General features: G+C 56.2%; 93 protein-coding genes (2 of these 93 running past the window's edge). 53 read left to right on the top strand and 40 right to left on the bottom strand.

Translation table 11 applies throughout. The features are described from left to right. Nucleotides 1–71, top strand: the 3' end of a protein-coding gene (locus tag GXX95_02995) for a hypothetical protein (protein ID NLT37109.1). Its footprint begins 1654 nt before the window's first position; the window shows 71 of its 1725 coding nt (coding positions 1655–1725); its start codon lies off the left edge, out of view; the stop codon is at nt 69–71. 33 nt (nt 72–104) lie between these two features. Here GXX95_02995 and GXX95_03000 read toward each other — a convergent pair whose 3' ends face one another. After that, nucleotides 105–1517 (bottom strand): phenylacetate--CoA ligase family protein, encoded by a 1413-nt coding sequence (locus GXX95_03000; GenBank protein NLT37110.1) that lies wholly within the window; start codon nt 1515–1517, stop codon nt 105–107. Nucleotides 1518–1840: 323 nt separating this feature from the next. Here GXX95_03000 and GXX95_03005 point away from each other — a divergent pair, with 323 nt between their 5' ends. Further along, a complete protein-coding gene (locus GXX95_03005; protein ID NLT37111.1) occupies nt 1841–3424 on the top strand; it encodes a hypothetical protein in 1584 nt (527 codons plus the stop codon). A 12-nt stretch (nt 3425–3436) separates the two neighbouring features. On the opposite strand, the gene GXX95_03010 is transcribed toward GXX95_03005, so the two are convergent. Together GXX95_03010 and GXX95_03015 are read right to left on the bottom strand one after the other, a co-directional pair. Then, entirely contained in the window at nt 3437–4585 is a 1149-nt protein-coding gene (locus GXX95_03010) for a glycosyltransferase family 4 protein (GenBank protein NLT37112.1), read from the bottom strand. A gap of 104 nt (nt 4586–4689) precedes the next feature. Beyond that, complete coding sequence (locus tag GXX95_03015) at nt 4690–6417, bottom strand: hypothetical protein (GenBank protein ID NLT37113.1); 1728 nt, start codon at nt 6415–6417, stop codon at nt 4690–4692. Nucleotides 6418–6909: 492 nt separating this feature from the next. On the opposite strand from GXX95_03015, the gene wecB (GXX95_03020) reads away from it, so the two are divergent. Then, complete coding sequence (gene wecB, locus GXX95_03020) at nt 6910–8025, top strand: UDP-N-acetylglucosamine 2-epimerase (non-hydrolyzing) (protein NLT37114.1); 1116 nt, start codon at nt 6910–6912, stop codon at nt 8023–8025. Between the two features lie 121 nt (nt 8026–8146). Here wecB (GXX95_03020) and GXX95_03025 read toward each other — a convergent pair whose 3' ends face one another. Then, complete coding sequence (locus GXX95_03025; GenBank protein NLT37115.1) at nt 8147–9415, bottom strand: hypothetical protein; 1269 nt, start codon at nt 9413–9415, stop codon at nt 8147–8149. Nucleotides 9416–9668: 253 nt separating this feature from the next. On the opposite strand from GXX95_03025, the gene GXX95_03030 reads away from it, so the two are divergent. The 4 genes from GXX95_03030 (at nt 9669) to GXX95_03045 (ending at nt 14285) form a co-directional block, all read left to right on the top strand. Next, a complete protein-coding gene (locus tag GXX95_03030) occupies nt 9669–10841 on the top strand; it encodes a DUF354 domain-containing protein (protein ID NLT37116.1) in 1173 nt (390 codons plus the stop codon). A gap of 5 nt (nt 10842–10846) precedes the next feature. Beyond that, nucleotides 10847–12091 carry a hypothetical protein gene (locus GXX95_03035; GenBank protein ID NLT37117.1) on the top strand — a complete coding sequence of 415 codons (1245 nt, stop codon included), beginning with the start codon at nt 10847–10849 and terminating at the stop codon, nt 12089–12091. Nucleotides 12092–12423: 332 nt separating this feature from the next. Continuing rightward, the gene (locus tag GXX95_03040; protein ID NLT37118.1) at nt 12424–13428 is read left to right on the top strand and encodes a Gfo/Idh/MocA family oxidoreductase; all 1005 of its coding nucleotides are present in this window, start codon (nt 12424–12426) and stop codon (nt 13426–13428) included. A 5-nt stretch (nt 13429–13433) separates the two neighbouring features. Beyond that, the gene (locus GXX95_03045) at nt 13434–14285 is read left to right on the top strand and encodes a hypothetical protein (protein ID NLT37119.1); all 852 of its coding nucleotides are present in this window, start codon (nt 13434–13436) and stop codon (nt 14283–14285) included. 68 nt (nt 14286–14353) lie between these two features. On the opposite strand, the gene GXX95_03050 is transcribed toward GXX95_03045, so the two are convergent. Next, nucleotides 14354–15022 (bottom strand): GNAT family N-acetyltransferase, encoded by a 669-nt coding sequence (locus tag GXX95_03050; protein NLT37120.1) that lies wholly within the window; start codon nt 15020–15022, stop codon nt 14354–14356. Between the two features lie 646 nt (nt 15023–15668). On the opposite strand from GXX95_03050, the gene GXX95_03055 reads away from it, so the two are divergent. From GXX95_03055 to GXX95_03075, 5 genes are all read left to right on the top strand, one after another. Further along, nucleotides 15669–16751, top strand: a complete 1083-nt coding sequence (locus GXX95_03055; protein NLT37121.1) for a GNAT family N-acetyltransferase — start codon at nt 15669–15671, stop codon at nt 16749–16751. A 581-nt stretch (nt 16752–17332) separates the two neighbouring features. After that, a complete protein-coding gene (locus GXX95_03060; protein NLT37122.1) occupies nt 17333–19936 on the top strand; it encodes a hypothetical protein in 2604 nt (867 codons plus the stop codon). Nucleotides 19937–20238: 302 nt separating this feature from the next. After that, on the top strand, nt 20239–21762 hold the full coding sequence (locus GXX95_03065; GenBank protein ID NLT37123.1) for an oligosaccharide flippase family protein: 1524 nt from the start codon (nt 20239–20241) through the stop codon (nt 21760–21762). A 236-nt stretch (nt 21763–21998) separates the two neighbouring features. After that, nucleotides 21999–22178 (top strand): hypothetical protein, encoded by a 180-nt coding sequence (locus GXX95_03070; protein NLT37124.1) that lies wholly within the window; start codon nt 21999–22001, stop codon nt 22176–22178. A gap of 90 nt (nt 22179–22268) precedes the next feature. Continuing rightward, the gene (locus GXX95_03075; protein NLT37125.1) at nt 22269–23489 is read left to right on the top strand and encodes a glycosyltransferase family 4 protein; all 1221 of its coding nucleotides are present in this window, start codon (nt 22269–22271) and stop codon (nt 23487–23489) included. A gap of 24 nt (nt 23490–23513) precedes the next feature. Here the strand turns inward: GXX95_03075 and GXX95_03080 are convergent, their stop codons facing one another. The 3 genes from GXX95_03080 to GXX95_03090 form a co-directional block, all read right to left on the bottom strand. After that, entirely contained in the window at nt 23514–25250 is a 1737-nt protein-coding gene (locus tag GXX95_03080; GenBank protein NLT37126.1) for a hypothetical protein, read from the bottom strand. Then, a complete protein-coding gene (locus GXX95_03085; protein ID NLT37127.1) occupies nt 25240–26472 on the bottom strand; it encodes a glycosyltransferase in 1233 nt (410 codons plus the stop codon). The genes GXX95_03080 and GXX95_03085 overlap by 11 nt, the downstream gene beginning before the upstream one ends. A gap of 141 nt (nt 26473–26613) precedes the next feature. Next, complete coding sequence (locus GXX95_03090) at nt 26614–28029, bottom strand: phenylacetate--CoA ligase family protein (protein ID NLT37128.1); 1416 nt, start codon at nt 28027–28029, stop codon at nt 26614–26616. 297 nt (nt 28030–28326) lie between these two features. Between GXX95_03090 and GXX95_03095 the strand changes: the two genes are divergently transcribed. The 7 genes from GXX95_03095 (at nt 28327) to GXX95_03125 (ending at nt 37145) form a co-directional block, all read left to right on the top strand. Continuing rightward, nucleotides 28327–29958 (top strand): hypothetical protein, encoded by a 1632-nt coding sequence (locus GXX95_03095; protein ID NLT37129.1) that lies wholly within the window; start codon nt 28327–28329, stop codon nt 29956–29958. A gap of 375 nt (nt 29959–30333) precedes the next feature. Then, on the top strand, nt 30334–30618 hold the full coding sequence (locus GXX95_03100) for a hypothetical protein (protein ID NLT37130.1): 285 nt from the start codon (nt 30334–30336) through the stop codon (nt 30616–30618). A 37-nt stretch (nt 30619–30655) separates the two neighbouring features. Continuing rightward, entirely contained in the window at nt 30656–30904 is a 249-nt protein-coding gene (locus GXX95_03105) for a hypothetical protein (protein NLT37131.1), read from the top strand. A gap of 90 nt (nt 30905–30994) precedes the next feature. Then, the gene (locus tag GXX95_03110; protein ID NLT37132.1) at nt 30995–31918 is read left to right on the top strand and encodes a Zn-dependent exopeptidase M28; all 924 of its coding nucleotides are present in this window, start codon (nt 30995–30997) and stop codon (nt 31916–31918) included. A 154-nt stretch (nt 31919–32072) separates the two neighbouring features. Next, nucleotides 32073–33779, top strand: a complete 1707-nt coding sequence (locus tag GXX95_03115) for a carbamoyltransferase (protein ID NLT37133.1) — start codon at nt 32073–32075, stop codon at nt 33777–33779. A gap of 275 nt (nt 33780–34054) precedes the next feature. Beyond that, the gene (locus GXX95_03120; GenBank protein ID NLT37134.1) at nt 34055–35104 is read left to right on the top strand and encodes a radical SAM protein; all 1050 of its coding nucleotides are present in this window, start codon (nt 34055–34057) and stop codon (nt 35102–35104) included. A 310-nt stretch (nt 35105–35414) separates the two neighbouring features. Continuing rightward, the gene (locus GXX95_03125; protein ID NLT37135.1) at nt 35415–37145 is read left to right on the top strand and encodes a hypothetical protein; all 1731 of its coding nucleotides are present in this window, start codon (nt 35415–35417) and stop codon (nt 37143–37145) included. 10 nt (nt 37146–37155) lie between these two features. Here GXX95_03125 and GXX95_03130 read toward each other — a convergent pair whose 3' ends face one another. The 5 genes from GXX95_03130 to GXX95_03150 form a co-directional block, all read right to left on the bottom strand. Then, nucleotides 37156–37386 carry a hypothetical protein gene (locus tag GXX95_03130; protein NLT37136.1) on the bottom strand — a complete coding sequence of 77 codons (231 nt, stop codon included), beginning with the start codon at nt 37384–37386 and terminating at the stop codon, nt 37156–37158. Between the two features lie 156 nt (nt 37387–37542). Beyond that, entirely contained in the window at nt 37543–38454 is a 912-nt protein-coding gene (locus tag GXX95_03135) for a glycosyltransferase family 2 protein (GenBank protein NLT37137.1), read from the bottom strand. A 134-nt stretch (nt 38455–38588) separates the two neighbouring features. Further along, a complete protein-coding gene (locus GXX95_03140) occupies nt 38589–39566 on the bottom strand; it encodes a hypothetical protein (protein NLT37138.1) in 978 nt (325 codons plus the stop codon). A 95-nt stretch (nt 39567–39661) separates the two neighbouring features. Continuing rightward, complete coding sequence (locus GXX95_03145) at nt 39662–40027, bottom strand: hypothetical protein (protein ID NLT37139.1); 366 nt, start codon at nt 40025–40027, stop codon at nt 39662–39664. Nucleotides 40028–40321: 294 nt separating this feature from the next. After that, complete coding sequence (locus tag GXX95_03150) at nt 40322–41071, bottom strand: hypothetical protein (GenBank protein ID NLT37140.1); 750 nt, start codon at nt 41069–41071, stop codon at nt 40322–40324. Between the two features lie 509 nt (nt 41072–41580). Between GXX95_03150 and GXX95_03155 the strand changes: the two genes are divergently transcribed. Together GXX95_03155 and GXX95_03160 are read left to right on the top strand one after the other, a co-directional pair. Beyond that, nucleotides 41581–44964 carry a hypothetical protein gene (locus tag GXX95_03155; protein ID NLT37141.1) on the top strand — a complete coding sequence of 1128 codons (3384 nt, stop codon included), beginning with the start codon at nt 41581–41583 and terminating at the stop codon, nt 44962–44964. Nucleotides 44965–45149: 185 nt separating this feature from the next. Further along, nucleotides 45150–46331 (top strand): glycosyltransferase family 4 protein, encoded by a 1182-nt coding sequence (locus GXX95_03160; protein ID NLT37142.1) that lies wholly within the window; start codon nt 45150–45152, stop codon nt 46329–46331. A 5-nt stretch (nt 46332–46336) separates the two neighbouring features. On the opposite strand, the gene GXX95_03165 is transcribed toward GXX95_03160, so the two are convergent. Then, complete coding sequence (locus tag GXX95_03165) at nt 46337–47485, bottom strand: DUF354 domain-containing protein (GenBank protein ID NLT37143.1); 1149 nt, start codon at nt 47483–47485, stop codon at nt 46337–46339. A gap of 436 nt (nt 47486–47921) precedes the next feature. Between GXX95_03165 and GXX95_03170 the strand changes: the two genes are divergently transcribed. From GXX95_03170 to GXX95_03205, 8 genes are all read left to right on the top strand, one after another. After that, nucleotides 47922–48917, top strand: a complete 996-nt coding sequence (locus GXX95_03170; protein NLT37144.1) for a glycoside hydrolase family 32 protein — start codon at nt 47922–47924, stop codon at nt 48915–48917. Between the two features lie 244 nt (nt 48918–49161). After that, entirely contained in the window at nt 49162–49872 is a 711-nt protein-coding gene (locus GXX95_03175) for a polysaccharide pyruvyl transferase family protein (protein ID NLT37145.1), read from the top strand. Nucleotides 49873–49905: 33 nt separating this feature from the next. After that, nucleotides 49906–51147: a hypothetical protein gene (locus GXX95_03180; GenBank protein ID NLT37146.1), complete on the top strand. Its 1242-nt coding sequence runs from the start codon at nt 49906–49908 to the stop codon at nt 51145–51147. A 36-nt stretch (nt 51148–51183) separates the two neighbouring features. Beyond that, nucleotides 51184–52749, top strand: a complete 1566-nt coding sequence (locus tag GXX95_03185; protein ID NLT37147.1) for a polysaccharide biosynthesis protein — start codon at nt 51184–51186, stop codon at nt 52747–52749. 106 nt (nt 52750–52855) lie between these two features. Next, nucleotides 52856–53806, top strand: a complete 951-nt coding sequence (locus GXX95_03190; GenBank protein NLT37148.1) for a glycosyltransferase family 2 protein — start codon at nt 52856–52858, stop codon at nt 53804–53806. A gap of 784 nt (nt 53807–54590) precedes the next feature. After that, entirely contained in the window at nt 54591–54836 is a 246-nt protein-coding gene (locus GXX95_03195) for a hypothetical protein (GenBank protein NLT37149.1), read from the top strand. A gap of 45 nt (nt 54837–54881) precedes the next feature. Next, the gene (locus GXX95_03200; GenBank protein ID NLT37150.1) at nt 54882–56165 is read left to right on the top strand and encodes a zinc ribbon domain-containing protein; all 1284 of its coding nucleotides are present in this window, start codon (nt 54882–54884) and stop codon (nt 56163–56165) included. A gap of 195 nt (nt 56166–56360) precedes the next feature. Next, nucleotides 56361–56786 (top strand): VOC family protein, encoded by a 426-nt coding sequence (locus tag GXX95_03205; protein ID NLT37151.1) that lies wholly within the window; start codon nt 56361–56363, stop codon nt 56784–56786. Between the two features lie 70 nt (nt 56787–56856). Here GXX95_03205 and GXX95_03210 read toward each other — a convergent pair whose 3' ends face one another. Then, a complete protein-coding gene (locus GXX95_03210; protein ID NLT37152.1) occupies nt 56857–57186 on the bottom strand; it encodes a hypothetical protein in 330 nt (109 codons plus the stop codon). Nucleotides 57187–57519: 333 nt separating this feature from the next. On the opposite strand from GXX95_03210, the gene GXX95_03215 reads away from it, so the two are divergent. Continuing rightward, nucleotides 57520–58122 carry an ECF transporter S component gene (locus tag GXX95_03215; GenBank protein NLT37153.1) on the top strand — a complete coding sequence of 201 codons (603 nt, stop codon included), beginning with the start codon at nt 57520–57522 and terminating at the stop codon, nt 58120–58122. Here the strand turns inward: GXX95_03215 and GXX95_03220 are convergent. Next, nucleotides 58098–59417 carry an amino acid permease gene (locus GXX95_03220; GenBank protein NLT37154.1) on the bottom strand — a complete coding sequence of 440 codons (1320 nt, stop codon included), beginning with the start codon at nt 59415–59417 and terminating at the stop codon, nt 58098–58100. The two genes, GXX95_03215 and GXX95_03220, sit on opposite strands and share 25 nt — an antisense overlap. A gap of 405 nt (nt 59418–59822) precedes the next feature. On the opposite strand from GXX95_03220, the gene GXX95_03225 reads away from it, so the two are divergent. Beyond that, nucleotides 59823–61067, top strand: coding sequence for a flippase (locus GXX95_03225; GenBank protein ID NLT37155.1), 1245 nt, complete (start codon nt 59823–59825; stop codon nt 61065–61067). A 91-nt stretch (nt 61068–61158) separates the two neighbouring features. On the opposite strand, the gene GXX95_03230 is transcribed toward GXX95_03225, so the two are convergent. From GXX95_03230 to GXX95_03255, 6 genes are all read right to left on the bottom strand, one after another. Beyond that, a complete protein-coding gene (locus GXX95_03230; GenBank protein ID NLT37156.1) occupies nt 61159–62880 on the bottom strand; it encodes a hypothetical protein in 1722 nt (573 codons plus the stop codon). Nucleotides 62881–63080: 200 nt separating this feature from the next. Beyond that, nucleotides 63081–64274 carry a glycosyltransferase family 4 protein gene (locus tag GXX95_03235; GenBank protein ID NLT37157.1) on the bottom strand — a complete coding sequence of 398 codons (1194 nt, stop codon included), beginning with the start codon at nt 64272–64274 and terminating at the stop codon, nt 63081–63083. A 93-nt stretch (nt 64275–64367) separates the two neighbouring features. Then, nucleotides 64368–65465: a DUF354 domain-containing protein gene (locus GXX95_03240; protein ID NLT37158.1), complete on the bottom strand. Its 1098-nt coding sequence runs from the start codon at nt 65463–65465 to the stop codon at nt 64368–64370. Between the two features lie 34 nt (nt 65466–65499). After that, the gene (locus tag GXX95_03245) at nt 65500–66465 is read right to left on the bottom strand and encodes a glycosyltransferase family 2 protein (GenBank protein NLT37159.1); all 966 of its coding nucleotides are present in this window, start codon (nt 66463–66465) and stop codon (nt 65500–65502) included. Nucleotides 66466–67749: 1284 nt separating this feature from the next. Beyond that, nucleotides 67750–67941: a hypothetical protein gene (locus tag GXX95_03250; GenBank protein NLT37160.1), complete on the bottom strand. Its 192-nt coding sequence runs from the start codon at nt 67939–67941 to the stop codon at nt 67750–67752. Nucleotides 67942–68056: 115 nt separating this feature from the next. Continuing rightward, complete coding sequence (locus tag GXX95_03255; GenBank protein ID NLT37161.1) at nt 68057–68893, bottom strand: CPBP family intramembrane metalloprotease; 837 nt, start codon at nt 68891–68893, stop codon at nt 68057–68059. A 132-nt stretch (nt 68894–69025) separates the two neighbouring features. Between GXX95_03255 and GXX95_03260 the strand changes: the two genes are divergently transcribed. Continuing rightward, nucleotides 69026–70024: a DUF1616 domain-containing protein gene (locus GXX95_03260; GenBank protein ID NLT37162.1), complete on the top strand. Its 999-nt coding sequence runs from the start codon at nt 69026–69028 to the stop codon at nt 70022–70024. A gap of 23 nt (nt 70025–70047) precedes the next feature. Here the strand turns inward: GXX95_03260 and GXX95_03265 are convergent, their stop codons facing one another. The 3 genes from GXX95_03265 to GXX95_03275 form a co-directional block, all read right to left on the bottom strand. Beyond that, nucleotides 70048–70992 (bottom strand): glycosyltransferase family 2 protein, encoded by a 945-nt coding sequence (locus GXX95_03265; protein NLT37163.1) that lies wholly within the window; start codon nt 70990–70992, stop codon nt 70048–70050. Nucleotides 70993–71175: 183 nt separating this feature from the next. Further along, nucleotides 71176–72267: a UDP-N-acetylglucosamine 2-epimerase (non-hydrolyzing) gene (wecB, locus tag GXX95_03270; protein NLT37164.1), complete on the bottom strand. Its 1092-nt coding sequence runs from the start codon at nt 72265–72267 to the stop codon at nt 71176–71178. 55 nt (nt 72268–72322) lie between these two features. Further along, nucleotides 72323–72760 (bottom strand): hypothetical protein, encoded by a 438-nt coding sequence (locus tag GXX95_03275; GenBank protein NLT37165.1) that lies wholly within the window; start codon nt 72758–72760, stop codon nt 72323–72325. A 403-nt stretch (nt 72761–73163) separates the two neighbouring features. Here GXX95_03275 and GXX95_03280 point away from each other — a divergent pair, with 403 nt between their 5' ends. The 3 genes from GXX95_03280 to GXX95_03290 all read left to right on the top strand — a co-directional run bounded on the left by GXX95_03280 (nt 73164) and on the right by GXX95_03290 (nt 74299). Next, nucleotides 73164–73457 carry a DUF3243 domain-containing protein gene (locus GXX95_03280; protein ID NLT37166.1) on the top strand — a complete coding sequence of 98 codons (294 nt, stop codon included), beginning with the start codon at nt 73164–73166 and terminating at the stop codon, nt 73455–73457. 130 nt (nt 73458–73587) lie between these two features. Continuing rightward, nucleotides 73588–73884: a hypothetical protein gene (locus GXX95_03285; GenBank protein ID NLT37167.1), complete on the top strand. Its 297-nt coding sequence runs from the start codon at nt 73588–73590 to the stop codon at nt 73882–73884. A gap of 61 nt (nt 73885–73945) precedes the next feature. Continuing rightward, nucleotides 73946–74299, top strand: a complete 354-nt coding sequence (locus GXX95_03290; GenBank protein ID NLT37168.1) for a hypothetical protein — start codon at nt 73946–73948, stop codon at nt 74297–74299. Nucleotides 74300–74417: 118 nt separating this feature from the next. On the opposite strand, the gene GXX95_03295 is transcribed toward GXX95_03290, so the two are convergent. Then, on the bottom strand, nt 74418–75344 hold the full coding sequence (locus tag GXX95_03295) for a fasciclin domain-containing protein (protein ID NLT37169.1): 927 nt from the start codon (nt 75342–75344) through the stop codon (nt 74418–74420). Nucleotides 75345–75722: 378 nt separating this feature from the next. Between GXX95_03295 and GXX95_03300 the strand changes: the two genes are divergently transcribed. Next, complete coding sequence (locus GXX95_03300) at nt 75723–76568, top strand: Mrp/NBP35 family ATP-binding protein (GenBank protein NLT37170.1); 846 nt, start codon at nt 75723–75725, stop codon at nt 76566–76568. A 19-nt stretch (nt 76569–76587) separates the two neighbouring features. On the opposite strand, the gene GXX95_03305 is transcribed toward GXX95_03300, so the two are convergent. Further along, complete coding sequence (locus GXX95_03305) at nt 76588–77472, bottom strand: hypothetical protein (protein NLT37171.1); 885 nt, start codon at nt 77470–77472, stop codon at nt 76588–76590. Nucleotides 77473–77662: 190 nt separating this feature from the next. On the opposite strand from GXX95_03305, the gene GXX95_03310 reads away from it, so the two are divergent. After that, nucleotides 77663–78031, top strand: coding sequence for a hypothetical protein (locus GXX95_03310; protein ID NLT37172.1), 369 nt, complete (start codon nt 77663–77665; stop codon nt 78029–78031). Here GXX95_03310 and GXX95_03315 read toward each other — a convergent pair whose 3' ends face one another. After that, nucleotides 78032–78601, bottom strand: a complete 570-nt coding sequence (locus GXX95_03315; GenBank protein ID NLT37173.1) for an OsmC family protein — start codon at nt 78599–78601, stop codon at nt 78032–78034. A 559-nt stretch (nt 78602–79160) separates the two neighbouring features. Here GXX95_03315 and GXX95_03320 point away from each other — a divergent pair. The 3 genes from GXX95_03320 (at nt 79161) to GXX95_03330 (ending at nt 83243) form a co-directional block, all read left to right on the top strand. Then, on the top strand, nt 79161–79880 hold the full coding sequence (locus GXX95_03320) for a universal stress protein (GenBank protein ID NLT37174.1): 720 nt from the start codon (nt 79161–79163) through the stop codon (nt 79878–79880). Next, nucleotides 79880–81394 (top strand): cation acetate symporter, encoded by a 1515-nt coding sequence (locus tag GXX95_03325; GenBank protein NLT37175.1) that lies wholly within the window; start codon nt 79880–79882, stop codon nt 81392–81394. Before GXX95_03320 ends, GXX95_03325 begins: the two co-directional genes overlap by 1 nt. 289 nt (nt 81395–81683) lie before the next feature. After that, entirely contained in the window at nt 81684–83243 is a 1560-nt protein-coding gene (locus GXX95_03330; protein ID NLT37176.1) for a hypothetical protein, read from the top strand. Nucleotides 83244–83343: 100 nt separating this feature from the next. Here GXX95_03330 and GXX95_03335 read toward each other — a convergent pair whose 3' ends face one another. The 6 genes from GXX95_03335 to GXX95_03360 form a co-directional block, all read right to left on the bottom strand. After that, nucleotides 83344–84972: a thermosome subunit gene (locus GXX95_03335; GenBank protein NLT37177.1), complete on the bottom strand. Its 1629-nt coding sequence runs from the start codon at nt 84970–84972 to the stop codon at nt 83344–83346. A 421-nt stretch (nt 84973–85393) separates the two neighbouring features. Then, entirely contained in the window at nt 85394–86056 is a 663-nt protein-coding gene (locus GXX95_03340; GenBank protein ID NLT37178.1) for a hypothetical protein, read from the bottom strand. A gap of 96 nt (nt 86057–86152) precedes the next feature. Beyond that, entirely contained in the window at nt 86153–88405 is a 2253-nt protein-coding gene (locus tag GXX95_03345; protein NLT37179.1) for a hypothetical protein, read from the bottom strand. 209 nt (nt 88406–88614) lie between these two features. Then, nucleotides 88615–89142 (bottom strand): hypothetical protein, encoded by a 528-nt coding sequence (locus GXX95_03350; GenBank protein NLT37180.1) that lies wholly within the window; start codon nt 89140–89142, stop codon nt 88615–88617. 337 nt (nt 89143–89479) lie between these two features. Next, a complete protein-coding gene (locus tag GXX95_03355) occupies nt 89480–89779 on the bottom strand; it encodes a hypothetical protein (GenBank protein NLT37181.1) in 300 nt (99 codons plus the stop codon). Between the two features lie 394 nt (nt 89780–90173). Beyond that, the gene (locus GXX95_03360; GenBank protein NLT37182.1) at nt 90174–91322 is read right to left on the bottom strand and encodes a hydrogenase iron-sulfur subunit; all 1149 of its coding nucleotides are present in this window, start codon (nt 91320–91322) and stop codon (nt 90174–90176) included. A 252-nt stretch (nt 91323–91574) separates the two neighbouring features. Between GXX95_03360 and GXX95_03365 the strand changes: the two genes are divergently transcribed. After that, nucleotides 91575–93119, top strand: coding sequence for a PAS domain S-box protein (locus GXX95_03365; GenBank protein NLT37183.1), 1545 nt, complete (start codon nt 91575–91577; stop codon nt 93117–93119). A gap of 75 nt (nt 93120–93194) precedes the next feature. Here GXX95_03365 and GXX95_03370 read toward each other — a convergent pair whose 3' ends face one another. The 5 genes from GXX95_03370 to GXX95_03390 form a co-directional block, all read right to left on the bottom strand. Continuing rightward, nucleotides 93195–93431 (bottom strand): hypothetical protein, encoded by a 237-nt coding sequence (locus tag GXX95_03370; GenBank protein ID NLT37184.1) that lies wholly within the window; start codon nt 93429–93431, stop codon nt 93195–93197. A gap of 57 nt (nt 93432–93488) precedes the next feature. Further along, nucleotides 93489–93863: a desulfoferrodoxin gene (locus tag GXX95_03375; GenBank protein NLT37185.1), complete on the bottom strand. Its 375-nt coding sequence runs from the start codon at nt 93861–93863 to the stop codon at nt 93489–93491. Nucleotides 93864–94144: 281 nt separating this feature from the next. Then, complete coding sequence (locus tag GXX95_03380) at nt 94145–97678, bottom strand: PAS domain S-box protein (GenBank protein ID NLT37186.1); 3534 nt, start codon at nt 97676–97678, stop codon at nt 94145–94147. Nucleotides 97679–97986: 308 nt separating this feature from the next. Next, entirely contained in the window at nt 97987–98898 is a 912-nt protein-coding gene (locus GXX95_03385) for an SDR family oxidoreductase (protein NLT37187.1), read from the bottom strand. 218 nt (nt 98899–99116) lie between these two features. Next, the gene (locus GXX95_03390) at nt 99117–99440 is read right to left on the bottom strand and encodes a carboxymuconolactone decarboxylase family protein (protein ID NLT37188.1); all 324 of its coding nucleotides are present in this window, start codon (nt 99438–99440) and stop codon (nt 99117–99119) included. Between the two features lie 154 nt (nt 99441–99594). Here GXX95_03390 and GXX95_03395 point away from each other — a divergent pair, with 154 nt between their 5' ends. From GXX95_03395 to GXX95_03425, 7 genes are all read left to right on the top strand, one after another. Beyond that, on the top strand, nt 99595–101079 hold the full coding sequence (locus GXX95_03395; protein NLT37189.1) for an MFS transporter: 1485 nt from the start codon (nt 99595–99597) through the stop codon (nt 101077–101079). Between the two features lie 48 nt (nt 101080–101127). Further along, on the top strand, nt 101128–102159 hold the full coding sequence (locus GXX95_03400; GenBank protein ID NLT37190.1) for a hypothetical protein: 1032 nt from the start codon (nt 101128–101130) through the stop codon (nt 102157–102159). A gap of 135 nt (nt 102160–102294) precedes the next feature. Further along, on the top strand, nt 102295–103290 hold the full coding sequence (locus tag GXX95_03405) for an MtaA/CmuA family methyltransferase (protein ID NLT37191.1): 996 nt from the start codon (nt 102295–102297) through the stop codon (nt 103288–103290). A gap of 356 nt (nt 103291–103646) precedes the next feature. Further along, on the top strand, nt 103647–105368 hold the full coding sequence (locus tag GXX95_03410; protein ID NLT37192.1) for a PQQ-binding-like beta-propeller repeat protein: 1722 nt from the start codon (nt 103647–103649) through the stop codon (nt 105366–105368). A 105-nt stretch (nt 105369–105473) separates the two neighbouring features. After that, nucleotides 105474–105806: a hypothetical protein gene (locus tag GXX95_03415; protein NLT37193.1), complete on the top strand. Its 333-nt coding sequence runs from the start codon at nt 105474–105476 to the stop codon at nt 105804–105806. Nucleotides 105807–105905: 99 nt separating this feature from the next. Then, nucleotides 105906–106982, top strand: coding sequence for a permease (locus tag GXX95_03420; GenBank protein NLT37194.1), 1077 nt, complete (start codon nt 105906–105908; stop codon nt 106980–106982). Between the two features lie 252 nt (nt 106983–107234). Further along, nucleotides 107235–107483, top strand: a complete 249-nt coding sequence (locus GXX95_03425) for a thioredoxin family protein (GenBank protein ID NLT37195.1) — start codon at nt 107235–107237, stop codon at nt 107481–107483. A gap of 39 nt (nt 107484–107522) precedes the next feature. Here the strand turns inward: GXX95_03425 and GXX95_03430 are convergent, their stop codons facing one another. Further along, nucleotides 107523–107915, bottom strand: a complete 393-nt coding sequence (locus GXX95_03430) for a winged helix-turn-helix transcriptional regulator (GenBank protein NLT37196.1) — start codon at nt 107913–107915, stop codon at nt 107523–107525. 185 nt (nt 107916–108100) lie between these two features. Between GXX95_03430 and arsB the strand changes: the two genes are divergently transcribed. The 5 genes from arsB to GXX95_03455 form a co-directional block, all read left to right on the top strand. Further along, nucleotides 108101–109222: an ACR3 family arsenite efflux transporter gene (arsB, locus tag GXX95_03435; GenBank protein NLT37197.1), complete on the top strand. Its 1122-nt coding sequence runs from the start codon at nt 108101–108103 to the stop codon at nt 109220–109222. A gap of 1 nt (nt 109223) precedes the next feature. After that, nucleotides 109224–109445 carry a hypothetical protein gene (locus tag GXX95_03440; GenBank protein ID NLT37198.1) on the top strand — a complete coding sequence of 74 codons (222 nt, stop codon included), beginning with the start codon at nt 109224–109226 and terminating at the stop codon, nt 109443–109445. Beyond that, the gene (locus GXX95_03445; GenBank protein ID NLT37199.1) at nt 109442–110056 is read left to right on the top strand and encodes a hypothetical protein; all 615 of its coding nucleotides are present in this window, start codon (nt 109442–109444) and stop codon (nt 110054–110056) included. The genes GXX95_03440 and GXX95_03445 overlap by 4 nt, the downstream gene beginning before the upstream one ends. Nucleotides 110057–110065: 9 nt before the next feature. Then, a complete protein-coding gene (locus GXX95_03450; GenBank protein NLT37200.1) occupies nt 110066–110374 on the top strand; it encodes a hypothetical protein in 309 nt (102 codons plus the stop codon). A 323-nt stretch (nt 110375–110697) separates the two neighbouring features. After that, on the top strand, nt 110698–115343 hold the 5' portion of the coding sequence (locus GXX95_03455) for a hypothetical protein (protein NLT37201.1). Its footprint extends 1873 nt past the window's final position; only the first 4646 of its 6519 coding nucleotides appear in the window; it begins with the start codon at nt 110698–110700; its stop codon lies off the right edge, out of view.

Genomic DNA, 115343 nt, shown 5'->3' on the forward strand with positions numbered 1-115343 from the left:
ACAACACCTTCGTGGGTTCCCGGACCATCATCGACCGGGGAACAGACACGTTGATACGGTTCAACAACTGAAGCCTCGCAACGAAGCTCTTCGATTGGGTCTGGTCACTTTTCCTCCACCTCGCTGAAGGCTCTGTCGAAGGGGTCCCCCGAGATCTGGCTTATGACCCTGCGCTTCTTCCCGGCCCCGGAGGCGTGGATCGTGCCGACCTTCTCGACCCGTATCGTAATCTCCTCTCCCAGTGCGGATGTGAACATTTGTTGCAGGAGCTCCTCGTCCTCAGCGGAGAAATCCTCCAACGGCACGATCCTCACAGTCAGGGAGTCGATGGAGCCCTGGACGATCTGACCTTCTAGCACGTTCCGGGCGCTCTTCAGCAGCGAGGTGATCGCCAACGGGGTCACGATCCTGCCAGAGGGAGTGATGATGAGGTCGTCGGCCTTGGACTCCACGGGGTGAATGGTCGGTGTTCTCCTACCACAGCTGCAATCCTCGCCGGTGTACCCTGTGAGGTCATTGAGCTGATAGCGTATCAGGGGCATGGCCTGGTTGGCCAGCGCTGTCACCACCGTGGACCCGCGCTCCCCTTCTCCCACCTGCTCACCGTTGTTCACGATCTCCAGGACCCCGTCCAGCATCGCCAGATGGTAGCTGCCCTTCTCGCACTCCGCCGCCGTGACCGCGTGCTCGATCTGGCCGTAGAAGCCGAATGCTCTACATTGGAACCTATCCTCGATCAGCTCCCTCTCGAAGCCATGCAATGGTTCGGAGCTGTACAGCACCGCCTTGAGGGGGAGGTGCTCATCGTATCTCTCTAGAAACTTTGCGAGTATGTATCCAGCGGACGGGTAGCACTGCAGTATCTGCACCTTGTTGTTCTTCAAACTGTCGAGGATGCGCCGGGAGGTCTGCACAGAAATGCATTTGGAAGAGTAGAGAAACCTGTTCATGACGAAGGACCTGCGATACAGGGTCGTATCCGCGCAGTCAGTGATGGCCTGGTCGCCCACGAACCGAGCTGCCCTCTCCCCACGATATCCTGCCCAGTGGTCTCGTAGCAGGGAGCTCGCCCGGTTGAGCTTGATGGCATCAGTGGATATCCTGACCTTCAAGGGAGATATTGTTGTGCCGGACGTGTACTGGACCTTTGAGCGGACGCTCTTGCGCGACTGAAGATCGTCGTAGTTGATACGCACGTCCTCCTTGGTGATCATGGGCAGCTTGTCCAGGTCCTTCACGGTGCGAACGCTCTCGACGTCCACCCGTTCCTGATCGTAGAGCCGCCGGTAGAAGGGGACGTTATCATATGCGTATCGAACCACCTGCCGCAGCTTCGTGCTCTGGTACCTGTCCAGCTCCTCCCTGCTCCAGGACTGCACCGCCTTCAGCTGTTCGAGGTATCGTCCCGTTGTCGGGGACCGGTCCAGGGCCCAGCTTGTGGTCTCCACAAGATTGATGCCGATCGTTTGAAGGGACCGCGGGCATGCTCTGTACGCTTTCATCATCGCATTCGCCATCATCAACCCTCCTTGCCCGTCAGCATCCGATACAAGCTCGTCCTTCTAGGATGAGACCCCGACCTCAGTATGCACATATTTACCCTTGGCAAGCCTGCCGCCTCCTCCATGAACGAGGACTGGCAGACCTTGAATCTCCGATGGTGGTAATTCCTGCACCCAGAGGCATATGTCTGAAAAATTTCCATTCTGTAATAACATAACGGCCAATTTTTATTACCTCGGGAGGCATATTGCCGTTAAATGGGCGGTTCAGGATGAGGCCCAAGTTAAGGATCGGAACGTTATCTGCTGGTCAAAGAGTTCCTTATTGGGCCGCCAGGATGATGGAGAGGATAGGAACGTCGTCCTATGCCGAGATCGGCCTGCATGTAACGGTCGGAACGAGCGACAGGGAAGGCCATCGCCCACCATCAAGCCGGTCCCTGCTCTACCGTGCCCACGAGGCCGCCGACGAACTGGTGTGTAAAACCCCACTCCTCATGGGCGGCTCGGGCCGACCTGATCCCTTCAAGCACGAGGACCTGCCAGCGGTGCTGGATGGGGTTGAGCGGTTCCATCTAGGCGACGGTCAACGCCCTGTCAAGGCATCTCCGGACGTTTTCGATAGGCTGAAGAGAAAGGACCTCGACGTCCTTGTCGATGCCGGCAGTGAGCTCGATCTGGATGACATCTCCGCGGCTTCCAGGTACGGGGTGCTTTCCTTCTTCCCGGGGGATTGCATGAGGTACGACGGCAGGAGCGCCGGGTTCTGGGAGATCTATGACGGCGCCCTGGCCACCAGCTCCCATGTGAGGAGGACGCACGGCGGTAGAACTTTTCCCGTCTATCTCTCCTACTCCCGCACGGTCAACTGGTCCGAGAAAAGGAATCGGGAGCAGGCGTACCTCAAGGGAATATCGTTCATCCCCCGGGTGCTCGAAGCTCTCTGCCATGGGGGTGAGGAGGCCATCTCACCGGTCACGGACGAGGGCGCCGCGTGCGCTTCATCGTCAAGGCCTTCACCCGGCAACCTAGACGTGGTGAAGTTTCATTTTCGTAACCTGCCCCGGAACGCCCGGATCATCATCAGGAAGACGCTGTATCGGGAGAGCTGGGCCATCCGTTACAAGCTGGGGGAGAACATGCCCACCTCGTTCGAGGACTTCGTCGCCATGGAGCCTCCTAAGGGGGTGTGGTGGGGGGACCCGCATGTTGCTAGACATGGTGATGATCTCCTCATCTTCATCGAGGAGCTGCAGCTGCCCTTCGGGAAGAACCATGGGCACATCTCCGTGATAAAGATGGACCCTCAAGGAAGGTATGAGCGGCCAGTTAAGGTCCTGGAGAGACCGTACCACCTTTCGAACCCTCTCGTCTTCGAGTGGGAGGGGAGACGCTTTCTCGTTCCCGAGTCAGCGCACGGACGCACCATCGAGCTGTACGAGGCCGTTGAATTCCCCTACGGGTGGAAGCTCGTGAAGAACATCATGACCGACGTCCACGCCGTGGACACCACCATCGTGCGCAGGGACGGCCTGTGGTGGTTGTTCTGCAACATCAAGGAGAACGAGGGGGCGCCCCTCAACGATGAGCTGTTCCTATTCTACGCCGATGATCTGTTTACGGATAGTTGGACGCCACATCCCCTCAACCCGGTGATCACGGATGTGAGGCGCGCCCGGCCAGCGGGGGCGTTCTTCGAGCAGGACGGGGTGCTGTACCGTCCCTCACAGGACTGCTCTGTATGCTATGGATACGCGATCAACATCAACAAGGTCCTGAGGCTGGACAAGCAGCACTATGAGGAGGAGCAGGTCGGTTACATCGAGCCCGGCCGGTTCGGGGGCGCGTCCCGGGTGCACACCATGAACCACGTCCCCGGGATCACCGTGGTCGACACCTTCGCTGACCTGCCCAGGTTCTAAGAAGCATGACGTTCAGTCTTTCGTCTCCCTGCCCATAATCTCATCGTAAAGGGCTGAGAGCTGGGAGACTATGTTCGTCCACGTGTACCTCTGCGCGTGCTGTGAGATCCTTTCTACGCTCCACTCGCGCCCTAGGGCTTCGTTGATCGCCAGCGCCAGGCCGTGCGGGTCCGAAGGCTCGCATAGGACACCCATCTCTCCGGTTATGACATCAGGTATTCCCCCCACCCAGGTCCCAATGAACGGCCTGCCGCATCCCAGGCACTCGAACATCACCGTGGGGTTGCCCTCCTTGAGGCTGGGGAGTACGAAAATATCGGCGGCGTTCATCCAGTCGGCCACCTGCGCCGATGTTATAGGGTCATAAAGGAAATGGACGCGGTCCTCCAGGCCCAGCTTCTTTACCTGCTCTGCGAGCGCATCCCTGAGAGAACCGTTCCCGATGATGTAAAGGCGAACATCCTGGTGCTGGGCGGCGACCTCTCTCATGGCCTCGATGAGGTACCGGTGGCCCTTCACCTCCTCCAGGTACCCGACGGTCACCAGCACCCTTCCCTCGGGTGGTATGCCCGCCTCCTTCCTCGCTTCCCCTCGCTCGATGGGTCGGAAGGTGCGGGGATCGAAGCCGTTGGGAACGGAGACTATTTTCTTGTCGGGTCCGGCGATATCTTGGAACGCTTTTATCCAGGAGGGCGAGGTGACGATGATGGCATTGGTCTCCTGCAACGTCCTGCGGACGAGGTATTTGACCGTAGCGCTGCCGTTCTGGTAGAACTCTATAAAGCCACCTCCATGAACGTGAACGACCGTGCGAACCCTGGAGATATGTTTGCTCCACATAACATATGGGACGTTGCGCAGGAAGCTGTAGTACGATGCGGTATGAACGTGCACGATCTGGGGACGTCCTTTCCTAGACCTTCTGAAATACCGCAGCACATCCCGGAGGTCCTGGATAAAAAGCGTGCTGGTGGACGGTCTTTCTCCCGCCGGCCCCGTCCGATACACCTCGATCTCGTACCTACCTTCGGATGGGAAGCCATCCCGGACCTTCTCCACGAAGTTGGCCACGCCTCCCCGGGGAGGGGGCAGGGGGCCTATCATCAGAACGGCGGTCCTCCTGTCTGCAATGACAATGGGACCGTCGGGTTTCTGCTCCATTACAGCCTGGGCATTGGTCGAATGGATATATCTTGATACCTTCGGCGTTCGGGTCTGGGTCCCGCTAACCGATGACCGCGGCGACCGTGTCCATCCGGACGCCATCATATCTTCCAGTAGACCATCCAGCACCCGTTGTTGTAGATGTTTCCTACGGGCTCGACCCGATCCAGCCTGACGAAGTCGTCAACAGTGAACTTATTGATCGGCGTCCAGGTCCTAGTATAAGCATCGACGTCGAAGGTGGAGAACACCAGGTAGTCGGAGTCCCCTCTATCGCTGGAGTTGTAGTACGAGGCGAAATGGGCGGTGGTGGCGTTGATGTTCCATCTGAAGGCGAGATGCTCTTTGTTATACTCCGCCCCATAGATCATGTCGGCGAACCTCCAGGGCACGGACTGTAGTATATGCGTCCTCAGCAGCTCCGGCCTCTCGTTGATGAACCAGTTCGCGCCCGCCACGTCGGACCTGCTGATGGAGCCATTGGGGGTCTTCTGCATCGGGTCGGAGTAGACGGCGAAAACGGTAGCCACCAGCGAGATCGCGATCAGAACGGTCACCAGAAGCGTTAGGACGCGCTTGCCGTCCTTCCTGTAGGTGAAAAGAAGGTACCCCACCAGAGGCACGGCGAATATCATTATGAAGTTCAGGTTGATGATGCGGTTGATGTTGTGAGCGTAGGTGAGCAGGGCTGTAGCCCCGAAGAAAATGGTGCCCGCGAGGAAGCAGGCCATGACCACGGTCATAAGATGCGGCCTCGATCTCCTCTTAAATATCATGACCCCCACCGCGATGGCCATTATTGCGTAGATGATATCGTCTATCACGCAGGCCAGCATGGACTGGAGAACCCACAGTATGCCTAGCTGTGAGGCCGTCCCCTGGGCCGCTCCGATGGTGGTCCTCCCCTCGACCACCCCCAGCAGCATCTCGATGTTGGCCTCCACGTTCTTGGTCAGGACGGCGTTGCTGAACACCCAGATGAACAGGGCCAGGATGCTGAGCAGCAACAGCGGAGGTGTGACCGTGCGGACCGGCCGCTTCAGCAGAGTCTCGGTGATGATTATGGTGGCCAGGATGACCACGATGCCTACGGCCACCAGGGGATGTCCGAGAGTGAAGAACACTATCATCACCGCGGCCAGTATCTTGTACCGGTTGCTGTTGCCGCACCTCCATAGGATGTAGAAGAACAGGGGTAGCATCATGACCATCATGGTCTGGTGCATGATCGTGGGGATGTAGCCGGCGAACAGGATGGGGAGGGAGGCGACCATCATGGAAGGAGCGAATAGCGGATGGTCGGAGATCGCCCTCGCCCAGCACAGCATGCCCACGATGTAGGCGGTGAGCATGAGGGCGGGGAAGAGCTGAGACATGAGATAGATGCTCTGATCGAGCAGCTCCCCGGTGGAGGCCATCATGATCGAGCCCATGGGGTAGTAGTTCGTTCCTGGGAAGTGGCCGGACTGCACGATATCCTTGGCATAACCGACTATGGACATCGAATCGAACCTGTCGATGTACATGAAGCCCTTGACCTGGTAGAACGATACCAGGAGGTAGTTGGAGAACAGGATCTGGAACAGCCCCAGCCCCCACATCGCCCTGCTCTTTCCGTAGTACACGACGAACAGCAGGATGCCTACGGCGAGCCCGGTAATGATGGCGATCCAGAAGACGAGAGGAGTGCTCTCATAGACCGAGTACTCGTACCCCTCCATGGGAGACAAGTACACGGCGATGATGGCAAGTGTCAATAGGAGGAACGAGAGCGTCGCGACAAGGACCAGGAGCCTGTGGGTCCCAGCATCCTCATTTTTCAAAATCATGACCTCTCCTTTCTTTTTTCTCTACGATGACCAACCTTGACAGGGGACTATGGATATGGTCTAGCGCATATATTATTTGTGTAATGAGAGTACCAGCCAGGAACTCCTGGTGAGCGTTGACATGGTCAAGTAGATCATTATCTTATCATGCCCCTTCAGTGACCGGGCTGGTGGAGCGCACTATGCTGGTATCCGATGCTTGTGCTCATAGGATGCGTTTTCGGCCGTCCCTCGGAGATGATGCATGTATTGTCGAGAGTCACATCATCATACTTCCATCATGATGACGGAAAGAAGCTTATCCGTTCGAGTGCGATACATGCCAATAGGAAGAAGAGCGGTAATTCTGTTAACGGGAAGTCATTCTTAGCGTGCAGGGTGATGGTGTGAAGGTTTATCAATATCCATAATCATGTTCGCGCAAAAGAACCGTGTTATTGACGCATTGGTGGAGAATCCTGGGGAGATATTTTGACAAGGTCAAAGGGTCAGATCGGCAAGATCGTTTCGGTAATAGGCGCAAGGCCCCAGTTCATCAAGTGCGCGGCCCTCTCCAAAGAGCTGAGGAAGAGGCATGAGGAGGTCATCGTACACACCGGCCAGCACTACGATCACGGCATGTCCGAGATCTTCTTCCAAGAGCTGTCCATACCTCATCCAGACTACAACCTAAACGTTGGTTCTAACACTCAAGGCCGGCAAACGGGCGATATGCTGTCCTCCCTGGAGGGCGTTCTTATCAAAGAGCGGCCGGACCTGGTGCTGGTGTTCGGAGATACCAACTCCACGCTGGCCGGGGTGCTGGCAGCGTCGAAGCTGAACATGAGGATCGCCCATGTGGAGGCGGGCCTGAGGAGTTTCGACCGAACCATGCCCGAAGAGATCAACAGGGTGGTGGCGGACCATCTTTCCAACCTTCTGTTCGTCCCGACGGTAAACGCCGCGAACAACCTGCACATGGAGGGGATCTTTGAAGGGGTCCATGTGGTGGGGGATGTGATGGTCGATGCCGTCCTGATGAACCTGGCCATAGCCAAGGAGAGGTCGACCATCTTGGAGAGACTAGATCTCGAGGAGAAGGACTATCTGGTGGCCACCATCCACCGCCAGAGCAATACCGATGACATCAACGCCCTGTCGAGCACCATAAGAGCGATGGGGCGTTCGCAGAGAAAGATAGTGTTCCCCGTGCACCCCCGGACCAGGAACCGTTTGGTGGCCGCAGGCATGTGGGAAGGGCTGCCGTCGAACATCGTCCCCACCGAGCCGCTAGGCTACCTCGATATGCTGAGGCTCATGAGCTCCGCGGACAAGATCGTCACCGACTCCGGGGGGATGCAGAAGGAGGCCTACGTCCTGAAGGTCCCGTGCATCACGGTCCGGAGCAACACGGAGTGGGGCGAGACCATCGAGGACGGGTGGAACATTTTGGTCGGTTGTGATCCGGAGCGTCTGCTGGAAGCCATATCCTCGTTCCGACCGGCACGACCTCAGAGCGACCCCTACGGGCGCGGGGACGCGGCCGTCAACATCGCCAAGATCATCGATGGGGTATCCGAGGTGCAAGAAGGGTTACCGTCGGAGCCTGCAGTGGCGAACCATACGTAAGGTGAGAGAGATCGACCGACAGTGGCTGACCTCATGCGCCATTCGTCCTTACCCGTGAAGCGACCTCAGCGTTCTGTCCCTCTCTAATCCAATACAATATTTGAGCTCTAGCCGCCCCCCATCATGGATTGACGGGCAGAGGTCCGCTCCTTCCCCTGGTGTACCTCATGTACGCAATTCCTACAAGGGCACCCAGGGCGAAGGAGAAGACCCAGGAATAGCCTATCCCGTCCTTGCCGATGGCGCTGGCCAAGATGACACTGAGAGCGAGGAATGAACCGGAGTTGACGGCGCCCATGAGGACAACCCCCCGTATATGCTCCTTGACCTTGAGATAGGTGCTCACCTGCTGGAACAAGGTGAAGAATATGCCTGACACCAGCAGAATGTTCAGTATGCCCAGGCCCTCGGACCGGTACTGGGCTCCCAGGATCCCCAGTATGAACGGTCCCAGGAGCATGAATATGATTATGCACGGTACGAGGATGGCGTAGGTGATGGTCAAGGACCTCCGAAACGTCTTCGTTAGACTTTCCCCGTGGCTGCCCTCCACGTATAGCGAGGTGTTGAAAGTCGCCGGTATCAGGAATACGATCGCCGCGATGGACAGTGCCATGTAGTAAATGGCGGCCTCGGCCGCTCCGATCAGGGAGAACACCAATATCGGCATCGCCATGGTAGGGAGCATGTTGAGGATGGTCGCAACATAGTTGCCAGTGGAGAACCAGAAGGCCTTCCTGAGAAAGCTCCAATCGATGGTTCCCAGCCTCAAACCGGACCGGAAAAGTAGAAGGCCGGAGACCGGCAGGGTGATCGCGTAGGAGACCAGCATCGCTATGAGGATGCCCAGGTCCTGAAGGGTCACGAAAGCGATGAGAAGGAGCACACGCACCCCCAATATCATATTCTGGTACCAGCCGTTCTGGGCGTTCCTGCTTCCCACGAACGCGGTGTGTGCGATGTAAGCGACGCTCGTGGCCCCGATCAGCAGTATGAACAGGATGTGGACGATGTCGGAAGCGACCAGGTCCGGCATCCAAAGCGATGATCCGAGGATGAACACCGCCCCTATGGCCATGGCCAGGGGCGCGGCTATCTTTACCACGCTACCCAGGATCATCGACCGGTCCAGGACCGGGAAGTACCGGATCATGGACTGGTCCATCCCCAGCATCCCCAGGGCAACGATAAGGCCGGAGGTGGAGATGAGGGTGGAGGCCACCCCCACGCTCTCTATGTCATAGTACCAGGCGGCCACCATCCAGAACAGCAGGCCGAAGCCAGACGATGTGATGGAGGACAGAAAGATGTAGAAGGAGTTGCGCAAGAACGTGTCCTTAAAGAGGCCTTTGAGCCTGGTCAGGGACAGTTGCGCCCTAAGCTTCTCCATGAAACGCGCCTCGTGTTGCCTCTCCAGATCATCCCTCCACCCTTTTAGGTGCGTGCCGGCATCCCCTTTCCAGAGGATGGTAACGCCTCATGATCGAAGGAGACATACGATGCGACTTAAGAACCGAACCTGGGGCAACACGTTCCAATGCCCTCTGAATAACGGTCCTTACTATATACGCTCCCCTCACGGAATTAGGATGATGTTCCGAGAGAGACGCTCGTCATCGACTCTGAAGTTTTAAGTTCAGGACATGGCATATGACCGGAGGGGTCAGTTCCTGCTTAACGGTAGTAAAGACAAAGACGTTGGGATATTCGTCAATACTCCCGCGCAGGTCCACTTCTTCCGCAACATAGTCAGAGAGTTAGAGAAGAGGGGGAGGGCCACCCACATCGTGGCCAGGGACTACGGGGAGACCGTGCCCTTGCTGGAGGAGATGGGGATCGATCACTTCCTCTACTCCACCCCCAGTTCCTCAAAGGCCGGCAAAGTAACTTCGATCCCCTCCGATGTCATCAAAGCCACCAGATGGCTGAAGAGGTTCGACATCGGTCTGATCACAGGATTCGGGAGCTATGATACCTACGCATCGACGTTGATGGGTCTTCCCAACCTCATCTTCAACGATTCCGAGTTCACCATCAGCACTCTGTACTACATCCTGGAGTTCAAGCTGGTGATGCCCTTCGTGGACCACATCATTACCCCTTCCTACTTCCGCCAGGACCTGGGAAGGAAGCAGCTGCGGGTGAACAGCCTCAAGGAGATGGCGTACCTGCATCCATCATACTACACGCCGGACGAGGGGGTGCTCGACCTCCTGTCTGTGTCCAAGGACGAGCCTTACTCTATCCTGCGCTTCAACGCCTTCGATGCCATCCATGACAAGGGCGTATGGGGCTTCGACGATGATTCCAAACGCGAGCTGGTAAAAAGATTGGAGGAGCACTCCCGGGTCTTCATCTCCTCGGAGAAAGGCGTCCCCCCGGAGCTGAGGTCCAATGTGATAAACATCCCAAGGTACCGAATCCATGACGCCCTCTCCTACGCCCGGCTCCTGGTCACTGACACCCAGACCATGGCCACCGAGAGCGCCATCCTGGGGACCCCCACGGTACGGTGCAACTCCTTCGTGGGTCCGACGGACATGGGCAACTTCATCGAGCTGGAGGAGAAGTATGGGCTCATCGTGAACCTCTCCGACCGCGGCAGGGCGATCGACAGGGCCGTGGAGCTCGTTCAGGACAAGGGAGCGAAGGTGGAGTGGAAGAGGAAGCGGTCCCGTCTACTGGACGATTACGTGGACATCACCGCCCTGATGGTCTGGCTAATCGAGGATTACCCTCGCAACATGGAGCGTTTGATCGCCGATCCTGAGACCGTGTCGGGCTTCAGGTTCAAATCCCCCCGTCCCCTTATCTGAACGCCATGACCCCGACCTCCGCCGGCAATGACAGCGGAACCAAGAGAACTACGCTGGATGCGGAGAACGTATACAACTCCATATCTCATCTGGAGAGGTGGATCGATGGACGGTATGAGGGATGGGACCCATATGATGGCCTGAACAATTTCAAGGTCCAGAACATCAAGCTTGGCAGCCCCTATGTCCAGATGGGATTGGTTCAGCTCCATAGGCTCTCCCCCATCAACCTCCGGGCGCTCTTCGGGGTGGAGAAGGGCGTGGACACCAAGGGCCTTGCCGTTTTCGTCCAGGCGTACCTCACGCTCCACTCGGCGACGGGCGAGGAGAGGTACCTTCGTCAGGCGACCGAGCTGAGCGAGATGATAATTGGCAACTCCTTGAAGAAAAGCGTGGGGGACCATGCCTGGGCCTCTCACTACTTCCCGTTCATAGCGGCGGACAAGGGCGCTCTCACACCATCGGTGCCGGACATCATAGGCACCAGCAATGTCCTGAAAGCCCTCTCCCTACTCCAGCTGACCGGAAGGGAGGAGCGTCTGGACGAGGTGATCGGCAGCTGCCAGGCATATCTGCGCAGAATGGTGGAGCACAGGGACAGCCACGCGTACTTCATGTACACTCCCGAATGGAAAGGGAAGATCGTCCCCAACGCCTCGGCGGAGGCCCTCGGCGCTATCGCCTCCTCGCTTAGAGCGAGACCGAACGATGAACTTCGCGTTTTATGTGATGAGGTCCTGCAGACCGTACTTCGACTCCAGAGGGAGGATGGCTCATGGGTCTATTCCATATACCCGAACGGCAGGGAGTACCTCCAGCATGATTTCCATCAAGGGTACATGATCAGTGGTCTCCTCTCATACAGGGACCTCGCCCCGGCGGAGCTACGAGATGATATTGACAATGCCATCGGACGGGCGCTGACATTCTACAAGGGCCTTTTCCTGGAGGACGGGCGGTCGTTATACCGCGCCCCCCAGAGGTTTCCCGTCGACATACACAACCAGTCCCAGGGGATCATCACCTTCACTCAGGCCGCTGAGTTGAAAGGAGACATCGTCCGCATCGACATGGCCCATACCATCGCCGAGTGGACGATCAAGAACATGCAGGACAGGAATGGTTTCTTCTACTATCAGAAGTGGCCTATGGTGACGAACAAGATACCTTTCATGCGCTGGTCGCAAGCATGGATGCTCCTCGCCCTCGCGTCATTGTTTGCTCATGAGAGGAACGGTAGAATCCTCTGAGATAGATGATTGTCCCCCTTCTCGAGGACGAGCCGGGAAGGTCTGATTTTGACAGAACTACACCAAAATAGACCCTATTCGTCATTCTTTACATAATGGGCCGTTCGGGGACGGCATTACCACAACATCCTTGATCGGAGGGATATCTTCGTCATGCTGATGCTATAAAAATAGAGCGTGTTGGAACACCGTACTTAACTATCGAATACTCTAATATTTCTGGCCAGACGCACCGGGGTACATTATAACCTTTCTAAATTTATAGAAATAACTAAGCATATATGAATATAGGCCTTTATCCTAAACAAGAAATGCCCGGCAAGGAGGGGGGCATGGACGTCGGCGTGATCGGACTAGGAAAGATGGGTCTGTTACATGCGGCTATCTTTAACCGACTGGATGGTTGCCGTGTGACCGCACTCTGTGATGTCAATGAGCTCATGCTCAAGATATTACGGAGCGGTAACGACGACGTCAGGACCTACACGGACTTCCAGATCATGCTCGACGAGAACGACCTGGACATCGTGGTCGTGGCCACGCCGGTCTTCCTCCATGGCTCTATGGCCACCACAGCCCTCAAGAAGGGCATGCATGTCCTGATCGAGAAGCCCATGGCCAAGACCACCGAGGAGTGCTCCACCATCATCGGGAACGCCAACGGCTCCAAGAGCCTGGTGGGTTACTGCCGCCGCTTCATGCCGACCTACAACAGCGCCAAGAAGTTGATCGAGGAGGAAGAGTTGGGTAAGGTGCTCTCCTTCAGATCGCACTTCTACCTCAGCCAGGTCGATAAGCGAATGGAAGGATGGCAGTTCGACCCCTACAAGGGCGGGGGAGGGGCCCTCATAGACCTGGGCTGCCACGCCCTGGACATGGTCCACTACATCCTCGGGCCCATGCGTTCCGTCTCCTGCAGGACCGAGAGGGTAATATCCGAGAGCGTCGAGGACGTCGCCAGGTTGGAATTGACGCTGAATAGCGGCGTCAGGGGTAATCTCGCGGTCTCCTGGGTGGAGTCCGGTTACCGCCTCCCGGAGATGATGCTAGAGGTCACGTGCGAAAAGGGCGTGGCCAGGGTCGCGGAGAAGTACCTGGAAACGGTGTCGAACGATGGTACTGTCAACAAGAGATTCAAGCAATGCTTTCCCGACCCCATCCCCTTCAACATCGGGGGGAGGGAGTACACTGCCGAGGACCTCCACCTCGTTGAGAGCATTCGCGACGCGCAAAACACGAAGTGTGACATCAAGGTCGGCAGCATGCCTACCTCCGTGATCGATTCCGCCTACCTCTCCGCTCGCGACGGTCAACCCCAGAAAGTCCGTTACCTGTGATCCCTATGAACCTCATCCTCGGGCACAACCAGTTCGTCGGCATCTCCCACCTATCCGAGGAGAGGAGCGAGGAGATGAACAGCCGGTTCACCAGCCCCCAGAGGATCATGGAGGTGGTGGAGGCGGCGTACGACATCGGCGTCCGCTCCATGATCGTGGAGACGCACCCCCGGATGCTGGACTTCCTCAAGTACTACTCCAAGGTGGACACGGTGGACATGTCCTTCATCCTGCAGATCCCCAATGTCCAGGAGTACATCAGGACGATGAACAACAAGGGCATCGAAGGCATGGCCATGGACATCATCCGGGGCTCCAGGCCGACTATGCTCATCAAGGGCGCCATGCGCTCGGTGAAGGACGTGGTCCAGAACAACTACGCATACGTGGCCACCACTGGGCTGGAACTGATCGCGTCCCCATACTACAACTATGACATCACCCACGTGATGGTGCACAACGTCATCACCGATTTCCTGCTGGGCCTGGGCATGGCCGACGTGCTCATGGCCGCCAAGGAGAGGATGGAGGACGACTATGAAGTTCCGGTGGGCTTCGTCACGCTGAACCTGCCCATGTTCCTGGAGGACTTCGAGGAGTACAGGGGCCGGCTTAACATCATGACCCCGGTAAACCCCCTGGGGTACGACATGAACGATTCCAAGGAGGAGGTCGAGGATCGTATCCGGGCGACCGACCACCACATCATGGCCATGAACATCCTGGGCGGAGGGTCCATTCCCATCACTGAGGCTATAGATTACATCAAGAGCCTGGGCAAGATCGAGGACTGCATCATCGGGTCCTCCAACCCAGAGCACATCAGGGAAGCCTATATGCTTCTGAACGGCAAGTGAGTCTGTCCCCGTTTCTTTGGCTGTCTCACAGTAGCGCAGCGCTATTGTCCACAAGTTTTTTTTCATGATCATTTTTCCGGCGAGGGGACTGCCTTCTCTGATAACCTATTGTAACCAGGAACGCGGACCCTTTTCATTTGCTTGATCGGCACGAAGCCGACCTTCATGAAGGACCTCTGGGACGGCAGGTTATCATGCTCCACGACAGCTGTAGCTCGCACATAGTTCTGCTGGGCAAGGTAGTTCAGCGAGTATTTTATCAGCGATGAGCCATAGCCCTTCTTGCGGCGGTCGGCGACGACGTACAGGCCATAGATCATTGATGTTGACGGACCAAACTTAATGTTCATCTCGATGGCAGGCTCGTACTTCTCTTCCTGCAGACAGGCCCATATCCATCCCACGACCTCTCCCTTTTCCAGAGCCAGGAAGCCCACGTCGCCCCTGTCGACCCTGCTGGTGATCTCATCCATTCGCACCTTCCGGATGGACTTGTACTTGTTCTTGATGGTCTTGTAGCCGGGCGACACGAAGAAGATGTCCGGGATCGTGCCTTGCTCCAGGATCAGACGGATATTGCTCTTGTCCAGCGTCTTGAATGCTAGGTCCGCCTCTATGGGCATCTCCTGGTAGTTATCCAACGACCTCTCAAAGTAGACCAGTATCGATCGCTTGAACCCGGCGCGCCTGCCCACGTATCTGATGAACATCACCGGCGGCTGTCTCGACAAAACCAAATCCGTCACCCTTGGGAACCATCGACCGTCTTTGATAGCATCAACGCTTGATCACTGGCAACCACATTATTTGTTGGCATGTTCTTAATAGTTATCGAAAGGCCCTCTTCTGCGATGGAGATCGAAACTGGTCCCGGACAACCTTATTGGGCTTGTATCCAAAATGGAACGGATCGGTCGGGAAGGTCGTTAGGCTACCGTGGCTTTTGGGGAAGACCCCAAACCGTCAGATAGATCAATAGACAAAGTGCGCTAAAAACAAAGCTTCCAGCTCCCATCAAGCCGAACGATATCCCTGGAACATCGTAGATGAAGGGATCGAAGACGATGTGGTCGTTGGTGATTATCCTAACTGAAACATAGAGCCATATCAGCAAGCTATAGAACCAAGAGACCAGTAACAGAGCTCGCAGGAAATCGGATATTCTTATCAGCAGTACACCGTGCTCATCATCCTACTTTTCCTTATTTATATTTATCAATAAAAAGGCATTTGCTCATTGGCCTTCATAAAACATGACGAGTGCCCGATATTAGCATAACTTTATTAATGAACTACCATATTATTACTCATAGTCCGATAAAATTACTGTATCAGTTTGATGGTGGCCGATTGAGACCTATCGTTGTTACAACCACACAGGATTTGGATGATTACTCCGACAGGTGGGAGGGTTTAAGAAGAGCGTCAGGCGGGAATGTTTATAATAACCTGGACCTGATTAAGATCTGGCTCGAGACCTATCAAAAGGCGGCAACCCCTAACATAATTCTGATCGAGGAGGGCAAGGACCTCGTGGGGATCGCCCCCCTGGTAAACTCCGTATATCGTACCAAAGGACTGCCCCTGAGGACATTGTCCCTAGTTGGCGGTGTGCCCAACTGTATGATGCTTCTCAGCAACTCCATCTTATTCCTGCCTGGACGCAAGGACGCCCTGGAGCTGATCGTGGGGGAGATGAAACGTCTCAAGTGGAGCGTTCTGTCGACCAAATTCATGGCCGATGGTGACGCCGTACGGCAGTTCACACAAATGGCCCACTACACTTGGCACACTGTGGATGAACCTTCCAGCACCATGATGAACGTTCCAATCAGAGATTCTGGAGATATCACCGAGGGCTTCGACAAGCATGCTCGAAGGACGATAAAACGCACCCTGCGACTGATCGATCGCGAGGGGCACCATATACAGTTCCGTAAGATCGCCCTTGATGACCTTGACCGTTCGGTAGGGGCTTACGTTCAGCAGCACATCGAGCGTTGGGGATCCAGAGGTGGCAGCATCTTCCTCGATCCCAATAACACGAAATTCCTTAGGAAGGCGTTGAGAATCAGGTATAACGGAGGCGGGGGTTACGCGTACGAGCTGCTGCTCGATGGTGAGGTGGCCGGTCAGCTGTTCGGCTTTCAAGAGGGGGATACCGCCTTTGGTTTCAGATTGGGAATGAACGACTCCTTTTCCAAGTTCTCCCCTGGCTGGTTGGTCTTCTACCATGCGTTCCTTGACCTCCGGGAGCGGGGAGTTAGGTGGTGCGCTTTGGGCGGCGGTGAAGAGAAGTATAAGTTCGAGATGGGGAGTAAGACCATGCCGCTCGTGGGAATAACGGCGACCAGGGGCATAGTCTCCGTGGCGAACAGGATCTCTAGGATCGGCCGGGATCATCAGAAGAAGGGCGATGCTGAGGCGACGGAAGGTCCGGGTAGGGAACCGGTATCCAATCCTTAAAGGTCATTATCCCCCCGCTCATCCCTGAACGGCCCACTGGGGCCTCCGGTTTTTGACAAAAAATGGGGGGGGACCCCTTGTTATCTCAAAATCTCCAATCTTGACCATCTCGATGCCTAGGGTGGATCGCATCGCCCTATCTTATGGGATGGGAACAGACAATCACGAACCATATCCTAGGTGTGTTAACCCCTGCTCCAATCATGACCTGCTGAGATTGCCATTCCTCATTTTCATTTTTTAATAATTACACTACTAAATATTTTAATAAATAAATTATATGAAAGGTTATACATATAAATAATAAGTCAAGAAATAAAAACTAATCCAGATTACTATTCTTGATATTAAGATAGTAACCTTTTTTATGTCATTTTTTCGTCCTTTCATCTGTCTATAAAACAATTATATCCAATAATATTATCTTATTAGATAATAAATAATTAATATTATAGACAAATAAAAAAAATGGTGCTGGTCTGAATCTATGAGATGAGGTAGAGGTGAGTTGGATGCATAAAAAAAATGGTGTTTTTAAACGATCTATTGGAGGTGGAATTGGGATTATTGCTGTTATTGCAATGGTCCTTGTCGCCGTAATGGTGATCCCCATCTCCTCAGACAGCGTTACGGCTGCTCTGTGGAAGAGCAGAACGACCACAAATATTTCCCTCACGATGAGTTCATCGGACATAGAGGTCGGCGAGAAGGTGCATGCTGACGGTGTGCTCTCCTCAAGCATAGGGATAAGGTATGCCAAGATCTATCTGAAGGTCACACTGCCTGACGGGACAACCGCTTACCCCAACCAGGGTTCATCAACGACCACGACCAGCGGCGGTAAGTTCAGCATGGATTACACTACTAAACAGTCTGGCATGTACAAGTTCACCGCCACATATTATGGATCGTTTGTATATTCATCATCGACGAAGAGCGTTTCCTTCGATGTTGTCGAACCAAATGAGGAGCCGACACCGATCCCAAGCGCTTCGACCATAGCACTGAACCTGGCGTCATCGACCATAGAGGTCGGCCAGAGCATACACGCTGATGGATCGCTGAGCGGCACTGCAGGATTGGCTAGCCGAACTGTGGACCTAAAGGTCACCATGCCCGATGGATCCATCAGGACGCCAACCCAAGGAGCAAAGGCTGTTACCGATTCTACTGGCTCCTTTGACATGGACTTGATGACTACGGTGGCGGGCAGATACGTGTTTACCGCCTCTTTTGCTGGTGATGCTGAATATACTTCATCATCCAGTAACGTGGCCTTTACGGCCTATGTCCCCGAAGAGCCTAAGGAGGTTCCGACGATCGTCTCCACCACCATGACCCTGACCAGCGACGGTAGCGCCCTGGTCGGCAGTGATGAGATGGTCGCAGGAGCCCTTAAGACCGGGAGCGGGGTGGCCGTCCCTGGAGCCACCATAGCCATGCAGGTGACGAATCCTGACGGCAGCAAGTCCGCCTCCACAAGCGTGACCACGAGCTCGTTAGGCCAATTCTCCTACGCCTACAGGCCCACAGTGGCCGGCAAGTACACCGTTTCCGCATCCTTCGCTGGCAGCTCCAGCTACGCATCCTCCTCATCGAGCGTGAGCTACGAGGCCACTTCCGCAGTGGTGGTCCCTCAGACCACCTATGACTACATCGTGTCGAGCAATGTCGTCAAGAGCTCGTCCGGAGCAGCAGTGTACACCGCCTCCACCTTTGGCGACGCTCTCAGGTGGGCGACCTCCCAGGCGGGTAAGACCACGTACGTTCCTGAGGGCACGTACACCATCACCGGGCTGGACGCTCAGTGCATCAAGCCCTTCGCGGACGATGTGACCCTAGTGGGTGACGGGCCCACCAAGACCGTGTTCAAGTTCGTGTGGACCGGCACCTTCCAAGACCACCGGAACACCGACACCTATTACTGGAACTTCGGTCTCAGGGTGGAGGATCACAGCGGCGTCACCATCAAGCAGCTGGGCATCACAGGCGATGGCAGCATCGCCTTCCGCACCAACTCCGGGACGACATCCGATAACCGCGTCGAGGATGTCAGGATCTTTGACACCAGCCACCACAATATGGGAGCCTTCGGGGTCTCTGTTGCCGATGGCACCAGTGCCAACGACTACAAGTTCTACCGATGCGTCGCCTACAATGTCGGTGGGGATGGGTTCGACCTTATGGGTGATTCAACGACCACCTCCGCCGGTTACATCAACCGCCCCTACTATGAGGACTGCAAATCGCTGTACGCTGGTTACTCATACCACCGGTGGAACTGGGCGGTGGGTTTCAATCTACGAGAGGAGTGCCAGGTAAAGAGCCCGACCTTGCTCCGCTGCGAGGCCTCCTACTCCTGGGAGAGCGGCTTCCACTTTGAGTACGAGCCTATCAGCCTGGGGACCGTCACCATGACCAACTGCGTGGCCAACTACAATGGCCAGAAGTACTCCCAGGCCCTCGGGGCCTGTTGGGGATTCGGGATGATGTCCGGCCATTACTACGGTGACTACCCCAACGACGGTAGCCACTACGTTGTAACCGGGCTCACCGGAGTGGGCAACGCGGGCGGGCTTGAAGGTGGCAGCTACCGGTATACGGGCGCTGAGAGCGATTCCGTCGTGGGCTATACCTACGTCATCAAGAGCGGCAACAACAACGTGTACGCTTCGGACGGAACGACCGTAGCCTACGCTGGGTCTAGCGCGACCAACGCGGTCCAGTGGGCCGTGTCCCACGCCAACGCCGTGGTCTGGCTGAGGGCAGGCACCTATGCCCTGACAGGCTCGATCCAGCTTGCCAGCGGGGTCTGCCTCATCGGGGACCTGCCCACCTGGGACCGTCCCCTGTCGGCGACCTACCTTACCTTCCCCAGCACGGGGACCAGCGGTCTGGTGATCAAGGACGTGGACAACGTTAGGGTGTACAACATCGGCATCAACTACGGGAACGTGCAGATAACGGCCTCATCAGGTACGGCCAGCGGCGTGGATCTGAAGGGCGTGACCTTCTATCAGACCTCCGCCTCCCGCGTGGCCGCGATGAGCCTGACCGCCTCCAGCGGCGCGACCATAGGCGATACCTTCCTGGGCAATGTCCGCTCCACCTCCAGCGCCGTAGTTGGGTATGTGGCGAGCGGTTCAGTCTCAGGCACGCAGAAGGTGCTATGCATCGGCCTCTGAGCACGACCTGCTAGGCCTTTGCTAGCAAGGGATGACCGATGGAGCATACGACAAGGGGCCATGGGCCCCTCTTCCCACCTTTTTTTTACTTTTCCTCCCCACTGTTCTACGTTCGCTGCCGACCCCCATGCCTCGCCGCCCGCCGGACGCGGCATCGCTGAGTGACCGGAGCACACATCGGGCTACAAAGTGAAAAATACCCATTATCGAGTTCCTTCTCCAGATAAGAGTGCTGATGATCAAGAGCGGACCGAGCTACGGCGCCTGTATCGGGATCTGGTCGTGAAAGAGCACAGGACGGGATGATGAAGAAGAAGCGGTTGGTCCCCGCGGACCTGGGATCGGGCGCACCCGGTGAGAGCGGGTCGTTCGCATCGGACGTCGTGACCCTGGCCAGCGGAACGATAGTCGCCCAGATCATCGCCATTGTGACCTCACCCATCATAACACGCATATACGGCGCGGAGGCCTACGGGGTGTCCGCCCTGGTCCTGGCCATCGCTGCTACGATCGCTGTCATCGCCTGCCTCAGGTATGAGTACTCCATTCTGCTGCCAAGGACGGACGAGGAGGCGGCGAACCTCCTCGCTCTCTCCCTCCTCATATGCCTTCTGATGGGCTTGGTGCTCATCCCCGTGATGTTGTTGTTCGGCGATGACCTGGCCTCCCTGCTCAACGCACCGGAGATAAATCCCTTCCTCTGGGTCGTGCCCGCCATGGTGTTCCTGCTGGGGTCCTTCTCGGCCATCAACTACTGGAACTCCCGCAAGAGAGAGTACGGCCGCCTGTCCAGGACGCAGGTGGCCACAGCCGTCTCGACCGCGGGGACCAAGCTGGCCGTCGGTTTCGCGGGGTACCCGTCCGGCGGTGCTCTGGTAGGCGCGCAGGTCATAGGTCAAGTGGTGGCATCCTCCACTCTTGGTTACCAGGCTTGGAGGACCGACGGACCCTTCCTTAAGAGGAGCGTGAGATGGGTGGGGATTAAAGCGGGGCTTCACAGGTATCGCAATTTCCCCCTGTTCGATTCCTGGTCCGCCCTGCTGAACACGTTCGCTCTGGAGATGCCCATCTTCATCCTGTCCGCGTTCTTCACCTCCACCATCGTAGGCTACTATTCCCTGGGGCTGATGATACTGCAGCTCCCTCTGACTTTCGTAGGCTCCACCATAGGGCAGGTGTTCTTCCAGCGTTCAGCGAAGGCCTTGCACGAGGGGAAGGCCCAGCTGGCCATGGTGGTCGAGAACACCGTCTCCCGCCTGGTCCTATGGGGGTTTCCCCTGATACTCCTCATCGCCATAATCGGCAAGGAGGCCTTCATGGTGGTCTTCGGAGCACAATGGGCGGAGGCCGGGGTCTACGCTCAGATCCTCTCCTTCTGGATACTGGTCTCCTTCGTGTATGCCCCCATCAGCGGCCTGTTCAGCATATTGGACAAGCTGAAGATCATGCTCCTCCTGAACATCGCCATGTTCGTCATCCGCTCCGGGCTGCTGGCGCTGGGTGGCGTTCAGGGAGATGTCTACCTCGCCCTCATGCTTTTCTCCGCCTCCGGCGGACTTCTTCTCATCACCGTGGGCGGGTGGATCCTCCGCGAATCGGGCGTCTCCCTTCTCAGCCTCCTGAGGTCCATCTCCCGGCCCATGAGCCTAGGCCTGCTGCTCCTGGCCGCGGTCGCCCTAGTAGAGCATTTTATGAATCTCGATCCGCTACTGATCACTCTGGTGGGGGCGGCCGCCATCGTGCCCTATTACTTTATCCAGTTCAGTAGGGACGAGGAGATCAGATCCCTGGTCCTCCGCTTTCTGCACAAGGATGGTTCAGGTTAGGTTCCGCACCGATACCTGGATATCATAAACAAGTTCTAGTGGAGGGTTAAGAGCTCATATGGCCGATCCGGCATCATTGGACCCCATTATTGTTCATCCCCCATTAATTGCTGGACCTGCCTGAGGAGAATTTAGATAATATTTTTAAATAGTAAGAAATTGGGTATTCATTCCATCTTTATCGAACGGCATGTTGAACGATGGAGCTATGAAGCCGTCAGAGGATGATAAACACGTTGGATGGACTTGGCGAAGTGGGAATTGCGATCAGTGCCCTGCTTATCATCTCCCTGTTCCTGAAAGTGCTGCTCCTTACATCGAAGGTGAAGATGCCAAGGTTGAACATCGTCCTCAATATCGCGATAGTTCCGCTGTTGGTCCTGTTCCTGTTGAACTTTGTTCTAGAGCTGATCTGACAGCCTACCATATTGCGGCCATCTTATGACTGGAGGAACGAAGTTGTTTTTTATCAATAGTCCGATACAAACATGAAAATGAATATTTGCTTGTCAATAATTTCCGATGGGTGGGGGGGAGCGGAGACCGTCGTTCACGAGCTCGCCCAACGGCTGAGCGCAAGGGGGCATACGATCACCCTCCTGCTCAACGATGAGATCTCACCTTTTTTCAAGGACATCGAGGGCGTCTCCCTGATGACCGTCGGCCGTGTCTATTGCTTCTCATATATGTCCCGGGAGGTGCTGGGGATAAGGCAGCGCAGAGAGGCCGCACCCCTTGATGTCAAGGACTCAGGATGGCGGTTCTCCCTGGACAACGTGCTTCGCAGCCAATATTTCAAAAGGATCAGGAAGAGCGTGGTCGAGGAGTTGAGACGTAGGAACATAGATGTGATACACTCCAACCTGGAGAACTCCGATATCCTTATCGGCATGCTCGATGCCGCAGACATCGGAAAATTGACCACCATCCACGGACGCCACCTGCCCATGCTTCTGGAGAGGGGGGGCAAGACGTACCTGGAACACGCCCTCGACAAGCTCAAGGGAAAGAGCCTCAGGGATTCCATGAAAAAGATGGACCGGGTGATGTACGTCAGCAACTGGATGAGGGAGCAGTTCGCCGAGCATGTTCCGAGAGATGTTTCCCAGGCCGTCATTTACAACGGGATCGACCTCTCTCTATTCGATGTGGGAGATATGGAACCACTGCCGCTCGATGGAAGGTTCAAAGTACTGTTCCCCGGTGGGGAGAAGGTGGGGAAGGGGATCGAGGCGAGCATTTCCTCCATCCCTTTAGTGAAGGAAGCCATCCCCGACGTGGTCCTTTATATCGTCGGGGTCGAGGAGCCGTCTCCCCGCATCCGGGGGCTGGTCTCCGCGCTTGGGATGGAGAAGAACGTTCGCTTCATGGGAAGGCTGCCGCCTCGTGAGTACCGGCGGCTCCTGAGATCGGTGGACGTCCTGTGCATGCCCGCGAGGGAGGAGGCCTTCGGGATGGTGTTCCTGGAGGCGATGGCCATGAGGAAGCCCATCATAGCGACTGACCTGGGTGGCATACCCGAGGTGGTCACTGAGGGAAGGAACGGGCTGCTGGTAAGGCCGGAACCGGAACCCATAGCATCGGCATTGATCACATTGTTCAGGGACGATGAACTGAGGTCAAGCATCGAGAGGAACGACGCTGTGGATGTCGAACGCTTCACCTGGGACGTCACCGTGGCAGGTTACATCGAGAGCTACCAGGCCTGCTGTGGACGCTCCCGGTAGCATTGGGATACTCTTGTGCAGGGGTCATCCCCTGTACAATATGGTGGAGCTGACCATCGTGTAGACCTTGCTCAGCGAGGGGTTTCTCTCCATGGCCATGTACTCCGTGCCGTAACCCTCGATCTGCATGTTGAGCTTGGGGGTGTAGATCATCAGGTTCATGTCCTCGAAGGTGGAGGTATTATCGATCTCATCTATCTCAGTGAAGCGGTAGAAGCCGTAGGGAGCGTTGCTGACCGGATACAGGCTCTCGGCCAGGAGCACGTTGTCTGCCGACGGGACCGTGGTGTCGGCGAACCTGCCGACGGTGTTGGACCGAACGTCGTCCATGAACGGCGCCCCGGACATGGACTGGTTCACGATGTTGTTCGAGAGCAGTACCACAGGGGCACAGATCACGAGCAGAGCAAGCACCGCGCCCACGAGCCTGGTCCTCAGCTCCGGGGCCGAGAAGGCCTTGGAGACGGGCATCACCATGACCTGCACCGACCTCTGGCCCAGGAAGATGGAGAAGAGTCCTACGACATACAGGAATCCCGACCACAGGATAAGCCATATGTCCAGGGATTTGACCTCTTTACGAGCGCGTGGGTACCGGACCATGAGGTAGAGGAAAAGGAGGGCGAAGGTGACCAGGCACAGCTTCGTCCCCCAGGAGAAGATATTATAGTACTGTGATAGAGAAGGGAAGAACAGGGGGTAGAAGGAGGTGGAGGACGACCCCCCCACGGCGGAGAACAGCGAATCCCAGGTCTCCCCTCCGGTCGTACCTATGATATCAATTAGCAGCTGCACGCTGTTCTCAATGGAGAAGAACTGGTAAAGGAAGCCGGAGATATAGATCACGATCAACAGCATGATGATGTTGACCATCGCCCGACTGTCGATGGAGGTTACATGACCGGGGACCCTCCGGTTCCTTATGGCCTTGGAGAGGAAATCCCCCATGATGGGGGCCAGGGCGAAGATGAAGAAGAACGGATGGGTGAACGTGAGGGTAAAGTACGCTATAATGAATAGGAACAGGTACGTCGACGTCTCCCTGGTGTTCAGGTCCATGAGCTTAACGTACAGCCCCATGACCAGGAAGAAGAGGACCAGCGCCATGGTCTGAGGTGCGAACTGGTTCACGATGAACATGTACGCGATGAGGATGTAGACGATCGGCGGAATGATCGAGTACTGGTGCTCTCCGTTCTCCCCGCTCTTCTTGAAATAGAGGAGCAGGAACAGGGGCACCATCATGTTGAAGGAGAGTATGCCCACGTGTAGGAGCTGGCTGATGGAGACCCCGGTGATATTGATGAGCGTCTTTGAGAAAACGAAGAAGATGGGCCATTCGAAATAGTCGTTCATGGTGATGGCCGACTCGTCGATGTGGGATGAGTCCGCAATTATGGATATGAACGTGGAGATGGACTTGTCCGTCTGCTGGTAGGGCGATATGAAGAAGAGGTTGGGGGAGTACAGTATGAAATAGAACAGTGCCACCCCGAGCATTATTTGGAACGGTGATCTGGCCCTGGAGAAAAGAAGCCACCACAGGACGGTCAGGGTCAGGATGAGCGCCCAGAAGAGGACGGGGATCTGGAAGTACACCGCCACTTCGTCCGAGAGGCGTATGGGGTATGAGGAGTGTATCGTCAGGATGAGGAGGTCCAGTACGACGAAGAGAAGGATCCATAGGACCTTCCTGTAGCGTGACGAGACCTTCGGTCCCTGTGCCTCACGATGCCCAAAAGCCCTCATGTCAAACCGCATCGCCGTACGCCTTTTCGATCTCCTTGGAAATGATCTCGAAGGTCCTGTTGGTCATGACCCAGGAACGGCCACCGCCCCCCATATTTATAAACAGGTTTTTTTGATTATCGTGGATGGTAATCATCCTCTCCATCGCCCCGGCGATGCCTTGGACCGAGTACTCTGTCAGGACCCCGCACCCGGCGGCGGACACCACCCGGCGGTGCTCGGGCAGCTCTACGTTGGCTATTACCGGTCTTCCCATGGCCATGTACTCGAAGACCTTGCAGGGCGAGCTCACGCGGTAGCAGTTCAGAGGCCTGATGATCGACAGCCCCACGTCCGCCGCGGCGATGTGGTCCGGAACCTCCCCGTAGGGGACCCTGCCCGTGAAGGTCACCCTGTCGTCCAGCCCGTACTCCTTCGCCTGTCTCCTGAGGTCCTCGAGCGCCTCCCCGTCCCCCACCAGCATCATCCTCACGCGAGAGTGCCGCTGGGCAACCTCCTTGAAGGAGCTGATGAGGATGTCCAGCCCCCTCATCCTGGCCATCGAGCCTACGTAGATGAGCACCAGGTCCCCGGAGGGGATGCCGTACCTCTCCCTCAAGCCCCTGCCGGTGTGCCCCTCGTTGAAGACATCGGTGTCGGCGCCCAGTGGCAGGGGGTGCATCTTTTCCTCGGGTATGCCCGCAGCCTTGAACTCTTCCAGCATCTCCATGCTGATAGGCAGGACGATGTCCGCCCCCCTCAATATGATGTTGACCAGCAAGAACTGCATGAGCCTGTAGTAGAGCAGCTTCACGGAGCTCATGCCAAAGTATTGGCGTTGGTTCAGGGCATCGGCATAGTGTGGGTAGGACTTGTTGTACGCCAGAGCTACACCGTTCAGTCTCTTTTGCAGCAAGGCGTTCATGGCGGACAGCTCGTCGTCCCTGACCTGCACGATGTCGTACTCCTTGCCCCTTAACTGGGAGGACATCAGCAAGAGGAGCCTCAGCTGGTAGACCATGGATGAGACCAGGAACACAACGGGATTGCTGCTCCTGCTGAAAGGGATGAGGAACAAGGTGCAGCTGTGGAACGAGGTCTTCCTCACCGGTCCAAACATGGGGGCGCGCTCTGGCATCACCCAGTCGATCTTGTGCCCCCGGGCCGGGAGGTGCTTCCCGTACACGCTCATGACCTCCGGCCAGCTGGGCATGGACGGATCGTAGAGGTTTGTTAGGATGAGGAGCATCCTCATTCTAGCACCCTGACCGCCTCGGCATCATGACTACACCATCCCGCTTCCCCAGCATGCATCGGTACCTTCTGTGGTTGTCAGCCGTTGTCATCTATTTAAATTTGCGACCACAGTATCGGCGCCTGGTCGCCTCGTCACCCTTCACTCCTCGTCCAGGAGCTTGGCTATAGTGCCCGAGGTCAGTCTGGACTCCACGAGCTTCCATTTCCTCTGCCCGGGGAAGGAGTCCAGGAACCTCACCTTCACCTCGGCGTCCTCTCCCAGTATCGCCCTGAAGGCAGTGCTGATCAGAGCAGTGTCCTCCTCGGTCATCCCCTCCCTACGGAACAACTCGATGGTGTATGCATCCCTGCTCTCCTGGACCAGCCTGAAGAAGTCGGGAACTCCCTTGAGATGGGGGAGAATGTTCTTGTCATAGTGATTCTCCACTACCATTCCGGAGATGGTCTTGCCCCTGGCGATCACAAAGTCGGTCGACCGCCCCTCGATCGCCTTCACGGCCAAGTGATGCCGTCCACAGGGGCATTCCGCATCGTCCAGCATCGCCACGTCCCCGGTCTCGTAGTTGATGAACGGCATGGAGTAGTTCCACAGCCCGGTGCCGATGATGCTCTCCTGCCCCCAGGCGTCCTCCTCCACCCTCATGATGCCCGTCTCCATCACCTGGTGGTACCGGCCCTCCCGGCACTGGCCGATGGAGACCACGTACTCGGACTGGGCGTACCAGTCCAAGACCTTCGTCCCGAAGGCCCTCTCGATGGTGTCCCTCATGTACTGGGGCAGCTGCTCTGAGGAGGTGTGCACCAGGATAGGGGTGAACTCCAGGTTCCTTCCTGACCGTTCCATGGCCTTACTGAAGACATAGAGGCAGTGAGGATACCCCCTGACCCCCTGAGGCCGGTAGCGGTTCAGCTTGTCGAGCATCCTCCCGATGCTCCCCTGGTCCAACCTGTAGGTGTTGAAGGACAGCTCTCCCAGCTTGGGGTCCCAGCGCCAGAGGGGGCCGTCCTGGTCATCTACGAAGTCCCCTCGGAAGCTGGCCATGCGGGCGTCCAGGCCCTCGAGCCCGCCCCATGCGTAGCTCCTCCACACCGAGGCGTACTCCATCTCCCGGTTCTGCTGGTCCAGGAGGAACCGGAGGGGCCTGCCGCTGGTCCCGGAGGTGGAGGCTTTCCCTGGCAGGTGTTCCGCAGCATCGGACGATGTCAAATCGGCGTACCTTCTCGTGATGGTCTCCCGGTCCAGGTGGGGTATGCGCCTCAGCGATGACAGGGAGTTTACGTCGGAGGGGTGAACCCCCTCCCTGGTGAACAGGTCGTGGTAGTATGGGACGTTCCTATAGGCGTGCTCCACCAGCGCCTTCAGTCGCTTCAGCTGGAACGCCTCCAGCTCCTCCAGGGACCATGTGTCGGACCCCATGAGGAACTTTAACTTGTCCTGGAAGCCTCTGCCCAAGAGGACCCTCCGGGGGACCGGTCTTAGGGCCATACCGATGGTCCTTTTCACCGCCGGCGGCATCCTCTTGTACAACCTTATGCTCGAACTGTAGGATGACATCCTCCAACCTTTCCCGTCTTGTTCCACCGCGGTATCACGCTGCCTACTACTATACTTTCCATGACAAAGCTGGGGAGCAATAATCACCGAGGCATGTACCTGAAGGCTCTGTTATCGATACCATCTCATTAAAAATGGACAAATGTTCCATCTGCGTGACATGCCTGGTACGGAGCGGAGGACTCGGCATTCAGAAATATTTGATCACTATCAATATTAAAGAATACTGACCATTTGAATTTAATATCATGCTAAATATTCGTTATGAACGCTGGTGGGATATAGATAGGGTCCAGGTTGAGGATAGGGCTGCTTCTGGAGCGCGATGTCGTTCCCTACTGGGCCGCGATGGCCATCGAGAGGATACGGGCGTCGCAGCAGGCTGAAGTCGCCTTGTTGATCCAGGACCATGGGCCGTTTCTGGACCATGAGGAACGTTCCTTCCGCGGCTCCCCCCTCTACCGCATCTACACCTGGTACGACCAGTCAAGGCACAGGGGCGGGCAGGACCCCATTCTCGATGTGGGGATCCCCCCGGACCTGGAAAAGGTAAGCAGGATGCGCCTGGGCCGCAGGGAGGACACTCCCCGGTCCCTCACCGAGCTTGATATGTCGGCTATAAAGGGCCAGGACCTCGATGTCATCCTGGATATCGGCGGGGTGACCCCACTCAAGGAGATGTCGGAGTGCTCCCGTTATGGGACGCTGTCGTTCCAGCCATGCGATGGGGGGTGCTATGACGGCAGGTACACGGGATTCTGGGAGACCGTCGACCGCGTCCCCGTCACCGGCTCCCACGTCACGAGGGTCAAGGACGGGGTGGCGACTGTGATCTACCGCTCCTTCTCCCACACCATAACCTGGTCGGAGAAGAGGAATCGGGAGCAAGTATACCACAAGGGCATCTCCTTCCTACCGCGGTCGGTGGAAGGTCTGTACCATCGGGGGGAGGACGCGATCACATCGGACGAGCTGATCCCTCTAATCGATGGGGCGGTCCCCTCCCGCCCCGCGCCCGGGAACTGGGACATCCTCCGCTACTTCGCGCGTCTGGCCCCGATGAACGCCAGGAACATCACGTCCTCCATCATATACGAGGAGCAGATAGCGGTCCGTTACCGGCTCGGCGATGATATCCCGGAATCCTTCGAGGGGTTCACCACCCTGATACCGCCGAAGCACCTGTGGTGGGCGGACCCTATCGTCACCAAGCAGGATGACGACTTCTACATCTTCATTGAGGAGCTCACACTGCCCAGGAGCAGGAACCTTGGGCACATATCGGTGATCAAGGTGGATTCCGAAGGAAGATACCAGGCTCCGGTCCCGGTGCTGAAGCGACCGTACCACCTCTCCTACCCCTTCATTTTCCAGCACGACGGCAGGCACTACATGGTCCCTGAGTCCTCGGGCGCGCACACCATCGAGCTGTACGAGGCGGTGGAGTTCCCCTACCGGTGGGAGCATGTCATGGACTTCATGAAGGACGTGCACGCTCATGACACCACCCTGGTCAGGAGGGACGGGCTGTGGTGGATGTTCACCAATATGATGGAGAACCCCGGGGCGCCTGTGGACGATGAGCTGTTCATCTTCCACTCTCAAGACCTGCTTTCTGATGAGTGGGTCCCGCATCCGATGAACCCGGTGGTCTCGGACGTGCGCACCGCCCGGCCGGCGGGACCGTTCTGCGAGCGCGACGGCGTCCTATACCGTCCGTCTCAGGACTGCTCCATCTGCTACGGTCACGCGGTCAACATCAATCGGGTGGTGGAGCTGAACGAGAGGAACTACCGCGAATCGTTGAGCAACCGGATCGAGCCTAGCCACTTCGAGAACGCCACCCGGGTCCACACCTTCAGCCACATGAGGGGGTTCACAGCGGTGGACACCTTCTTCATGAGGAGGCGTCTGCGCCCCGGCCGTTAGGCCGCGAGGGCGTCACCGTTCTCGTCCAGCGTTCCAATTATAAATAATACATACAAAATATTAATTAGTGGTTCCCCCTATAATAGCGTCCGTTCGGTCGGAAGGGGTCCTTGGCGCGGCCGCGGACATGCCTCGTTCCGGACGATATGCCGGGGTGCCAGAGCATTAATGGAGTGGACCGCAAGTCCATGTTCGATGGTGCAACTCCATCCCCCGGCCCCACAATTCCCCTTGAGGTGACCTCATTATAGAACATGCAACTATGATGGAGCTGCGTGGCATCGTGCGGCCAGAAGGGGGTCGGGACCGTTCTTCCTGTTCAGATCATCATATCGATCCCTCTCGAGCTATCCATTCGATCCGGGCGTGCGGATCATGGGGGCGGACAGCGTGGTGAACCGTACCCTGAGGGCACTGGTGATGGCCACTGGGTTCCACTCCGCGCTCCTGTTGATGTACGTGGTCGCCAGGATCACCCTCACCAGCGCCTGGGCGGGTCTGGACGATCCCTTCTTCTTCGAGATACCCCAGCTCACGTTCCTGGCCGTGGGTGTCCTGAGCCTTGCCCTCTGCGCAGCGTGCGTCGTCATCTACCTTGTACTATGGAGGTCGCAGAGCGATGGACGGTCCACCTCTGGACCTGGGGGGCCGATGCCATGATCGTCGTCTTGAACGCGCGTTGTATGGAGGTTGGCGATTGAACGCAGATATCGTCAGTAGATCGACTGTGTGGGGTCGTGCCGTCCTCGCGGTATGGCTTCTCAGCCTGCTGTCATGGTGCATCATCGTGGCGTGGATCCTGTCCGGCGGCTGCGCCTGTGATCTGCATACCCCGTTGTTCGGTGACATCTCGTACTTAAGCGCGGTCACTACAGGCATGGCCACGTTCTTCCTCAGCTTCGTGAGCATGTTCGCGTACCTGGCGTGGTGGTGGCGGTCAAGCTAGTACTGGTGATCCTCCGCATCGAAGCGTAGCCGAAGGTGATGAAGAATTGCCAAGTGATATTACCATCATGGACCATTGTTACGAAGGTTTATGAGAACGAAGTACGCCGCCATAGGCATGGTCGTTGTCCTCCTCGCCACCGGTTCTGCCGCTGTGTTACTGACCAAGGAATGTGACCGGCCGGGTTACGACCCCCTTGTCGCCGACATGGTCCTGAAGATCGATGAGGGCGAGATATACAGCACCATCTACGACCTGCAGAACTTCACGTCCCGCTACTACGGATACTCGGGAAACGAGCTGGCCTCCGTTTACCTCTTTGAGAGGATGAGCAGCATCCCGGGGCTGCAGGTGGAATTTCAGGGAGGGGCCTACCGCAATGTAATCGCCACCCTGCCGGGTACGGACGATGCTTCGACCAAGCTGTTCGTCATTGGAGCGCACTACGACAGCGAGAGCTCCGAGGACCCTGGATACGCCCCGGGGGCCACTGATAACGGCGGGGGTGCGGCCATCGTCCTGGAGCTGGCCCGGGTCATGAGCCAGTACATTTTCGACCACACCGTGGTGTTCGCACTGTGGAACGCTGAGGAGGGGGGCGCGGAGGTCATGGGCAGCAAAGTCTACGTGCAGGAGGCCAAGGCGAGCGGCCTGGACATAGCGCTGTACCTCAACTTCGACTCCGCCTGCTACGATCCCGACGGCTCCATGGTGCTGGATATAATGTTCGAAGAAAGCACGCGATGCGTCGCTGGCCTCATGAGCGAGAGCAACCAGCTCTACAAGATAGGATTGAAACTGACGTACAATGTCCACACCTGCGGCAGCGATCATCGGGCGTTCTGGGCGGAGGGTTATCCCGCGGTCATGACGCATCAGCCGGAGCATGGCCCGGCACACACCGCGAACGACACCGTGGACCAGGTCTCGACGCTGTTCGCCAAGAGGAACGGCCAGCTGGGTATGTCGGCGATGGCACACCTGGCGGGCGTTCATGCCATGGCGGATGAGTAGGGGCTTAGACGTTGGCAGAGGAACTGGGATGTTGCGAACTCACAAGACAGCGATGAAATGTAGGACGCTGGCCATGATAGAGCGCTATCGCCCATAGAAATAAATACTAACTGTTAAATTATTATAAACATATTCTTGCGTAGGATGGATGGATATGAACATTCTCGGCATCAATTACTATTTCCATGACTCGTCGGCATGCGTGGTCAGTGACGGCAAGCTCGTGGTGGCCATAGAGGAGGAGAGGCTGACGCGGCAGAAGCATACTGACGCCTTCCCCGAGAGGGCGATCGCGCGCTGCCTCCAGATCGCCGGCCTCCAGGCTGGGGACATCGACCACATCGCCATATCCATCCAACCGGGGTTGGACCGCGGCAAGAAGTTCACCTATGGGCTGAGGCAGGGCCGCAGCATGTTCAACTTCTTCAAGATCGAGACCGAGGTAGCGTGGTCGAAGAAAGGCATCCTCAGGTCTTGGCTCAGCAGGACGTACGATGGTGCGAAAAGGCCGCAGGTGCATTTCGTCCCCCACCACACCTCGCACGCCGTGGGCACGTTCTTAGTCAGCCCGTACGAGAGCGCCGCGGTGCTGTCCATCGATGGATCGGGAGAACTGGCCACCATCTTCAAGGGCGTGGGCAAGGAGAACACGTTCCAGTGCCTGTCCCAGGACTACTACCCCTACTCGCTCGGAATGGTGTACGAGGCGGCCACGGAGTTCTGCGGCTTCAAGCGCAACTACGACGAGGGTAAGACCATGGGCCTGGCGCCGCTTGGCGATCCCCGGACCTATGGGAGCGTGGTGGAGAAGATGTTCTGGGTAAACGACGACATGTCCGTGGGCGTGGACCTCTCCTACTTCGGCCACACCTACGGCGCTCCACGGTGCAACGAGAAGTTCGTCCAGACCTTCGGTCAGCCCCGGCCGGCGGTGAAGACGGCCAAGTTCGAGCAGAACCACCTGGACGTGGCGGCGGCGTTCCAGAAGCAGCTGGAGGAGTGCATACTGAAGATGGCGCGCCTGCTGCACGAGCGCACCAAGGAGGACTACCTGGTCATCTCCGGAGGGGTGGCCCTCAACAGCGTGGCCAACGGCCGGCTGGTCAGGGAGAGCGGCTTCAAGGACCTGTACGTGATGCCGGCGGCCGGGGACAACGGCACGGCCATCGGGGCCGCGTACTACGTGTACAACAGCGTGCTGGGTCAGCCGCGCAACTACGTGCACGACGATCCATATGTCGGGACCGAGTATGGGAACGATGCTCTCAGGCGCCTGCTCGAGGAGTGCAAGCTCGCGTACCGCCAGCTTCCGGACGGGGAGCTGGAGAGGGAGGCGGCGATGCTGCTGCACCGAGGCGACATCCTGGGGTGGTTCCAGGGCCGCATGGAGATCGGTCCCCGCGCACTGGGCAACCGCAGCATCCTTGCGGACCCGACGCTACCAGGTATGAAGGACAAGATCAACGCTCAGGTGAAGCATCGTGAGGCGTTCCGACCGTTCGCCCCCTCCTGTCCCATCGAGGACACGCCCCGCTTCTTCGAGCAGAACGTGGCCGACCCGTTCATGCTCAAGGTGTGCATGGTGCTGCCTGAGAAACAGAGTATGATCCCGGCGGTGACGCACGTCGACGGCACGGCGCGCCTGCAGACCATCCACAGGGAGACGAACCCGCGGTTCCACCAGCTACTGAAGGAGTTCGAGAAGGTAAGCGGCGTCCCGGTGCTGCTGAACACCTCCTTTAACGTGATGGGCGAGCCCATCGTGGAGTCGCCCATGGACGCCATCCGCTGCTTCTACACCACCGGCCTCGACCACCTGGTGCTGGGTAACTACGTCGTCAGCAAGAACAACTCCGGATGAGGGACGATCGAACGAAGGGGGACCATGGCGTTCCATGGCCCTGTGCTTTCTTTTTCTGTATGTTCCATCAGAGCGGGTTAGTAGTTAGAGACATCATGCCGGAACACCAGAGCATGAATGGAGTGGACCGCAAGTCCATGTTCGATGGTGCAACTCCATCCCCCGGCCCCAAATCGATCTTTGATTTATCAATTGTATAGTAAACGTCGATCCTCCCATACGGTTACGGTTGTTCTCGAAACAATAATTACTCGCTGATTGGCATCATTAATCATATGCGTCCTTCCAAAGATGTGCGGGAGATCGTCAAGTGGCCCAGAAGGCTAAAGCTCGGCTGTCCATTGAGCGTCGCACAGTTTGGATCCGGCCTCTATGGCAACCTCAGAGCCTTGAAGCCTCTACCGTGGAAGCTGCTGGAGGACGAGCCTCCCATGAACTTGGCATTCACCCTATCGGAGTTTTGCGATGCCAACTGCACCTTTTGCTGCCATCGTAAGACTACGCCGAGGAACATGATGAGCGACGAGGTGTTCCGAAAGGCAGCGAGTGAGTACCATGATATGGGCGGTACCAGGATATGGCTGAACGCGATGACCGGCGAGCCCTTGCTCGATCCTTTGTTCTTCGAAAAGACCTCATATCTCCGCTCCCTCGGTGGTTTCGAATCGGTGACCCTGACGACAAATGGCATCAGGATGGCAAAGGACCATATCGTCGATTCCCTCATAGAATCGGGGGTTACCCGGATCCTGGTAAGTACAGCCGGGTTCGAGAAGGAGGCTTACGAGCGGTACATGGGGGTGAAGCGTTACGATGAGTTCCTCTCCGGCCTGGTGAAGCTGCTCAAGAGGAATATCGAAACCGGAAATCACTTGGATGTTCAGATCGAGGTCAGGGGAGTTCTGGACGTCCTAGATACGTCAGACTTCAATACCAAGGTCCTACCCTTGGTGAAGGAGAGCAAAGGGAAGGTCACGGTCAATTTCCTGAGGCTATATACGGACTGGATAGGCCAGGTCGAAGAGGAGGGCCTGCCTGAGCACTGCGGCTTCAGCCCCAGGATACGGGTGAGCACGTCGCCATGCTTCCTTACGTTCAACCTGGGCGTACTGGCTAAGGGGGATCTGCGATTATGCAACTGCAACTACGGCGAAAAGGGAAGGATGGATGATCTGAGGATCGGCAACATAATGGAGGGATCGCTTCCGGAGATATGGAGATCGGAATTTACCAAGAAGGTGAGGAGATCTACCTATGGGCATGATTCCAACGACATGTGTCGCAGCTGCCTGATCTACTCCCCGTTGATAAGGAGGTTTCAATGATCTCAAATATCCTAGAGCGTTCGTCTACAACGAAGTTATATCATCTTGGGCTGGAATGAGTTGTACTAGTTAGTTATGCTTCGGAGGACAACATAGATCGAATCAGAGAATCTACTATCATTCCCTGCATCGCCGAACATAGTAGGACTGGAGGCAATCTAGTTTGTTAGAGAGCAGACTGAGGATCACGACCAGGTTACTGACCCTAGTGTATGTGCTGGGGGGGCTGAGTGCGTTTCTCTTTTCGTTTTTAATGGGGGCGCACAGGGAGGCCTTCGCCCTCGCTTTTCTCTTTGGGGTGGTCCTATCGATGGTGTCAGTCTCAAAGAATTACTCGCAGCATGTATCAAAACCATTGAGATCGAGCAAGGTACGGATGATGACCACGGGAACATTGTTCTTCATCTTCCTGACCGCGGCGATATTGGTCTTTGCCGATGACCGATCACGTCAAGTCTTATCCATTTCGTTCTTCCTTATCGTCGGTGCCTGCCTGGCGCTCATCGCCATCCAGATACTGTTCCTGCTTGAGGAGAGCACGAAAGGACAGTACTTCGTGCTCTTCGAGATAGCTATCTTGTCATTCGTGGTGAGCTGCTCCTTCCTATTGCTATACCCCGGATACCAGGGGGGAGACTCCGCGTACCATATCGGCTTCATCAATAGCATTCTGAGCAATGGTAACTTCAACTCCTGGTTCGGTCATTACAACCACTATCCGTTCTATCAGATACTTTTCGTGGACGCCATCTCCATTGTCGGACTGTCCATAAGAGAATCTCAGATCATTTTGGCCCTGGTGCAGATACTCTTCCTGATCTTTCCCTTTCTTCTGATGAGGCGCTTCTTCGGCCCCACCGCTGGGCTCCTTGCCGCCCTATTCCTATCGATGGCCCCTAACCTGTTCGGTCCGAAGTTCACCTTCTTCCCTGGAGCGTTCAGCGCCATACTTATCATACTCACTCTATTCATCATGCTCTACCCTACGGAAAAGAACCCGGAGATATTCTTATGCCTCATCATAGGCCTTATCGCCACTGTGCTGGTCCATCCTCTGAGCTCCTTCTTCATCGTGGTCATCATGGCTATCATCGTGACCATGCAGAAGGCGCTCAGAGTTAAGTCGATCCGGTGGGCTTACCCCATAGGGCTTTTAATTATGGTGATGACCATCATTATGTGGACAAGGCCCCTGGTGGAAGGAGGTGATCTCTTCTCATTGGTCACCAATTCATTCTTCGACTCCTTGTTCACCGTTGACGTGAGCGGGATCGACAAGGCCACGTTATCACAGCAAGTCAATTGGGCGGATATGCTCATGAACGACCTGGGACTAGCGATCCTGATCGCACTTGGCATAATCGGGGCCTTCATGATCCTCCGGACGAATGCAACCTCCCGGAACAAGGAGGGGCTGATCGATGACTTCAGCGTTATACTGTCAAGCATCGCGTTGGTGATAATCCCCATTCCCTTTGTGCTCACCATTGTTTATCCTGACGGGTTGCCCAACAGATGGTTCGTTCTCGTGGAGATCCTGGCCAGCATGACCGCATCATTAGCAGTGATTTTTATTGTTAGAAGGGGACGGAGGAAAGTACTGGTACGTTCAGGCCTGGTGGCGATGATCTCGCTCATGCTGATGCTGATGGTCACAAGTCCGATGGCCAATCCCAGTACCAAGGTATTCTCTTCCAGCCTATCTAACGACCCCGCGGCCAGGATGACCGAGATCACGGGAGCGGGCTTCATGAACGCGCAACATTACGAAAAGGTGGCTTCGAGCTCATGGTACTCCAATGCTATTTCGATCTACAACACGTGGCTAGGGCCGCACAGTTGGATAAATCCTGAGGTTCCTTTATCTTATGAGGGTCTCAGCATTATCATCAGCGATAACGACCTCCAGAACGGGTTCATAATACCGCTTTATGGAGCTGGACAACTTCTGGAGACAGTATATCCTGATGATCGTCTTCGATCGTACCTCCACGATGCCAGCAAGATTTATTCCAACGAGAACTCGTGGATCTATCAGTAAAGTGGCCCTGTCACTGTATCTGAGCCAACACTTTGAGCATGACCACGGCGAGGAATATGGCGAGCAGGGGGACGATGGCATATAACAAAGCCTTTCTCAATTTCTCTGGGCCTTCCTTATTCACCACTAGCATGGAGTATATCGAGAGGAATATTGCTAGTAAAAGGCCTATGAACAAAATAAGATCGCTCCCCCATAGAGAAATATCTATATCCTGAAGGTCCAGGCCGAGATGGTCCATGTTCATCCACCGAAATGCATGATTTCTATATCTAGCGCAACATACATTTTACTATGTCGATTAATACGTTTTTCATATTTTGTTATTTATTTTATCATCCCAAGGTCCTGCCATCGGCCAATCCCGATCCCCACTAGCCTTCGATCCCTGAGCGTTTTAAAGTAGTTCACCTTTGATCCTATTTCCTTCAAAGACCGACCTCAAGGTCGTGATGAGATCCCTCCTCGAAAGATATTCCACTACCTCCTGGTCCTTAATTTTCTCCTTATCTAAAACACCCGATAGGTATCCGGTAATCATGGCGAGGTACTGATAGTGAGGAGGAAACCTAGAGTAGTAGAGGGAGAAGAGCAGCGCGTACAGGGGAGGGTAACCTATTGAATATAGACCCCGGCCCCTCTGCATGTTGCCCTTCCATTGACCAATCTTGGTCCCCCCCTGCCGCTTCGTGGTGAAGGAAACCTGGGGGAACACTTGGGTCCTCATTCCCCTGACTATGGCCTTGACCAGCAGCACCGTATCAGGTTGATAACAGATCGGGTAGCCACCGACGTCCCGAAGGAAGCTCCTACGGTACAACCTAATATCATTAAATCCCACCAGGGGATCATCCCTGCCACTGGAGATCGAGTAGCGATGGCTACGGATTTCCATGTTCTGGATACCGCAGCAGATCGCAAGATTATTATCCCGCTGCATCTCGCTGATCAGTATCTCGAAGTAGTTGTGGTCCAGCGCAACGTGGGCATCGGTCTTTCCAATATATTCAACGTCATAGGTCATCGCTCTGTCAAGGGCAGCGTTCACCGTCCTAGCAAAGCTCTGGGGGCCGTAACCCTCAGAAGCAGGGGTGGAGCTCTCCACGACCTCTATCCATTCCTCAGAGCCCAGCAGGGTTTGCGCACTTTCGTAACTGCCATCAGTGCTATTGGAGTCCACGGCCACCACCCACGATACCGGCCTCACCGTCTGAGCCATAACCGTGTCCTTCAGGCGAATGATGTTATGACATTCATTTCTCAGAGGAGTTATCAGAACGTAGCGGGGTGTTCCATGTCCTCCTAGCATCAATATTGTATTTCCCAATCTAGTTATTTATAAGCACGTTCACTCACCCTTCCGTATTCTCGTTCCCCTGACTAAATATCCGGGCCAGGAACGAGAAGGGGTTTCATTGTTGGAAGCCGCTTGCCCTGGAAAATTCATTTTTTTCTATCAAAGAAGGGTATGGTTTCTCTCAGGGTGACGAATTCGAACCCTTTCTGCTTGCCTAGTTCCAGTACCCTCCTTAGTCTCTCGAGGATCGCCCTGGCCCTCTCTTCGGTCCTGGATGCAGGACTTGCGCCAGGTATTATCTCCATGCTATGGAACATCAGGTTCACGACCACGGTGGTGTTCTCGCCCCCTCTCCTCATTATGTGGTTGATGCCGTACATCATTCGCACAAAATCGCTGGTTGATGGGGAGATCCAGACGCAGTATAGCATGTCCGGTAGCGAGCATAGGGAGCCCTTCATCCTCCGGCTGAGCTGGTCCAAGAGCCTTTGGTAGGGGTAGGGGACGATGGACACCGGTATCTCCAAGATTTCCGCTTCTCCCTTCTTGGTGATGTCCTCATAGCTCGGATGATAAGGCTGATCGCACGCGGAACGGAAGTCCGCCCTCCCCTCCTTATAGTTCCACAAGATTCCGGGGGTGACACTGGAGTCCACGAGGTAGCCCAGCTCCTCGAGCAAGGTTATGGTGTTAGGTCCTGCTCCAAATCTGCCAGCCCGAAATGATATTGGCGACGTTCCGAACGCTCTCTGGAAGTGCTGGGTGAGGTTGCGCAGCTTGCCTCCCTCCACCTCGCGGCTGTAAGAGCACTGCATCTCCCGAATGTACTGGTTCTTAACGTCAAGGAGCGTCCTCTGAGGCTCGACCACATCTCCGTGAAGGTGCGTCCCCAGCTCGCAGGATGGGGTTTGCCTCAGTACCTCCACGCACTCCTCCTGCCTGATCACCTCATCGCTCAGAAGGTAGGTTGGTCGGGCACCTACTTTTTCGAACAACGGTGTCAGCAGGTTCGGTATCCCGTGAAGGACCGACCTATAGGTCTCCGTCCCCGGATTGGTCCAGTCGGGGGACTTGTCCACCTCGGTATCTATGGTCACAGCCATAAGCACAGTTAGATCACTCATCGTGGTCCCGCGAGGCCTCCGAAAGAATAGTCGGCACCTGTTTGAACTATGTGAGGCTCAACCTATTAAGGACTTATCACGCCCAATAAGACCACCTAAATCTTTTCCAGCCACTCCCTCTTCCATAGGAAGAAACACGAGCGGTCGCACCCATTGTGCCTGCTACCGTCGCAGTACGCTCCGCCCAGGGAATAGGTCGGTGATCTCATAATCCTCATCTCCCCCGTGGACTCTAGAAGCAGCCGCTCCACCTTCTTGTGGACACGGAACTCTTGGTTGCACAGGTCGTACATCTCCGGCATCAGGAGCAGACCGCGCAGCCTTCCATTCTTATCCAATGTCGCCCTTATCTCGTCCTCTGGTCTTACCCTGACAAGGTCACCCGGCTCCAGGTCTGCATGATCGATAATGACAGCCTTCTCCTTTGACTTAGTGACTGGTCCGGGGCGTGCAAGTAACATCGATCTGAACAAAGTCATAGTCCAGGGCAATCGGAACATTATTGTATGACCTGCTATTGATCTCAACATGGCAGGAGGGATGACCTGACCCTTTGCGAGTGAAGAGCAACGTACGCCGTTATAGAAAGTGAAGTTACAGGCCTCCCATCTTTTCTCCATAGTATCTCTCATTATCAATACACCACTTGGACTTACATTATTCTTTGTCTGATCGGTCCTCCTCTATGGAAGGTCATAATATGCTCAAGAGTGACACACCAGGCCCTTCGATCATCGTCCTTACGTGTTCTGAGCCTAGCGGTGAGTTATCTTGTTCCATAGCCCTGCCGTCCTCCTCCCGGCCTTTAACACCGCTGAGTAGTCCTTGAGGTAGGAGTGGCGTGCGGTGACCTGGCCCCCAAAGCCTCTCTTGAACCTGTTAATCCTCTCCATCTCCGGGTCTGGATGCGCGTCCGAGTAATATCCTCCCAGATCGAAGCTGCTCAACCCCTTGTTGTATGCATAGTTGATCGCCTCCCAGACCAGCAGTCGGTTGCCGAAGCTGATCATCTTCTGAATGCTCTCATCAGTCTCCAATCTTCGGGAGACCGCCTGCAGGCCTCGCATGTACTTATCATCATGTATCGCTAAATAGCCACAGAGTATCTGGCCATTTAGCTCGGCAGTGAACAATGTCCCATGATCTCTGATGAAGTCCTCAGAGTAGTTATACGGGGCGAGCTTTTTGGATCTTCTGAAGTCCTTATTCATCTGGATGAACTCTACAATATGCGCGTTCCTGTTGACCGTGAAACCCTCTTTCTCCGAGCGCCGGATGAACTTCCTGCAGTCCCCGGCCATGTTCTCCCAAACTGGATCCAATCCATGGGAGAGGTCCAGGACCAGCGTGGACAGTGTTTCACGAGAGAACCCTTTGGCATCTACCACGTCTATGCAGTGGAGATGGCAGATGCTATCTATGCCCTCATCATCATAAGGCCTGTCGCTGAACCATACTGTGCGCAGCTTGAACATTGATATTTTTTTATCGGTCACCAGAGGCATGATCATGTTCCGCGGAGCGGTCCATCAAAGATAGAAGTCTAGCTGCTCCCTATTTGTAATTAGGGAATCGCCTAGGATTACGAGTGCTGCCTAGGGGTGGGAGAACCACGATACAGTGACTTATGAGAATGATTTTGTGAACAAATTTCCAAAATGGGCATTTCTAAAATGTCATATTAATTTTATTTTAAATTAATAAAATTAAAACTAATAAAGTAATGCAAAATAATATAATATTAACTGAAATCAATTTAGATAATCAGTATTGATTACGAGTCTCAAAAGTATAAAGTATAAGCTCGCGGTTTAGCCGCCAAACGGTCACATAAATATTGTGGATAGAAGAAGTTGACCGGTAAGTGGAGAAAACTACCCTTCTAGAGAAAACTATCTAAATATAGGAACAAAGAGGGTGAAAAATCTATCGAGATGATAAGATGGATAAAATATATAATAAAAAGAATAGAAATAGGAATATTCGTTTTATCGCGATAATCGTCGCCTCCATCATGTTGTCATCAGCGACCTTGGTCTTCCTAGGCACCGATGAGGCGGCCGCGGCTCCAGACTATTCCTATATCGTGAGTAAGAACACGAGCGGAAAGACAGTTGTAAAGAGCGCCTACGGTTACACTGCGTATTCCTCATCAACCTCCAACAAGGCGATCCAATGGGCCATAGATCATAGCGCCAGCGGTAAGACCGTCCTGATAAATGCTGGAACCTATGCCTTGATGAGCGGCCTCACCATGAAAAGAGGAGTGACTCTCAGTGGAGTGGGTGACAACACCGTCCTTAGGAACGGGGAGATCGATGTTTTCACATCGAATGTCGTCATTCAATCCCTTCGTATGGAAGGGACATGCCATATCCTGATCGCCTCCAAAAGGGCCGCGATCTCAAATATCGTCGTCCAGGATGTATCGGCCACCACAGGGGTCACTCCTGAGGTATTCTCGGTCAAGGCCGCCACCTACAAGGTGTCGTACGTAAAGTTCATCCGTGATACGGTCACCAACAGTGCCGCTAACGGTTTCACCATCAATGGAGAGGGGCCGGTCAGTGACATACTGTTCGATTCCTGCAAGGCCATCAGCAACGGCCTGACAAACCGCCCTAACGATTGGGTCGTGGGTTTCGCTTTGGACGGTAGCAATTCCTTGATGCAGAACGTGAAAATGGTAAATTGCGAGGCCTCCTACAGCTGGGAGAGCGGCTTCTTCCTCAGCCCTTCGATCTCCAAGACCGGGGTGGTCCTACAGGATTGCGTGGCCAACTATAATGGCCAGAAGCCTAACGCCCAAGAAGGTTACGGATACTTGCTGGATTCCTCGGTCAGCATGATCGACAGCACCGGGGTGGGTAACAAGGGTGGGTTGACCAACCTGCAGCCTGCGCCTCAGCCAGTCGAGAAGAAGGAATCTACGATGACCATTACCGTACCATCCTCCTCCATAAACACGGGGAGCAGCATGGTGGCCTCCGGTGTGCTGAGCAGTGAAAGCTCCTCTGGCTCTGTACTTATAAGCGGGGCGACCGTCCGTCTATCGGTAAAGTTGCCTGATGGTACGAACGTCAACCCCGTCGAGGGTTCGACCGCTGTCACTGACTTGAGCGGTAGGTTCACCATGAGCTATGCACCTGCCACCGCCGGAACGGTGACCTTTGCCGCCACCTTTGATGGTGATGGTAGCTATGACGGGACCTCCGCTAGCGTGTCCTTCACAGCGGTCGCACCGGCGCCGCAGAAGACCGCGTCCTCGGTGACCCTGACCCTAGCTTCCAGCAACGTGGAGACCGGGAGCAGTCTCCATGCCGACGGTGTGCTGAAAGGCTCGTCCCCCATACCTGATGCCACTGTCAGCCTCGCGGTCACGCTGCCCGACGGCAACACCGCGAACCCTGAGAAGGGAGCGACGGCGGTGACGGATGCGTACGGCAGATTCAGCATGGACTACGTACCGTCCACGGCTGGGACCTATAAGTTCACAGCCACTTTCGGTGGGAACGAACAGTATATCGGGTCCTCGACGAGCGCCTCGTTCAACGTTGTAGCGCCGACCCCGACACCTACGACCACTTACGACTACATCGTGTCGAACAACGTAGTCAAGGGGCCCACCGGCAGCACCGCCTATACCGGCTCGAGCTTCACTGCCGCCCTGAACTGGGCCTGCACTCAGACAGGAAGGGTCGTGTACGTTCCTGCAGGAAGCTATTCCCTCAGCGACAACATCAACTTCGCTAGCGGCGTTACGCTGATGGGCGATGGGGCCATGAGCACGGTGTTCACCTTCACCACCAAGAGCATGAAGTACGCGGACTACTCCGACGCCAGCTTCCATGTGAAGGACGTTGATGGTGTGACCCTGAAACAGTTTGGGATCACCGGCCAGGGCTGCGTGCGATTGTCCTCCACGTCGGGCACTCACGGCGGCCACGTCGTACAGGACGTGACGGTCTGGGACACCAACTACATGGTGGTCAACGCCTTCGGCACCTGGGTCTCCAGGGGCACGGGCGCCAGCGTGAACGACATCAAGTTCATACGCTGCGTAGCCTACAACGTGGGCGGCAACGGCTTTGCCATCATGGGCAACTTCCCGTGGAGCACCGGAACAGCAGGGACCCAACACAACATCTACTTCGAGGACTGTAAGGCCCTGTACTGCGGATACACCAACGATATTTGGGATTGGACCGTCGGCTTCGACCTGGTGGAGCAGTGCCACATCGACAAGGTCACTCTGGTCCGGTGCGAGGCCTCATACAATTGGGAGAGCGGGTTCCACCTGGAGTACGGACCGACGGTCACGGACTGCGTGTTCCAGGACTGCGTGGCCAACTACAACGGGCAGTCATACTCCGATCCCCGGGGAGCGGTGTGGGGGGCTGGCTATCTCACCTTCGGCTACCAGGATGTAACGAAGACCAGATGCACCGGCATCGGTAACGCTGGGGGTACCTTCTACAGCGCGGACCGCTACCCTGTCGAGCAGAAGACCGTCTCCGGCTACGGGTACACCTATTCTGTTTCCGGAACAACGGTGAAGAACACTGGCGGCACGACCGTGTACACCGGCTCCAGCTTCACCACAGCCCTGCAGTGGGCCTGCAGCCAGGCCAACGCTGTGGTGCGCATACCTGGGGGCACCTATTCGGTGACGGGACAGATCACCCTCGCTAGCGGCGTTTGCCTCTACGGCGGCATCGACCTCAACGAGTGGTTCTCCAGCCCCGGAAGTCCTACTATACTGAACTTCCCGGGTACCAGCGCCGATGAGGGCTTCGCCATCCACAATGTGGACAACGTGCGCATGAACCTGCTCCGCATAAACAACGGGAACGTGGAGATAACTGCAGATGGCGGGGATACCGTCAGCAACATCAAGCTGAGGGGTCTCATAGTGAACGAGGCCTCGTCCCTGCACCCCGCGGCCATATACTCGTACTGTGCCAGCGGCTCGACCATAGACGGTCTGGACATAGGCGCGTGCGAGGCCAAGGCGGCGCACACCGACGGCTTCCGATTTGCTGGTGCTGGCAGCAGCACCAACGCCTGGCTCAAGAACCTGAAGCTGACGTGCTGCAATGCTCTGAGCTGCGGTCAGACCTCGCCGAGGTACGGCGACAGTGTCGGCTTCCGGCTCGGGGAAGGTGTGAACATCCAGACCGTCACCGTGGTGGGCTGCGATGCGGAGTACAGCTACTGCTCGGGCTTCTACTTCAGTACTGGAAGCCAGATCAGCGGCAGTCTCACCGATTGTGAGGCCCAATACAACGGTCAGAAGGGCGATACCGCCAACGGTGCAGGGTACCAGCTCAACGGATACCCAGTGACGATGACGAACTGCGTGGGGACCGGGAACATCGGACCGCTGGTCCGCGCGTGATCTTCGTCTCGAAGATAAACGGTTTCAAACCTCTTTCACTCTTTTCTATTTTCCGTCACAACCCTTTATACTCCCTTTGGAGGACATGATAATCAAATAGGAGCGGGTCCGATGACTCATATTGTGGTTCGCTCGAAGTTCCTTGGCCCTCTGTGGGAAAGAAGCACCGCTGAACGGTGAGAGCGGTGAGGGTCCTCATCCTTGGTAAGTGGCCAGAAGGTTCCCCCCAAAACGGCGTGGAGGCCCACTTCTCGAACCTGGCATGCCATCTGTCCGATGAGATCGACGTACACGTCCTGTCGTTCGGGAAGATCTCCGATCAGTTCTCGGTTAATGGGGTGCATGTTCGGACCATTGAACGGAAGAGGGTCTACCGGGCGCTCCCTCTTCTTGCACTACAGATATTGTTGAGGGATATCAAAGCAATCAATCCAGATATCGTTCATGTCCAGGGGTCCAATCCTAGCCCGTACTTGTACGCCACGCTCCTGCATTCACGTTGCCCGATGGTGATCACCATGCACGGGCTGAGCGTCCATGAGAGAATAGCTGAGGGCAGCATGGCCGAGGGGGGCGTGAAGCACCGCTGGGCCAGCTTCTCTGACGTTGCCATGCTGAGGAAGGCGGATCTCGTCATAGTTGTCGACAGTAAGAAGAAAGACATGCTCATCCAGCAAGGTCACGATGCCAGTAGAATAGAGTGCATCCCCAACGGCGTGGACGTGAACATACTTCAAACTGGTCTGAACGATGAGAGCATCGAAAGAGTATGGGAGCGGTACCAGCTTGGAACTGGCAGGAAGGTGCTCTGCGCCAAGGCCATGATGCCCAACAACGGTCAAGGTTACCTCGTTCAGGCGATGAGGCTCCTTGTGGAGCGGGATCCTGCCCTGGAGCTGCTATTAGCGGGGAATGGTCCTGAGAGGGACGGATTGATAAAAATGGTGAGGGAGCTGGGGATCGAACGTAACGTGCGTTTTCTGGGAGATGTGCCCCATGAGGACATACCGGCACTGCTGCACCTAAGCTCTATGGCCGTACTGCCATCGCTCAGGGGCAAGGGGGCGGAGGAAGGCTCCAGCATCTTCCTGCTTGAGGCTATGGCGTTAGGGAGGCCGGTGGTCGCCACGAACATCGGCGGAAACCCCGAGACGATAATCGACGGTATGACCGGCCTTCTGGTCCCAGAGAGAGATCACGAAGCTCTATCCCATGCCATGTGGTCATTGCTCGATGATGGTTATCGAGCTCGGGAGATCGGCCTTGCTGCTCGATCGTTCATAGCTGAGAACCGGAACTGGAAGATCATAGCCGATAGGTATGTCGAGCAATACCGCATCCTGATGGAGAAAAAGACCAGGATCTGATAGGTCTATGACTCTATCAGATTCGTTAGGATGTTCATCACGTCCCTCCTCACCCTGCGGCTGCGGGCGAACTCAAAGTCCCAGGCCGGTTTGTGAGCATGCTCATCTATAAAATGGGATATCTCCGGCAGGGATCTCGAGTGAAAAATCTGCCCTTCATCGACCAGCTGCTGGTCCACTGAGAGCAGCCGCTTACCGGGGAAGAACGAGACCGAAGGCCTACCCATGCAGGCAGCCTCCCGAGCTAAGGTTCCTGAACCCGTTAAAACCGCGTTGGCGAAGTAGCAGAGGTCCAGACCGAAAAACGGAGTAGGCGGAATGAAGACTTCCAAGCCCTGAGCGTAAAGTACATCACCCTTGTCCCGGGGAAGGTATACGACATTCTGGCCAATCTTCTTGAGCATACGAATCAGGTCCGGAACGATCGAAGTCCGGCCGTTCACATAGTACGAGCCTAGGGATTCTGGTCGGACCACCACGTACTCGTCGTACGGTATCCGCCTCAAGATGCGGGAGTCCGGAATGTAGTCGGAGAGGTAGATATCCTCCTTGAAGCCATCGTAGCCTATAACCGCTGACCGGGGAAAGGCGCGGGCAAAATTGTTGTAGCAGGCCTGCGGGACCACTGTAAAGGTGGCCATTCCCTTATACTTAGACTCCATATCCTGGATGAATGACCTTTTCTGGTAGAACTTTAGATCATTGTCACAGAAGTTGATGCTCTTCTTCTTTTTTAACCCTGAGACTAATACGCTCATGCCGTTCTCGAAAGATAGGTTCACGTCGAAATCTAATCGTCGGCCAATGAGATTCATGGTCCTGATGCCCATGAACAGCCACTTACCCAAGGTGTGGTGACCGTCCGAGCCGACCGTCTGCCCGGTTATACCTTCAAGATGTGCCAGACCTATTGTCTCCGCCCGGTTCCTTAAGGTAACGAGGTGCTCGTACCCTTTCAAACGAGACAGGATGGGTCTGAAGAAGTGCACGTCCGATGGGTTGATAATGTCTATCCATAAGGTCTGACCATCATGCTTGGCAATGCTCCCTATCGCCTCTGGCTCCTTTATCTCGATGACTTCAGAGTTCTCCCTTTCCTCGTACCTGTGTTCAACTGGATGCAGCGATTCCGTCTGGAACCGCGGTTTGAACATATCACATCCTCCACCCCAAGTAACATCATGCTTGATCACTTACAGTAATTATTCGCTTCTGAATACCTCCGGCTTATAGATCGTAACTATCGTCGATTGCCTTCGGCAGCATCACTCTATAAGGAATAGGTGCCGCTTATCTCATGTCCCCCTATTTCCTGAGTGACCAGCATCAACGTGCTTGGTGCGTCCGCCAATTATACCGCATATGTTCATTTCTATTCCCCCTGTGCAAGGTTTCCCGATCCTGCACAGTCTATCCGTCCCATGAACTCTCTTTGAGTATCATTTACTTATAACTAATTTATATCATATCTGGATTTATAAATTGATCCGCTTACTGAGCGCTCACTTTCTAGCGATACGGTCGCAATATGATTTTCTCGACTATGCACCGCTAAATAGGTAAAGTTCACAAATAAGTTAGGAGGCTAGGATGAAGCTGAGACTCCGTTTGAAGGGAACTTACTATCCTCGACGCGCGGGTCCGTCGATCCTCCCTAACGCTGAAACGCCGCTGAGCATCCCCACCTATGAAGGTTCGAATCAGGTGGTCCACCCCTCGGTCATCGATTTCTCGCTCGAGCATGGCATCCCACAGTGGCACGGATACCGTTACTGGATGGTACTGACCCCGTTCCCGTACAGCAACGACTCCTTCGAGAACCCATCCCTTTTCGTCAGCAATGACGGTATCGTGTGGACAGTACCTCCGAACGTGAAAAACCCACTCGCCACCGCGCCCGGTGGCATGAGAGCGGGCTTCAATAGCGATCCCGACATGGTCTATGATCCTGACGCAGACGAGGTCCGCATCTACTACCGCTTCACCTCCAAAGAGCAAATGACGCTGAGGATGATCCGCATCTCCGATGTTACCAGCGCACCGGTGGACGTGATAAAATATTCCCCGTGGAAGGAGGTGGACAACAACTTCCGCTCCCCGTGCATATGGAGAGAGTCAACGGACCGGTGGCATATGTGGGGAGGTGGCAGAGAGAGAGCGCCGTACGGGATCTTCTATCGGTTCAGCAGGGATGGTATCTCGTGGGAGCGCCCACAGCAGTGCGTCGATGACCTAGGCGGTGATCCCTTCGTTCGTTCAGGTTTCACCAACTGGCATATGTCATGCAAGCCCGATCGTAGCGAGGGCAGGGCAGTGTTCCTCAGCTGTGCTTACCCTCTTGAGAGTATAGGCCTGGGCGTCATCCTGCATGCCGAGTGTAAGAACGAGTATCCGACCACCTTAACGACGCCGATAAACCGACCGGTCCTGCTACCGACAGAGAGCGGCTGGGATAACGAGACGCTATACAGGTGCAGCTTCACCCTCGGTCCGGGAAATGATCATTACAACATCTGGTACTCTGCCAGGTCCAAGAACGGCGTGTGGAAGTTGGGGCGAACATCTGGCTACGTGCGGATGGGATGACATACGTGTGTTACTTTAAACACCGCTATTTGAAACAAATCAAAAGGATAATAGATGAGCAGTCACAATCGAAAAAAAGGGGGGCGATCTGTTCAAGAGGTGGACGTTCAGGGATAAGCTCGATGAGCTTAGCAAGGGATCGTTAGCGGACATCATTGACACCTACAAGACGCTGGTCAGCGAGGATTACATTCTCGCGGAGTGGTACTCTGTCGTCAGGAACTGGGGCGATAGTCTAAATCCCGTGCTCATCGAAGCCCTCTCCAAGAAGAAGCCCTTACTGTTCCGGAACTTCCTGAACGTCTACGATAGGCCGGTGTACATGGTCGTGGGGAGCCTACTTCATACACCCCGTGTGAAGAACGCTCAGGTGTGGGGCACAGGGCTCATCTCCGATGCAGAAGTGGTTGTCGCGAAACCGAGGAAAATCTTCGCGGTCAGAGGCCCCCGGACGAGGGAGATGTTGCTGAAACAAGATATCTCCTGCCCCAAGGTGTTCGGTGATCCCGCGCTCCTTTTCCCCTCCATATACTGTCCAGATGTGATGAAAGAGTATAGACTGGGGATAATACCTCATTACATGGACACTTCCTCCCCGCTCCTGAGCGGGTATAGGAACGTGGAAGGGGTCAAGATCATCGACGTGGCCAGCGACGTCCACGAGTTCGTCCGCGATGTCTGCAGCTGTCGGGCGATCGCCTCGAGCTCGCTGCACGGCTGCATCGCGGCTGATGCGTACCACATACCCTCCCTGTGGATCAAGATAACGGGCAACATAAGAGGTAAGGACTTCAAGTTCCACGATTATTATGAGAGCATCGGACATGAGAATGCAACTCCGTTCTCATTGGCCTCGGCCGAGGATGCTGATGAGCTTGTTGATGAATGCCAGATAAAGGAGATCAATCTTGATCTCGCAGAGCTCAGGAACGCGTGCCCCTTCCTTGCCGAATAGATCATGTGTTATTACTGAGAAGGAATGCTCCAAATGTTAACGATACACCATCCAGAAGTGATAGAGCGCGAGAATGAGACGATCCTCCAGGCAAGGATCGAGTCCAAGGAACTTGACGAGGTGCTGTGGTTCTCCACGTCGAGTGAGTACGGCAGGTTCCTGTGCCATGAGAGGGGTGATGCGTTCCTCGTAGCCCTGTTCTTGTACGCGATGAGGCGAGGGATGGATATCACGGTCGAGGCCCCCGTGTCCGAGCGCCTATACTACATGCTGACCAAACACCTTATGCCGACCATCACCACGATCTTTCCACACTGCCACCTCGTCAAGGTACACTGCCCGCTGGACGAGGGGCACCTTGACTCCGCCGGTGCGGTGGGGGTGGGGTTCAGTTGCGGCGTGGACTCGATGTACACCATCTCAAAGCACACCAAGGAGGACTGTCCTCAAAGCCGCAAGCTGACCCATTTGGCGTTCTTCAACGTCGGCGCCAGCGGGGACTTCGGAGGTGATGTTGCCCGCGACCTGTTCCGCCGGGGCGCGGAGGCGGTCCGACCGTGCGCCGAGGAATTGGGACTTCCCATGGTCACATTGGATTCCAACCTCAGCGAGATACTGATGATGAACTATGTAGCGACCTACGTGTATCGCAATGCCGCCGCGGTGCTGGCACTTCAGAAGCTGTTCAACGTCTATTACTTCTCCTCCGGTTACTCCCTACGCCAGTTCGAGTTGAGCCCCGCAGACTCCGGCCACTATGACTTCTACTCGCTCAGCATGCTGTCGACCAACGATACCGAGCTGGTCATGTCCGGCGAGACGTTATCGCGGCTGGAGAAGACCGATGTAGTATCTGAGTACCCTCTCTCGTATAGACATCTATGCGTATGTGTCCGCGCGGAGAGGAACTGCTCGCGGTGCTTCAAGTGCCAGAGGACCATGGTGACCCTCGATGTGCTCGGGAAGCTGGACCGCTACGGCGCAGTGTTCGATCTGGATCACTACCAGGCTCACCGTTCGCGGTACATCGGCTCGGTCATCAGCGACCGCAAGGCAGACTCCTATAAGCAGGATATCTATGAGGAGATGGTGCGCCGTAACTTCGCCTTGCCCACTGCTGCCCGAATTTTCCGTTATCCCCTCGCGGCCGCCCACACCGCGCACAGAAGGACACCTCATACGCTCAAGAACGCGTACTGGAAGGTGTTCCGAGTGGGTATGGCTTGCAGCCCCCACTTCGTGAAGGTCCGCTACCGCCGCATGAAGCGACTGTGAAAATAGCAGACAGTGCATACTAAGTGAGGAATACCTATGAGCGACGCCCCCGTCGACATCAAGTTCGCGCAGCGGTTCCCCCGCAACCTCTTGACGAACGTGGTGTACTTCACGTTGAGCATCGTGGTGGGCCTCTTGCTCGTCCCCTTCTTCATAGGCACGCTGGGAACGGCGGCCTACGGATTGATCCCGTTGGCGACTTCGATCACCAGTTACATCACCATCGTGATCGACTCCCTGAACCTCTCCATCTCCAGATACCTGACCGTGGACTTGCAGCGCGGGGACATGGGGAAAGCGAGCGAGACCTTCAGCACCGCCCTCATCGGCATCCTGGCCTTCGTCCTGGTACTGACGCCCTTCCTCCTAGTAGCCGCATGGTACGCCCCCTCGTTCTTCAACATCGGAGATCAGGCAGCCGGGGAGGTGTTCCTGCTATTCGCTATGGTCTTCGGCTCCATGCTGGTCACCGCATGGGGGGCGAGCTTCACGGTGGTGTTGTTCGCTCATAACCGACTGGACCTTCGCAACTACGTGTACACTGTCAACCTGGCAGTGCAGCTCGTTACAGTGGTGTTGTTCTTCCTTTCCCTAGGACCGTCACTAGCACTGGTCGGTCTCTCCTACCTGCTGGCATCGATAGTCTCCGTGGGGGTGGCCGCGTTCCTGGCAAGCCGCGTGTGCCCCGGACTGCGACTTTCTAGGAAGCTGTTCGTGCGCTCGCGTATGCACGAAATATCTATCATGTCATCATGGGTGCTGTTCAACGGCATCGGGCTGCTGCTCAACACCCAGGTCGCCCTGTTCATCGTCAACAAGATCTTCGGTGAGGTCTCTGGCAGCGAGTACGCGCTGGCGGTGGTGTGGGGCTCCCTACTCGTAAGCATTGCCGGCCTGCTGACCAACCTGTTCACCCCCATGACATATTCATACTACGCGCGGCAGGACCATGGTGGTCTGGTCAGCTTTACGACCATGGCGGTCAAGATCAGCGGCCTGTTGATGGCGCTGCCCGTCGCCCTGGTGTGTGTGTTCTCATCGCTGCTGCTGACGCTATGGGTCGGTCCGGAGTTCGCGCACCTCGCGCCCCTAGTGTGGATCCTGGTGGCGCCGGTCATCCTACAGATCATGGTCTCCTGCATCTCGCCGATCACCGTAGCCTACGATAGGGTCAAGGGCCTGGTCTTTCTGACCCTCCCGCTGGGCATCGCAAACATTCTGCTCGCGGTGTTATTCTCCTATACATTGGGTATCGGCATGTACGGTGTAGCCCTCGCCGGCCTGGTGACGCTCATCATCCGCTATGGCCTGGTGAACCCGGTGTTCATCGCCAGCGTCGTCCACGTGCCCCTCCTCACGTACGTCCGGAAGATGTTCTTCGGCGTAGGGGCAGTGGCGCTCCTGTCCTTGGCAGGCATTGTTGTGACCTCGTTGATAGGTGTTACAACGCTTCCGATGCTCCTGATAGTTGCAGGTGTAATCTCTGGAGCGTACCTTCTGATGATGCTCAAGCTGGGCCTGAGCCCCAAGGAAAGGGAACTGATACAATTGAGCCTACCAGGAATGTTGCAGAAAGTGATCCCGGCATGGCTGTTCCACTGATCCCACTTTCTCACATCGGATGGTATCAGATATTTTTTAAAGATCGACAATCGATAGTAAGGTTTAGCTTATTGGTGATGGAGTTAGTGATAGTATTGGTGAACGAATGAAGGATGTTCCAGCTGTATCGGTCGTCATACCCTTGTTCAACAAAGGTCCCTACATCGGCCGCGCGCTGAGATCTGTGTTCAAACAAACCTTTCAGGACCTCGAGGTCATCGTGGTGGATGATGGATCCTCTGACGATGGGGGGAATGTAGTCACCAACTTCAATGATCCGCGGATCACCCTCATAAGACAGGTGAATAGGGGAGTATCAGCAGCGAGGAACAAGGGCATCGCTGCCGCAAGGGCGGAGCTGATCGCTTTCCTGGATGCGGACGATGAGTGGTTCCCAGACCATCTGGAAACACTGATCCGATTGAGGAATAAGTTCCCTCGATCAGGTGCGTACGCGACCGCCGTCCTGTTGAAGACCGAGGGTTCTGAATATAAGATGGCGCCCTTCGCCGAAATACCGAAGGCACCGTGGGAGGGGATCCTGCCGAACTACTTCCGGGCGGCGGCCATGGGCAATCCTCCAGTGTCATCGACCACGGTCGCCATCCCGAGAGCTGTCTTGACGGATATGAAGGGGTTCTCCGAGGAAGCGTGGTGGGGTGAGGACACCGACCTATGGGGCCGCATCGCTCTACGGTATTCCATAGCGTTCAGCTGGGAGGGCGGGGGTATATATCACATCGATGCCGCGAACCGAGCTTGCAACAAGATCAAGCCGGTGCCTATGAACGCATTCGTCGTCCACGCACAGAAGGTGCTTCAGGCGGGTGAGGTCCCTGAGGGGCTGCATGATGATCTGCTGGAATACATTGCTGTCAAGCAGATCGAGACCGCGGATAGGAATACGGAGGCCGGAAGACCGGACCTCGCGCGGGAGATCCTGAGGAATGTGGACACCAAGCATCTGGGGCGTCGAAGGCGGTTATCGATGCTAAAGACATACATTCCTCATCGGATCCTCATTGCCACGAGGAACTGGAACCAGGCTAAGGAGTAGGAGGATGGCACGATCGTCCAACCAATGTATGAGGTGTGTCTTCCCTCCTCTTGGGTTCAATGAATTTAAAATGATCGAACAAGACATTACCTCTACGAGGGGGGCGGGTCCGAGATATTTCTGGATGATCGCCAAAAGAACTTGTATGCTGCCGTACTCGCGATGCATACGGCCAAGCTGATAACTGCTAGGCTAAGAAATGATATCTGAGGTATATAGTAGAAGAATGGATCGTCTAAGTGCACCGCATCGCTATTGATGACGATTCGTGCTATAACGTAAGCGAATAGCAGTGCTGAATGGAAGGAGGCGGAGAGCAGCAGCCCTCTAAGGAACCAATGAACCATGCTTTGTCTATTTTGAGCTCAGGGTAGATGAATTTTCATAGTGATGCGTCATAATATGCAACCAATGAGGGCAAAACGATCGGTTACAAGGAATAGTTCATATTTTTTCATTTCCCGGCTGGCCGCAGCCAGTAGGTGACGTAAATCGCCATGGAGATAAAGCTCATGGAAAAAGAGATAACTCCTACGTTGACGAGATTCATAAAAGGGGCCCAGGTGACCAGCGGACCGAAAAGATCGCAGTCACAACCTCGAGAGATGATGGTTATCACCACGGCTAGCCACATCAACAGGCTGAATATCCAGATTCCCAGTGTCAGTATTCGAAGAGCGCTCGAGGCCATTGCTGATGAGTCTCTAGACTCCAAACAACATTAGACTTTCTATCACCACCGGAAGGGAGGATCACGCCCATCGCCTTTCCTGTGGGAAAGGTCATGCTCATGCGCAGCGACGTCCTGGAATCTGTTGGCCAGAAGGTGAACCTAGGCAACATCGTGTACATCTTGACCCCCCCCCCTGACAGCGAGGCCGAGGCGCATCAACTGTTCAACGAGCTATCGCCAGGTGGTAAGGGAGCGCTGGTCCTTTTCAAGCGTGAGAGGTCGGTCCATAAGAGAAGGCACGTGGGCGCAGGCGTCAGCGATGTCCCCGCGATGGTGGGCAGAGGGCTCCAAAAATAATCTTATAGTCATCGAATGGTAATAATTCTAGGAAATATGGGCCTGTTGGGAAAAGCTAGGTCGGTCACCGACCTGATCGAGGACCTGGCCGATGATAGAAAGCGAGGACCAGCAATGGTCATGCTGAGCCGGATGGGGCCCGCCGTCATACCATATCTGATAGGGGTCCTCGGTGACGAGCAGAGACGGTCCTACGCAGGTGCGGTGTTGACCGATATCGGTGAACCGGCCATCCCGGCATTGGTGGAGGCTTTCGACGAGAGCAAAGGCGGAGCGTACGCCAGAGCGGCCCTGGCACGCATTCAGAGGCCTGACCTGATCATACCGCTCCTCATCAGGGCACTAGGCGACAAGGCAAGACAGGCGCATGCCTGTGGAATGTTGATAGATTATGGCATGCCCACCCTGGGACCTTACCTGCCACAACTGACCGAGGTATTGGGAGACAAGGACAAGCAGGTGTATGCCTCCACAGCATTGGTGGCCGTGGGAGCGGCAGCGACCCCCTATCTTCTCAAGGCGGTATCGGATGAGAGGAAAAGATTCTGGGCGGCATTCACCCTCAATAAGATCGATCCCTTGACCTACACAAACCAATGGCTGGAGCAGATGGTCTCCGAATCGCCTGACCAGGTGCAGGGAGCGGCGCCCCCCTCCAGGCCGGCCCGGTACTGCCCCTATTGCGGCGCTCCTATGAGAGCGGACCACACCTTCTGTGGCTCTTGCGGCAAGAAGGTCGAGAGGATTGCCTCTCAAAAGACCAGCACCACCTCACCTCCATCAAAGAACGAGAGCGATATGAGAACGTCCGAGCTAACGCTGGACCCGGCCGCGAACCAGCCCTCACACCGGGCCGATGTACCGAACGAATACGTGGTGGGGGGGTTCACCAGCTCCGACATGGCCAGACCCGGGTCGCTGGGCTACGCGATCTACATCACGAACCGGAGGATAATCGGGGTCAAGAAACCAGGCCTGTTCGCCAAGGCCGTGGGGGCCACTGTCGCGGGCACGGTCATGGGGGCGGTGCTGGGCCTCGGGACCAAATGGACCGTGAGGAACAGCCTGGGAAGGGACCTGACATCTGAAGAGAACAGAGCCCTCCTTGCCGAGCTGGAGAGGAGCAAGGACATCGAGCTGATGAACCAGGACGTCACCCTGATCCAGCTTAAACGGAAGTTCTTCACCAATCCCGGCCAGATCGCCTTCTTCCTCAGGGGCACCCAGCAAACTGACATCACCATATCGTTGGCAAATGATGAGGTGGTCGATGACCTGAGGAAGTTGTTCACTGAGCATTTTTCCAGGGTCCTCAAGGTCGTCAATTGACCACCGCGCCGAGCGGGTGTCGCTTCCGCTCTGCTCTGACACATTCCTTATCCAACGGGCCTCAGGCGCCAGTCCAGGCCTTTCACAGCCACACATCAACGATCGAGGTCGTGGATGTCTCCGCATGCCAATCAATATGCATGTGCATCTCCGGTTACAAGGGTATAAATGCCATCCGCTCGAAAAGCAAGCAGCATGATGTTGAACCCGTACCTGAACTTCAACGGCAATGCCGAGGAGGCCTTCAAGTTCTATAGAATAGTGTTCGGCGGAGAGTTTTCCTCCCTGATGAGGTACAAGGAGATGCCTGGTGCGGAACGGTTCTCCGAGGCCGAGGGAGAGGGGATAGCGCACATCGCCCTGCCTGTAGGAACAACGATGCTCATGGGCAGCGATGCCCTGGAGTCGGTCGGCCAGAAGGTGAACTTCGGCAACAGCGTGTATGTAATGATCACCCCGGACAGCGAGGCCGAGGCTCGTAGGCTGTTCAACGAGCTTTCGGCCGGCGGAAAGGTGGAGATGGCCCTGGAGAAGATGTTCTGGGGGGACCTGTACGCCTCCTTCACGGACAAGTATGGCATATGGTGGATGATCGACTACGCGCTGCCGAAGCAAGGCTAGGCGGACATTCGACCCATTATTGGTAAAGAGCAAAGAGGGGCCGGAGCGGCCCATATAACGTGGCTCTTCCCTACCGTGCCTCGACCTTCAAGACCCTATCCAGCACCATGTCCTGGATCTCGCTGTGCTCCATGTCCGTAGTTCCGGCGATAAGGTCTCCCAGTGCCCTGTAGACGTTCTCGCGGTTGACCTCGATGGAATGGACCATCGCCTCCTCCGAGGTCCAGAACGTTATGTATGTAGCCGTATCCGGATCGTCCAGGGAGTTGAGGGCGATGTAACCAAGGTACCCCTCCTCCTCTTCCTTGAGGAATCCGGCTACGATAGCGTTGCCCTCCTCTCTCCTCCCGGGCTTAAATCTCTGCCTGCTGACCCTAGCATACTTCGTGTCCTTGCCCATGGATGGTACTCTCTAACGCATCGGTAAAAAAGCTATTCTCAAAACACCAGGGCCCCAGGCCGCTCTGAGATGGTGGTCCGGAATGGCCATGGACCTCGTTTTTACGTGATAGACGAGAAATGATAATCAAATGTAAAGAATTATCATTCTGTAGAATAATATATAAATGCCTTTCCGACCGTGATGAAGTTGCCAGAGAGTGCGTTCATTGGGTCCAGAGATCAGATATCTAGCCTCCACACACGGCCGGGATGGTCCTAATTGTTGGCCGATGGTGTGCTCACGTTAGCCTAGGATTATCTTCTTGCGAACCGATACGGAACTGGATCTTTGATGAACATGGAGCACAGCACGCTCAGGACCCAGATCCTTGTCGTCGCCATCGGCAGCTTGCTCTACGCGATCATCACCGTCCGCCTCAACGTGCTGATAATGCCGGGCACGGAACTGACCGCCGTCCGCCCTAGCGTTGTCGTGCCGATGCTCATAGGCTTCCTCTTCGGTCCCCGGGCAGGCTTCCTCACCGGCTTCCTGGGCAACGTGCTGGGGGATGTCGTCACGTTCAACGATTTCTTCTGGCCGTGGGACATCGGCAACGGCATCATGGGCGCTGTGCCCGGCCTCGCCTACGTCCTGCTGGACAGGGAGAGGCGTCTGGGACGCACCGGTCTTCTATGGGCACCGCCGCTGGCCGTGGCCGGGGCGGTCCTGGGCATGGGGTTCGCGGTGCCTCTCGACCTGTACATGGGCCTGACCGTCAATACCGTGCAGCAAGCATGGACGGTGTTCGTCTCCGCCGCTGCCACCGACGCGCTCAATGGGGCGGTACTGCTTCCCATCCTCGTCCTGATCTATTCTCGGCTCCTGCAGCTCTCGCAGAAGACCGTCCTCCATGCCGGGCCTGTGGAAGATCAGGTCCTGCCTGAGAGGGAGTAACGGCGTGATACGAGGATGTAGGCGAGCCCTCCGACCGCCATCAGCAACGCGGCCAGCAGGATGTCCGGAGGGTTCACGTAGGTCATGATGAGCAGGGAGAACGCCACGCCCAGCACCGGCATGGTCCCCCCGAAGCGCGTAGCCTTGGCGCAGGCGCGTCCCTGAGCGAAGAAGATCGCGGCGGTGAGGCAGGTCATCAGGTAGACGAACGCCAGCATGAACACCGAGGCGTTGATTATGCTCTCCAGACCGCCTAAGAACGTCGCCGCCAGCGCCGTGGTGGCGAGCAGGACTATCGACACCCAGGGCACGCCGCTCCTGACGCTCAGCTTGGCGAGGGCGCGAGGCATCATGCCCTCCTCCGCCAGCACCCTGGCGAGACGCGATGCGCCGAGCAGCTCCGTCTCCTCGGAGCAGGCGATGGCCAGGAGAGCGCCGATGCCCACCAGGAGCGCCATGAGCCATGCCAGCTCCGGCGACCAGGCGAAGATCACCTTGGACGCTTCCGCCAGGGGATTGCCGGCGTCCGACACTCCGGCGCCACCCAGGGCGCCGAAGACCACGAGGTTGATGAAGAAGTAGAACGACGCGACCACCAGCATGCCGATGATGATGGCCCGGGGTATCGTGCGCGTCGGTTCCTCCACCTCACCGGCCGGCAGGGTGGCGAGCTCGAAGCCGGTGTAGGCCCAGAAGGCCACCACCACCGCCTCGCCGAAGTTGATGGCACTTCCTGTGAGGAACGGTGTGAAGTTGGACATCATCCGCTCTGGCTCGCCGAGAAGGTAGATGGCGCCGCCAACGACAAGGAGGGCGAACGGAACGATCTTCGCCAGCGACAATACGTTGATGACGCGGCCGGTGACCTTCACACCCATGAGGTTGGTCACGACGGCGAACACTACCAGCGAGACCATCACCCCCACGCCCGCTAAGAATCCGATGTCGGGGACGAGGGCCTCGAAGTACTGCAGGAAGGCCAGGGTTATCGCTACCAGGGAGAGCCATCCGAAGAGGAGGAAGCTCCAGCCCACCATGAACGCGCCCAGGGACGAGAACGTATCCTGGGCGAAAGCGTACGGACCGCCGCTCTTAGGCAGGACCATCACGCAGTAGTTGAATGATAGCGCTATGATCAATGCGATGATGCCGGCGATCAACCATACTACCAGTGAGGAGGGACCGACGAGGCTGCCGGTCAGGGATAGGGTGATGAAGATGCCGGTACCCAGCACCGTCCCCACGATGATGTTGGTGACATCGAACAGGTTCAGCTTCTCGATCTTGTCGCTCATCATCGGCACCGTTGGTCGCTCCTGAACGCACAGGAGGTCTGTACGGTCAATGGTCTCCTAGACTCTTATAGATCGATGAGTAGGGCGCATGTCGTTCCTATCTGTTCCTGTCGCAGCGCTTCATCGGGTCTCGTTGCATGGAGCGACCTGCAGAAGATGGAGGGATGGCGATGGCAGCTAAGGTCAAATGAGGGGGTAAAAGGAAGATAGTGGTCCAAATCTTTTACGATGTAAGCCATTATTTAATGTATCGAAGTTATCTGGCAGGTTGATGGCCACAGCCTCGGGGAAGTTAGGAAATCATCTGATTGCCCCCCAAGCCTATTTTCCGATGATCGCCGCACAAAACACCTCATTACTTTCCGATGGGGGTGAAGCGTTCTGAAGAGCCCTTTTAGCAGGGCCATGGTCGATGTGCAATGGGCCTTCATAAGCGTTGTCACAGCATCCTTGGCCCACTTTGTTCTGAGAGTGGTCCTCGGAAGGGAGCTGGGGGCCGAAGGCCTTGGGATATATACGCTAGCGTTCACGATATATCTCCTGGGTCAGCAGTTCGCCGCTTTCGGGATCGGTTCTGCACTAACACAATATGTCGCCGAGCATCTCGACGATCATCTGACGATCCGCAAGCTCGTCTCGTCCGGAATGACCTCATCCATCATCACTGGCACCTTAATGGGTGTCGTCCTCTTCCTCCTCTCGCCGGTCATCGCCAATTCTCTCTTCCATACGCCTGAACTGGAGAACATGATCCAGCTCGTTGCGTTCTCCTTCCCCTTCATCGCCATCCAGAAGGCTGTCCTCGGTACCCTTAATGGTTTCCGGAAAATGAGCCGATTCGCTTATCTTCAGATCGCCCAGAACGTTTCTGTTGTCGTCATCTCCATAATACTAGTAGGATCCTTACATATGGGGGAGCTCGGTGCCACCGTCGGCCTAGTTGGGCCTACGATCATCGTTAGCCTGTTGAGCCCTCTTCTCATAAGGGAGCATCTCCGGCGTGACGGCTCTCACTGGGACGTCACAGCATTGAAGATAACCACCATCTTTGGACTCTACGTCGTCCTGGGGAACGCCATCAGCTTTCTTAATACCCAGATAAATTCGATCCTCATCGGATACTATATGACCCCCACCGAGGTAGGGATATTCGCCGTCGCAGCTCTCCTGGCACAGGTCTTGACTCTCATGCCCAGCGCGGTCCAACGGGTAACGGCACCGTCCATGGCGGCCAAGTATGGAAAGGGGGACATGGAAGGTGTGAGAAGGATCTACTATTCCACCCTGAAAAAAAGTTTTCTCATTACCATCATTTGCGCATCCATCATTGCTGTACTTGGTCCCTACATCATCACTTTCTTTTTCACGAACGAGTACAGCACCGCCTATGAGCCGCTTTTGATCCTGCTTCTAGGATATGTATTCGCCGCATCGTTCGGAGCTGTTGGGGCTACCCTATCCAGCATTGGCCGAGTCAATGTACCTTTCAAGATAGGTGTGATTTGCACCATCTTGAACATCGCACTGAACGTCCTGCTCATTCCTCACATGGGCATGAACGGGGCTGCAATTGCTACAGCCGTGACCTTGATTCTCAATTTCGTAATAACCATATGGGCAATACAGATATACCTCAGAAGAGTGCACTGATACGTGGATCAACCTGCTAGTAAGGGCCCTGTATGCGATTCAAATATTTGCCGATATCTTGAAAGAAAGGACTGAGGCCCTTTTATGTACCTTACTGATCGAACAGATGTATTGACAGCCAAGAATCCTGGTATATCTTACCTGCGTTCGGTGAGCTGTTGATCTCTAACAACTTGGGCAATAGTGAGGATCTCGTCGTGTGTATCTGAATAGGCAGTCCTGCGCTCATGGTCGCGTGATCGATAATCACATATTGCCCATCGGTATCGTTTATTCGTGCATCCCCGACCAGCTGAGCGTAAACATCGGTGTTAAGATGCTCATAACCAAATGTAGGTTTGGCCACTTGAGCTTCATATTGCAGGCTCTTACCAATGATATTGAAGTCAGCAAAAATTTCCTGTGATTCTCCGTTCACGTGTCTATAGCTCCATTGGAAGCTGTTCTCTACTTCTGCAAACTTCGTAACAGAGGTCTCCCCAGCCTGATTTGTACAATACATCGTAACTAGGCAGATGGCACCTAGCAAAAGAAGCGCGACCATGCAGTAGGATATAATTTTTGCGGCACTGAATCGTCTTCTGAAAAGTTGCTTGTCATTGTAGCTCAGAAATGCATAAATGGCCATCATTGGGAACAATGTGGGAATATAAACAAAGTTGATGGAGTTCGACTGATAGTAGAGGAATACTATCACTACTTGAGCTATCACCAAGCCCAACAGCAGGACAAATGAGTTCCGGGACACCTGGTCCTTAATCTGTGTTCTGCGAGTGATGTGTGGCCATAAGTGCTTGTGAAGTACGACCAATACCATCAAACACGATACAGCTAGCAAGATCATATAAGATATAAAATAGATAGAGCCCAGGGCAGAGTCCTTGTAGTTATATTTATAGGGGACCTCGAAGGCAATCTGGCCTGTCAATTTATTCACTGCTTCATCAATGAAGTCCAGGAGGTTAGCGTTCTGCATGAAACCATCAAGATAACTGGTCTGCCACAAGTGAATAAAGGTGATAGCACATACAACTGAAATCAGGACCAGTGCCGTCATGTTGCGAAAATTATTGTTGCTCCAATGGTAATTGGATTGTTCATTCGGACCTACTCTCTCATTGAACTTCGCGATAATTAATGTGAAATAGACAGCCCATACGGACACAAAGAGTATCATTAGGATCATGAGAGCGGTGTGCCAGTAGTGTGCCAGGCTAATCAATATGATGATGGTGAGGAGATAGAACCGCAAGTCGTGTGTTTGGGTGAATTTCCAGAAACATAGCATCCCGATGAATATCAGTGTATATCCAGGGGTAGCTGCATAGAAGGAAGATGTTGATTTTGTGGTGAATAGGAACAATAGGCCGTAGACTGCAAGGATAAGGTAGGGGAGGGGATACTTTTCTCTGTTTATCAAGGAGTTCAGCAGGCCGAGGTATGAGATGGGCACAATAACCAGGCCGAAGGGGATGATGACCGTTAGCTCTGGCGAGATGTCAAGAAGATATATCATGATCATATGGATGATGGCCGTGTTGGGTAGGTAGGATTCTGTCTCCGCCACACGCTGGGCAATGGATGATATGGTAGTATCAATTGGGAGGGATTCCGGGGGGAACATGGGGAACGCGTAAAAGTTCGGGCTCACATACCCGTTCAGAAGCATCTCCAGGTATGCACTGAATATTGTGGGGAATCTCTGGAAATCGACCTCCTTCGAAAAATTAACAATGAGGAGTATCGGAAAGAGAGTGAAGTATACAATTCCGATTATTTTTAATGCTCTTCGACTGTTCAATGACAATGCCAACTTCCCACCACACGAAACTCAACGATCCAAGACGAAGATTTTTATTTGCGGAAGAGACGATCTTTGCTCCATCAGCTATGGCACTCAACATATAAGGGATGAATCGTGCCGTCCTAACTGCTGGCCACAATGCACTACAATATTATCAAACATTTGATTCCAATAGGCAGTTCGAGGAAAAAAGAGTTGGTGATGTGCGCTTAATGGAAGTCATTCACATCAGATGGAGGTGATCCCAATGCCTGCCGGTACTGTTGCACTAGCTCCCGAGATACGTTCTCCCAGGTGTACTGTTGCGCATATTGGACAATGGCCTCTCTATCCCATTGCCTGCCCAACGCCGATAACAGTTTTTCCGCAAGGTCGCTAGAGCTACCAGGCTCCACAAGAAGGCCGTACTCGTCAGAAGTTATGACCTCTGGCACACCTCCTACCCTTGTTCCAATGAAAGGTTTCCCACATCCGAGGGCCTCGAACATGACGGTGGGATTTCCTTCGCTGAGGCTGGGTAGAGTGAAGACGTCGCATGCATTCATCCAGAGTGGTAGTTGATCTCCGGGGACTCTACCTAGCAGCTTGACACTACTTTCGAGGTGAAGTTGATTTATTTGCTCTTTAAGCCTGTCGTATTCCACACCAGACCCCCCTATATAACACAATATATCATTCCTGTGCTCACAGACAGATGTCATCGCGTTTATGAGATAGTCGAATCCCTTACGTTCTCTCAATAACCCTAGGGAGAAAATTATCTTGGCTCCGATTGGCAGAGCTAACTTCTCTCTTGCCATTGTGGTGTCCATGGGGTGAAAACTCGGTGAGAAACCGTTCGGTATCGCAACTGTGCTCTCATTGAAATGCTTGAGAGCCTTAACATCCTTCTTATTCACCCTGATAAGGATGTTGGCTCCCGACCATGCCATCTTGAGGTACGGATGGTTCATTTTAATCTCCCTGTCTAACCAATCAGTGTTTTCGTGGACGGTGGTGAGAACGGGCACATGGTATTGTTGCCTTAGCTTGGCGGCAATATATCCTGACGGCCACGTAAAGTGAGCGTGAATCAGATTAAAATGAATGTTTTGTTTATCGATAGTTCTCTTGACAACCCTCGTTCTCCCATCGATAACTACCTTATTCAGCCAAGAGATGGGTATGTAAAAGCATCTGGGAAAGTTTACCTCCACATTATCATAGGAATAATCTTTACAAGCCTTGTCCTTCTTTACATACCCGAAGGAACGGAATACTGGCGAGATTACCGTTATCTTGTTAAAAAAACGTTTTAATTCAGCCACTTGGTTTTTTATGAAAACTCCACCAATAAAGGAATCGTCTTCACTGGGGAATGATGGGGCAATGATCAACAGGTCATGGTCTTTCAATAAGCTTATCCTCCCACCCTCTTATGCCCAGGCATAATAGTTGACATAATGGAATGCCCTTAACGTTATAAGTTCTCTTGCGTCCTTGCAGAATGAGATTGGTCATTGACCACTCTCTGGTGACAAGAACGAGCATTGAAATCTTTTATCCTCGCCCATCTCGAAGAAGTGAGGAGAGTAGTTTTCTATCAGCCACACCATGAACGATGTCACATCGCATTTCTCCTTCAGCATGGCCTCTCTTTTCTTTCTCCCATCTGCCCTCAGGTTCTGGTTCTCGAGGAGTTTTTTTGCTTCTTCCATGACTGTTTCATCAGTGCAGGTACGCCTGGAGAAGTTAGATATTAGATGGTACCTCTCTTCCTGTTCGTTCAGAGTACCTGCGTTAAGAGTATTGATGTAAATGGCATGAGTACCTAGAATAGCGCATTCCGATGCCGTTGTCGCCCCCTCTCCCACATACAGTGTGGCGTAGTAGAGCATATCGTGCAACTTTTCTGGAGAAATACTAAACCGATAGGGTTCGAGCTCTGGTGGCAATTGTTCCTCGGAAGTGATGATGACCCTGCCATAACTCTTCAGAGCCTTCACCATCTGGACCTTATTCTGGATGCCGTGCTGCCCGATATCGTGGCTTGCCTGCCAGGACACGAAACGCATGATGATGAAGGGATCCTCAGGAGAGAGACCAACCTCGCTCAAAACTCTTGGATTAGGCGTGAAGCGATCCGGGTGGAGATAGGCAAGCTCATGGTAGCCATCGAAGCGTATCTGCTTAGGGCCAATATCTGAGAGGAAACATGAGGGGGTGCATATGACGTCTGCAAATGGAAACGTTAAGCGGTTTGCGAACTTAGCATGCTCGGTATCTGTGAAGACCACCGAGGTAGCTCCCAGCACTCTAGCGACATGGGCAATCGAAGGATTACCCACACCTATCAGGAAGTCGGGGCGGAACTGACGGGCGATCTGCAACATTTTAACGTCCCGGTTCACCCACTCCATTATAAGTTTAACCTTGCCCCTCTTCTGCTCCCCCAGGGGAGTGAATGGGATGCCATATTTCGTCAGTAGATCCTGGGTGATCTCCTTGTTCCTAGCGGTGATAAGGATGTGATGCCCTTTTTTCTCCATCTCCCAGATAAAGTGCTTAAATAGATGTACGTGGCCGGGGTGACCGATGTCGACGAGAATCCTCATGTCTTACTCAACGGTAATGACATCGACTGGCCTATTAAACCTTCTTTCCCTCCATTCCGATCTTCCCGCCCCTCTTCAGCACGAATCCCAGGTACGCCATACCGAGACCTACGAGCGAGAGGACGATGAGCATGCCCACTGGCGACTCTGCAGGCTTGGGGGTCCCCATGATGCTCAATGGGGTGATAAGCGAGAGAGTGGCGACGGTAAAGCTCATGCTAGACATGCCACCACCGATAACCATCACGCTGTTGGCCTTGCGTGCGGACTTGCTCATGTTCTGGTAGTTGAGGCGCCATATCAGCTCATTGAAGAGCAGGCGGGAGATCCTTATGATGTATTTCGGATAGGCGATCTTCGACCTCTCCCTACCATAGCGCGCTGGGATCACCACGTCCTTGATCTTGAACCCGTAGGTGGAGAGCTTCACCAGCATGTCGTTGCAGTAACCATACCAGGTGAAAATCGATCCAGGGCTCATCTTCTTGAAGACGTGGTTGGAAATGGCTGTGTAACCATTCTGGGGGTCGTTGATCTTGTTGTTGCCAGCCGCGAACCTCGTAAGGAATGTAAGAATGTTGTTACCCAGGTACCTGAAGTCGCTCATGCCCTTAGCGGTGGTGCGTGATTCGAGCCTGTGACCTTTAGCGTAGTCGGCCTCCCCGTTGACAATGGGGTCCAGGAGCTTCGGCAGCTCCCTAGGGTCCATCTGGTTGTCGCCGGCCATGACCGCGGTGATGTCCATTTTGTCCGCGAACGATCGAGAATAACCGGTCACTATGGCCGCTCCGACTCCCTTGTTGGTCTCATGTCGGATGTATACGAAGCGGGGGTCCCTCGACGAGAACTCCTGGACGCGCTCCTCCGTCCCGTCCTTCGACCCATCGTTGACTACGTAAACACGGTCGACATAACTGGGAATACCGCTCAATGTGTCTTGAATAAGCTCTTCCTCGTTGTATGCCGGTATGACTACCGCTACGGTTGATTGTCGATACATATTATCCGACCTATCTCCATTACCCCAGACGGAAGATAGGCCAGAATTTTATTTTTAATACATATAACCCGCTGGCCTCAATTTCAAAATCGGAACTGAGCTTAGAGCGATAAAATGTCCTTATTAAGACCAATGAAAAAGGGATGTGGATTATTATTCATATTATGAATATATTCACTCTCGTAGTCCTTAACTCGACTCGAGATTCTCAAAGTATCAAATTGAGATGAGAGGCGAACATAATAAAAATCAGGGAATGAAACGCCGATCATAGTTTAATGAATGTAGTATCTTTGATTATTTCCAAACACTTGTATTTATAAATATCTTTATAAGTTTTCTAAATAGATATTTATAACTCTTGATATAAAACACTTACCAATGAAGGCCTCGATCGATAGTGGTAGAGGTGAATCCATCGACAGGAACATGATCGGAGGTAACAGTGGTGGGAGGACATCGGTAGAAGAGGCCGAAATAGGTAGTGCTCAGATGAAGCTTGCGAATGAGACGCAAGGGACGGCATCCGTGAGTACGAGGGAGAAACATGATAATAATGGGATATGCGATCGAGCTAATCATCCGCTGTCTGTCCACACACTTCTTGTTTGCCTTGCTTTCGGGCTTGCTGGGGTACTACCTGATGTGGACCATATGTTCGAAGGCCTACACCGATCGTTCCACATTCCGTTCACCCTTCTGGGCTGGTGTCTTTTGTGCCTTGCTATCTCACTTGATGTTAGATACGTACACTCTCATCGCGTGAACGACCCCAAGACCACGGAGAACTAAGTTCACTGATCGGACCCTATAAAACGACGGCATTTCATTGAATCCATATAACCAAATTGCCGTTGCTTTGACCCCTCCGCCTAAATGTTTCGAATAACCTCTTCGTGGGAACAGCACGATAGTTTTCTTCGATCAGTGCTACAAACAGCGGCTCGGCCGAAGACACTCGACCGAGTCCCTTTTTGTATCTTAAAATGGTTGATTAGAAAGACACAGTAATAAGAGAGGGTTCAGGACATCTGATCTCATGATGGCCTGGTGAACTGCCTCGACCGATAAAAGTGTGAGATCGCTCCTGTCACGATGCTTGTATCGCCCAATATTCTGCTCCTTTTTTCATCATTTACCTGATTTGTTTTTTCAAAGTTGATAACTATAAATGAATTGATGTAAGAATGGCATGTTGGCCTTTACGGGTTAAAAGCTTCAATACAAACAAGAAAATAAAAACAGCAAATAGAACCATTCAGAGAAATTATGAGCTGAAGAGGTTTACATCATAACCATGTAGGCGACGTCCAGAACGAACACTGCCAGCAATGGCATTATGGCCAGGTTCATCGCCTTCTTTATCTTAGGAGAGTTGAGAGTGGTAGATGATATGAGTTCCTTTGATGATAGGAGCATGATCAATAGTACCGCTATCAGTGCTCCCCCGACACCGATGCCAACTGCTGATGTCATAGTGATCGCGCTTGACGCGGTGGTTGCAGCAGCAGATGAAGATACTATGCTCGATAGCATTACCGATACAATTCATTGTTCAATATATAATCTTTACTAGCCAAGTTTGATAATATTAAAAGAGGCGAAGATAGCCAAACGGCAGGAACGAGAACAAGAAGAAGTTCAAGGCACCATGTATGAGCGTGACGTAGGCCAGGCTCTTTGTCCTATAGAATGAAACGCCTAGGAACAGGGCCACCACGAACACATAGATGAGGTAAGGCAACGATTGGTACCCGGAGTGCATGACCGCGAACATGATGGAAGACACAGCGATGGCGCCTAGTACGCCCAGCGTACCCTGGACCCGCGTCTGTAGTAAATAACGGAACACTAGCTCCTCCCCCAAACCGACGAAGAACACCATGACTACGAACAAGAATGCGAGGTTCTCTAAAGACATGTCAGAGATCATCCTCAGGTCAGGTATGGTCATACTTAGAACATTAAACTCGATGTTCGCCAGCAAGAGAGCGAATGCTAGGCCCAATGGAAGATGATAGAGTTTCCACCCTGACCTCTCCTTAGAAAGGGACACGAAGGAACGCATCTTCACCACATAATCCTTAAAGCCGAGGGACTCGTCGCGTATCAGTAGGAACGCCACTACGATGACCGGAGCGTAGATAAGAGGTATCCACTCCAACGTCATCGTCGTGAACTTGGGCATCCCCAGGTTCAGGACTCGAAGCATCGACACCAGAGAGAAGCACTGCCAGATGATGGGGTTCTCCCTCATGAGCAGTGGCACCATGACGCACACGAGGATGTTCAGTAGATGCAGGATGATGCAGGCATCGAAGTTCCCTACGAACAGGAAACCCTCACCCAAGAGAATCATAGCCATGGGCATCACGATGGGCAGGACCATGGGAATGTGAACGTTCAGTCGGGAGAAGTGGAACTCCATCGGACTGGGAACAAAGTGACCATATTAAGACCTTATCCACTGATTTTTAATGAAAAATATCAAGGCCAGTTTTTTCTACAAATTTATCGAGGGTGCTAACACATATATAGTTACGATTGATTTCGAGGCATATTGCAGAGCGGACAGAGATCTGAACTGATACAGGTCTGGGACCTGCTGACCATAATACTAATTTCGGTCCTACTTGCAGTTTTCATATACTTCTTGCCAGACAATATAGGCAGGGTGATCTTCGGCCTGCCGTTTATCCTGTTCTTCCCCGGTTACGTTCTCGTAGCGACGCTGTTCCCTGAGAGGAAGTCTTTGGACCTGATAGAGAGGATCGCACTATCGTTCGGGATCAGCATCGCCGTGGTGCCGCTCATCGGCTTCGGGCTCAATTACACGCCGTTCGGCATACGCCTGACGCCGATACTCATATCCCTAGTCATCTTCAATGTGGTTTTCGCCATCGTGGCCACGTGGAGAAGGCTCCAGGCCAAGGATCCCTTCCTCCCGTTCGAGCCGCAGGACAAGTTCGCCCAGATGAGGAACCGCTTCCGGCAGGAAAGCAATCTGGACAAGGCGCTGAGCGTCATCTTGGTCCTTGCCATCCTCTCTTCCGTCTTCGCCCTCGGATACGTCGTGGCCGTGCCCAAGGAGGGAGAGCATTTCACCGAGTTCTATCTACTCGGTCCTGGCGGCAAAGCGGACGACTATCCAAACAATCTGACCGTTAACGAGATTGCCAGCGTCATCGTCGGCATAGCGAACCACGAGGGCCGCACCGTCGACTATTCCGTCGAGGTATGGTTGTCCAACATGACCTACGCGGATAATACCACGACGATAAACAGGCTGTACTACTTCGGTTCTTTCAATCAAACGCTGTCGCACACCGACGCCAACATCGAAGGCAACTGGGAGGTGCAGTGGCAGAGGGTGTACAACTTCTCCGTCCCGTTCTCCGGGCAGTTCAAGCTGTGGTTCGTCCTGCTCCTGGACGAGGAGGCCTACAGCGGAGCACAGTACACCAATGTCGTCGGTACTCAAACCGCGAATCGGTTCTTGAACATCCTCAACGATGACAACAGCTATACGCTGAACCTCAATCTCAACGTAGCCGGATAACGTCTCTTTTTACCTACACTACCTCACTGCTTAATGAGGTGCGACTTCATGAGAAGCGTAAGGGAGTTCAGTGTCAGCGCTGATATGGCAAGGAACGCGCCGATCATGAACAGGGCGACCGCCAGCATGACCTGCGATATGAACGAGCGCAACACGTAGAAGTCCACTAGGGTGAAGAAGCCGAGAGCAAGGCCGAAGGCCATGAAGATCGCGCCGGGCACCCCGAACATGATGAGGGGGTGCTTGTATCCGATCATGGACACCACGTTCCCGAGAAGCTTCATGCCCATGGAGACCGCGCCCTGCTTGTGCCCGTTGGGCACATCATAGCGCACGGAGATCGGCACCTCGGTGATCTTCAAGCCTCTATCCGAGAAGTGAGTGATCATGTCCGATTCGACATTGTAGCCGTCGGAGTGGAAGTCCAGGTTCTTGAGCGCCCTCGCGCTCAACGCGCGCATTCCCGACTGGGAGTCGGTGATGTTGACATTGGAGGAGGCGTTGGAGATGCGATTGATGACCTTCTGGCCGAAGATGCGGTACTTGGGGATGTCCTTCTGCTCGCCCAGGAAGCGGGAGCCTATTGCCAGGTCGGCCTCGTCCTTGACGATGGGAGCTAGAACTGTCGGTATGTCCTCGCAGCGATGCTGTCCGTCGCCGTCCAACATGACGGCGGCGTCGAAGCCCTGCTTCTCCGCTTCCCGCAAACCGGTAAGGAGAGCTTGAGCCTTGCCGCCGTTCTTAGGGAGGCGGATGACGTAAGCGCCGGCCTTCTCCGATATTTGTGAGGTTTGATCGTGGGAGTGATCATCCACTACGATGACGCTGTCGACGTACAGCAGAGCGCCGAGTACCACGCTGCCGATGGCGATCTCCTCGTTGTAGGCGGGGATGACCGCTACGGTCCGCAGCTCCGATGCTCTTTCCGGCACTTCCCCTATGCTTTCACCGGACATTGCTTGAAGCATAGGGGTGGTAGTATCTGATACTTGTCGTCGAACTCCTGCATCTACCAATCTGATGACCTCTTCTTATTTATCGAAGTGAATAATATAATTACATGATGTTCAAATACTTTTGCATAGGCCGCGACCTGATGTCTGGAGCTCGGGCCAAGTATGCCATTGTATATGGAGGTGGGCAAGGAGCTCTCACTCTCCATCGAACCGTCCCCTCCCCCTTTCCACCGTGTCCATGATCCGGGAGGCGGAATGCCCGTCCCCGAAGGGGTTGGACCACGAGGTCTTGCGGTTGAGCATGGCCCACACCGCCACCTGGATGCGCTCCGGGTCCGTGCCTGCGAGCATGTTCGCTCCCACGGCCACGGTCTCCGGTCTCTCCGTGTTCTCGCGCATGGTGACACATGGCACACCAAGAATGCATGCTTCCTCCTGAACGCCGCCAGAATCCGTCAACACGAGCCGGGCGTGGGACTCCATGCGCAGGAAGTCCATGTAGCCGAAGGGCTGGACAACGGAGACGTTCCTTGGATTGAGGCCAAACTCCTTGAGTCGATTCTGGGTGCGGGGGTGGGCGGGGAATATGATGGGCATGCCGGTCTCTCGCCCCACCGCCTCCATGCCCTCCACCATTCCCTTCAGACGTGACGACGAGTCCACATTCTCCTGCCGGTGCGCGGTCGCCAGAACGTACTCTTTCGCCTTTAAACCAAGGTTCTCCATGAGTCGCGATCGCTCGTCCGACAGCTTCCGGTTCTCGTTCACCGCGTCCACCACAGTGTTGCCCGTAACGGTCACACCCTTCTCGATTCCTTCCTTGGCCAGGTTCTTCCGCGCCTCCTCGGTGGGAGCAAAGAGCATGTCGGAGATGTGATCGGCGACCACGCGGTTGACCTCCTCGGGCATGGAGCGGTCATGAGAACGCAGACCGGATTCCACGTGACCGACCCTGATCCCCAGCTTGGATGCTGCGAGCGAGGCGGCCATCACGGTGTTGGTGTCCCCCTGGACGAGCACCATGTCCGGTCTGTCGGCGGTGAGCACGTTCTCCACCCCGGCGAGGATCTTAGAGGTCTGCATGGCATGGGAGGCCGAGCCGACGTCGAGGTTGTACTTGACGGGAGGGAGCGAGAGCTCCTCGAAGAACACCTTATCCATCTCGTACGAGTAGTGCTGGCCGGTGTGGAGGATGTAATAAGGGACTTTCCTCCGCTCGCACTCCCGGACCAGGGGGGACAACTTGATGATCTCAGGCCGGGTGCCCAGGACGATGGCTATCTTCATCGGGAGGCGATAAGGGGGTGCGGTTAAGAATTTTGCTCAGAAGAGCGGTCCGCGTTTATACTCTACCGGCCTTCATGTTGTTCTTCATGGCCATGTACTGGTCCTGTGATATCTCTCCCCTCGCATACCTGAGGTCGAGGAGATCGGTAGCGTTGGACGGCTCCAGGACCTTCATCGGTTGTGCGTGACCGCCGAAGAGGCTGCTCTTGACCTTCTCCTGGGTCTTGCTTATAAAACCCTGCTTGTCCTGCGTCATGAAGAGGTACACGGCGATGAGGATGAGGAGCATCAGCACCGGTAGCGTTACCAGAGCAACGGACATCCACCACGTCATCTGGGCCATGCTCTCGGCGATCGCTCTAGCCTCCGCGTTCTCGATGCCCGCCGTCTCCGCGTCCGGGTGGAAGTAGCCGGCTAGGATGATGAACATGAGGAAGACGATGAACGCCACCCCGGTGAGTATGAGGCTAAGCCCGCGCCTGTCGATATTCATGACCGTTCGGGCTGAGAATTAATATTTAGAGAACATAAATATTTGTAAGTGAATTTCAAAAGTTGATTATTAACACGAGCGCTCAGCCATGAGGACATGCTTCCCTATTGTCGCGAGCATGCTCCCTGCCCTGGCGTCGACGCTCTGTCGCTCTCTGTTCCATACCATTCCCTCTACAGGGTAATGAACAGGCTTGGATCTGTTCGTTCAGCTCCCATCGCAGTGTTCGGGTTTCGAAGGCGATGTCCCCATCCGCTCAACTGGAACCAAAAGCGATGGGGGTTGCCTATCGACGGAAAGCATATTTCCCGGAGGAACAGACTGATGACATTTCTTCGCCACCCGGTCCCCCTTCCGGCGATAATTAGAAATCACCGACGTAGGAAACAGAGTAGAGATAATTATGGCGGATGAGGAACAGATGAGGGAGTACTGCATTAGCGCTATGAACTACACCCAGAACTGGGATACTTGGAAGAAGACGCTGAAAGAGGCCATCACGGTGGGAAAGGGCATGGGTCTCTCGGACGATGAGATCAAGGACATCGCCAACCGGTTCACCGACTTCCTGGTAGAGAGGGTGTGCGCGGAGACGGCGGAGGAGGAGCTGCTGAAGGACATGTGGGATGCCGCCGATGTGGATGAGAGGAAGGCCATCGTGAGCATATTCTACAAGATGCTGTCCAAGGAGGCCTAGATCAGTCTAGATCCCTCCCTTTGGAGGCTCGGGGGCTGACATACATTAGCCCCATATCCAGCGTTGGATCGGAAAGATGATATGCTGTGCATAACGGGACAGGAGGAAGTGAGTTAGAAGAGCGTGTGATATGGGCTTCATGGACTGGTTCGCCAAGAGATTGATCGACAGGATGACGCCTAAGGAACGCTACGATCTCGCCTCCACGGCGATCACAGAGATGATATCGTCGATGACGCCGGAGGAGAGGAGGGACATGATCACCCGCCTGGTCCCCGACACTTTGAGGACCATGCTTGAGAGTATGACCCCGGAAGAGAGGAAGGATGTGATGGGCGCCCTGATGCCTGCCATCCTCCTTCAGTTGTCATCGTCCGGTGCGCTGAGCGGAATGGTGGAGCTGTTCCGGCCCAAAGGGATGGCGTGAAAAGGGCCATGGCGGCAACGTGATGTAGCTCCCACGACCATACATTGCTAGAGGTTGGGAGATGCCACACGTAGTGCTAACCGGAAGCGTGGTCATGGAGGAGTTGTTCAGAACGCTCAGGCCGATCATGATCAGGGAGGACCAGGACATCCTGCGGACCATGGACGCGTACATCAATGTCAACGGGACGTCCATCCTGATCGAGTCCCTCGCCGTGGAGGGGGGCAAGAAGACCTCCTTCCTCACCCTCGTCTCGTCCAGGGACGATGGCGTGGTGGTCAGGCTTTACCCCAAGCTCGAGGTGGAGAAGACCGATGGGGTCAAGAGGATCCTTGCCGAGCAGGCGAAGCAGATACTCACCTCCCTGCCGAACTTGAACATCGGTGAGACGAACCTGAGCAGCTATCTCGAGTAAGAATTCCATTACAGCGTCTGGGCACGCTTGGGCTGGCAGGTAGAAAAGGATCCATTCCAGAGGTAAGAAAAAAAGAATGGGCCGGGCAGATCTCTTATCGGCCCAAGTTTCGGTCCATTCAGCAGGCTGGAGGCAGCAGGACAGTGTCTATCACATGGATGACGCCGTTGCTGGCCTGGATATCCGCGGTCACCACCTTGGCGTTGTTGATGTAGACGGCATCGCCGCAGAACTGCACGGTCAGCTTGCCTCCCTGGAGGGTGCTGATCTTCATGCACTGCTCCAGGTCACCGGACATGGTCTCACCTGCCGCCACATGGTAGAGTAGGATCTGCGTCAACGTCTCCGTGTCGCACTTGAGCAGGTTCTTCAGAACGCATGGGTCCAGTGCTGCGAACGCGTCATCGGTGGGGGCGAACACCGTGAACGGTCCCGGTCCGCTCAGCTCATCCACGAGGCCTGCAGCCGTCAGTGCTTGTACCAGGCAGTCGAAATCACCGCTCGCTACCGCTATGTCCACAATGGTATCGCCAACAGGTGGTGCCGGCTCCTCTGGTGGGATGAGCACAGTGTCTATCACGTGGATCACACCGTTGCTGGCCTCGATGTCGGCCACCACGACCATGGCGTCATTGATCATGACCCCGTCGGCCGATATGGCAACGTTGAGGCTCTCACCCTGAAGAGTGTCCGCCGTCATCCCATCACTCAGGTCCGTGGACATCACCGCTCCGGACACAACATGGTACAGCAGAATATCTGCAAGCGCAGCCGTGTTGTTGTTGAGCAGGTCATCGAGGACTGCCGGGTCCAGTTTTGCGAACGCGTCATCGGTGGGGGCGAACACCGTGAACGGTCCCGGTCCGCTGAGGTCATCCACGAGGTCGGTCGCGGTCAAGGCAGCGACCAGACTGGTAAAGTTACCATCCTCCTGGGCGATCTCTACAATATTCTTTTCCGTAGCCTGTGCCTGGGTCCCAACGTGGCCTACTACCAAGGCCAACATTAGGGCCAAGCCCACAGCTAACGCCAATGCTTTCTTCATACCATTCATCCTCCGGAATAATTCCGAAAAATATTGTTATCATAAACGATTATATTAGATTTTTAAATAAACAATCGAGCGATACGCAAGTTTCATCCGTCTCTCGTTCCAGGCACCTTGGTGTGTATGCGTTGGCGGTGACTTCGTTCCCTCCACCGTTTGGCTCCGGATTCATGAGTGATAGCGAGCTCCTTCGTCATTCTGCAAGGACGCGGGCTCTATAGCGCATCAATATGGCATCAAGCGAAATGTTCCAGCACGAGACCAGAACATCGACCAACATGGTTAGTGACAGGACAGGCTCAGGGACGACTACGGTAGACCGGCACGGCGTTTAAGTACTCCTACTGAGGATACATGGCCATCTGAAGGGTCACTATGCAAGGAGACATCAACGTCATCACCGCCAAGTCCGAGGATATGAAGCTCATCAAGAAGCTGTCCAGGATCAAGCACACTATCGTGGTCATGTCCGGCAAGGGTGGGGTGGGGAAATCGACCGTAAGCGTGAACCTGGCCGTGGGGCTGGCGATGCGCGGCTACGAGGTCGGAATATTGGATGGGGACATCCACGGGCCGAACATCCCCAAGATGCTGAAGATCGAGAACGTGCAGCTGGACGCTGACGAGAACGGCATCTACCCGGCTTTCGTGCCACCCCACCTCAAGGTCATTTCCATGGCCTTGCTGTCATCGAACCGCGACCAGCCCATCATCTGGAGGGGGCCGATGAAGATGGGAGCGTTACGAAAATTCATCGAGGACGTGTACTGGGGTGACCTGGACTACCTCATCGTGGACCTCCCGCCGGGCACGGGGGACGAGCCGCTGACCATCGCTCAGCTCATACCCAAGGCGGACGGCTCCATCGTCGTGACCACCCCGCAGGACGTCGCCCTGCTGGACTCCCGAAAGACGGTGGTGTTCTCCGAAGGCCTGCACCTTCCGGTGGTGGGCATCATCGAGAACATGGCTGGGATGCAATGCCCCCACTGCGGGAAGGACATCGACCTGTTCAAGATCGGCGGCGGGGAGAAGGCGGCCAAGGAACTTGATGTCCCCTTCCTGGGAAGGGTTCCCATCGACCCGGACGTGGTCAACACCGGCGATGAGGGTCTGCCCATCGTCGCTGCCAATCCTGACTCGCCTGCGGCCAAGGCCTTCAACGAGATCATCGAGAAGGTCATCGAGTTCTCGAACCGCAAGGACGTGCCCCGGCCTTGAAGGCTCAAATGAGCTGATCTTACATCAACAGGCAGAAGGGCAGGAGGAACACCAGGAACAAGCAGGCAGATGTGGCCAGCTTCTTGGTGTCCACATCCTTCTTCTCCAACAGGTAGTAGGAGGCGGGTATGAGCATGGCAAGCAACGCAATGAACAATCCTCCGAGGAGCATCACTATCTCATCGAGGACCCCTATACCGATGATAGTGGCTTTTGCGGACAAGCTTGCCAATACCAGTCCTTCTAGCCCGATGATGGTGGCGACCCCCAGCTCGGCCATCGGTCCCAGGCGGTGGCCGAGGACCTTCTTGCCGAATATGAAACGGCCGTCCATGTACATGATGAGGACGCCTAGGAGGGCCAATACCATTAGCTGCGCTCCCGCGAGCTCAACTGTGAACGCCTTGATCCCTCCGATGCCCACGATGCTGGTCCTAGAAGCTATGCCGATAACCAACACGCCGATGGTTGCGAGCAACAGGAACAGGGACTTCCTTATGAGCAGGGGTAAGCTCTCGCGGCCCTTGAACAGCCGCAGCGTCACCAGGCCCGCACCTAGGGCGAACAGCTGGGCACCCAGGCCTGCCAACCAGAAGCTGTCCATCTGATCGCCGCCCCTTATGGTCATGGGGGCGGCCATCAACGCCACGGCAAGGCCTCCGATGAGCACTGCCATACCTACGATGGCGGGCATCCAGGTGAGAAGCTTGGGGACGATCTTGTGGATGCTGATGATCTTGGAGAGCAACTGGTCCAACTTGAACATCTTTTCCGAGGTGGTCACTGATAGTAGAGCGATCAACCCCAGGAGGAACAGGCCCAGACCGGCGAGCATAACCGTTCCCTGCCTGACACCGCCGATGCCATCAATGCTGACGCCCTTGGCCAGCGCTGCTATTGCCAATCCCTCTATCAGAAGTATGACTGCTAGAGTTAGGGACAAGTGCTTGAACCTGATCTTACTAAGGAACGGTAGGGCCACGCCCCATTGTAATACGTTAGGGATTTAATCCTTGATGTTCTGATTATTGGTGGCGATTCTGACACGGCCATGGGTTTATGAGCCATCATCGCCGTTTCGTATAGGGATAGAAATGAAAATATGTGTCACCGCCGAGGAGCCACAGCTGAGCTCGCTGATAGCCGAGGAGTTCGGCCATGCTCCGTACTTCATAATCTATGACAGCTTCACCCAGAAATGGGACGCGGTCCCCAACGACGCCGGGCCCAGCACCGAGGGCGCGGGCATGGTGGCGGCGGAGCAGATAGCACGCCTGGAGGCGGACGTGGTCCTGACCGGTTTCATAGGGCCGCACGGCGTGAAGAAGCTGCGCTCCAGGAACATCAAGATAATTCAGGACGAGGAGGGAACGGTGGAAGCGGCCATCAAGAAGTACATTAAAAAGCATGGGAACGAGTGCGTTCCCGCGAAGACGTCCACGAGGACCGATTTTCCGGAGTGATCACGCCATCTCTACGTCCAGGGGTATGCGGTTCCTCAGCGAGTCCAGTATGGGTGAGACCGTCTGCGCGTAGCGCACCAGTTCGCTGATCTCCTCATCCGGCGCTTCGGACTCCAGGCTCACCTTGACCCGTAGGTCCTGGAAACCGGGGCGGACCTCCCTGGACATGCCCAGGAAGCCGTGCACGTCCACATCGCCCTCCAGAGTTATGGTCAACTTGTCGATGTCTATGCCCCTCATGGCCGCATGGTACACGATAGAGACCGATAGACTTGAGGCCAGAGCGTGCAAGAGCGACACGATGGCGTTGGGAGCGGCGTCCTTGCCGAGGAGAACGATAGGCTCGTCCGATTCCAGGACGAAGGGCGCTTCGTGCAAGATCTCCTTCTCGTTCTGGTACAACTCCCTAACTACCGTACGGCTATTGGCGCCGTCCACCCACTCGTTGGTAGCGGTGAAACGGAGGGATGCCTGGTCCGGATCGTCGTTGAAGGTTGCCTTCAGCTCATCGATCCTCTCGACGTCCACTCCGTTGACATATCGCTTGATCTCTTCTTGCACCTTTACCATCTTCCCATCCTCTTTTCACGCTTTCCCTCGGCAACATGCTATAAAACACTTTTCCGAATAGAGAATAGGCGGAACGGACCTATAATGATAGTGAAGGATTGGTGCTCTAAGCGCCGAACTTGATTCTTATTATAATCAGTCCTCATACTACCCTGGACCGTTGTAGGACGTATCGGCCAAGTGAGGCAACGACAAGCACCGAACATCGGCCCTTTCCAACATAACAGTCCAGACTTAAATATAGATATTGTACATTAAATAATATTCGTCAATAAACGTATCTTATAACCGTCATTTGCATAACTATTCTCCATTTTGTTATTAACTCTCCTTTTTGACAGTTATATCCGAGATTCGCACAAGAATCGTTTTTTATCGACAAATATCGTAGCACCACTGTTACTTTTTTATATAATAACCCTACAATCCTGTCAGTCATGCGGAAACGACCCGCAATAGGGACGGACAGTGCCCGAGGGGAGCCTAACGGCCCCGCGACTTTTTCGGGATATGTCCGGCGTAGGTACGGAGATATGAACAAACGGGCGGTGATGGAGCGATGAGGAGCATCTTGCTACCCACCGATGGTTCCACCCCCGCACTGGTGGCCACTGCCAAGGCGGTTGAGATGGCCAAGGAGAGGGAGGCCACATTGATCATCCTCAAGGTCATCGAGACCGCGCCCATCGTGGACGTGGAGCGCATGGCCGAATCGTCGGCGCTCATGCGACCGGGCGAGGACGGTGACGGCGTGGAGTACGCCAAGGAGCTCGCGGACGAGGAGCGTGTACCGTTCAAGGTCCTGATCAAGGAGGGGCCGGTCGTGGGCGAGATCCTCCGAGCCGTGGAAGAGGAGAAACCTGAACTCATAGTCCTCGGCACATCCTCCGTGCACGGCCTCAACCGCCTGTACCTGGGGAGCGTGGCCAAAGCGGTGGTGAGCCAGGCGCCGATTTCGGTCGTGGTGATCAAGCCCACGATAGAGGAGATCGAGAAGGTCAAGAGACTGCTGAAGCGCGTGACCGAGCCCTCGCCGGAGAGGGCGGTGCGCTCCATCATCAGGACGAGGCAGTTCAAGATCGGCGTGTACCTCTTCGCCATCTATGTCATCAGCTACAGCGCGTTCATCCTCGCAGGATCTTACGCCAAGGACCTGTTCCGCCAGGAGATGCTGGGGATGAACGTCGGAACCGTGACCGGGATCACCATCATTCTGGTGACCATAGGCCTGGCCATAGGGTTCAACTGGTACGCGGGCCGCTCCGAGGAGGCTAGCTGATGGCCGAGATACATCCGCTGTCACTGTCCATCTTCATCATCATCACAGTGGCCACGCTGCTGATCTCCATCTACGCGTCTCGTCGCGTGCGTACAGCCGGACACTACTACGTCGCCGGCGGCGGGGTGCGGTGGTTCGTCAATGGGTTCGCCATCGCTGGTGACTACCTCAGTGCGGCGTCCTTCCTCGGGATCACCGGACTGATAGCCTTCGCCGGCTACGACGGCTTCATCTATGCCATCGGCTTCCTGGCCGGCTGGATCGTGGCGCTGTTCCTAGTGGCCATGCCGCTGCGGGCCATAGGGAAGTACACCTTCGCCGACGCTCTTACTACAAAGTTCAAGAGCCGCAGCATCCGCCTCATGGCCGCCATCAGCACGCTGGTGGTCTCGGTGTTCTACCTCATACCACAGATGGTCGGTTCCGGCTCCATAGTGGGACCGCTGATCGGCCTGGACTATGAGGTGGGGGTCATCATCATCGGTGGCCTGGTGGTCTTCATCGTGGCTACCGCAGGAATGGTCTCCACCACCTGGGTGCAGTTCATCAAGGGGTTCCTGCTGCTCATCGCCGTCATCGGCCTCACGGTCGGTGTCCTGTGGGTTGCGGGAATGGGGCCGTTCGAGTTCATCGGGGAGATCATCAACAGCAACATCACTCTCCCTTCGGGCGCGCAGGTCACCGGGGAGGCGTTCATGTCTCCCGGGCTGAAGTACAAGGACCCTCTGGACTTCGTGTCGCTGTCCATGGCCCTCATCCTGGGGACGGCAGCGCTGCCGCACATCCTGATACGGTACTTCACCGTGCCCAAGCCAGCGGACGCGAGGAAGTCGACGGTGGTCGCCATCATCGTCATGGGGATATTCTATCTCCTGATCCTGTTCCTGGGCCTGGGAGCTATCTACTTCTTCAACCAGGGGGCGACGGGCGTGATAAATCCTGCCGATGCCAATCTCACGGCGCCACTGCTGGCGCAGTACATCGGAGGGGACGTGTTCTACGCCATCATATCGTCGATAGCGTTCGCCACCATCCTGGGGACGGTGTCGGGCCTGATCATGGCATCGGCCGGCGCCATAGCGCACGACATCTACGCCGAGGTGCTGAAGAAGAAGATGGACGAGAAGCGGGCGCTGCGCATCTCCAAGCTCACCGCCGTGGGCGTGGGGATCATCGCCATCTTCCTGGGCATACTGTCCAAGGGGCAGAACGTGGCCTTCCTGGTCGGCCTGGCATTCGCCATCGCAGCGTCAGCTAACCTGCCGGCGCTGCTGTGCACGCTGTTCTGGAAGCGGACCTCGGAGATGGGGCTGGTGCTGGGGATAGCGGCAGGGCTGATATCCTCCATCCTGCTCATCGTCATCTCCCCCACGATGATGGGCAGCGGAGCGATCTTCTCCCTGAACAACCCTGGGATCATCTCCATCCCGCTGGGCTTCGCGGTCACCATCGGAGTGTCCCTGATGAGCAAGAGCGAGACCAAGGAGGCCATCACGGAGAAGTCGACGACCTGATCCGGCCCTCAAAACCCTTTTTCATTTCCTTTTTTTCAGCCAACATTGGAGTGGTATCGGAACCTCTGTTCCTGGATCCCCCGAGGTCCATTGAAAGCGCTGTGAACACACTTGGTCGTGAAACGGCGCATGTTTCTGATGATCGTTGGTCAATGGATAGGCCGCCGTATGTCCACGATCATTCCCTACTTTCTGCCCCATTTTGCCGTTCCCTGGGTGGACGTTAAATATACCCCTAAAGTGAATGCACCCAGCGGTCATCGGTTTCTGATGACAGGGATGGGAACACATGAAAGGTCAAAGGACACTGGTAATGTTATTGTTCGCCACGATGCTCCTCGCGGGCTTCGCGGCTGTGGTAGGAACAGGGCCTGTAGTGGCCGGGAATGAAGCGGTCGATGATACCGTAGGTGTCGGTCCTGGAATCTCGACATTCAGCTTATCCTCGCCCACCAATGGGCAGATATTCAACACCAGCACCGTTGGTGCCTCATGGTCCACTGATGCTGGGGCCGATTCCTACTCGGTCACCATTGACAGTGGATCGCCGATCAGTGTGGGAGGGGCGACCGTGGCCAACCTTGCGTCATTATCGGACGGTTCCCATACCGTTACTGTGACCAGTTTTGCCTCAGGTTCTCCCTTGCATTCTGTTTCGGCGAACTTCGTTGTGGACACCGTGGTCCCCACTCTGACCATCAACAGCCCCGCCTACGGCTCGTGGCTCAACGTGACCACCGTCAACGTAACCTGGTCCGCCTCTGACGCGGGAAGCGGCATCAAGAACGCCTCCATCTCCTTGGACGGAGGAGCATGGGCCGATGTGGCCACGGACTACTATGAGCTCAGCTACCTGACCGAGGGCGAACATACGGCCATGGTACGTGTCTACGATAACGCCCTCAACTACAAGGAGTCCAGCAAGGTGTTCAACATCGACACAAGCGTTCCCTTGGTGACCGTTACCGAGCCCTCCTCCGGTGAGACGGTCATCGGCTCTTCCGTGCAGATGGCTTGGTCCGGGAGCGCACCTTCCGGGATGGGCAACTACTGGGTCAGCATCGACGGGGGAGGGTGGATCGACGTCGACCTCAACACCACCTACACCTTCAACGGCCTAGGCGAGGGACAGCACCAGGTGGCTCTGAAGGCCACGTCCTATGCTGGCAACACGAACATGACTGAGGTGCCCTTCTCCATAGCGGCCAGCGGCTCTGTGGACCTGACGCCCCCGACCGTGACCGGCTCACCGTCCGGGGACAACGTGGGCATCGGCTCCAACGTGGTAGCGACGTTCTCCGAGGCCATGAACCAGAGCACCGTGGTCATCAACGTCAGCGGGGTCAGCGGCTCGACAGTATGGATCGGGAACGTGGCCACGTTCACTCCCTCCGAACCGCTCGCCTATGGGACGACCTACACCGTCAATGTGACCGGTGAGGACCTCGCCGGAAACGGGATGAGCGATGAGTGGATGTTCACCACGCTGCAGAACCAGGGCACATTGACCGGAGTCATCCGCGACGCCAACGGTAACAATCTCGCCGGCGCGCTCGTGACCCTGTCCAACGGGATGAACGCCACCACTGACGAGAACGGGGCCTTCACCATCGAGAACGTGCCCTCCGGTGTTTACGACCTGACCATCACCAAGGACGGGCATCCCACGGTGACGAAGAGCGTGGAGACCACCGCAGGGCAGACCAACAACCTGGGCGCTGTGAACCTGGTGAGCGAGTCCACCGGATCCGGTGGGATCGATGGCACCATAATCATGGTAGCAGCAGTGGCATTGGTCGCGGCCATGGTGGCCTTCCTGCTGATGGCCGGACGCCGCCTGAGGAAATAAAAAAGAGGCCGCGAGGCCTCACCTTCCGTTTTTTCATTATTCCGGTTGGCCGCTGGCATGTGTTGATCTTAGACGTTTTCGCCTTTCCACCTCGGAGGGCTCACTCTTCGGGCATCTCGCCCTCCCCTCCCATGGACGGACCGGCAGCACTGCCGCTCCTGGCCGCGATCACGTCGTCGATGCGTATGATCAGGCTGGCAGCTTCGGTAGCGGCGCTGATGATACGCGAGTTCACGCGCAGAGGTTCAAGTACATTGTTCTTCACCATGTCCTCGACCTTGCCGGTGAAGACATTCAGGCCCGCATGCACGCTGCCTGCCTTGTGAGCCTTCCTCATCTCGATGAGCACGTTCAATGCGTCCCACCCCGCGTTCTCGGCCAAGGCCGCGGGGATGGCTTCCATTGAACGGGCGTAGGCGCTGATGGCCATCTGCTCCCTACCCCCCATCTCGTCAGCGTAATCGTTCAGCCGCATGGCCAGCTCCATCGCCGTGGACCCGCCGCCGCTCACCATGGCCTCGTCCTCCACGGCCAGACGCACCACGTTGAGAGCGTCGTCCAGGGAGCGGTCGATCTCGTCCACCACGTGCTTGGTTCCGCCACGGATCAGTATGGACACTGCTCGCGGGTTCTTGCACCCGATGACGAAGGTCATCTCCTCGCTCTCCACCTTGCGCACCTCGATCGACGACGAGCTCCCCAGGTCTCCCTTCTCGAGATCTGCGGGCTTGGTCACGATGTCCGCGTTCGTCGCCTTGGACAACTTCTCCAGATCTGAAGCCTTAACGCGCTGCAGCGCGAGCATGCCCTCCTGGGCCAGGAAGTGCTGTGCCAGCTCGTCAATGCCCTTCTGGCAGAACACCGCAGTGGCTCCCGCTCTTTTCAGCTGGTCCACCATCTCCCGCAGGGTGTTCTCCTCGCCGCGCACGAAGGCCTGAAGCTGCGACGGCTCGGTGATCTGGATCTCCGCAGACACCTCCGTCTTCCTCACCTCCAGGGCTGAGCTGAGCAGCGCGATCCTGGCGTTCTTCACCTTCCGGGGCATGGAGGGGTGCGGAGGATGTCCATCGATGATTATACCCTGCAGGAGCTCGGTGTCATCCATGGAGCCCCCCTCACGCTTCACTATCTGGATGTTGTCCAGGTCGACCGTGTAATGCGAGTTCCTCTTCTCCGCCACCGCGCTCACGGACCTCACCGCCAGGTCGGCCATGTGCTCCCTGCTGCCGGTGACCGCCTTGCTCATCATGGCAGTGGTGGCGATGTTCCTCAGCGATACCGCATCATCGATGCCTGTTGGTATCGAAAGGGAACGCAATGTCTCCAACGCCTTGTCCCCAGCCAACCGGTATCCTTTGAGGATGTTGGTGGGGTGAATGTCAGCGTCGAGGAGGTCCAGCGACCTCTTCAGCAGTTCTCCCAATATCACCACCGCCGAGGTGGTTCCATCGCCGCACTCCTCGTCTAGGGTCTTGGACACTTCCACCACCATCTTGGCGGCGGGATGCTGGACCTCCAGGTCCTTCAGTATTGTAACGCCGTCGTTGGTGATGGTCACGTCCCCCAGGGCATCTAACATCATCTTGTCCATGCCCCTCGGTCCAAGGGTGCTCTTTACCATGTCCGCCACCGTCCGGGCGGCGTTTATGTTGTTGTACTGAGCATCCTTACCGCGCTCGCGCCTGGTCCCCTCTTTGAGAATTATGATCGGAGTACTGCCCATGCCCATGTGCCTTCCCTCCTATGGCCGTGATGCCGTCACGGTCACCGGACGAAAGCCCGTCCCTCATTGGTAGGGGTACATCAGCATCGGCACATGTCATTGATGCATCGCCAGTGCCGCTATGTCCGTGGTATCCCAGGAGGGCCTCGTCACGCCGGACCGCAATCGCACCACCTTTCTAACAATGGAGAGAGCCGATTGATAATCCCACCGCTAGATGATGCGTAAAGAATGGATGGATGTGAAGCACAGCTTTGATGTTTTTACAGGCTGGCCTAACGAACTTATTCTACGAAAGACACAGAATAATACCACGAGAAAAAAATGCGTGACCCTCAAGCCAGCCTTACACTGAACAGCTTACAGCTTATGCTCTGGCCTGAGGGTTCCGGCTCAGCAATGCTGGGGACGGCAGGGGTGGTCGTTCTCAGCCCTGGGATTCTGCGGCCAGCCTCGCCTTGCGCGCTTCCAGGCGTGCCTGGGCCTGCGCCACCACCACGTCCTTCTCGACCTGGTCGTTCATTTCTCCCAGCGCACGTTCGAACCTCGCGTCCGCGACGTCTGCTCTCCGCTGGATGCGATCTGAGACCGCGTCGATGGACACGTCGCCGCCCGATGATGCGATCTTCCCGGCTTGCTGGATGGCGTCCGCCGCCCTCTCCTTGGCCTTGGCCGCGATATCCATCGCCTCCAGGCGCTGGATCTGCTGCACCATGCCCTGGTGTTTGGTGCGGAGCGATGCCGTAGCGTCGATGAGAGCCTGCGAGGTCTTTTGCGCCGCCGCGAGCTCCTCCTCCTTGGTGCTCATCCGCTGCTCCAGCCCGATGAGCCTTGCCTCCAGGGGTGTGGCCAGGGAGTCGTTCTCCGGCTTGCTGTCCCCCAGGATGAAGTCGATGTTCTGGTTCAGCTCCTTCATCTGGTACTTGATCTGGTCCGATTCCCGCTGTACCGTGCGGACGTGACCGGCGGCGGTGGCGGAGGCATCCTCCAGGTCCTCCAAGGCCGACTCCAGGTCCCTCACGTACTGCTTCACCGCTCCGATGGAGTTGAGGTCGATGACCTTGTCCATGAGATTATGGGCTGCGCTCAAAGCTGCTATGCGTGCCTTTTGAAATAAGCTAGCTATCTCGATACCCCCTGTTAGTCATCTTTTTACATAGCTTAAAGGTATTTTGTGGTTGTTCCTTTACCACCCGGAGGAGCCGCCTCCGCGGCGCCCTCCCCTTGCCGGCCTGCCCCCCCAGCTGGTGGAGCCGCCCCTGTTCGAGGACCCCCCGGTCGCCTTCCACCCAGATGGGCTGCTGCGTCCTGGTGGAATGCCGGGACCGGGGCTTCTAGTGGTACCCCATGGCTGCTGGCCGGTGGGCGACCGTCCCGGCCCGGGGACGAGGATGGGAGGCCATACGATCTCCGGCATTTCGCCCTCATCCGAGGTCGGCCTCTCCCAGCTGTTGTCCACGTCCCTCTGGGCGAGGGAGTACGCCCTCTTGCTGTCCGCTTCCGCCCTGGTGAATAAGGAGATGCGGGATTCCAGGTCAGAGGTCCTCTCCCCCTCGCGGAGGTACCCTTCGGCGTTCTTCAGTGTGCGCTTGGCCTCCTCCTTCACCACCGGGGAGTGGTCATCGATGTACTCCCGAGCGATCGATAATTGGGCGGAGGCGTCCCGACGGGTGCTGGCGACCTTGGCGCGCTGCCGCTCCGCGGCCTCGTGCTCGCTCCTCGCTTGCACCAATACTCTGTCCGCCGCCTCATTGGCCTGCCTTGCCAGCTCGCAGGCCTTGAAGTGATCTGGTTGCGTGAGCGTCAGCTCCGCCTTGGCGGCCTCGTTCTTCCTCTCCGCGGCCCTGAGGTCGTCCTCCAGGCTCTCCCGGATGTCCTCATCGTACCGGTTGATGTACTCCCAGGCGCGGGCTATGTCCGCACTGGCGGCGCTGATCTCGTTGGGAGCGTCCCGCCGTGCGGTAAGCAGGTCCTTCTCCAACTGCTGGATGGATTTCATGAATGAATCAGCCTCGTCGAGCAGTCCGTTCCCCTTTTCCACCATCTCCAGAGCTCTGTGCCAATCGCTCTCCGCCGCCATCTCCCTGGCATCGTTCAATGCATCCGTGGCCCAGTTGACCCGGTTCTCCGCCTCCGTGCCGTTGCCCCGGATGGACCTCCATGTGGACTCGGCATACTCGTTGGAGATGTTGTCGAAGATATCCCTGCCCTCCACGATGGCGTTCTTCACCTGAGGGATCCGCGATTCCAGCACCGGGATGGCCGTGTCCACCTCCCCCTTCTTGCGGGGCAGTTCCTCCAAGGCAAGGGATGCCTTCTGCACGTGCTCGCTGGCCTGGTCCGCAAACTTACGACCCTCGGTGTAGCTTTTCTGTGAGACCAGCTCTTGGGCCCGGTCCAGGGATTCTCGGCCGCTCGCTAACAGAGAGGATACGTAGGAGGTCTTGTACCCCTCGGCCTGCATGCCCCTCTCCTTCACCGAAACCGCCTCCATGGCCGAGTTGACCTCAGAGACCTTGACCGCGTACCCGTCTATGGCCTGTTGTACCGCGGCGATCCGGTCCTCGACGTCCTTCGCCGCTTCCTTCGCTTCTCTTAGATCGGCAACTATCTTCAGGTACTCCTTCTCGATGTGCTCAAGCTCCATAACACCCAGCTTAGGGTTCTCAGGATTCCCCGCACTGTGCGCCAGTTCGCTGTACGCCAGGGAGCTGCGGTTCACCAGAGTAGTGGCCTTCTGCAGACCCTCACGCATGGGGGCCGCCTCCGTAGCCGAGACCTTTCTTTCGGTGACGTCCACCTTGATCTCCAGCATGCGGTTGGTCTCCAGGACCTCATTGATGCCCGAAGCCGCCGTCTGCTTGGCGAGCATGGCCCTCTGCCTCCAGGCCGACCTCTTGGCGCTCTGCCGCCGGTTCCAGAGAATGAGGACGACCACAGCGGCCACGGCCACGATGATAAGGACCGCCAGGAGGAGGGTCCAGTTCGTGGTGCCGGACTGCTGCTGGGCGGCTATGACCCGCCCTATCTCATTGAGCCCGGCGATGACGCCGGCGGAGTAATCTCCCTGGATGAAGTGAGGGTACATGGTGTCGGTCTGTATGCGCAGCCAGTTATCATCCAGCGCATCGTCCCACACATCCCCGTACCAAATTCCGCTCTCTCGCTCGTTGAAGGAGATGATCAACACGATGAGGTTGTTCTTGATGTTGCCGTCCTGGCCCTGCCAGGAGGGGCTGTCATCCTCCAGCTGCAGCTGGTACTGGTCCAGGTTGGCATAGGGGCTGTAGGTGGTGATGGTGCGGACCCTCACGTCCGCGCCCTTCTGCTCCAAGGCAGCGACGGCAGCCTCCACATCGTCGAGGTCGGCCCCAAAGATGCCGGCGCCGTCGATGACCGGTGTCTCATCGACCCCTTGCGAGTTCGCAATGCCAGGCATAACTGAGATTATGACTAAGGATAAACCTAGCAATATGGCAAGGAAACGAGCCGATCTACTGACCAATTTGAACCACCGAACCCGATCGTATCATAATGCTGCTCGACAGGGATTTTACTATCGGTGGTGTGTAACTCCAAATCCTCATGTTTTAGACCTGATTAAATAATAATTGATGAGGTTATAAAAAAGAAAATGGAGAAGAGGTTTTACGCTGTGACTCCAGATACAGACGCAGAGACCGTGTAGGTGCCCGGGATGTTGTACACTATCTTCAGGGTTCCAGTGTATGTATCAGCGGGGATGAGACGCTCCACGGTTATGGTATATGTCAGGCTCGAGTAGGTGAAGGAAGTACCGGATCCTGTAAGAGTTGCTCCACCAGTTGCAGTGCCAGTCAGATTAGCCACTATTGACCCTATGTCAGACCACTTCACGGCAGCTGTTGCATCCGTCTTGTTGATTGTTAAGGTTATGGTTGCCTTTGTTAAGTCCTCAGGAGTGACAATTGTCCAATCATAAAGCACCCCATCGTCATCAGTAGCATAGTAGGTGTCAGAGGGAGCGTTATTGAGATAGAGAGCGATCGCCTCTGTGCCGTGAATAGCTACTTTGTTTGTTGTCTTGGTCGGTGATGTCAAGATCACCGATGCTCCTACCAGTGCAGCAACAGCCACGAACACTCCCACGAGCGCCAGTGGAGATACTGCCTTTCCGAATAGTCTTACTTTCCTCATATCAATACATCCAGGCCATTTTATGGCCAGGAGAGAACATTTTCGATTGTTATTCATAAATATTGTATTCAAAACAAGTAGTTAATCTAAATAAAAATCTTTATTATTATCATACCTGATACTTGTGTGCAGTTCGTTCGACCAGTATGTTTAAAATTAATTGTGGACATGAGGCGTTTTATTATCTACCTCTTAAAAATATTATAAATCATATTCAACAATGATTCGCCTTTTAAGGCTAGCTGAATATGGAGATTGCGCCCCTGATGATTGATGTGATCATCCATTGGTGATCTGAAAATGGCTCGGTATCCACCTCATTTTTCTTGGAGGTCGCTCAACGCACGTCGGCCTGCTGCGACTGCTCGCGCTTCCTGCGCTCGATCTCCTTCTTTACGTCCTCGATCTCCCTCTCTATCTCCACCTTCTCGTCCTCGAGGTCCTCGAGCTGCTCCTGCAGCTGTGTCAGCTCGTCCTCCATGCGCCTCCCCATAGGAGGAATGAAGGGATCCCAGGGGTAGTATCCGGGGTAGAACACGTCCGGGGGCGGGCGCACCCGGGGGTCCACCCAAGGTGGCCACCACGGGCCCTGCGGCCCGTACCTTCTACGCCTTCTCCGATCTTCAGAACCATGCATGACCATGCCTGCCGAGGAGATTTTGGGAACGCATGTCTATTAAAGGCATCGCAGGTCGCGACGTTCCAAGAGGTCACCGTAACAATATGCGGACCTCGCTCTCCTTATCCAGGATATTTTTGCTACCTATGATCAGAGTATTGTCCTTGGCATTTTTTCTAAGAGAAGTGCGGGTTGACATCCCTTACTTGAAGGGACCTGAGCACCGAGCGTCCGGCAAGCGTCCTTGAGGAGTCCACCGGTAGTCCCTCCACAGAACATGGACTTGTCACAGGAACGGCGTCATTGATCACGTTCCCTGCGACCTTCTACCAAATCTTACCGCTGTGTTCGGTACTGGGTTGGCGAAAGTCCTGACAGCCTAGGGAGGGCAATGGTGGAATGACGGCGACCTCTACCGGTACGCCGTGTGGGTCAGCTCGTCCCGGCCGTGGTACAGCGCCGAGGTCATCTTCTCCTCCTCGGCCGGGGCGCGCATGGGGCTGGGGCCCAGCTCCGCGATCTTGGTCACGAATTCTTCGATGACGGCGCGGAAGCGGTACGGCTCATCGGCGTCGATCCACTCCACGCCCAGCCTTGCGGTGTCGAAGCCGAGCTGCTCCAGCACCTTGTTCAGGAGGATCATGCGGTTCCGGGTGCGCACGTTGCCGCCCTGGTAGTGGCAGTTGCCCTCGGTGCCGCCCAGGACCAGCACGCCGTCCACACCCCTGGACATGGCGCGCATCACCCACTCCGGGTCCACGCGGGCGGAGCACGGCGTGCGGATAATGCGGAAGCGCGCATCCATCTGCATCCTCTTCAGTCCGGCAAGATCAGCGGCTGGATAAGAGCACCAGTGGCAGGCGAACACCAGTGTCGCCGGCGAAGGCTCCTTGGAGTCCAGCAGACCTTCGGTGAACTCATCTATCTCGGCGATGACCTCCTCGTTGGTGAACCCCTCCAGGTTGAGCGCCCCAGAGGGGCAGGCGGCGACGCAGGCACCGCAGGCCTTGCACTCCGAGCGGTCTACCCGGGCCACGCGATGCCCGCCGTCTATCGGCTTGAAGTCTATCACGCCCGCCTTGCAGGTGGTGGCGCACACGCCGCAGCCGGAGCACAGCTCCTCGTTCACCGCCGCCCCCGGCCCGAACTTGGACGGCCTCATCTTGCGGGCACGAGCAATGGACATGGCCAGCTGGTCCATGGCCTTGGAGGTGGCGCTGTCCTCGTCGAGGGAATGGATCCAGGCCACCTGGTCGCGGAGGTTCGACTGCTCCACCATGAAGCGGTTGATCCCCGCCCTCTCTGCCACATCCTGGAACTCCGGGAGGTACGCTCGTGGGGAGCAGGCAGCGATGACGATGCGGTCCAGGCCGTTCTCGCGTATGACCTCGGTTACTTTCTCTCGCGAGCTTGAGGAGCACAGGTAGTCCGCCTTGTCCACGTAGACCACGTCCTTCTCTTTCTGGGCAAGGTCACGGAGCTTGTCGTAGTCGATCAGGCCCTTTATGGTCTGGCCACAGTCACAGAGGAATACGCCGATACGGGGGGTGCTGCTCTCCATCAAGAAACCTCCAAGGTTGGATAAGGCTATTTGATGCACCGCGTAGATAAAAGAATGTCCCCGGAATCAGAGCTGGTGGCAACCTTGTTCCGATATTCGTGACCCTTGTCCCTATGGTCCAACCGCTAGCCACCATCATAGATGAGGGGAACTCGGTCGTTGCCCGTGGTGCCCTACGTGACTATTGTTTTTGATGGCCAGGTGGGGAAGTATTTAGACCATTAGGGTCTGGGACTTTCTGGAAGCACCCCCATGAAGGTCGAGGAAAGGACGAAGCTAATCGTCATCACGATCCTCCTTAGCGTAGCCACCTCCGTGACCTTCTACTTCCACATCGTCCTGCAAGAGGGTACCATCTTCACCCAGTTCTTCTACCTCCCACTCACCCTGGCCGCGATCTGGTACCGCCGTTACGCCTTGCTGCTGGTCGCCTATCTCGCGGCCTTGCTGTACGTCACGGACCTGTACATAGGGAGCATGGGCATGCTGGCCAACGACATCCTGCGCACCACGTTCTTCCTCATGGTCGTCATCGTAATATCCTACTTGAGCGAACGCCTGAGGAGGACGCAGGAGGTGCTGGAGAGGTCCAACGCCCTCCTGGAGGCCGAGGTCGATCGGCGGACCGGGGAGCTAAAGAGCGCGAACGCGGAGCTGTTGCGGGAATTGGAGAAGCGGAGGAGGGCCGAGAACCAGCTGGCCGAGGAGATGGAGAGGCTATCGGTAACGCTGTCCAGCATCGGGGACGGGGTCATCGTCACCGACACCATGGGTAGGGCGCTGACCATGAACGACAACGCCGAGCGTTTGACGGGTAAGACCATCGAAGCGGCGAAGGGATTGGACGTGGGAGAGGCGTTCCCCTCGGTCGATGCGTCGGGCAATCTACAGAGCCCCACGGCACAAAGCCTCGCCGACGGAGGCATCCATCCGCTCGAGGGCCTCTATCTCCTGAGACCGGACGGGACCCGCATAGCTCTGTCGGGGACGGTGGCCCCCATAAGGGCGAGCGACATGACCATCGGAGCGGTGGCGGTGATCAGGGACGACTCCGAGAAGGATAAGGTGAGGCAGCAGATAGCGCGGGCCAACAGGGTCAGGGCCATAGAGCTGATGGCCGGGGGAGTTGCCCATGATCTCAACAACATCCTCACGGTGATGTCCAGCAACGTGGAGCTGGTCAAGCTCAGGATGCACGACGATCCTGACGCCCGGACCAGGCTGAACGAGGCCGAGAAGGCCACGGAGCGAGCGCGAGAGCTCGTCCGGCAGATGATGTCCCTGTCCAAGGCCGACAAGCCGGACAGGAAGCTCATATCCCTCAAACCGGTCCTGCGGGAGGAGGTGGAGTTCAGCCTCCGGGACTCCCCGGTCCGGGCTGATATGGATATCACCGACGACCTGTGGGACGTCATGGCCGACCAGGTGCAGGTGCGAGGGGTGATCTCCAACCTCGTGATCAACGCCCGCCAGGAGATGGTCGCCGGCGGAGAGCTCAAGGTCCGTGCTGTCAACGTCACCATCGCGCCAGGGGATGGCGTGCCGCTGCCGGCCGGCCGCTACGTTAGGATCTCCGTACAGGACCATGGGCGGGGCATCGCCCCCCAGGACCTGGACCGCATCTTCGAGCCGTACTACACCACGAAGAGGACCGGCTGCGGCCTTGGCCTGCCCATATCGCAGTCCATAGTCCTGGGCCACCGGGGGCATCTGGGTCTGGAGTCCGAGGTGGGGAAGGGGACCACCTTCACCATACACCTGCCGGCCGCCGATGGGCAAGCATCACCGCCGTCCTGAGCGATGTCGCCATTCAGGAGCAACAGCTAAAAATAAGGTCACCTGTCCGGCTACTTCAGACGATCGGCGATGATCTCAGGAGTGCCGCCTGTTAAGCTCCAGCTCGGGGACGTGGATGAAGCCCATCATATGCAACCAGTAGTACACCGCCTTCAGGTCGGAGATGTCCCAGCGCTCGCCCCGCTCCATGGCCACCGCGAACAGGGGGAAGTCTATGCTGTCCTCACCGCCCCTATAACGCTCCTGGAGCCACTCCATCGCCCGGTCCATGAGGATGGACAGCTCGGTCGGCCGGTCCGTTTGGAAGCCCATCGTTCAACCTCTAGCCTTCACTTGCTAATTAACGCACGCCTTATAAAAGAGGGAAGGTCAGGCCTTCCATAGTCCGTGAAGGTTGCAGTACTCCCGAACCGTGAACGTGGTAGGGGTGCACCGGAACTCCGCCACCGGGGGCATTCCTGGCTTGAGATACTTCCTCATGACCCTTCCGTCGGACACGACCTCGATCCACTCGATGTAGTGCTTCTCCTCCATGGGATGGAGCACGCTGCCGACCGTGACCTTGATGCCGTCCGCCGTCCTCTCCACCACTGGCACGTGCTTCTCCTTGGCGGCGTCCACGGTGTTCTCTACGAACCTTTTCATCGGCTGTCCGTGGCATACCAGCTCTCCGTTGCCGCCATGGACGACCTCGACCACGTTCCCGCACACGCTGCACTTGTAGATCTCGTTCAGTGATGTCAAGTCCTTGCCTCCTGTATTCTGACCTCAGAGCTATGGAACGGACAGGCTGCCAGGGCGGGCCGTTCCTGCCACACCAAGAGCTCATGGTCCTCACTTACGGAGATAGATAATGGGCTGTCCCCTCTTGAAGGTGGTCCCTGAGCCGGCCACTTCCCTTTGAGGGCCTCGTATTGCCCCAGGGGCAAGGTCGTGGGCGGTCTCATTTGAGATCATTGCATATCGTGCGTCTCACTTCCAGTGGCCTTGGGAGCAGCGACCCCTGGTGGCTCCACTGCGCTCCCTCACCCTCGGCTCACCGATCTCCACGCCCCGCTGGGCACCTTGATCTCGAAGCGGGCTCCCCTGCCGGGCTCGCCGTTCTCGCAGATGCTGATGCCAGTTATGGACAGGATCTCCTTCGAGAGGAATAGACCTAACCCCGTGTTCTTTCCGTAGCCCTTGGTGAACAGCTTGCCCTTGTCCGCGGCGGCTATCCCCTCGCCATCGTCCTGGTACGTTATCTCCAGGTCCCCGCCGTGATCGATCATGGAGATTGTTATGGTCGTCAGCTTCCCCCCGCCGTGGCGGAGGGAGTTGTCCATCAGGTTGTAGAACACCTTCTCCACCAATGGATCGGCGAAGAGCTCCAGTCCAGTACCTTGGATGACTAGCTTGACGTCGCGCATGGGCAGGGCCGCTGCCGCGTTCCACGCCAGGGCGATGACGTCCTGCCACACCGCGGACCTCACCCCCAGCTCCTCGTAGTCCTTGGTGAAGTCGATCTGCCGGGAGATCGCTTCGGAGGCCCCTTGCGCCCTATCGATCAGCTGTTTCATCCTTTCCGGGACGTTGGGGACCGATCTTCCCAGGTAGATATTCCCGTCCAGCACCAGCAGCTGGTTCTTGATATCGTGTCGCGTTATACCCGATAAGAGAGTAAGCTTCCGGTTGGCCATGCGCAGGGCGTTCTCCACCCGCCGCAGCTCGGTCACGTCGTGGAGGACACCTTCCACACCCTTGAGCGCGCCCCTGTCATCGTAGGCGAACCTGTTGTTCGATACCACGTGATGCACCGTCCCGTCCCGGGACCTCAGGGCCATGGGATAACCGGACAGGGAACCAGTTTTGCTCAGTGCCTTCATGAAGGCGTTCACATCTTCAGGGTTGGCGAACATCCTGGATATGGGCAGGCCGATCATCTCCGCGGGGTAGGAGAACCCCAGCAACCGCGCCCCGGACGGGCTGACCATGGTGAAGTTGCCGTCCATATCGGCCTCGTACACCAGGTCGATGAGGTTGTCGATCATGGTCCGTTTCTTTCTCTCGCTCTGCTGCAAAGCGTCCTCCGTGCGCTTGCGCTCGGTGATGTCTATGAACGTCGTGCAGGTGAACTGATCGAAGACCATCCCGCTTATGATGACATCTTTCACCATTCCGTCCTTGCAGGTCACCTTGAACTCCATGGGCTCTATGTCCTTACCGCTGAGCTTTGATTCCCTGACCGCGGTCATCCACACATCGATGACCTTTCGTCTGTATTCCTCATCGGGGTACGCCCGGGTCCACCAATCATCGAGGGTCCTAAGATCATCGACGGTGTAACTGAAGTATTGCTGGAACTTGTTATTGATGTACTGGAAGGTCCCGTTGTTCCCTATCAGGCAGATGGGGACGGGCATCATGGATATGAGCTGCCGGAACTGCTCCTCCCTATCCAGGAGGGCGTCCTCGGTGCGCTTGCGCTCGGTGACGTCCACGAACATAGCGGCCATGGAGCCGGGGGAGGTCTGGAATGCGGTAACGGCGAACACGCCGTTGATAGACCCTCCTTGGTAGGAGAGCTGCTCGGATTGCCAGGTGCCGCCATGCTCCGCTACATGACGGTACTGCTCCGGGACCTCGGTCCCAGCGAGCGCGGGGAACGCCGATTCCAGGGTCTTGCCGACGATCGGAATGTGGCTCATTCTGAGGATCTGATCGGCGCTGGGATTGGCTCCGGTAAAGATCAGGCTCCGGTCCGGCCTCAGCTCGTAGAAGTGCATGCCGTACGGCGAGCTCACTATCACGTTCCGGTACCTGGCCTCGCTCTCCTGGGCGGCCTTCTCCATGAGGATGCGATCGGTGACGTCCCGTCCGTGGAAGAGCAGTCCCTGGACCCCCAGCAGGTCTGGAAGGTAAACGAAGGAGCCTTCGATGTACAAGGTCCGACCATCGCGGTCAAGGCTCCTGAAGATAGGTATGTTCACTATTTTACCGGGATCGTGCGAGGCCTGCTCCGAGCACGAGATTATCTTATGGTAGTCGTCGGGGTGGATCTTCAACGGGTTGTCGTCGCTGGTGCATACCGTTCCCAATATCTTCTCCGCATCGAGCCCCATGAGGCGCAGGACCGAGGGGCTGACATAGGTGTGCCTGCGGTCCCTGTCGGTTATGGTGGTGAAGTCGGACAAGCACTCGGTGAACGCGCGGAACTTTTCCTCGGACACCCGGAGCGCTGCTTGACTGGTTCCCAGCCTGTCAACGTGCCTCTTCAGCTCCTCCTTGTCGCGGGTAAGCTCCTCGTTCGCGTCCTTCAGCTTGTCCTCGACCTCCTTCATCGAGGTGATGTCATTGGTGGAGACCCCCAGCCCGCCTCCCACCCTGAAGGCCCTGATGGTCAACCAGCACGTTCCGAACCGGTCCTCGGGCATCTTCTCCACGCTCGTGAACGGGACCCCGGTCCTGATGACGTCGAGGAACCGCTCACACTGTCCTCCTTGACCGAACTCGGGTAGGAGGTCCACCAGGTTCCTGCCGGTGACGTCCTCCTTCCTGGTTCCCGGGGGCAGGTAGCCCAGGGCGTTCTTGTTGAGGTCGATGAGGTTGAGATCATGGTCCCAAATGGTGAAGGCATCGGAGGCAGAGTCCATGAACATCTGGAGCTGCTCCTTGCTCTCCCGCAGTTCTTTCTCTCTCCTCAGCAGCTCATCGTACTGATCACGGAGCTTCTGCTCGGAGGCAATGATCCTCTCATTGGCGGCGCGTAGCTCCTCCTCCGTGCTCACGCGATTTGTTATGTCGCGCATGGACTCGATGGCACCGACGACCTCTCCCTTCTGATCGTACAGGGGGCTGGCCTTGGCCATCACGGTGGTGGGACGACCATTATTCCAGAATATGGTGGACTCCGCGATCAGATGGCCCCCCTCGGACTGGACGAAGCGGTAGTTCTTTAAGAAGGCCTCATCGGGTTCCAGGATCAGGTCGGCGAGCATCTTGCGCCTCTTTCCATATATGGGTAGGGAGTGCTCGCGGTCCCCCTTACCCATGATGTCAGCCGAGGAGATGTGCGTCAGCTCCTCCATGGCCAGGTTCCAAGCGATGACCCGACCCGAACGGTCGATAGCGAACGTAGCGTCCGGCAGGAAGTTGATGATCTCCGAGAGACGCTTCTCCGACTCCTTGAGGGCCAGCTCCGCGCTCCTCCTGTTTATCGCCTGGCGGATCTTGTAGGCCAGCTCGGTGAACTGGGAGGCCGGGTCCCCGCCCTTCTGGAGGTAGAAGTCCGCCCCCTCGTTCAACGCCTGGATTGCGATCTCCTCACGGCCCCGGCCGGTGAACAGGATGAATGGGATGTCGTTCCCTGACGTCCTCACCCGGCGAAGTAACTCGATGCCGTCCATGTCCGGCATCTGGTAATCGGAGACCACGGCATCATACCACTTCTGGCTCATCAGAGATAGGGCATCGAGCGCGGAGGTGACGGTGTCGATATTGAAGTGTCCCAGGCTCTCCAGGAATATCTTACCGATATCGAGAAGGCCGGATTCGTCATCGACATACAAGACAGAGAGCATGATCAAACACCAATCAGGGTGACCAGAGGAACCATCGACCGAGGCTCTTCCCGCATCGTACCGGTAAGGTGAAGAACCGTATAAAGGATGCTATCCAGACATGCGGACAGCGGACTACGGACGTGTGACCATATGCCTGGAAAGGCGATGCGGAGATGGTGCATCAGGAAAAAATTAGAATGATCGCAACCGAGATCGGAAGAGGATACGAAGGGTTGTTCACACCACCGATGTCAAGCGATGCACCTAACGAACATCGGTCAAACCTCGGTGTTCGAAGCCCCCGGTCCCGCTCACCCCTCGTAGTTCTAATCGCCGATATCCACCCTGCCGGGATCGGTGGAGCGCATGGACTTCAGCCCATCCTCGAAGGACATCATGCGGACGTCTAGCTCCGCCTCCACCCTCTGCGAGCTGAGGCACAGATATCTCCCTCGCTTCGCCACCAGGTCGGAATCGGCCACGCTGGCCCGCCGGCACAAGGACGAGGGAAGGCCGAACACCTCAGCCACCTGGAGGCCCATCTCGTAGCGGTCGAGGCAGTCCGCCCCGGCGACGTGGTAGATGCCCTGGCCATCCTTATCCAGCACCTGGAGCAGCACCTTGGCACAGTGGGGCGCGTATGTAGGGCAGGTCCGCCTGTCCTCGAAGAGGTTGACCATCTCCCCCTCCCTTAAGCGGGATAGGGCCCAGGTGACGAAGTTCTCCTTATCGATGAGGCGGTTCCATCCGTACAGTAGGGACACCCGGGCCACGATGTTACTTTCGTCCGCATCCAGGGTGATCCTCTCGGCCTCCAGCTTGGTCTGGGCGTATATGCCCAGGGGATCGGGGGTATCGAACTCGAAGTACGGCTCCCTCTTCTGGCCGTTGAACACCGCGTCAGTGGACACGTACAGGAGCTTGATGCCATTGAGCTTGCAGGCCGCGGCCACGTTTAGGGCGCCCTCAGCATTGACCTCCCATGCCTCCTGGGGGTTGGTCTCGCAGCGGTCCAGGTCCGTTATACCTGCGGCCAGGATGACCGCCTCCGGGCGTACGGACCTCAGGACCTCGCTGACCTCACCCTCGTTCCGAACATCCATGTGGACCAAGGTCCTCGTCCCTATCTTGGCATCGTTGTCGTGATAGGTCGCCGTGACCTCCCACCCTCGCTGGTATGCTTCCAGCACCAGGTACTGGCCCAGCAGACCGGTCCCGCCGATAATCAGCAGCCTCATTGCGTTATAATAAACACTAGTTCGAATTAAACTTGCTCCTGAATCGGTCGCCTGATATCGGATAGAGGACGGTGACGTTCCTGATCGTTCGAGCTATCGGTGAGCTTAAGATGCTCATCGACCAAGGTACCGTCGCTCGTTCACAGCATTCACGAGCATTGTCCGGACCGGTCTGGTCATGGTATGCATCCCCAGCCGGCAGGATGACTACGGACCTCTCACTTCTCGCAGGAGCACTTCACGTTCCCGGCGATTATCTCCGGCCAGTCCGCCAGGACGTCGTGGGTCCAGCAGTCATCGGCCCCGGCGGACTCGCGCATGGTGAGGGCGAAGATGTAGCACAGCTCCTTGACCGTGGCGCCGGCCTCCAGGGCGCCCTTGAAGTGCTTCCTCACGCAGGGTGCGCTCCGTCCCTTGATGGACAGCGCGAAGCAGATGAACTGATAGGTCTTCTCATCGATCATCCTCTTCTCCCTGTACATCGCATCGATCTCGTCCAGCTTGCCCGTGAACTCCGGGAAGAACTCCTCCAGCATTTTCACCGTCATCATCCCTCTAGTTGGTCGAAGTAATGAGACTTAACAATAATAAAGTCAGTCCTAGGATGCAGGTGTCCCTGAGGACATCTCCATGTCCACATTTTTCGACCCTTCAGGAAAACCGTATATAGTACACCAATTATCGGCAATCGATATAATGGAGAACCCGCCTGAGGAGAAGGGAAAGCGCACCGGGGCGATACTGTTCATACTGGCCAGCATGGCAATGATAGTAATGTTCGTGGAAATAATGATAGTTCCGGCGCTGCCCACCATGGCCCAGGACTTCCCGGCTCAGGTGGACTGGCTGCCCTGGGTGCTCTCCATCTACCTACTCGTGGGGGCCGTGGCCACACCCCTCGTGGGCAAGCTCGGGGACATCCACGGGAAGAAGAAGGTCCTTATCGCAGTTATGGTCATCTATGTGGTGGCCCTGCTGGGCAGCGGTTTCTCCCTGGAGATCTCGGATGCATTACTGGGAGAGCACAACATCTTCGTCCTGCTGTTCTTCCGCGGCCTGCAGGGAGTGGGCATGGGCATGTTCACCCTGGCCTTCGGCATCGTCCGGGACACCTTCCCCAAAGATAAGATACCGGTGGCCATAGGGATGATCTCGGCGATGTTCTCCGTGGGGGTCAGCATCGGCCTGGTGGGCGGCGGCTACATCACCTCGGTGGCACGGTGGACCGATGCCTTCCATGTCATAGTCCCCTTCTTCATGGTGCTCACGGTGGCGGCGGCCTACCTCATCCATGATCCCCGCTACGTCAGGAAAGGAAGCTTGGACATTCCGGGCGCGGTCACCCTGGGCATCGGGATCGTCGCCCTCCTGTTAGCGCTCACCGAGGGAGAAAGGTGGGGATGGGACAGCGGCGCCATACTCGCCTTGTTCGCCGCCTCCCTCGTTGCGTTCATCGTCTTCGTGCTCATCGAGATGCGTTCCAAGGACCCCATCGTGAGACCGTCCCTCCTGGCGAACCGGGGCATACTGGGCGGTAACATCGTGGCGTTGTTCGTCGGCCTGACCATGTTCATGGTGTACCAGACCCTTCCCTTCTTCCTGGAGACCCCTATTACCGCGGGTGGGTACTTCGGTCTCACCGATACGTTCACGGTCGGCCTGTACATGCTACCCAGCGCCATCGCTCAGCTGTTCTTCGGGCCCTACGGCGGGAAGCTGTCCAAGAAGATAGGACCCTCCAACGTACTGGCCATCGGCATGGCCATCACCACAGCGGGCTTCATCTCCCTGGTCTTCCTCAATTCCGACTTCTGGCAGCTCACCATCTCCATGGTGATCTTCGGTTCTGGGGTGGCCCTGTGCATGGTGTCCATGATCAACGTGGTGGTGGAGGCGGCACCCCAGAGCGAGTTCGGCGTGGCCTCGGGCATGAACACCCTGTTCCGCATCGTGGGCGGTTCCATCGGGCCGGTGCTAGCAGCGGTGATACTAGCGGCCAACTCCTTCCAGTACCAGGTGGCGCCAGGGGTGATCGTGGAACTGTACAAGGTGGAAGGCTTTATCCAGGCGTGGTGGGTGGGCTTCGTCCTTGCCCTCATCGGACTGGTCGTGGCCATCGTGCTCCGTCCCAAGCGTGAGGCAAGTGATGTAGTGGACGCAGTGACCCCCTCCGAGAACTAGTGAGCGTACCCGCAAGGCTCTTATCCACCACCGACCCTAGGGCACTGGATGGCAGAGAGAGTGACCCTCAGGGCGTGCCCCTACTGTGGAAGCATGGACACGCACCCCGCGCTGTTGTTCGGCGGACCGCTGCCGTGGGTGGACCACAACGACGGCGGGTACATTTGCCGGAGCTGCGGCAAGACCGCGGTGCCCCTGGACTTCGATTCCCGAGAAGATTTGACAGCTTTCCAGAAGAGCCTCAAGGCCGTGGCCAGCGGCACCGCCGACGATTTCATCCACCTTCCCATCATGCCGGTGGACACCGCGTCCCTGTTCAACGTCCCCGTGCTCAAGTACTCCGTGGGGCAGGTCGCCAAAGTGGTGGAGGTGGAGTGGGAGGACGGCTACCGGGTCCGGGGGAAGAGCGCCCGGTTCTCCCGGTACTGGTCAGCGGTGCAGAGCCCCCGCTACTCCGCCAAGGAGGTCATGCTCCTGGACCTAGCGGGGGTCAGGGACGGGCATCCCAACTTCGACGTTCTCAAGAAGCTGATAAGGAGCAAATACCAGGTGTGGCTGGACCTGGGGGTCAGAGCGCTGGACGACATCTTCGACGCCTTCACCATGGACGTGTCCCGGACGGTCATCGGCAGTCTCACCGCCCCCGACCTGGATGTGTTCGAGGAGGCCTTCGAGATCTCCGACCGCGTGGTGCCCTGCCTCCACTGGTCGCGTGAGGTGCTATGGTCCCATCGCGATGTGGGGCCCCGGGACCTGGGGAGGGCGATCGCCGCCATGAAGGACATCGGGTTCGATTCCATCGGGGTCATTGACATGACCCGCCTGGGGAGGGGGCAGGGCGTGGACCGTGGCCTGGTGGAGTCGCTGTCACGGCTGGATGCAGGAGTGATCATAGGTGGAGGTGTCATCGAGAAGGACCTCGACCTCATACGTTCATGCGGTCTCAAGGGCGCGTTCATGGACCCCTTTACGCCGGTCATCGGCGACCTCATACTCGAGGAGGAGCGGGAGCTGCCGACGGACGACGTGGCCCCCGCCGTGCGGCCGCTGGCCAAGGGCAAATTCGTTCCGGGCGAGTGATCCGTTCTCTAACCTTCAGTGGACATCAGCGGCCGATCCCTTTCCTTCTACCGTTCCTGCGTTCCTCCCACCTGCGTACAGAGGATACCTTGAAGTTGGGTGAGCGTTCATTAACCGCCGATGCGGGACCGTCTATTGGCTGCTCTTGATCGGCAGGGGGTGGACCGCCCTCCCTGTGTCAGCTTCGGCCAGACGGCCATCCTGGAGCTCCAGAAGGCGGTGGGCGCCCTGTGGCCCCAGGCGCATCAGGACGCTGAGCTCATGGCGCGGTTGGCGATGGCCTCAGTGGAGAGAGGAGGTCTGGAAGGTGCGCGGGTCCCTTTCGAGACCACGGTGGACGCCTCCGCGTTCGGGGCGGGAGTGGCCATGGGAGGGCCGACCAAGCACCCCTATGTGAGCTACCATCCCCTCCATGACCATGACAAGGTGGCCATAGCTCATGTCCCGGACCCGCGCAAGGACGGCCGCTCCCCCGTCGTTTTGGAGGCTGTGAGGAAGTTGAGCGGCGGGCAGGTACCGGTGCTGTGCGCGGTGACCGCGCCGTTCACGCTGGCCTGCTTTCTGCGGGGGGAGCGGGAGACGATGATGGACCTGATCGTCGATCCCACGTTCATCCACAACGTCATGTCGGTGGCAGAGAAGTTCTCCCTCGCCTTCGTGGAAGCGGCGGTGGAGGAGGGCGCCGAAGTGATAGTGGTGGAGGACACCTGGGCCAGCGGAGAGATACTCTCCATGCAGCAGTATGAGGAGTTCGCCCTCCCCGGGGAGCAGGCGTTGACATCGAAGGTGCGAGAACTGGGAGCACGGTCGATCCTGCAGCTCTGCGGCCATCCCATGCTCAACCTGCCGTTGATGTCCAAGTGCGGGGCTAACGGCATATCCGTACATCAGAAGGTAGATCTGGTGGAGGCGAGAGGGAAGTTGGGAGACGACATCGCACTGGTCGGTAACATCGACCCCAAGGACATGGTGCTGCAACCTCCAGAGAAGATACGTGATCTCAGCAGGAAGTGCATGGCCGATGGCATTGATGTCCTGTCCCCGGCCTGCGGCCTAGACCCCACTGCATCCCTGCAGAACCTGCGCGCCCTCTCGGAAGCCGCCAAGACCTTCCGGCGGGGCGATGGTTGAAACAAGCCTCTTCGGATGCGTGAGCTCGTCCAGGGCGCGCTGGACGTGCAGGACGATGAACAATATCAAACAATTCAAAGCCATCTAGGGCTGTTTTTAAATAAGATAGACGAATAGTAACGCTCCGGGATGCCTATAACATTCCATCTTGATGTCAACGGAGCTCCGGGAGCTGACATAGATTCATCCTGTTCCCCACACCAAGGTCTGGTCTTGACCGGAAGCGATGCTTTGCGGAGCTCGAGAGAGCTTTTCTCGATGAAGGATAAGCTCGAATGGAGTGACCCTGATATCGCTTCTCCCATCTACGCTGAACGGCTGGTGGTCTGTAGCAGCTCATCCTTAGAGAGGTGGGTATGAAGGCCGGAGCCGCCATCCTGTGCGCTCTGCTGCTTGCGGTATCCCTCGGCGGAACCGTATCCGCGGCCGACGACACTGACTCCTGCGCCTTCCTGTTCGACTTCGGGGACGGAAGGACGTACTGGACCGATGTGCCCCTGACGCCGGGGATGACCGGCTACGATGTCTTCACCAATGCCACGGAGACGTTCGGCTTCACCCAGACCAACATCTTCTTGGAGGAATGGGGCCATCAGATCATGAGCATCGAGGGATATGGCGGCAACTACAACTTCTCCGACCCCGACGCCCCCTACGATTTCTGGCGGCTGTTGAAATGGGAATCGTCGAGCAACAGCTGGATATGGTCAGCGACCCTCCTGGAGGGGATCAATCCCACCACCACGGACGCCATCGCCTTCATCTATACGAGGTGGACGTACATGGGGCCTCCGACCTCCACGCCCTCTGACCGGGACACCTGGATCACCGAGAGGGGAGATTACTCGAACACTGGAGGTCTTCAAAGCTATGTTCCATCGAGCATCGAAGCGCAGTGGTCGAAGGACCTGGGCAAAGGGGCCGTGGACGCGACCGCAATCTACGCCGCAGGGCATCTGTACGCCGTTACCAGCGGGACCACTAGCGATGGGACCACATACAGCACCAATGGCAAGATATTCTGCCTTGATGCCTCCGGCGAGGAGGTATGGAGCGAGGAGCTGGGCACCGGTCATCATGTGGCCAGTCCCATGTACTGGAACGGCTACGTGTACGTGCCCTCTGCGGACGGTAAGCTGTACGCGTTCAACGCCGAGAACGGGTTCCAGAGATGGAGCTATGATACTGGAACATCGGCCGCGGGCATCGTCTCCTCGCCGGTGATGTACCAGAACCTGATCATAGTGGCCAACGAGGACGGCAACGTCGTAGCGGTGGACCAGTTCGGGGCCCTCAAGTGGAGCGAGAAGCTCACCACGAACGTGAGCAGCGCCCCGGCCGTCCGCAACGGCCTCTTGTTGGTCAGCGGTGATGACGGCACCCTGTACGCGCTCGCCGGTGACGGCAGCGGGCTGGAATGGAGTCTACCGCTGGGCAGCAAGCTCACCTCCTCGCCGATCGCTACCAAGTATCAGGTCCTGGTACCTTTCGCGTCAGGTTCGGGAGGCGGAGTGGCTTCCGTAAATTATGATGGGGACCTGGAATGGACGGCTGAGACCGGGAAGGTTCCGGGTTCAGCGGCACTAACCTCCGAGGGAGTGGTGTCGGTATCGGAGGACGGGCTGACCCTGGTGGACCTCAACGGCACCAAGAAGTGGACCGCGACCATCGGGTCCGCTAGCGCGGAGAGCACAGTGGTGGCGGTCGACGGGATGAGCTACGTCGTTACCAGCGACGGCAGCGGCAAGATCATCGCGGTGGACAGCGATGGGGTGGTGGCATGGACCAAGGACGCCGGGCCCGCAGCCATAAGAGGTGCACCGTCCATGTCCAACGGCTCTCTGTTCCTGCCATCGAGCGATGGGAAAATGCTCGCATACTCGTTCGTCGACCTCCAGCGGGATGATGGAGGGGATAACAACGGAGGCGATAACAACGGAAACCCATCGGACGATGGGCAGACCCCTGGTACCGGCAGCGGAGGTAGCAATCCCATCTGGATCGTGGGCGTGGCCGCTCTGGTGTTCCTCGCCATGGCCACCATCTACGTGAGATGGCACAAGAAAGGGTCTTCGTGAATATGGTCAGCTTTCCAGTAGGAGAAACAATTCAATCCCTTTTTTATAACATATACTGTCCTCTCCCCTGTAAGCCATCAGGCCTGCTAGATGGTGGTGCAGATCGTGACTTCCAGGGTAAAGGTCAACATGTTCCCGTGCGGGAACACCTCGATCATAGAGGCGAACAGGAACGACGACGGGGACTTCGAGCTAAAGATCACCAGCAGCTGTCAGAAGGCCGTGAAGTTCGTGGAGGATCTCGGACCGCTAACCCTGTTCGACCTCACGGACAAGAGCAGTAGCAAGGTGTTCCGCAACTTCATCGATTCCGAGATGAGCGCCAACTGTCTTCTTTTGCCTGGTGTGATGACCGTGGCGTGGGTGGAGGCGGGCATGATCGCCCGGTCCATGGTCAAGAAGAAGATACCTCTAAGCATCGAGCTCGTCGATGAGTGAGCGAAGGGGGGACCACCACCAGGTCGCTCGAAGCAGGGGGCGAAATCCATTAATATTCAGATGATGGTTTAGCTTCAAAATTAATTGAAATGTATCGATATGGCCGATATCCTCATTGATCCTCTGATGAGCGGGCTCAACAGCCTGCTGGACTACCTGTCCCAGCACGTGCTTACGTGCCTCATCCCCGCATTCTTCATTGCCGGGGCCATCGCCGCCTTCATCAAGAAGGATGCTATCCTCAAATACTTCGGACCGAGGACAAAAAAGTACATCTCCTACCCTGTGGCGGCCGTCTCCGGTACGGTGCTGGCGGTATGTAGTTGCACCATCCTGCCCCTGTTCGCCGGCATATACAAGAAGGGCAGCGGCCTGGGCCCGGCTACCACGTTCCTGTTCTCAGGCCCCGCCATCAACGTCCTGGCCATCGTGTACACCGCCCAGGTGCTGGGCTACGACATCGGGCTGGCCAGAGCGGTGACGGCAGTTCTTTTGTCCGTGGTGATCGGCCTATGCATGTCGGTAATCTTCCGCAAGGAAGAGGAGAAACGAGCCTCAGAGACAAGCGAGTTAAAACTGCCCGCTATGGGCTCTGCTGGGGAGGAGAGACCCAGGTGGGTGGTCCCATCGTTCTTCGTCCTCCTCATCGCCATCCTCCTGATCGGCTCATCAAAGCTGGACTGGGTGCCCAAGCTCGCCCTCGTCTACGTCCTGACCCTGGCGGTGGCCGTCATCCTCATCTATTTCTTCCACAGGGACGAGGTGACCGAATGGGGTATGGAGACCTGGGAACTGACCAAGAAGATCTTTCCCATACTCATCGCCGGTACCTTCGTGGTCGGCGTCATCGCCTATTTCATTCCTGCGGAATCTTTCCGCCCCTACCTGGGCGGCAACTCCCTGCCCTCCACCTTTTTGGCATCCATCATCGGAGCGCTACTGTACATGCCCACGCTGCTGGAGGTCCCCATCATCGGCACGACCTTCGGCTACTCCACCGGCGTTATGGGAGGGGGACCTGCGCTTGCCTTGCTGCTCACCGGCCCATCGCTCAGCATACCGTCGATAGTCGTTCTATATCGGCTCATGGGGGCGAGGAAGACGGCGGTGTACATCCTGCTGGTGGTGGCCTTCTCCACCATCGTCTCGTTCGCCTACGGGCAGTTGTTCGGGTGATGCCATGCAAAACCATGGACTATGCTCTTTGATCTCATCGGCCGGGGACAAGAAGGTTCGCGATAACTGGTCAGGAATGGAATTAGCCACGCTGAATCTGATCAACCAGAAGGTCTCTCTAATGTGGCACGAGAACACTAGGGATTCTATCATGAAGATGCCTGAGAAGAAAGGACCACGTCTTCGTACCGTACCGCGGATAGCAGGACGAAATGGTCGCGATTATGAACGAGTGCGTGAGGAGAAGATAATATGGCAAGTAGGATCGAGGTTCTAGGAACCGGATGCGTGAAGTGCAAGAGGCTATTCAAGAACGCCCAGGAGGCGGTCAAGGAGCTGGGGCTGAACATCGAGGTCGCTAAGATCGAGGACCTTCACGAGATAGCCCACAGAGGCGTCATGATGACCCCTGGCCTGGTCATCGACGGTGAGGTCGTGGCCGTAGGCAGGGTCCCCGGCGTGGATGAGATCAAGAAGATGCTCGCAGGCAGTAAAGGATGACCAGAAACCATGTGAGATACGGCGCTTGAGAGCGCACCCTCACTCACGAGGGCGTGCGATGCGGTCCACGACCGACAGGCCTAACTCGCTAAGCATGTATATTCGCCATTTCTTGCGTGAGGACCATGTCACCAGCTTGGCCTCCTCCAGTACGCTGAGGTGGTACGATAGCTTGGAGTCAGAGAGCGCGGTGATCTCCTTGAGGATGCAGGGGCACAGGTCGGCGACCTGCAGGGCATGGAGGATCTGCAGACGGATGGGGTCGGACAATGACTGGAACAGCCTGGCCTCTTCGATAACGTTTTCGCGGCTGGGGACGCGGGACCTCAGCCCCTCCAGCCCCCCCAACTTCTCCATCGTCGCTGCCATCTCATCAGGTAGGTTCAGTATATCGGCGCAGCACTCCTTGTCCGCGGTACTTCTTGTTGACATCTCCATTCACCAGGTGTCCAGGGTAACAGTCGTCTAATCAATCCTTTGAATGCACTTATTATTTGCCACTGAGCGGCCGCAAGGAGCGGACCTAACGATTGTGCATAAATTTTTTATATGCACCTGTGGATTTACTTCAATAATTATTGAAATAACATTAACTAGCATAAAGAAGGTGGTGCTGGATGACCGGGCGGCATGATGGCAGTGCAAGAGCTGAGGGCGACAAGAAGAAGTTATCGTTCCTGAACAAGTACCTGACCGTCTGGATCTTCGCCGCCATGGGGTTGGGGGTCGCTCTGGGCGTGATCGTTCCCGGTTTCGCCGATACCCTGAACAGGTTGAGCATTGGGACGACGTCCATACCCATCGCCATCGGCCTCATCCTCATGATGTACCCGCCCCTGGCCAAGGTGAGGTATGAGGAGATCGGTAAGATAGCCAAGCAGCCCGAGGCCAAGAGGATGTTCGGCACGTCCCTAGGGCTTAACTACATCGTCGGTCCGCTGCTGATGTTCGCCCTGGCGTGGATCTTCCTCCCCGATGAGCCCCTGTACCGCATCGGTCTCATTCTCACCGGGGTCGCCAGATGTATCGCCATGGTGCTGGTGTGGAATCAGCTGGCCGAGGGAGACACGGAGTATGCGGCCATCCTCGTGGCTCTGAACTCCATCTTCCAGATCGTGCTGTACGCTTTCTATGCGTACTTCCTAATCGCCGTGCTCTCCGACGTCGTGTCACCCGGCTCAGGAGTGCCGGTGGAGATCAGCATCGTGTCCGTGGCCATCAGCGTCATCATCTACCTGGGGATCCCGTTCTTCGGAGGAATCCTGACGAGGTACCTGTTACGCCCACGGATCGGCGCGGACCGATACGATAACAAGTTCATCCCCATAGCCGGCAAGATCGGGCTGCTGGCATTGCTGTTCACCATCGTGGTGATGTTCTCGCTGCGCGCCCAGTCCATCGTGGACACCCCCCTGGACGTCGTAAGGATCGCCATACCTCTGGTGATCTACTTCGTCATCATGTTCCTGCTGTCGTTCTGGTTGTCGATGAGGTTCCGGTTCGACTACCCTCACGCGGCCACCCAGTCGTTCACCGCGGCCAGCAACAACTTCGAGCTGGCAATCGCCGTGGCGGTGGGGGTGTTCGGTATCAGCTCCGCCGTGGCTTTCGCCACGGTCATCGGCCCGTTGGTGGAGGTGCCGGCGCTCATCTCGCTGGTCAACCTGTCCCTGTACTTCAAGCGGAGGTACTACGACAGCAGAGGCCGTCACATCGGCAAGAGAACGGAGGCGGTGTGATATGGATGGCGATATCAAGGAGCTGGTGGCATCAAGGGCCACTGCCCATTGCCGGCCATCCTACAGGCATCGCATCGGTGGGGCGTGCAAACTGGACCTCGTTGAGGAGGACATGCGGTCGGCCATCGATATGGCAGAACGGATGAGCTTCGAGGGAGAACGATGCATGGCCGAGCTCGTTGACCAAGTGATCAGGGAAGGACAGATGGAGGAAAGAAAATGACCGTTGAGGAGATAGACCTATACTGGCTGAAGCCACAGGACCTTATGAACTACCTGCCCGCCGACAAGACCCCGGGTTGCGGGACCAAGAGCTGGGAGGAGTTCTCACAGCTGCTCGTGGATAAGAAGATAAAGGCTGCGGATTGCGACAAGATCGACAAGGCCATGGCCGAGGCGTTGGACGGGGCGCTGTCCGTGGACATAAGATTACCGGAGAGCGACCCCATGCAGCAGAAGGTACCGGAGCCGCTGCTCGAATACAACTCACCGGACGACAGTTCCCCGATCATCGTCACCAGCAACTCGGTGATCACGCACCAGATACTGGGCCTGGTACTGAACGCGGCCAAGGTGAAGGCCTTCGTCATACCCGTGGACGCTCAAGGTCTCACGTACGACAACGCGGTGGCGGGCAACTTCTTCTCAGGCATGCAGGTCATGAAAGCGATCACCGGAAGCGGAATATCCGCCAAGACCACCAGCCATAGGATGATCATCGGGGGTCTGGGGAAGGACGTCAGATCGTCGATAGAACGCATCACCAAGTGGAGCGTGGAGGTCGGTCCGGTAAGCTGTTTCGAGCTCCCCATGTACCTGGTCGCCAACCGCTGAGACAGGTGGATGAGCTTGCAGAAGGGAGCATTGGTGAGCCCAGTTGCCGTGAAGAGAGAGCAGAGGCACTATCCCCGCCCGGCGTGCGTGAGCGGGGATGTCCGCAGGCACTGTGCCTGCTGCGAGGCCGAGGTCGACCGGTTGCAGCGTACCTGCTCCCAGTGCTACGCCCCTCTGCGCAAGGAATGCCCACACTGCCACTACTGGGTGGAGATGGACGCGGCCTACTGCGTCTCCTGCCGCCGGCCGTTCCAGACCCCGCCTCCGCGAAAGGCGGTCATCAAGATGTGGCATCCTGACGGAGAGGGTGCGGTGTGAGGCCCTTGTCAAGTAACTGGACCAGGAATGGCGGTCACAAGCTCACTGATGAGAGATCGACCTTGGAGGTCGATGAAATAACCCCCATTCCACCCCTGATATCTTTCGTTATCAAAAATTGAAAATGATAAAAAGCTATCGCAAATAGTTCTAGGATATTAAATCAGAATAATAATATGTTCTGGCTCAAAGGAAAGATTTAAAAAATTTAGTCAATATATTGTAGTTAATATACATATATTGATTATATATAAAATATTGATAATTACCGCACCACCTATTTATGCGCTCCCACCGTCCAAATTGGGCGTTAGGTGGTTCATATGTCGAGGCTGAAAAGATCTAGCGTGGTGAAGGGAACGATAGCTATAGCAGCAGTTGTCCTCATCGGGCTGTTGCTGGTAGGAACGTTGGGAGCCCTCTTTAACGGTTCGGACCGCACGGATGCGGGGGCGCCCATAAAGACCGGCATCAATCCCGGTTCACCGACCCAGATCACCTCTCCGTTCCGGATCAACAGCGATGCCGAGCTCACTGCCAAGGCCTCCGCCATGGGTTGGGTCGGCGACGGTACGGCCAGCAACCCATACATCATCTATAATGTTTACATAAACAACAACTACTACGCTCATTCCACCTACGGCATCTTCGTCGGTAACACCACGAAGTCCTTCGTGATCTACCAGTGCTACATCTATCGGACCACCGACGCCTCCACGAACCCCTACACAACTGGCGCGATAAACCTGTATCACGTCAGCAATGCCCAGATACTCTCCACCAGCGTGAGCAGCGCCTACTATGGCATCATCCTCACAGGATGCACCAACGTCAGTCTGTACTCCGGCAGCTGCTATGATGTTATCAATGCCGGCGTTAAGATCGACAGCTCCAACAATGTCACTGTGGCCACGCGCAACATCAACTACTGCCGGTCCTATGGGATCTACCTGACACAATCCCAGGACGTGCTCCTGGACCACAACGATATTTACTATTCCAATTCCGGCGACGGCATATACCTCACCAACTCCGACAGGAACCGCATAGAGAACAACACCGTGGTCACCTCCTATCACGCTGGAATAGAGCTCATGAGCTCAGATAATAATACTATTCGCAGTAACACCATCAACTGCATCAACGGGATCGTGGTGGAGTCCTCGGCCCGGGACATCCTCATGTACAACACCCTCTCCTCGGGGTCCGGCAAGGGCGTGCACCTGATCTCTTCCAACAACATGACCGTGGAGGGGAACACCGCCAACAACTGGAACGTGGGCATGTACTCGCAATCCTCCGCGGACGTCCTGTTCCATAACAACACTGTGAACGCCTGCTCCTACGGAATATATCTCTACACGTCCAGCACCCGCAACGTCCTGGTCGAGAACCGCGTGAGCAACTGTGGCATCGGAGGGGTCACCGTGGAAGCGTCGATGTACAACACCTTCTATGACAACAACCTTACAGGAACCTCTTTCTACATCCAGTACAGCTCCTCCGATGTCTTTGCCCACCAGGAGATACCCGACAACAACACCGTGAACGGGCGGCCAGTGTACTACTATGCCAACGTCAACATGGACAACGCCTCGGTGCCCCTGGATGCGGGCCAGGTGATCCTGGCCTCCGTGCAGTACCTTAACGTGGCGGGACTGAACCTCAGCGACCAGAACGCGGGACTTCTCATCGGTTACAGCTCCCATATCCAGGTGGCGGACAACCTCTTCTCGGGAGGTGACCCCCAGGGAGTGAGGGCGGTCGTATGCACTGATAGCGTGTTCCACCACAACACCTTCGCCGACTGCGACACTGGCCTGTCCCTCTACCAGTCGACCGGTAACGTCATAGACAGCAACATCGTCACCGTCTGCACCGTGGGCATAGCGCTGGACTCCTGCCCCAGCAACGTGCTCGGTGCCAATGTGATATCCGACTGCACGAGGAGCGGCATCGAGCTCAGCTCCTCGAACGACAATGCCCTGTACGAGAACGTCCTGGTGTCCAGTTCCATCAACCTCGAGGGCTCGGAGTTCTACTTCAACTCCCAGGTCATCGCTACGAACAACACCGTGAACGGGCGGCCGGTGTACTACTATGCCAACGTGAACATGGACAACGCCTCGGTGCCCCTGGGGGCCGGGCAGGTCATACTCGCCAGTGTCCAGTATGCCCACGTGACCGGACAGAACCTCAGCGATCAGAACGTGGGCCTGCTCATCGGCTACAGCTCCCACATATTGGTCGACGGCAACACTATCGATAACGGGTCCCCCTACGGGGCCCGTATTTACCACAGCAGCGATTGCCTTATCGAGGAAAACGGTCTAGAGGGAGATGACCTCGGGATCATCCTGGACTCCTCCTCCTCTGTGGCCTTACGCAGCAACGAACTGATAGCCTGCGGCACTGGCCTCTACATCCATAACTGCGATGGGATCGAGGTATCGAGCAACGAGGTGAACGCCGACACCGGCATCAACCTCTACACTTCGACGTCGGTAATCGTCACTTCGAACCAGTTCCTCGAATGTGTGACTGGAGTGACCGTCTATTCCTCCGCCGCGACAGTTGAGGAGAATATCTTCGAAGACGTCACTTCGTACGGCATATACGTGGATAGCTCCAACGGGGGGATCCATGTTCTCAACAACGTGATGAACGATACCAACAACGGCCTAAAGCTCTGGGACTCCGATGGTAACGAGGTCAGGGGTAATGATATAAGCAACGCCACCTACGGCATCTCCATAGAGCTCTCTGCCAACAATATCGTTACCGGCAACAACGTGTCCTTCTCCAATATCGGCATAAAGGGCCATTACTGCACTGGATCGATCGGCGGCAACAATCTGACGGACTGTAACGAGGGGGTGCATGTCGATTACTGCAATCCCCTGGTCATCGAGGACTGCACCATCGTGCGATGCTCTGTGGGCATCAACACCTATAGCAGTAGTGGTGTCGTCGTCCAGGACAACGACATCTCCGACTGCGAGACCGGTGTCCGCATCTATTACACCACCAGCGCCAATGTGATAAACAATGAGATCGATGGCGGTGATAACGGCATCTATGTTTCGGGCAACAACCAGTGCACCGTGAGCTCCAACGACATCAACGGCTGCTCCCAGGCGGGCATATTCCTCTCCGGCACTAACAACAACGTGCTGACCAGCAACGCCCTGATCGGATGCGCCATCACCTTGGAAGGGAGCCAGAGCACCTACACCAGCCAGACCGTCCCGGCGTCCAACACCGTGAACGGCAAGCCTGTCTACTATTACGCGGCGATGGACATGACCAGCACTGCCGTTCCCACTGACGCGGGACAGGTCATACTGGGAAACGTCACCAACGGGCACATCAGCGGCCTGGCCATCGACAACACCACGGTTGCGTTCCTGTCTGGTTACTCGGACCATGTGACCATCGATGACTGCACCTTCGACAACGTGACGTCCGTGGCCGTGAGCCTCCAGAGCTGCCATTACTTCGCCGTCAGTCACTGTGACCTCATCACATGCGAGAAGGGCGTCTACCTGAGCTTTGGCAACAGCAACAAGGTGGACAACTGCACCTTCACAGGATGCAAGGAGGGCGTCAGGATCGACAGCGGAAACAATAACCGCTTTATCTACAACACCATCTCCGCCGGCGACACAGGGATGTACCTCAACGGCCAGGGCTCCCGTGCAGGATACAACACCATATCCCAGTGCGGGGTGGGCATCGATGTCCGCGGCGGTTCCATCGTTGTAGAGCACAACACCCTGTCCGGCTGCACCCAGGACGGCGTGCTGTTCTACTACTGCAGTTCCGGTGAGGCCTTCTCCAACATCATATCCGGATGCGCTGATGGCATCCACCTGTACCTCAGCGGCCACAGCGAGGTGCACTGGAACGATATAGGGTCTTGCGGCGTGGGGATAAACGCTACACAGACCTACTCCGAGGACCTGAACTATAACCGCATCATCGGCGCTGTGACCGCGGGCATCCTGCTCGACCATGTGGAGGAATGTGCGGTAGAGGCGAACGAGATATCGGATTGCCCACAGGGACTGATGGTAAAGAACAGCATGAACGTGGAGGTGACCGGTAACACTATCGAGGGGTGCCAGGACGGGGCCATGCTGCAGGGAAGCGAGAGCGTCCAGATGACCTGGAACCACGTGAACGGGTCCTCCGATATGGGAGTGAAGGTCATCTCCTCCGAAGAGGTCAGCATCAGTTACAACACCATCTCCAACAGCACCTCTTATGGCCTATGGTTCAACACCTCCCTGGACAACGAGGTCTTCCTCAACCGCTTCATCGACAACAACGGTGCCGGTGAGACCTACGACCCCGAGCATGCCCAGGCCTATGACGACTGCTACATCTATGTGGACATCTTCGGGCCGATCATCTATCTCTACGAGCCTTACGAGGGCCAGGAGATCTACGGGAACTTCTACGCCTACTGGGATGCATATGATGATGCAGGGGTGGACCGCGCCGAGTTCCGCATCGATGACGGGGAGTGGCAGATCCCCGAGGGAGAGGATTCGTTCTTCTACTACCCCCTGGAGCTGGAGGCCGGGGACCATAAGATCGAGGTCAGAGCGTGGGACGGTTTGAACAACAGCGCCTCGGCGTTCGCCAACTTCACCATAGAGGGCGGTCTGGACCTCCCGCTCTTCGCGTCGAAGGCACCGTCTCTCTCATCGCCGGCAGAGCCGGAGGAGCCCGCCACGGGTAGCACGACCCTTTGGAACTCGGGACCGGGAAACCTATGGAGCGACCTGCCCAGCCCTGACGCGGACCGTGACGGATACATGGACGTTCCCTACCAGATCGCCGGGGGCAACTCCACTGACGGGCATCCCCTATCGCAGGAGATCGCCAATCCTGATTCCCTCAACGCCGTGGCGGAGCCGTTCAGCGTGGACCTGAGCTGGAACGGCTATAACTATTCGCTCAA

Origin of the sequence: Methanomassiliicoccus sp. (assembly GCA_012719175.1) — an archaeon.
In the GTDB taxonomy this organism is placed as follows: domain Archaea; phylum Thermoplasmatota; class Thermoplasmata; order Methanomassiliicoccales; family Methanomassiliicoccaceae; genus UBA6.

What these genes read in the sequence shown, in the direction of transcription:
- GXX95_03355 (NLT37181.1), bottom strand. Translation starts at nt 89,779, where the DNA reads ATGCATGGTTCTGAAGATCGGAGAAGGCGTAGAAGGTACGGGCCGCAG.
- GXX95_03445 (NLT37199.1), top strand. Translation starts at nt 109,442, where the DNA reads ATGACCGTTGAGGAGATAGACCTATACTGGCTGAAGCCACAGGACCTT.
- GXX95_03255 (NLT37161.1), bottom strand. Translation starts at nt 68,893, where the DNA reads ATGGAGTTCCACTTCTCCCGACTGAACGTTCACATTCCCATGGTCCTG.
- GXX95_03040 (NLT37118.1), top strand. Translation starts at nt 12,424, where the DNA reads ATGGACGTCGGCGTGATCGGACTAGGAAAGATGGGTCTGTTACATGCG.
- GXX95_03205 (NLT37151.1), top strand. Translation starts at nt 56,361, where the DNA reads ATGATGTTGAACCCGTACCTGAACTTCAACGGCAATGCCGAGGAGGCC.
- GXX95_03420 (NLT37194.1), top strand. Translation starts at nt 105,906, where the DNA reads ATGGCCGATATCCTCATTGATCCTCTGATGAGCGGGCTCAACAGCCTG.
- GXX95_03310 (NLT37172.1), top strand. Translation starts at nt 77,663, where the DNA reads ATGAAAATATGTGTCACCGCCGAGGAGCCACAGCTGAGCTCGCTGATA.
- GXX95_03080 (NLT37126.1), bottom strand. Translation starts at nt 25,250, where the DNA reads ATGCGGTTTGACATGAGGGCTTTTGGGCATCGTGAGGCACAGGGACCG.
- GXX95_03285 (NLT37167.1), top strand. Translation starts at nt 73,588, where the DNA reads ATGGGCTTCATGGACTGGTTCGCCAAGAGATTGATCGACAGGATGACG.
- GXX95_03065 (NLT37123.1), top strand. Translation starts at nt 20,239, where the DNA reads ATGATGAAGAAGAAGCGGTTGGTCCCCGCGGACCTGGGATCGGGCGCA.
- GXX95_03320 (NLT37174.1), top strand. Translation starts at nt 79,161, where the DNA reads ATGAGGAGCATCTTGCTACCCACCGATGGTTCCACCCCCGCACTGGTG.
- GXX95_03195 (NLT37149.1), top strand. Translation starts at nt 54,591, where the DNA reads ATGCTCATGCGCAGCGACGTCCTGGAATCTGTTGGCCAGAAGGTGAAC.
- GXX95_03135 (NLT37137.1), bottom strand. Translation starts at nt 38,454, where the DNA reads ATGCTAGGAGGACATGGAACACCCCGCTACGTTCTGATAACTCCTCTG.
- wecB (NLT37164.1), bottom strand. Translation starts at nt 72,267, where the DNA reads ATGAAGATAGCCATCGTCCTGGGCACCCGGCCTGAGATCATCAAGTTG.
- GXX95_03155 (NLT37141.1), top strand. Translation starts at nt 41,581, where the DNA reads ATGTTGTCATCAGCGACCTTGGTCTTCCTAGGCACCGATGAGGCGGCC.
- GXX95_03250 (NLT37160.1), bottom strand. Translation starts at nt 67,941, where the DNA reads ATGACATCAGCAGTTGGCATCGGTGTCGGGGGAGCACTGATAGCGGTA.
- GXX95_03370 (NLT37184.1), bottom strand. Translation starts at nt 93,431, where the DNA reads ATGGGCTTCCAAACGGACCGGCCGACCGAGCTGTCCATCCTCATGGAC.
- GXX95_03215 (NLT37153.1), top strand. Translation starts at nt 57,520, where the DNA reads ATGAACATGGAGCACAGCACGCTCAGGACCCAGATCCTTGTCGTCGCC.
- GXX95_03140 (NLT37138.1), bottom strand. Translation starts at nt 39,566, where the DNA reads ATGAGTGATCTAACTGTGCTTATGGCTGTGACCATAGATACCGAGGTG.
- GXX95_03395 (NLT37189.1), top strand. Translation starts at nt 99,595, where the DNA reads ATGGAGAACCCGCCTGAGGAGAAGGGAAAGCGCACCGGGGCGATACTG.
- GXX95_03315 (NLT37173.1), bottom strand. Translation starts at nt 78,601, where the DNA reads ATGGTAAAGGTGCAAGAAGAGATCAAGCGATATGTCAACGGAGTGGAC.
- GXX95_03365 (NLT37183.1), top strand. Translation starts at nt 91,575, where the DNA reads ATGAAGGTCGAGGAAAGGACGAAGCTAATCGTCATCACGATCCTCCTT.
- GXX95_03030 (NLT37116.1), top strand. Translation starts at nt 9,669, where the DNA reads ATGGCATATGACCGGAGGGGTCAGTTCCTGCTTAACGGTAGTAAAGAC.
- GXX95_03335 (NLT37177.1), bottom strand. Translation starts at nt 84,972, where the DNA reads ATGGGCATGGGCAGTACTCCGATCATAATTCTCAAAGAGGGGACCAGG.
- GXX95_03220 (NLT37154.1), bottom strand. Translation starts at nt 59,417, where the DNA reads ATGAGCGACAAGATCGAGAAGCTGAACCTGTTCGATGTCACCAACATC.
- GXX95_03245 (NLT37159.1), bottom strand. Translation starts at nt 66,465, where the DNA reads ATGTATCGACAATCAACCGTAGCGGTAGTCATACCGGCATACAACGAG.
- GXX95_03035 (NLT37117.1), top strand. Translation starts at nt 10,847, where the DNA reads ATGACCCCGACCTCCGCCGGCAATGACAGCGGAACCAAGAGAACTACG.
- GXX95_03005 (NLT37111.1), top strand. Translation starts at nt 1,841, where the DNA reads ATGATGGAGAGGATAGGAACGTCGTCCTATGCCGAGATCGGCCTGCAT.
- GXX95_03385 (NLT37187.1), bottom strand. Translation starts at nt 98,898, where the DNA reads ATGAGGCTGCTGATTATCGGCGGGACCGGTCTGCTGGGCCAGTACCTG.
- GXX95_03210 (NLT37152.1), bottom strand. Translation starts at nt 57,186, where the DNA reads ATGGGCAAGGACACGAAGTATGCTAGGGTCAGCAGGCAGAGATTTAAG.
- GXX95_03190 (NLT37148.1), top strand. Translation starts at nt 52,856, where the DNA reads ATGAAGGATGTTCCAGCTGTATCGGTCGTCATACCCTTGTTCAACAAA.
- GXX95_03110 (NLT37132.1), top strand. Translation starts at nt 30,995, where the DNA reads ATGAGAACGAAGTACGCCGCCATAGGCATGGTCGTTGTCCTCCTCGCC.
- GXX95_03300 (NLT37170.1), top strand. Translation starts at nt 75,723, where the DNA reads ATGCAAGGAGACATCAACGTCATCACCGCCAAGTCCGAGGATATGAAG.
- GXX95_03115 (NLT37133.1), top strand. Translation starts at nt 32,073, where the DNA reads ATGAACATTCTCGGCATCAATTACTATTTCCATGACTCGTCGGCATGC.
- GXX95_03280 (NLT37166.1), top strand. Translation starts at nt 73,164, where the DNA reads ATGGCGGATGAGGAACAGATGAGGGAGTACTGCATTAGCGCTATGAAC.
- GXX95_03010 (NLT37112.1), bottom strand. Translation starts at nt 4,585, where the DNA reads ATGGAGCAGAAACCCGACGGTCCCATTGTCATTGCAGACAGGAGGACC.
- GXX95_03180 (NLT37146.1), top strand. Translation starts at nt 49,906, where the DNA reads ATGTTAACGATACACCATCCAGAAGTGATAGAGCGCGAGAATGAGACG.
- GXX95_03265 (NLT37163.1), bottom strand. Translation starts at nt 70,992, where the DNA reads ATGCTTCAAGCAATGTCCGGTGAAAGCATAGGGGAAGTGCCGGAAAGA.
- GXX95_03085 (NLT37127.1), bottom strand. Translation starts at nt 26,472, where the DNA reads ATGAGGATGCTCCTCATCCTAACAAACCTCTACGATCCGTCCATGCCC.
- GXX95_03090 (NLT37128.1), bottom strand. Translation starts at nt 28,029, where the DNA reads ATGTCATCCTACAGTTCGAGCATAAGGTTGTACAAGAGGATGCCGCCG.
- GXX95_03045 (NLT37119.1), top strand. Translation starts at nt 13,434, where the DNA reads ATGAACCTCATCCTCGGGCACAACCAGTTCGTCGGCATCTCCCACCTA.
- GXX95_03025 (NLT37115.1), bottom strand. Translation starts at nt 9,415, where the DNA reads ATGGAGAAGCTTAGGGCGCAACTGTCCCTGACCAGGCTCAAAGGCCTC.
- GXX95_03100 (NLT37130.1), top strand. Translation starts at nt 30,334, where the DNA reads ATGGGGGCGGACAGCGTGGTGAACCGTACCCTGAGGGCACTGGTGATG.
- GXX95_03125 (NLT37135.1), top strand. Translation starts at nt 35,415, where the DNA reads ATGGTGTCAGTCTCAAAGAATTACTCGCAGCATGTATCAAAACCATTG.
- GXX95_03440 (NLT37198.1), top strand. Translation starts at nt 109,224, where the DNA reads ATGGATGGCGATATCAAGGAGCTGGTGGCATCAAGGGCCACTGCCCAT.
- GXX95_03330 (NLT37176.1), top strand. Translation starts at nt 81,684, where the DNA reads ATGAAAGGTCAAAGGACACTGGTAATGTTATTGTTCGCCACGATGCTC.
- arsB (NLT37197.1), top strand. Translation starts at nt 108,101, where the DNA reads ATGACCGGGCGGCATGATGGCAGTGCAAGAGCTGAGGGCGACAAGAAG.
- GXX95_03430 (NLT37196.1), bottom strand. Translation starts at nt 107,915, where the DNA reads ATGTCAACAAGAAGTACCGCGGACAAGGAGTGCTGCGCCGATATACTG.
- GXX95_03350 (NLT37180.1), bottom strand. Translation starts at nt 89,142, where the DNA reads ATGAGGAAAGTAAGACTATTCGGAAAGGCAGTATCTCCACTGGCGCTC.
- GXX95_03450 (NLT37200.1), top strand. Translation starts at nt 110,066, where the DNA reads ATGAGCTTGCAGAAGGGAGCATTGGTGAGCCCAGTTGCCGTGAAGAGA.
- GXX95_03015 (NLT37113.1), bottom strand. Translation starts at nt 6,417, where the DNA reads ATGATTTTGAAAAATGAGGATGCTGGGACCCACAGGCTCCTGGTCCTT.
- GXX95_03290 (NLT37168.1), top strand. Translation starts at nt 73,946, where the DNA reads ATGCCACACGTAGTGCTAACCGGAAGCGTGGTCATGGAGGAGTTGTTC.
- GXX95_03380 (NLT37186.1), bottom strand. Translation starts at nt 97,678, where the DNA reads ATGCTCTCTGTCTTGTATGTCGATGACGAATCCGGCCTTCTCGATATC.
- GXX95_03120 (NLT37134.1), top strand. Translation starts at nt 34,055, where the DNA reads ATGCGTCCTTCCAAAGATGTGCGGGAGATCGTCAAGTGGCCCAGAAGG.
- GXX95_03225 (NLT37155.1), top strand. Translation starts at nt 59,823, where the DNA reads ATGGTCGATGTGCAATGGGCCTTCATAAGCGTTGTCACAGCATCCTTG.
- GXX95_03185 (NLT37147.1), top strand. Translation starts at nt 51,184, where the DNA reads ATGAGCGACGCCCCCGTCGACATCAAGTTCGCGCAGCGGTTCCCCCGC.
- GXX95_03425 (NLT37195.1), top strand. Translation starts at nt 107,235, where the DNA reads ATGGCAAGTAGGATCGAGGTTCTAGGAACCGGATGCGTGAAGTGCAAG.
- GXX95_03360 (NLT37182.1), bottom strand. Translation starts at nt 91,322, where the DNA reads ATGGAGAGCAGCACCCCCCGTATCGGCGTATTCCTCTGTGACTGTGGC.
- GXX95_03165 (NLT37143.1), bottom strand. Translation starts at nt 47,485, where the DNA reads ATGTTCAAACCGCGGTTCCAGACGGAATCGCTGCATCCAGTTGAACAC.
- GXX95_03275 (NLT37165.1), bottom strand. Translation starts at nt 72,760, where the DNA reads ATGAATATCGACAGGCGCGGGCTTAGCCTCATACTCACCGGGGTGGCG.
- GXX95_03000 (NLT37110.1), bottom strand. Translation starts at nt 1,517, where the DNA reads ATGGCGAATGCGATGATGAAAGCGTACAGAGCATGCCCGCGGTCCCTT.
- GXX95_03060 (NLT37122.1), top strand. Translation starts at nt 17,333, where the DNA reads ATGGTCCTTGTCGCCGTAATGGTGATCCCCATCTCCTCAGACAGCGTT.
- GXX95_03400 (NLT37190.1), top strand. Translation starts at nt 101,128, where the DNA reads ATGGCAGAGAGAGTGACCCTCAGGGCGTGCCCCTACTGTGGAAGCATG.
- GXX95_03150 (NLT37140.1), bottom strand. Translation starts at nt 41,071, where the DNA reads ATGCCTCTGGTGACCGATAAAAAAATATCAATGTTCAAGCTGCGCACA.
- GXX95_03170 (NLT37144.1), top strand. Translation starts at nt 47,922, where the DNA reads ATGAAGCTGAGACTCCGTTTGAAGGGAACTTACTATCCTCGACGCGCG.
- GXX95_03325 (NLT37175.1), top strand. Translation starts at nt 79,880, where the DNA reads ATGGCCGAGATACATCCGCTGTCACTGTCCATCTTCATCATCATCACA.
- GXX95_03240 (NLT37158.1), bottom strand. Translation starts at nt 65,465, where the DNA reads ATGAGGATTCTCGTCGACATCGGTCACCCCGGCCACGTACATCTATTT.
- GXX95_03145 (NLT37139.1), bottom strand. Translation starts at nt 40,027, where the DNA reads ATGTTACTTGCACGCCCCGGACCAGTCACTAAGTCAAAGGAGAAGGCT.
- GXX95_03345 (NLT37179.1), bottom strand. Translation starts at nt 88,405, where the DNA reads ATGCCTGGCATTGCGAACTCGCAAGGGGTCGATGAGACACCGGTCATC.
- GXX95_03410 (NLT37192.1), top strand. Translation starts at nt 103,647, where the DNA reads ATGAAGGCCGGAGCCGCCATCCTGTGCGCTCTGCTGCTTGCGGTATCC.
- GXX95_03130 (NLT37136.1), bottom strand. Translation starts at nt 37,386, where the DNA reads ATGGACCATCTCGGCCTGGACCTTCAGGATATAGATATTTCTCTATGG.
- GXX95_03295 (NLT37169.1), bottom strand. Translation starts at nt 75,344, where the DNA reads ATGAAGAAAGCATTGGCGTTAGCTGTGGGCTTGGCCCTAATGTTGGCC.